This window comes from Leucobacter salsicius M1-8 (assembly GCF_000350525.1).
GTDB classification, from domain to species: Bacteria; Actinomycetota; Actinomycetes; order Actinomycetales; family Microbacteriaceae; genus Leucobacter; species Leucobacter salsicius.
The window spans coordinates 401458-516800 of record NZ_AOCN01000022.1 but is presented as its reverse complement, the minus strand read 5'-3'; the positions used below and the strand labels follow the sequence as shown (position 1 = coordinate 516800).

Sequence of the window (115343 nt, the reverse complement as noted above, 5' to 3'; positions counted from 1 at the left end):
GCAACCCCTGCCGGGTATCACACATGACCGGTTTAGCCTCTTCCGGGTTCGCTCGCCACTACTACCGGAATCACTATTGTTTTCTCTTCCTGGGGGTACTGAGATGTTTCACTTCCCCCCGTTCCCTCTACCCGCCCTATATATTCAGGCGGGAGTCACCAGGTACGCACGCGCCCTGGCGGGGTTTCCCCATTCGGAAATCCTCGGATCACAGCCCGTTTATCGGCTCCTCGAGGCTTATCGCAGATTACTACGTCCTTCTTCGGCTCCAGATGCCAAGGCATCCACCGTTTGCTCTTAAAGATTTGAAATCACATAAGTATCAGAAAATCACACCAGCAAGCTGATGCGACCAATGAAAATAAATAAAGTATCAACAACAACCACAAGAGCTGTTGTTAGATGCTCGCGTCCACTGTGTAGTTCTCAACGTACGGTCGATCCCACCCCCACAACCAACACGTGCTGTGAGCGCAGGCCCGAAAACTCAGTCACCCACACACTCGAAAGCATGTAGCCGGCTGGGCCTTCAGGACCCAATAGTATGCACCATCTCAAACACTGCCATCAACCCCCACGCTTTCCGACCATCCCAAAGGACAATGTACTCACACAGAAACCAACACCAGCACTCCACTGTCAAATGTTCCACCCATGAGCACCCAGTAAGAAACATTCGTTCTTAATCTGGGCAATCTGCGCGACCATAGGTCACGAGTGCTCCTTAGAAAGGAGGTGATCCAGCCGCACCTTCCGGTACGGCTACCTTGTTACGACTTAGTCCTAATCACCAGTCCCACCTTCGACAGCTCCCTCCCTTACGGGTTAGGCCACCGGCTTCGGGTGTTACCGACTTTCATGACTTGACGGGCGGTGTGTACAAGGCCCGGGAACGTATTCACCGCAGCGTTGCTGATCTGCGATTACTAGCGACTCCGACTTCATGGGGTCGAGTTGCAGACCCCAATCCGAACTGAGACCGGCTTTTTGGGATTCGCTCCACCTCGCGGTATCGCAGCCCATTGTACCGGCCATTGTAGCATGCGTGAAGCCCAAGACATAAGGGGCATGATGATTTGACGTCATCCCCACCTTCCTCCGTGTTGACCACGGCAGTATCCCATGAGTTCCCACCATAACGTGCTGGCAACATAGGACGAGGGTTGCGCTCGTTGCCGGACTTAACCGAACATCTCACGACACGAGCTGACGACAACCATGCACCACCTGTATAGAAGTGTCCAAAGAGTTGACGATCTCTCGCCCGTTCTTCTATATGTCAAGCCTTGGTAAGGTTCTTCGCGTTGCATCGAATTAATCCGCATGCTCCGCCGCTTGTGCGGGCCCCCGTCAATTCCTTTGAGTTTTAGCCTTGCGGCCGTACTCCCCAGGCGGGGAACTTAATGCGTTAGCTACGACACAGAACCCGTGGAACAGGCCCTACATCTAGTTCCCAACGTTTACGGCATGGACTACCAGGGTATCTAATCCTGTTCGCTCCCCATGCTTTCGCTCCTCAGCGTCAGTAGCGGCCCAGAGATCTGCCTTCGCCATCGGTGTTCCTCCTGATATCTGCGCATTCCACCGCTACACCAGGAATTCCAATCTCCCCTACCGCACTCTAGCCTGCCCGTACCCACTGCAAGCCCGAGGTTGAGCCTCGGGTTTTCACAGCAGACGCGACAAGCCGCCTACGAGCTCTTTACGCCCAATAATTCCGGACAACGCTTGCACCCTACGTATTACCGCGGCTGCTGGCACGTAGTTAGCCGGTGCTTTTTCTGCAGGTACCGTCACTTGCGCTTCTTCCCTACTAAAAGAGGTTTACAACCCGAAGGCCGTCATCCCTCACGCGGCGTTGCTGCATCAGGCTTGCGCCCATTGTGCAATATTCCCCACTGCTGCCTCCCGTAGGAGTCTGGGCCGTGTCTCAGTCCCAGTGTGGCCGGTCACCCTCTCAGGCCGGCTACCCGTCGTCGCCTTGGTGAGCCATTACCTCACCAACAAGCTGATAGGCCGCGAGTCCATCCACCACCGATAAATCTTTCCCACAACAGGCCATGCGGCCATTGTGCATATCCAGTATTAGACACCGTTTCCAGTGCTTATCCCAGAGTGATGGGCAGGTTACTCACGTGTTACTCACCCGTTCGCCACTCATCCACCCCAGCAAGCTGGGGCTTCAGCGTTCGACTTGCATGTGTTAAGCACGCCGCCAGCGTTCGTCCTGAGCCAGGATCAAACTCTCCGTAAAAAATTACATGCACAACCCATCACCGGAATAAGGCAACGAGCGTGCGAGTTCAACCTGACAAAAACGAACATCATTACTGACGTTCATATATATTTTGTCCAAAAGGAATCGCCATCAACCAGACCACAAGGATCCAGCGACGGGATATAAAATTGGCATTTGACATTTCAAGTGCACACTATTGAGTTCTCAAGGACCAGACATCCCCCGTACCAGCCAAAGCCTTCCGAAAGACAACTTGTCTAATCTACCACACTTTCGAGTGGTGTTTACCGCAAGCTAATGTAGCCGGCCCGCCCTGCGGCCCGGCTTCGTTGCGGCGACAAGAGATAACATTACGCAGTTGTCGGGGCGAGGGCAAACCCGGGCGGTATCCGTGGCGTGTCGCGCAGGTAAACGGCATGATTACGCCAAAACCATCTCGGGGCGCGAAACCAGGCAGGACACCTCACCCCGCAGCCTGACCACCAAAGCCCCCACCGTGAAGACGAGGGCGACGCCGGCAAGGACCGGCTGGAAGGGCGCAAACCAGGTCAGCGCCCCCGTGTATCCCAGGGCGAGCAGCGCAATCTTGTTGCAGACCGGGCATCCCACCGCGAACCAGGCGAGAAATCCACCGGCCATGCCAAGCCGCGCACTGCGCGTGGCGTCACGCCTCCGCTCCCCCGCGGTTTCTCCTCCACTGGGCGTACGCACATATGTCGCGGCCAGCATGCCCGCCGCGATCGAGGTGAAGAGCCACACGGGATAGTTCCACCAGACCGCGGCAATCTCGCGCGTAAAGAACTGATTGGGGATGAGCACGGTCGATGCCCCCATCAACACGAGAAACACGGCGCTGAACCCGGCTGCCCACAGCCATTTCTTCCCCGACCACTGCCTGATGGCCTGAAGGGCCAAACGCAGTTGGGTACCGATCCGGAGCTGCAGGTTTCTCGCCATAATCGCACCCTACACAACAAAGCTCCCCATACCCGTTGGGGTATGGGGAGCTGAGTAGTGCGAACGCCTGTGTCTAGTAGGCGGGGCGCTTCTCGATCGCGAGCTCAATGAGCTCGGTGATGAGTCCGGTGTATCCGAGCCCCGACTCCGCCCACAGGCGTGGGTACATCGAGACGGGAGTGAACCCGGGGAGCGTGTTGATCTCGTTCAGCACCGGGCCCTGCTCGGTCAGGAAGAAGTCAATGCGTGAGAGACCTGCGCACTGCGCAACTTCAAACGCACGAACTGCTGCGCTCCGGATAGCCTCGTACTCGGCGTCCGTCACTCGGGCCGGCAGTTCAAGGTCGATGCCCGCAGCACCCAAGTACTTGGCCTCGAAGTCATAGAACTCGCGGCCAGAAAACACGATCTCGCCAATCACCGAGCTGGCGCGCGGGCTTGCCCCGGCACGTCCCTCAAGCACAGCGATCTCGACCTCGCGGCCGGTGACGCCCGACTCGATGAGCACGGTGCGATCCTCGGCGAAGGCCAGTTCGAGCGCGGCAGGAATTTCGGCGGACTCGATGACCTTGCTGACACCCACCGATGATCCGGCGCGAGCGGGCTTAATAAAGAGCGGGTAGGTCAGACCCTCATCGAGGCGAGTGGCGAGCGACGCGTCGCGCTCGATCTCGTCAAGCGTGACCGTGCGCCAGGGCGCGACAGCAATGCCGGCTGCAGCAAGCACCGTCTTGACCGCGTGCTTGTCCATGCAGAGGGCGGAGCCCAGAACACCGCTTCCCACGTAAGGCATATCGACAAGGTCGAACATGCCCTGCACCGTACCGTCTTCGCCGTAGGGGCCGTGCAGCATGGGCAGCACCGCGTCGACGTGACCGAGCGACCGCAGCGAACCGTCCTCCGAAATCACGGTGATCGCGCGAGTGTCGAGCGACGCCGGCCACAGCACGCGCGTGCCATTGTCGCTGACCTCGGGGAGCGCGCCGGCTTCGAGCCCGTACGCCTCGAGGTCGTCTTCCTGCATCAGAACCGTGGCGCCACGCTTGGTGATACCGACGGGAATCACGTCGAACGCCTCACGGTCGATGGCGCGCAGCACGCCCGCCGCGGTCACGCAACTGATGCCGTGCTCGCTGGAACGACCGCCAAACAGCAGCACTACGGTGCGCTTTGACGAGACCTGGGCCTGGGTGGAGTCACTCACTAGTGGGTTCCCTTCATACGGTTCACGAAGCGCTGCCATCGGCCGGGCGCCTGCCCGCCGATTTTGAGCTCGGGTTGCGGCACGCTGTCCTCGGTCGCGAGGTGCGGGCCAAGGTTCTTGGGTGCCATGGTGCCCTCAAGCACCATCTGCACCTGCTCAACGATGGGCATCACGATGCCGCGTTCGCGTGCGAGCTCGAGCACCGGAGCCACCGAGGTGATGCCCTCGGCGACCTGGTTCATCTGCTCGCGGGTCTCCTCCTGCGAGTAGCCCTGACCGATCAGTCGACCGGCCGTGTTGTTGCGCGACAGCGGCGACTGGCAGGTCGCGATCAGGTCGCCGAGGCCCGCGAGCCCCGACATCGTGGCGGCCTCGCCGCCCGAGACAATCGCAAACTCGGTCATCTCGGCGAGACCGCGCGTGATGATGGCTGCCTTCGTGTTCTCGCCGTAGCCCACGCCGTCGACGATGCCGATCGCGAGCGCGATCAGGTTCTTCAGCACGCCGCCGAGTTCAGTACCAACGACGTCGGTGTTGACGTAGGTTCGGAAGTACGGGGCCGATGCAGCGGTCGCGATCTCTTCCGCGACCGAGAGGTCTGCGCACGAGGCGACTGCGCCCGTGGGCTGCTCCTTCGCGATCTCAAGCGCGATATTCGGGCCCGAAACGACCGCAATGCGATCCGGATCAAGATCGAGCGTGTCAGCAATCACCTCTGACATGCGCATGGTCGTCGTCTTCTCGACGCCCTTCACGAGGCTCACGAGCACGCTGCGCTCGTCGAGGTGCGGTTCGATGTCGAGCAGGTTCTGGCGCATCGTCTGGCTCGGGACCGCGAGGAACACGAGCTGGGCGTCCTTCAACGCTTCGGCGAGATCGCTCGTCGCATTCAGCGACTTCGGCAGGTTAATGCCGGGCAGGTACTGGCTGTTGCGCTTTGCGATCTGAACTTCGTTCGCAACCTCGGGGCGGCGAGCCCACATCGTGACGTCGCAGCCCGCGTCGCTGAGCACCTTCGCGAAGGTGGTGCCCCAGCTTCCCGAACCAATCACGGCAACCTTGCGTCCGCGATTGCGCGCGGCTCGCTTGGCCACCACCGGATTCGGTTTCGTTGTCAAAATCGTCCTGTCTCACTTTGCTGATGCTTGTTCGGATCCCAGCGCTCGGGCGGCGGGGTCTCGCCGCGCAAGTCGGCCAAGAGATCGGTGATTGCCTTCATGAGCTCTGCCGTGGCCGCGTTGATCGCCTTTTGATCGATGTGACCGGCACGATACTTGCTCAGATCAAGCGGCTCCCCCACCGAAACCTCAATGGTCTTGCGTGGGAAGGGGTGAATCTTCTTGCCGTAACGGGGCATCAGCTTCTGCGTACCCCAGTGTGCAACGGGAATCAGCGGAATACCCGACTCGAGCGCGAGACGAACCGCGCCGCTCTTGCCGCGCATGGGCCACAGGTCCGGATCGCGGGTGAGTGTGCCCTCGGGGTACACGATCACGCCGGAGTCATTCTTGATCAGGGATCCGGCCGCGCCCAACGCACCGCCAGTCCCCGTTCCCCGGCCTGCGCCCTCGCGCTCGACGGGGACCTGGCCCGATGCGCGCATCAGCCAGCCGAGTACGGGAACCTTGAACAGGCTTGCCTTCGCCATAAACCGCGGCAACCGGCCGAGATGCCACACCGCTGCACCCATCGCGATCGGATCGATCTCGCTGTAGTGATTGGGGGCGAGGATGAAGGGCCCCGAACGCGGCAGCTGTGACTGCGGCGTGAATCGGTAACGCGCCATCAGCGACCATGCGGGCAGTGTCACGCCGGCAAGAATCCAGAACGCGGAAGGCCGTCGCTTTTCTGCAGAAGGCCGACTGCGCAGCTTTACCGTTTCAGTCATGAATCAATTATCTCGAATCGCGCGCGCCGTGGGTGCATGCATCCCCGGCGCGCGCGTCGCAATTAGCCTTCGTAGACGAAATCCGCGCCGAGGAGGCGCAGCTTCTCAATGAAGTTCTCGTATCCACGAGAAATAATGCCGAGGTTGGTGACCTTGGTCTGCCCCTCCGCGGTGAGACCTGCGATCAGGTAGCTGAAGCCACCGCGCAGATCCGGAACCTCGATTTCAGCGCCCGTTAGTGGCGTGGGGCCCGAGATGATGGCGGCCTGCTCGAACTCGCGGCGCATGACGCGACGAGCATCATCGTGCATGCCGTCCTTGTAGACCTCGATGTTCGCACCCATCTTGTTGAGCGCGTCGGTGAAGCCAAAACGGTTCTCGTAGACGGTCTCGTGGATGGTCGAAACACCCTCAGCCTGCGTCAGCGCCACGACGAGCGGCTGCTGCCAATCCGTCATGAAGCCGGGGTGCACGTCGGTCTCGATAGTGACCGGCTTCAGCGGCCCACCCGGGTGCCAGAAGCGAATGCCATCGTCGTGTACCTCGAAGTCGCCGCCAACCTTGCGGAAGACGTTCAGGAAGGTCATCATCTCTTCCTGCTGCGCGCCGCCAACGAACACGTCGCCCTTGGTGGCGAGCGCGGCCGAGGCCCAGCTTGCCGCCTCGTTGCGGTCGAACAGTGCGCGGTGATCATACCCGCGCAGCTCCTCGACGCCCTCAATGAAGATGACGCGGTTCGGTTCGACCGTGATGATCGCGCCCATTTTCTGCAGGATGCAGATGAGGTCGATGATCTCAGGCTCGATGGCGGCGTTACGCAGCTCCGTCTGGCCCTGCGCGAGCACGCTCGTGAGCAGCACCTGCTCGGTCGCGCCGACCGAGGGGTAGGGCAGCTCGATGTTCGCGCCGTGCAGGCCGTTTGGCGCCGTCAGGCTAATGCCGCTCGGCAGCTTCTCGACGACCGCACCAAACTTGCGCAGCGCCTCGAGGTGGAAGTCGATCGGGCGATCGCCGATCCGGCAGCCGCCGAGATCGGGGATAAAGGCCTCGCCGAGACGGTGCAGCAGCGGGCCACACAGCAGAATCGGGATGCGCGAGGAACCGGCGTGCGCGTCGATGTCGGCGTGGTGCGCCTGCTCGACGTTCGACGGATCGAGGCGCCATTCGCCCTCTGCCGCGCCGCGGGTAACCTGCACGCCGTGCAGCGCGAGCAGGCCCGCCACAACGCGAATGTCGGAGACGTTGGGCACGTTGCGCAGGATGCTCGCGCTCGTGCCGAGCAGCGCCGCAACCATCGCCTTGGGGGCAAGGTTTTTGGCGCCGCGCACCTCAATGCGGCCCTTTAGCGGCGATCCGCCATTGATGATGATCTCGTTCGAGGTCAACCCCACACGGGTCGCAGCCTTCTGCGCATCAATCTTCAGGCCTTCGGAATCGTTGTCAGTCACGCGGCCTCCACCGGGGTCGTCGTCGGCATCCAGCTGGGGCGGCTCTTCTCAAAGTGAGAAATAGCCTCCTCGTTGCGGAGCGTCAAAGAAATGTCGTCGAGGCCCTCTAGCAAACGCCAGCGGGTGTACTCGTCAACCTGGAACGGCACGGTAAGTTCACCGGCCGTAACCGTGCAGTCTTCAAGACTGACGGTGAGCTTCATGCCGGGATCTGCGTCGATCGCCGCCCACAATTTTTGCACGTCTTCCTCTGAAACCTCTGCGGCAAGCAAACCCTGCTTGCCCGAGTTGCCACGGAAGATGTCTGCGAAGCGGGGCGAGATGACGACGTTGAAGCCGTAATCGCGCAGCGCCCAGACGGCGTGCTCACGCGAGGAGCCGGTACCGAAGTCTGCGCCGGCGACGAGAATCTCTGCGCCCTTGAAGGCCTCCTGGTTCAGCACGAAGTTCTCGTCCTGGCGCCAGTGGTGAAACAGTGCGTCGTCGAAGCCGGTCTTCGTCACGCGCTTCAGAAATACAGCGGGGATGATCTGGTCGGTGTCAACGTTTGAGCGCTTGAGCGGAACCGCAACGCCGGTACGGGTGGTGAACTTCTCCATGGTTAGGCCCCAATCTTCACAGCGTTAGCGTCGGTTGCGTCGTGCGTGATGCCGTTCGCGGCATCCTCCTGCAGGTCCCAGGGGCTCGAGAGCGTGCCCCGGATCGCGGTGGCCGCGGCCACGAGCGGCGACACGAGGTGCGTGCGGCCACCCTTGCCCTGGCGTCCCTCAAAGTTACGGTTCGAGGTCGACGCGCAGCGCTCCCCCGGCTCGAGCTGATCGGGGTTCATGCCGAGGCACATGGAGCAACCGGCGAAGCGCCATTCGCCGCCAAACGCTTCAACGATCTTGTCGATGCCGATGGCCTCGGCCTCGAGCCGCACGCGGGCCGAACCGGGAACGACCATGAGGCGCACGCCATCGGCCTTCTTCTTGCCCTTAATGATCTCTGCGAATTCGCTCAGGTCTTCGAGGCGGCTGTTGGTGCACGAGCCCATGAACACGGCGTCAACCGGCACGTCCTTCATGGGGGTACCCGCCACGAGATCCATGTATTCGAGCGCGCGCTCTGCTGCGGCGCGCTCGTTGGGATCTACAATCTGTGCCGGATCGGGAACATTGTCACTCAGCAGGACGCCCTGGCCGGGGTTCGTGCCCCAGGTGACGAACGGCTCAAGTTGTGCCGCATCGATGAAGATTTCCTTGTCAAAGACGGCGCCCTCGTCGGTGGGCAGCGTCTTCCAGTACTCGACCGCTGAATCCCAGTCGGCGCCCTTGGGGGCGTGATCGCGGCCCTTGACATAGTCGAACGTGATGTCGTCGGGGGCGACCATACCTGCGCGTGCGCCGGCCTCGATCGACATGTTGCACATCGTCATGCGGCCGTCCATGGACAGCGTGCGGATGGCGGAGCCGCGGTACTCGAGCACGTAGCCCTGACCACCGCCGGTGCCGATCTCTGCGATGACGGCGAGGATGATGTCCTTCGCGGTAACGCCAGGGCGCAGTTCACCCTCGACGTTGATGGCCATCGTCTTGAAGGGCTTCAGCGGGAGGGTCTGCGTCGCCATAACGTGCTCGACCTCGCTCGTGCCGATGCCGAACGCGAGTGCACCGAATGCGCCGTGGGTCGAGGTGTGGCTGTCGCCGCACACGACGGTGATGCCCGGCATCGACAGGCCGAGCTGCGGGCCAACGACGTGCACGATGCCCTGCTCCTTGTCACCGAGCGGGTGTGCGCGCACACCGAACTCAGCGACGTTGTTGCGCAGGGTCTCGATCTGCAGCCGGCTCGTCGGATCCTCGATCTGCTTCGTGATGTTCAGCGTCGGGGTGTTGTGGTCCTCGGTCGCGATCATGAGGTCGACGCGGCGCAGCGGCCGGTCCGCCACGCGCAGGCCATCGAAGGCCTGCGGGCTCGTGACCTCGTGGATCAGGTGGAGGTCAATGTAGATCAGATCGGGCTGGTCGCCCTCGCCCTTGACGACGACGTGGTCGTCCCAGAGCTTTTCCGCGAGGGTACGGGGCTGTGCCGGTACCGCGGAGGTCTGAACGTTTTGCTCACTCATGCGTGCTTCATCTTTCGGTCGGTGCGTCATCTCTAACGCTGCGCTGCGCGAAATTATTTCGGCCCCTGCGCGGTGGGATCGGCCCATAGGAAGACTCCGCGACGGGTGACCGAAAAGGGTTAGGCCCCGTCGCGGCAGTGAAGAAGCACCAGCCACGATCGCATGAGCCGAGTCTAGCACCGGCAAATACGGTGACTGTGAGAGCACACGCGTGCCGTCACGAAACATGACAGTTACTGCGCCCCAACGACAGAACGCCCCGTGCTCGGTCGGGTGACCGGGCACGGGGCGTTCGTATCAGCGCGGCTGCGCCTCACTACGGGCGCAGGTGCAGCACGTACTTGGTGTCACTTACTTGGTGTCGGGAGCGTCCGTCGCCGTGTCAGAGGCGATCTCTGCCGCGCCGAAGTGCAGCGTCTCGCCGTGTGCCGCGGCGACCTTCTTGGCCTTGATTACGCTGGCCACGGTGGCGACAATCATCGCGCCGAGGATCACGCCGAGCGACATCCAGGTGCTGATGTCGGGCACCCATGCGACGGGCTCGCCGCCGTTGATGAAGGGGAGCTCGTTCTCGTGCAGTGCGTGGAAGACGAGCTTCACGCCAATGAACGCGAGGATGAACGCGATGCCGTACTTCAGGTACTCGAGACGCTCGAGCAGACCGCCGAGCAGGAAGTAGAGCTGGCGCAGGCCCATCAGGGCAAACACGTTGGCGGTGAACACGATGAACGGGCTCTGCGTGATGCCGAAGATTGCGGGGATCGAGTCGAGCGCGAACAGCAGGTCGGTGGTGCCGAGCGAGATCAGCACGAGGAAGAACGGGGTCCACATCCGCTTGCCGTCAACCGTCGTGCGCATCTTGCCGCCGTCGTAGTGGTCAGTGATGGGCATGACCTTCTTAGCCTGGCGAATGATCCAGCTGTCTCCACCGTGGTCGTCTCCCCCGGGCTTCACCTGCTGCCACGCGGTCCAGATCAACCATGCGCCGAAGATGAAAAAGATCCAGATGAACCGCTCGATGAGTGCGGCGCCGGCGAGAATGAACAGGCCACGGAAGATCAGGGCGAGCACGATGCCAATCATGAGCGCGCGCTGCTGGTACGCCGACGGCACCTTGAAGCTCGCGAGAATCAACACGAACACGAACAGGTTGTCGATCGACAGGCTGTACTCAGTGAGCCAGCCGGCAAGGAACTCGGAGCCGTGCTGTACATCGCCGAGCAGGAAGATGGCCCCGGCGAACACGAGCGCGAGCAGCACATAGAAGCCCACCCACAGGCTCGCCTCGCGCATCGAGGGTACGTGGGGGCGGCGCACGATCAGCAACAGGTCGACAATCAAGATGCCAACGAGCAGGATCATTGATCCGATCTCGAACCAGAGCGGCAGAACAGAGGTCACAGGAATTACTTTCCTTCGGTTGGGCGAGAGTACGCCGATCACCGAAGGTCTCTTCCCGACGCGGATCTGATGGCAGCAAGATCGTGGGCCTTGCGGCCCGCGAGATCCAGCGCCGGATCGCGTCGCGCTCGCACCGGCAGCGCGGTCGGCGCGCTACGTATTGACGACACGAGCGAATGCGGAATACTCCCCTTCGCGTCGACCAGTATATGTTGCGAAGCTCCATTTCGGCGCCCGGTCAGCTTTCGGCGGCGCGGCGCGCGATAACATTTGCCTCACCGATTTGTTCGCCGGTCTTGCCGCGGTAGTACCGCGTTGTGAGGCCAAGCTCTGGGAGATTCGTGAACCGTCCTCATCAAGCCCCGATCGAACGCAGTGCCGGAAGGGGCCCGGGTATTGCGTCACGCACGCTCGCGGGCTTCATTTTTGCGAGCCGTTGGCTACAGGCGCCGCTCTACCTTGGGCTAATCATTGCGCAGGCGATTTACGTCGCGTTGTTCTTCGTCGAGCTGTGGCACTTGCTCGAGAAGGTTTTCGTGACGGGTGAGGTCTCCGAGACGGTCATCATGCTGAGCGTGCTCGCGCTGATCGACATCGTGATGATCGCGAACTTGCTGATTATGGTAATCATCGGCGGCTACGAGACGTTTGTGTCGAAGATTCGCGTGGGTGGCCACCACGACGAGCCGGACTGGCTGTCGCACGTCAACGCTAACCTGCTGAAGGTGAAGCTGGCCGTCTCGATCATCTCGATCTCGTCGATCCACCTGCTCAAGACCTTTATCGAGGTCGGCCGCATGGAGGACGGTTACGTTCGGTACCCCGACGGCACCGTGCTCTACTCGAGCGAGGGCGTGTTCTGGGAGGTCATGATCCACCTCGCGTTCATCGTGTCGGCGCTGGCGCTGGCATGGATCGACAAGATGAGCCACCATGCGCCGTCAAACCACAGCGACCAGATCACCGCGGCGGACATTGAGGCCGAGTTGATGGCAGGGTCGCGACCTGGTGTCTCTGCTACTGGTGCTGGCACCGCAACTGGCGAGGCGCAGTACGTCACGATCCGGCTCCCCGCGGGTGCGCAACTCCCTGAGGGCGCAGAAATCGTATCGGAGCCCGAGAACCGCTAAGCTGGTTCCCGGCCGGTGCAAACTGGCCGCTCGCGCGAGTGGCGGAATTGGCAGACGCGCTGGATTTAGGTTCCAGTGTCTTAGGACGTGTGGGTTCAAGTCCCATCTCGCGTACGTGAGGTAAACAAAGGGCAGTAGCTTTTCGAAGCTACTGCCCTTTGCCGATGGTGCAGCCACAAGTGCAGCCACAGGCTCGAAACCTGATTTGGTGCAGCCGCTAATCTGTCTTCATGCCTGTTGCTATCGCTACCTACACGATCCCCGACGGGGCGCTCATACTGCACTGGCGGTGTGCGTGAACGAACGGATACTCGAGCTCCGCGCTGAAGGCCTCACCTACGCGCAGATCGCGGCAGAGGTCGGACTGTCCGTGTCCCGTGTTGGCGAGCTCGTGCGGGCGCACGAGCGCCGGCTAATCCTCGACTTGTCACCCGTTGGCTCGTCCCGAGAAGCGTCGACTGAACATTCGTTATCTTAGTTGCACTGATAGCTGAAGCATGATATGTTCTCTTATACCGGCGCTACGATCGGGCTTCTGGAATCCGGTGGCCTTCTCGAATCTAGCGCCGGTTTTACGTTTCAGGATAATGTGTAGCGCTCCTAGGGAACACTGTGAAACCGGCCTGGTTCACGTCTCCATTTCTCCAATGGACAGCCATCGAATTCTTCATCTGAGGCCACAGATAGTGCGACGCTTCCGGAGCGCGACCGTCCTCAACACAAGTTGCTGACGAATACGCAACCATGTCAGCGATTTGCAGCAGCTCTCTATCCCACGAACTCAGATCAGTATCCAACCAGAGAGGCTTGTCGAGTATTAGATCGAAGTTGGGTTGCACTCTCAGAGGCGCTGAGACCCGATTGCGCATTTCATTCATGCCGCCTTCTCTAAAGAACTTCTCGTGCTGCTTTTGTTGGTCCGCAATAATGATGGCGCTTTCACCAACGTAGAGCTTCTCCAAGGCAAGCGCGATTCGCTCATGAATCAGCGCATAAGCCACGCCAATAGGGTTGTGGAAAGATTCCCCCCTCGTCGTGAGGAGTCTTTGCTTGTCAACGATTGCCGTAAAGATAAGGGGCCTGAATTTAGCAATCAGAAGCCCAAGGTCATCAAAGAGATGCTCTGCAGCTCTCTGGGTCTTGATTACTGAGTACGCTGGCGGATTTCGATTAACTTTTCCATTACTGACGGAAACGAAAGTTCGCCGCAAGTGGCGCCCTTTTATCTCGCTATCTCCCCATTCTGCCTCCTCAATACTGTCCCCGAAGTGGCGTTTCTTTGTTTCGAACAGAGCATCAGCAAATGGCTTTCGGACCGAGTCCCTGATGCCAACTGCAGACAATGTGAAGTAGGGAGAGACATCAGAAGCGATTCGTTTCGGGTCGCTCGGGTCGACCTTCATCGAAGATTCCCCGTGCTCGTCTAAGTAAAAAAGAAACACAACGCCCTCATTCTGTTACTCAAATCCCAGTTTGACAAAGCTAGCAGCTTACGCGGACAGGCCTTGTTCTCGAACGGCCGGCTACTGGCTTGTCGTAGGTCACTCGTATCCTCTCTCGCATGGGAGGAATGCCGTGGAATCCGATGTGTGCCGTGACCAAAAACAGGGGCGCTGCAAGCAAACGCTCACAACGCCCCTCGACCCGCCAGGCTCCCCCTCCTGAAGAATCGTCGAAAGCTTTGCATATTGCAGCGCTAAAACGGTGAAGCTCTAGCTCAGCTCGACACTTCCTTGAGTCGGCCCCAACATGTGAGGCTACCGCCACCATAGCATCGAGCTACGGTGGCGATGCAAGGGGTATGTTTAAGATTTTTGCTCAGGCACCCAAGTGTTTGCCTTGGTTTGACTTAGCTCTCAAAATGGCCTTTACTTTCCTTTGGCCATCGCGTCTCCCCCCCTAATGTGCGATGGCCCCAGGCGGGGTCGGCTTGCAGAAGCTGACCCCGTTGCTGTGTTGCCCCCTCGCGCACAGAAAAACCGCCCCTCACTCCCGAAGGAATGAGGGGCGGAACTGTCATCGTGCGCCGTGCTTAGCTTCCACACGCTTAGTCGACGGCCACAGCAGCGTGAACGCGGCCTGCGACACAACAAGACCCAGCAGGATCAGCACGGGCCATTGTGGCATCACGTCGCCGGTCTGCCAGTAGTAGAAGCCGAGCACGATGAGCGTGAGCAAGAGACTCACTGCGATAGCGATGGTGCGCTTCCACCGTGCGGGCCACGACGGATGATTGATGAGGGCGATCGCGTACGGTGCGAGGAAACTGAGCAGAGTCAGCACGCCTGCCGGGATCGCGGTGTTTAGTCGACGTTTCGGAAAGCGCGTGTGTAACGATCGGAAAGCGTGGGTGCAACGACCGTAAAGTGCTCGCTGCACCCACGCATGACCCTTGAGCTATACCTCAAGCCCGCTATCGATGCCAGTGACCGTGTGCCTACGCATGTTCGGGCCGGCCAACTGCACGATCTCTGCGTTCGACACGATCCGATTCAATATTGACTCCGCGACCACTGCATCATGAAGTGATTTGTACCAGTCCTCGGGATCGAACTGACTCGTCACCACGGTCGCGCCCCGGCCCTCCCTCGCGGCGAGAATATTGAGGACCTCGGCAGCGGTCTCACTACTGATCGGCGTCGTGAGAAAGTCATCCAGGACTAACGCGTCGCAGGCATGGAGGTCTTGTAAGAACTTCAACCTGGCTGGATCGGTGTGGTGATAGACCGCGAGCTGGTTCGCGAGGTCATCCAACCGGTAATACCTTGCCGTGTAATCACGGCGGCAGGCTGCATTCACCATTGCTTGCGCGAGGTATGATTTTCCCACGCTCGATGACCCGAGAATGACAAGGTTTGTGCAGTGATCTACCCATCTACATGCAGCAAGTCTGGCAATTACTTCACGGTGTAACGAGCGGCCGTCGAGGTAGTGGATGTCCTCGACACAGGCGGCAGGGTTCGGGGTGCGCGACGCTTTCAACAGTTTCAACATACGACGCTCACCCCGAGCCTCGGTCTCTTGATTCAGCGCGTGCCTGATCTTCTGCGAGAACGACCACTCATCAAACGAGGGATCGTTCGCGATGTTAATGACGGTTTCACCAAATGCTGTCAATCGCAGTTTGGTGAACAGGGGCATGTCGTCCTCAGTGAGGTGCTGCTCAAACATCGGCCCCCTCCGCTCCTGGCTGGATGCCGGTGAGTGCTTCGAGGCTGAACGCCCCGGGCCCTGCCAGATGCGCGCCGCTCGTGTCGCGGCCAGCGATTCGACGCGAGTGAGGAGATTCGGTCCCCGTTGTCCTCGCACCTGATCGTATGATTTGGGGGCGCTCGTCTTGCTCAGCTCTGACAACTGCCAGCGCGTGTTTCACGGCGGTATAACTGATCTGCCTGTGTGCGTCGTTATCGGTGAGCTGTTTGCAGGCGCGTTCGAGCTGCTGCCGGCTGCCCCGCTTCCCGAGATCGAGGATGTTCATGCATGACCGGAACCCTTGTGCCTCGATCTTCTTCCCATCGAGCAGCCTCGTGAGCGCGGCGACCGTTCCGGGCCCTACTTTCGCGGCCTGTCTGAGAAAATAGGCGCGCGTCCAGAGCCCCGCCGTTTCTTCCAGATAGGCGGGCGCATGTTCAGCATCGGTGACATACCCGTTCCGATGGCTGCCGCGCTGATGCGTCGCAATCACTGCGCCATCAGCAAGCACATCGAGTTGTTCGCCGACGATACGCACGTCGACGTTCAGGCCAGCGAACTCGTACGGAACTGAGTACTTGATGGTGTCGATCTGGACATGCCAGTCGCGATGTACTTTTGCTTTGCGCCACACCACCGGCTCCCATCTCTGAGCTGGCAACTCGAGGAGACCCGTCCTCTCGGCCTCCTCAAACCAGTCCATCCGGCTGCGCTGTTCACCCCGGAACGGGATCCTGCGGTTGATCCATTCCACACGCTCTGCGACTGCTCCGTTGAGATCATCGAGTGACGCGAACACTTGATCATTGAGGTAGTGAATGACCCAATTCGTGACGACTTTCACCCCAGCTTCGACGTTCCCTTTATCTCTTGGAGCAGCTGACCTCGTGGGAACAGCAGCGGTCCGGTAATGCTCGAGAAACTCCGCATAGGAGCCGTTCACGTCACGAGCACGCGAGGCCTTGCTGATCTGGTTCGATGCCGTCGAAGCGTTGTCGGGCACGACCAGCAGGGTGACACCGTTCACGTACTCGAATGCGCGTCGGTGAGCGTCATGCCAGGCAGGTTGTTTCTCATCGAGGTAGCCATACGCGAACACGAGTCCGGAGTACGGCAGTGACGCGACGAACACCGACACCGGGGTGGTTGCTCGACTGATCGGGTCGATGATCTGCATGCGGGTGCCCGCCCAATCGACTTGCATCGTATGCCCGGGCACATGCTTGATCGGGGCGGTGAGGTCTCTCACGCGTACATACTCAGCAATAATCTGGCAGAACCGCTCGTACCCGTAATGGCGTACCCCAGCAGGAGCATCTGTTTGCAGGTATTTGGCCCAGAGTACTTTCAACGGCGGTTTCTTCCGCCCTAACCTCGACTGGACCACCTTGTCGATGTCCACTGGCACAAACCCGTCCGCTGCGCTCTTGCGTCCGTCGGAGAAGAGCCCGTCGATTTCTTCCAGCGCCAACGCCGCAACCTGTTCACTGCCGACGAGTTGCTGCTCGTCGAGCACGCGGCGTACCTTAGCGATCGTGCGCTGCGAGCAGCCCAGCCGCGTAGCAATCTCCCGGTAAGAGCGTTTTTCTATCAAAAGCAGCATCAGCTGCCGATAATCCGTCATTAGAATTCCTCTCGCCCCAGCGAACACTCGTCGCCAGGGTAAGAGCCATCCTCAGCCAGAAGCCATCGAGAGCGCTACCCGATGCTTACATCAATGCTTTCCGATCGTTGCACACGCGCTTTCCGAAGCGCCTTCTAAACACGCGGGGATGTCGATGTTCATGTTTTCTCCTGCCCGGCCACGTACTCACGCGACCATGCCAAATGTTCGTCAAACTTCGTGTCGAGCGCATCGAATTTGCCGTCAAGCTGGCGACGGTGACGCAGGTTTTCCACGTCGCGGTCATCGAGCCTGCCGATGTCCTTCTTCATGCCGCGCATCGCGTCCATGACTTCGTCGTGGCGCTCGTCCTGCTCTTCACGAAGGTTCGTTGTGTGGTCGTTCTTGACCTCACGTTTCACCTCTGCAGTGTCCTCTTTGGTCGCTGCCGTGTTGCGCACTACCCGTTGAAGCACGAGTAGCGTGATGGCTTGAAACGCGCCGATAATCGCGATCCACACACCTTCAGTCATGCGTTCCCCCTACGCGCCCGCTATTTGCCGGTGAGCTTCTTGACGAGCGCGTTGGTGGACTCCACGATGCGGCGGGTGACCCCGATCTGGTGATGCCACGACCCGATGAGGCCGCGCAGTGTGAGGGTGCCGGTTCGGCCCTTGCCGGTCTGCTTCACGGGCGTGCTGAGCACGAGCTGGGCGGTGCGCTGAGCGATCTTTTCGATGTCTTGCGGGGTCACGATGTCCTCCTGGGATTTGGGGGTGAGTGTGCGCGGGTTGATCCAGTTTCCACCTGACCAAGCACGGTCCCACCGGAGTTCCCAGTGGATGTGCACGCCTGTGGAGTAGCCGGAGTCACCGGCGTATCCGACGACTTGACCGGCTTTCACTGTTTGGCCTTGCTTGATCGCGTAGCCGTTGAGGTGGCCGACTCGGGAGATGAGGCCGTCAGCGCGGCGTATGTCGACGGTGCGACCTTCCCCGTTCGGGTACAGCCATCGGTCGCCGAGCCAGAGACGACCGGTGGCGCCGTCACCGCCGACGTACACGGCGACACCATCAAACGGTGCGAGCACCGGGTCGCCACGCTTCGCAGCCAAATCAATGCCTGAGTGCGTGCCGCCACGAGTACCGGCTTCCTCTGTTACTACGGGGCTACGCGCAGGCCAGAAAATGTCTGCCACGGTGCCCTCCTTTCGGGTATGAAAAAAGCCACCCCGCAGGATGGCTATGTAATGGTGCCCCGCTATTCGACAGGGTCTGGTGCTGGTGGTGTGGCGGCGAGCTCGGCTGCGATCACGTCTCGCACTGCGGCGAGAATCATGTCGTCAGGGATCGACGTTTCGCACTCGCCGGGCTTCTCGCACTCGCACCGCCCGTACGCTTCCGCCCACCCGGGCGACGCCATGAACCGGATACGTCGGTCATCAGCCCACGATTCGGGCCGATCCACGATACCCTCCGCCGCAGCACACGCAGCGATACGCATGATCAGGCCGTAGTCGCGGGCCATCTGAGACTGAACTAGATACGACATGTAAGCCTCCTACGGCAACGGATAAACAATGGTGAACTGCGATGACGTGCGCGTTGCACCGCTCCTGTTCGCTACTGCGACAGTCCCGTTGGAACGCACAAACGCTGTTCCCACATATCCGCCAGCAAGCCATGCTGCAGCAAACCTGTTTGTTGGTGGCCGTAGTTGTGTTGGCACGCCTGACCAGACGTCTTGCGCAGCACTTTCCGCGATGTCTCCGAAAACGTAGAACCTCAGCACGACCCACCCTGACCGAACCTCATACTCCGCTTGTGTCTCAGCAGTGATGCCAGTGGCCGGGGTGCCAGGTAGCGGCACCAGACCAACGGTGTCTTTCGATGCGTCTGGGAGCAGGCACCATCTGCCGCTGCTACGAACGTACTCGCGTCCCTCGCTGGTCACCCATGCGTGAGTGCCGTCGATAGGAGCCCACGCGTCGAGCTGCGACTTGAGTGCGAACGTGTTGAAGCTCGTCGTCACTCCCGGCCCAGACCGCTTCATCGCTCCCAGCGGCTGCCCGTACTCGTCGTACAGGGTGATCGCGTCACCCTCAAGCTCCCACCGTTCACCAGACTCAGCCGTGCCGATCCTGCCAGTGAAATAGTTATCCTCACCATCTATGCGTCCAGTTCGAGCGCCAAGCGAGTTGAAAAACTCTGCCCCGAACTCTTCCGTGAGCCTCCATCCCCTAGCCGGCTCTACCTTCGCAAAAACGGCGGATTGGATATTCCAGGCGAACCCTGCTCGCAATGTGTACGCGAGGCCATGCGTGCCAAGCAGTGAGGTGAAAGTGTCAGCTTGGGGCGCAGTCTTATATGGGAGTCTCTTGTTGCTCCCGTTCCCGAGCCAAGCGGTTTGCTGCGTGCCATCGATAGACCATCTTGCGAATGAATCACTCGTGACTGATCTCACCGCACCGCCACTCGTGCCACTCCCGAACGGACCGCCCCCACCACCAGCCGTATACGTTGCCTTAACACGACACTTGACGGTGCCGGTAAACGCCGAATCCCACCATTCGACAATGTTGCCGACCTTCAGCTCTGGGGCAGAAATGGTGCGCGTATGCAGCACAACCCCTGTTGTTGCGTTCACCACCTCGAATGCAGCCGACGCAACAAACCCGACCGTCTCGTCGGTTAGCTTCTCGTAGGCCAAGCGGATATTCCACCGCTCACCGGCGACAACGCTAATCACAGCAGAGTTGGTGAGATATGTTGTTTTCTCGGAACCGGCACCTGGCGCGCGCGAATCTACTGCTTTGAACGTCGGGTCAGGTGCACCGCCATTCATGCTGAGAGATTCATTCCACGTGGCGTTCGCTTTGAATGTGTACGGGTTGGTGAGCGTGCGTGGCGTGATGTTTAGCCACGAGTAGTTGGGCATGACGATACTGCCAGTGCGCCGAGAACCCGGCGTGAGTGCCAGGTCTGCCTTCACTGAGCCCCAATTCCGGCGCGCCTCACTCCCACCAAGTATCTTCGCCGCAGTCCAGGCCTGATCCCAGGCAATTGTGTCCCGCTGTGTGGCAGCCGCGTCACCAGCGTGCCCACTCAGCACCCAAGCCGAATTGACGGCAGACACAAACTCAGGATCATCAAGGACATTCGCGCCAGACCCAAGCGTGGACGATGACGCAATGGTAGGAGCCTCAATGTACCCGCCGTAGAACTGTGCTCCTCTGGCTGTCTTGAAGTCGAGAGCATCAGCAGCGATAGCGCCAGCAGTAACGGTGTCGTCCTTGATGCGAACCGTGCCGTCTTCGCCGATCACAAGAATGTCATCAGCGATGATCTGCTCTGGCACAAACCCAGCACCGTCCCAGACGAGTACCTGCACCGGCACCAGTACGCCATCACGATCCTCGTCGCGCACCCACTGGTCACCCTGCACCCAGCCACCCTCAGGCGGTGCGGGCTCGGTAGCGCCGCGGCGTCGCGAGTTCTTCCCGTTAGACGTGGTGAGTGCGTTAGCGGCGTCTTGTGCCGCCTGCCCCGCTGCAGCTAGCGCAGCATCAATATCTACAGCACCCTCAATGGCACGCATGCGGCCCTCGTGTGCCTCATCGTCCGCGTCCGCGGCCTGATCAAACACGTCCCCCATATCAGGGATCGCATCCGTCACCTCAGCGAGATCACCCGCATCAGCCGCAGCACCAGACCCCAAGATCGTGTCAGCATCCATCCCGTCATCGAGATAGCCCACATCCGATGCCAGCTCGAGCGTGGCCTCCCCCGTACCGACAGCACCCGACAACACGTCATCAAGATCAATATCGTCGTCGCCCACACTGACCGTCGACCGCAGCACCTGCACGGTACGCGACAGGCCCGCCAAATCACGACGCTGACGCGCCGCTGCACGAGCCTGCTTCCGCAAACTCAACTGATTTGGCCTGACTAAAGTTCCGACATGGTTGTCCGTTACATCGTCAGTGCGGGCAACGGTTCAGTGACAGCGTAGTACGCCGCTTCAACCTCTGCAGGGGTACGCATATCAAGCTCCCCGTGAAGGCGTTCGTTGTTCCACCACCACACATATTCCAACGTCGCAAGCTCGACCTGCTCGACCGTTTTCCAAGGCCCCTGCTGCCTGATCAATTCGGCTTTGTAGAGCGCGTTCACTGCTTCAGCCATCGAATTGTCGTAGCTATCGCCGACTGTCCCGGTTGACGGGATCGCGCCGAGCTCTGCGACCCGGTTGGTGTAGACCATCGACATATAATTCGAGCCGTGGTCGCTGTGATGCACCAACCCCTCGAGATCACCACCGGCCTGCCAGGCCGCCATCTCAAGCGCTTGCAACGGCAATACCTCGGCCTTGAGTGTTGAAGCGACATTCCAGCCGACGATTCTGCGCGAGTACACGTCGGTCACGAACGATACGTACGCGAACCCAGACCACGTCGCAACATAGGTGATGTCGACGACCCACAACCGCTTCGGTGCTGCCGCAGTGAAGTTCCGATTCACGAGATCACCTGGCAGCCGGTCCGCCGGGTCGCTCTTCGTGGTGAATGCCCGTTTCGAGCGTTGCACGCCGCGTACTCCAGCGATCTTCATGAGCCGCTCGCAGGCGTCACGGCCAATTTCCCAGCCCTCACGCCGCAATAGGGCATGCATTTTGCGGCGACCATACACGCCGTAATGCTTGTGGTGGAGGCGCGTGATCTCCGGGATGAGGATCTCATCACGGAGGTGCCTAGCTGAAGGCAGCCGGTTCCTCGCTGCCCGATACCCGCGTGAGGTGAGGAAACCACGGACTGCCGCACGTAGCGTGCGGCAGAGGAACTCGACCCCGAAACGATCACGATACTTATCGATGAATCGGATCATTTCGATCGTGGCCGGTCGAGTTCCTGCGCGAAAAATATGCTCGCAGCTTTGAGAACTTCATTCGCTTTCCGAAGCTCCGCATTCTCGCGGCGCAACCGACGGTTCTCTTCATTCATATCGGTGGTGACACCGGGCTTCGCGCCAGCGTCGACCTGGGTTTGGCGATGCCAGACGCGAAGCGTGTCGGGCGAGACTCCAAGGAGCCCGCCGATGTGTTTACTCGCCGCATGAAGACTTGCGTGTTCGGGTAGAGCTTCGGTGAGCATGCGGAGGGCGCGCTCACGGAACTCGGGTTCGTATTTCTTGGCCATGGTGTTCCTATCCTTGTAAAAGATCGGAACTTTAACCAGGCCAAATCAGTGAGCCTTTCATGAAGGCCATCAACTAGCTACCCCGAGTGGAAACCAAACTGTAGGTCAGGTCACCCTGTCACCTAAACGTGCATCAGACCCGGTTCGCCAACAGGAGGGACGTCTTGTGACTCACCGTTGGCCTGGAGATTCCCCCGCCGGCGGCGGCGCGACGATGACCTACGGGTACCGTCAACTCAAGACGCAGCTCGATGCGTCGTTCCATCAGTGCTACGCCGAGTACACGCCTGCATACGTGGAGACGGAGCATTTCACCACCGGCCTTGCTGTGCTCCGGTGGCACCTTCCAGATCGGCCGCGTCCTCGCGGAGCTCGACCCCACCGCGTCCGGTGGCGTTGCACTCAACATGGCCCAAAGGCCAAGACGACATCCACCAGGTTCCAGGACGCCAGCATCAACGGCGACACCGCCGTCGACGCCCACGGCTTTGATGGACTCGACAATGCACACTCGACCTGCTCGATGACTTCCTCGCTCTCCTCAACGGCACCCCGACCGTGATCCTTGGCAACGCCAAGCCACTCGCCAAAGTGCGTGCGATCGTACGCTACTCGTCCAGGTACCAGCGAGAGCCCATCGAAGGCCTCGTTGGTACCCACGGGAACCCGATCACCCGTAAAACGTACGGCGGTATCTACTTCGCCTACCCGTGCAACAAGGCAGGCACGAACACGCCGATCATCCAGATCACAGCAGGCAAGGCGAGCCTGTACACCTACCGTGCTAACTTTGACGGTTTCCACAGCTTCTTGACCTCGAGGGAGCGTCTGGCAAAGACCTGGCTGCCGGACTTCTCGAATGTGAAGGCGGTGCAGGAGGGCGGTATAGAGTTCGGCCCCGTCGGTGTCGCTCTCAAGGCCGCTGCGGTGCTGCGGTGCTGCGCGACACTACCGTCTATCCACCCCCGTGTGGGCCACACCAGCACGGTGCGGCCCACACATGCACGACCCTCCCAAAGCGGGAACATCGAGTCTCATCTCGCGTACGTCAGTTAGGCCCCGCTCTTAGCTTTGTTTCATTGGGAAGAGCAGGCTTTTTGCCTCCCCAAAGTACTCTGCCAGCAACAGACTCCGCGTTTCATTCGCTCATGCCGATGCCAATGAGATGCCCATATGAGGAGCCGAGGCACTCACCGGTGGCTTCTGGGAATGGGAGCGCAGCAAGATCGCTTCGCCGCCCATCGATGATTTCTGCAGATTCAGCGACGGACGGGCTTCGTGCGCCTGCCGGGATTCGCGTCCCCGGGAGTTCTGTGTCATTATTGTGAAGTCCCCAGTCTCCCTCCACGGAAACTGGGGACTTTTTGCATTCTAGGCGCAGGTCCATGACCAGCCCCCGTCTCGGGCACGTGGGATCCACACAAGGCCGTAGCTATTCGAAGCCACGGCCCGTTGTCGTTGGTGCCGCCACCGGCTTAGCACGAACGGGACAAACTAGTAGGTGTAACCGCCACCGCCTCCGGTGCCGCCACCACCCATGCTCATGCCAGCGAATACGCCGGCAATAATTCCAACCGCAAGTAGGATCGCGACCGCGCCAACGACGACCGCTGCCATAGCGATCCCATCGGCAGAGTGCCTGGTACGCGCAATGATACCGAGGACCACCGCGACCGCACCGAGCAGGCCACTCACAACCGTGGCAGGTGTGCCCACCGGGATGATCGCGTAGACGATGGTGACTAACAGGGCTACGGCGCCCACGATCAAAGCGGTGAGCGGAAGGCCTTTCGAATGGGAGAGATCGTGCGTATTCATGACAATGCTCCTTTGCTCGATGGAGCTGATTCTATTCCGGAGAAGAGCATCCAAAAGGGCATTGACACAGACGCCACATCGTGGAGACAAACTGGCCACGCAAGGCGGCCTGGGTGGGATTTTATCGCAGTATGATTCCCACGCCCATGAGGGCCACACTCAGAAGCGGAAGTGCCCCCTGGGTCACCGCCGCGACCCATTTTGTGGGAGACGAGACTCCCAGCACGACGGCCGCGGCAAGCATTGATCCGGCGCCGGCGAACACCAGCGCAAGGCCGGTCTCAGGCCGACCTGCGAGGTAGAGAATGATGCCAACCCCGGTCACGATGGCGAGAAACAGGTTGTAGAAGCCCTGATTGAACGCCATCTCTTTCGTGGCAAGGGCCTCGTTCTCGCTCGTACCAAACGTGGCCCGAACGCGGCGGCTCGTCCAAACAATGGACTCCATGTAGAAGATGTACACGTGGAGCAGGGCTGCGAGGCCAGCGATCACCAGTCCGATAATGACCATGGTGGATAGCCTACGCCGACCGCTGCCGGCAAGCTATGGCTTGCGTCGCTCAGAACAGGCGCTTTTCGAGGTGGGTGAATTCGAGGTCGTCCCGCAGCGGGCGCCCGAATCGTTCGTCCGCGTAGGGAAACGGCGTGCGCTCGCCCGTGTCGCGAAATCCTCGTCGAACGTAATACGCAATGAGCTCCTCGCGCTGTCGCACGACGGTCATGACCATGTGGGTGCTGCCCCAGCTGTCACGGGCAAGCCGCTCGGCGTAGTCGAGTACCGCGGCGCCCACGCCCTCACCCTGGCGTGTGGGGTCGACCGCGAACGTTCCGAAGTAGCTACGTTCTCCTTGCCGCTGCAGCTGGCAACAGGCCAAGAGGCGCCCATCAAGGGCGTTGCCACGCACCAGCAGCATCGTTGAGTCGGGATCCGCCACGATCCCTCGGATCTCAGCTTCGCTCGTGCGTGATCCCTCCATCACATCGGCCTCGTGCGTCCAACCGGCCCGGCTGGACTCGCCGCGATAGGCCGAATCGATGAGCGTGACAAGTGCGGGCACGTCTGATTCGGTAGCAACGCCGAACTCGAGGGTCGATTCCATGCCCATCATCCTAGTAACGAGTAACACCCCGGGTTCAGCTACCGCTGCGCTTGGCCGCACGCTCGGCCTGATACCGGCGTAAGTCCTCCGCAGTGGCTTCTGCGTCGGGATCAGGACGCGCCATGACAACGATCAGCAGCGTCGCCAGCGGCCCGATAAACAGGCTGCCGAGGAACCAGACCAGCCGGGAACGGCCCTTCTGCTCAGCCAGACCAGCGTTGATGATGGCGAGCGTGAACCAAAAGGTACTCACCGGGAGAAAGCCGTCCATGCGGTCTATGGTAGCGATCTGGCCGTAGCCGCTGCCCGTACGTTAGCTCCGAGCGCCGGCGCGCAGCTCCTCGGCCTGTTCAAAAGAGTGCTTCCGCAACGCTGACAAAACCGCTCACCGAACGAGGCGGCGCACGCCAGCACGCGCGAGCATAAGCGTCACGACGAGCAGCGTCACCGCAAAGAACCCTCCGAGGTAGACCGCGTCGCCGAGTATGACGTCCGTGAGCCATAGGATGAGCGCTTTGCTGCCACCGCCCACGAGCGACAGTGACACCGCCGCGACGACCTTGACCCGCATCGAGTCTGCGTTCTTGAATCGCGTGACGATCGTGGTTTTCAGCCGCACGACGACCTCGAGCACGACCTTGAGGAGCACGGCAGTAATGAGCGATGTGAGAAACGACTCGCTGATCACCTGGGGAAACAACTGCGTGAAGGTGCCCAGCACCACCGTGTAGACGAAGACGTCGATCAGGTCGGTGGCGCGAATGCGGGGCATGGAGCCATCGTAGGGCCAAGCCGGTCGACAGGCTTCTCGCTCGGTATGGAAACGCTACCGCTCCTGGTTGCGGCGGCGCGCCCTCCGGGCCGCCTTTCGGCGCTCGTACGCGGCCTGTTCCGTGGCCCGCTGTTCACGCCTGGCAGCGAACTGAGCCGACCGAGCCGTACGCTCGAGATCATCACGATCTCGCCGCGCACGAGCGCAGCGTTCACGGGCTCTCTGTTCTTGCACGCGGCGCACCCCCAACACCAGCACGATCACCCAGGCGAGCGTCGCTACGACACCGTACGCGGTGAGCATCCAGGTGTCGAGCAGGGTGGGCACGGTCCCCGCGGCTTGGGCCGGCACGTCGCGGCTCAGTAACAGCCAGTTCGCAACGGCCCCCGTAACCATGAACCCCGCGAACACTCCGAACGGCACGAGAGTCACCACCATCCATACGATGCGCCGAGCGGCAGTGCGGGGCTGCTTTCGGTACCCAGCCTGGAACAGGGCTGCGGACACCGCTACTCGCCTCCGCTCCGCTGCGCCGCGAGGTACGCGTTGTACTCGTCCAACGCCGCGTCGTCCGCCGCCTCGCGGTGCTGTGCGGTGCGCAGGTCTCGCCGGCGCCACTTCGATAGCGTCACGATGAGGGCGATGATGAGCGGCAACTCACCGTAGGTCCACATGAGCGCTCCGCCCACTGACTGGTCGAGCGCCCGGCTGATCCCCGCGGTCACGGGCTCCCCCGCGTACGCCGCAAACATCGGCGGCACGCTCAACAGCAGCACGAGCCCAAACACCGCGTGGATCTGAATCTCAACGAACACCTCGACGAGGCGCACCACGAACGAGGGTCGGCGCGGCAGCGGGTCACGCGCCCACAGTGGAGCCCCCGCAATCACGCCGAGCACCAAGAACGCGACGAGCAGCAGCGTGTGGCCTCCGGGCCAACCCAGCACCACGCTCACGAAGTCCGTCAGGTAGAGCCCCGGCAGCATCGCCGCCGCGATCACCAGCGCGGCCAGCGGATGCAGCAGCACGCGCGCAATGCGCGAGCGGTAGCCACTCAGCCCGATCCGGAGCAGCCCCCGGCCCAGGCCCAGCCTCGGGGTCGCTGTGAGCAGCAGGCGCCCCGGCATGCCGATCATCAGGAGCGGCGGCGCGACCACCATGAGCGTGAGTTCTTGAAACAGCAGGACCGAGACGAGGTCTTCAGCCAGGCCGGTCAGCCGGGTACCGGTCACGAGAATCACCAGCAGGCTGCCCGTCACAAACGAAAGCGTGGCGACCGGGCTCCAGCGTTGACCACGGCGCCACAAGCTGACGGCCCCCGCGAGGTACAGCCCCAGCGCGATGAGCATGAGCCACGCGACCGGGTTCATCTCCCACAGCGGCACTGGCAGAAACCACGTCGGCGAATAACCGGAGGGCTCGCTAAACAAACGCACCTGAGGGCCTCGCAATCTGTTCGACGCCGCGCAGCAGTGCCGCCGACACGACCCCGCTCGAGGTGGGCGAGGCTATGAGCGGCTTGTTCACGATCGAGAAATCGTAATCACCCGAGGTTCCCGAGGCCTGAATGCGATGGTGAGTCAGGTGCGCTTCCGGATCGGCGACCAGCCGCACACGCACACCCTCCCAGAGCCCGGTCGCCGCCGCGAGTGCGACCCCGACGTTGAGGGAGGCCGGAAACAGTTCGATCGCCTCGTGCACGCTGCCTTCGAACAGGGTGAACGCGGCCCGCGTCTCGCGGAGCTTTCCGGCTTCGCTGGCGCTCATCCACGGCTGCACGAGCGTGCGCGCGAGCTTCGTCGAGGTCAGCGTGACGGTGTCGAGGCCGTGGTTTCGGGCCGCGGCCCCCAGCAGGTCGAGCCCGCCGATCGCGCCAGCGGTCAGGTAGCAGCGGCCCGGGCCCTGCTCGACGAGCCGGGCCCGCAGATCCGGATCAGCCAGCGCGCCCAATGAGGCAGGCAGCAGCGAGACCCCGGCCGCAATGATGCGCGGCCCAGTTGCGCGGAGGGCCTCCCCCGTCGCGCACTCGACGATCAGGTCGCTCTCGGCGAGCGCCTCCTCGAGACTCAAGGGCCGGATCCCATCGCTCGCGGCCCGCTCAGGCACGCGCACGATCGCGCCCACCAATGTCGCCCCGGGGACTTCATTCTGAGCGAGGGCCTGCGTCACACGGGCGCCGATCGCGCCGTAGCCCAGCACCGCAACACGAAGAATTCCAGAAGCAGTCATGCGTTCAAGCCTAAGAGTCCGCCCGCGAAGCACCCAATCGGGCTACCCGGTGACCGTGACCGTCGTCTGCTCAACCGAGACTCGCACGAACGAGGTTGCGGTTTTCTCTTCGCGCATGGCCCCGATATACACGGCCTTAACAGATGCAGCCCGGTCGCGTGCGCGCACGCGCAGGCCCGATCCAATGAGCCGACGCACGAGCTCGCCGCCGCTCACGTACTCGGCCCCCGCAGCGATCAGACGGTCGTGCATGTCTGCGGGCACGTCGTAGTGATCAAGGTCGAAACCGCGCCTCGGAATGCCGTTTGCAGACGCAAAGTCGTGCAGCTCGCTGAGCGAGTGATCGCTCACGAGGTGAGCCCAGAGCCTGCCGTGGGCGGGCCACAGCGGGGTGTCAATGAGCACGGTCATGACGACAAGCCTACGACGCGAGCCTTGGCGTGACCTTCAACCCTCTTCGTTTATACGTCCTCGTCCACCCAATCCATGGACTTGGTGACGGCCTTGCGCCACAGTCGCAGCTCGCGGTCGCGGTCCTCGGCCGCCATCGCGGGCTCCCAGCGCTGCTGCTCCTGCCAATTGGCGCGCAGGCCGTCGAGGCTGTCCCAGAATCCGACCGCGAGGCCGGCAGCGTAGGCCGCGCCGAGCGCGGTCGTTTCAGCGACGACGGGGCGCACGACGGGCACGCCCAGCACGTCGGCCTGGAACTGCATCAGCGCATCGTTGGCGACCATGCCGCCGTCGACCTTGAGCTCGGTGAGTGCGACACCCGCGTCGGCGTTGACAGCGTCGAGCACGTCGCGCGTCTGAAACGCGACGGCCTCGAGTGCTGCCCGCGCGATATGGCCGCGGTTGGCGTAGCGCGTGAGTCCCACGATGGCACCGCGCGCATCGGGGCGCCAGTAGGGCGCGAAGAGTCCCGAGAACGCGGGCACGAAGTACACGCCGCCGTTGTTCTCGACCGAGCTCGCGAGCTTCTCGACCTCGGGGGCGCTCTCGATGATGCCGAGCTGATCCCGCAGCCACTGGATCAGTGATCCGGTGACGGCGATCGACCCCTCAAGCGCGTAGTGCGCGGGGCCGTCGCCGAGCTTGAACCCGACGGTCGTGAGCAGCCCGTTCTTCGAGTGCACGATCTCTTCGCCCGTGTTGAAGATTAGGAAGCAGCCGGTGCCGTACGTGTTCTTGCTTTCGCCCGATCGGAACGCGGCCTGACCAAACGTCGCGGCCTGCTGGTCACCGAGCACTCCCGAGATGGGGGTTTCGCGCAGCAGCGACGAGTCCTCGGCGTACCCGTAAACCTCCGACGAGGACTTGATTTCGGGCAGCATCGAGCGGGGCACGCCGAAGGCTTCGAGGATGTCGTCGCGCCAGTCGAGCGTCTCGAGGTCCATGAACATGGTGCGCGAGGCGTTCGTAACGTCGGTGACGTGCACCCCGCCTTCGACACCGCCCGTGAGGTTCCAGATCACCCAGCTGTCGGTCGTACCAAACATCAGGTGCCCGGCGTCGGCAGCCTCGCGCGCGCCATCGACATTCTCGAGGATCCACGCGACCTTCGTGCCCGAGAAGTAGGTGGCGAGCGGCAGCCCGACGATGGCTTTGAATCGCTCGACGCCACCCTCGGCCGCGAGCCGGTCGACGATCGGCTGTGTGCGCGTGTCTTGCCACACGATTGCGTTGTAGATCGGGCGACCGGTGCGACGGTCCCAGACCACCGCGGTCTCGCGCTGGTTCGTGATGCCGATCGCCTCGATGTCGTGGCGGGTCAGGTCAGCGCGCCCGAGCGCGATGCCGATCACCTCCTGCACGTTCTGCCAAATCTCGACCGCATCGTGCTCGACCCAGCCAGCCTGGGGCATGATCTGCTCGTGCTCTTTCTGCCCGACGGAAATGATGTTGCCGCCGTGGTCAAAGATCATCGCGCGCGACGAAGTGGTGCCCTGGTCGATGGCAATGATGTATTCAGCCACTGTGCTGCTCCTTCAGGTGAGGTGTCTGGTGAGGTCGAGAAACGGTGAGAGTGTGCAAGGATCTGTGCGCGCGAGGTGCGGTAGCCCCAGATTAGACGGCCTGAGCCAAGTCGAGCAGTAGTGGGGCCGAGAGTGCCGCGAGCCCGGCGCCCACGAAGGGTCCCACGACCGGCACCCAGGCATAGCTCCAGTCACTCGGACCCTTGCCCTTGATGGGCAAGATCGCATGAGCAATCCGCGGGCCCAGGTCACGGGCAGGGTTGATCGCGTAGCCGGTCGGGCCACCCAGAGACATCCCGATGCCCACGACGAGAAACGCGACGGGCATCGCCATCATGGGGCCAAGGCCCCCCGGCACACCCACTTGGATGTCGCCAAAATCTGCGAACGCAAAAATCACGAACATGAGCACGAAGGTGCCAATGATCTCGGTCACCAGGTTTGCTGGGTAGTTCCGGATCGCCGGCCCTGTCGCAAAGACGCCCAGTTTGGCGGCGGGATCCGGCTCTTCTGCGAAGTGATTGCGGTAGGTCAGCCAGCACAGGGTCGCCCCGACGATGGCGCCGAGTACTTCAGCGACGATTGCGACGCCAAACATGACGCCCGAAATTTTGCCCGAGATGAGCAACCCGAGCGCGACGGCCGGGTTGACGATGCCGCCGGAGTACGCCGAAGCGAGGACGCCCGCGAAGACCGCGAACCCCCACCCCCACGTGACCATGGCGACGCCGCCGGCGTTGCCCTTCGTCTTGGCTAGAGCAACGTTCGCGACGACGCCGCATCCGAGCAGGACGAGGAGCGCGGTGCCTACAAACTCCGAGACGAAGTAGAGCCCGAGATGAACTTCGGTCATGAGGCTCAGCCGAGCTGCGGCGTAAGGCCGGTCGCGCCAAGCTCGATGCGATGAGCATCGCGCAGGGTCCGGATCGCGCGCGCGATCTCGTCAGCGCGTGTTTCGTCGCTCCAACCGAGTTCGGTGGCGAGCACCGCGGCGAGCTCTTCCAGGAGCTCGCTCGTGAGGTGGCCGCGGAACGCGATCGAGGTGCGACGTTTGAGGAGATCGTCCAGGTGAACGATCTGCTCGGTGCGCGCGAGGTAGGCGAGCTCCTCGGCGTAGTAGCCCGGGGCGTGGGCGAGCTCGGTCAGCTGCTCGGGCAGCTCCGCCAGCAGCGTCGCCGCGCGGGTGCCGTAGCGCTCAAGTAGCGTCTCGACGAGGGCCTGATCGCGGCCGTCACCATGCGAGGTGATCCAGAGGCGTTTGGCGTCGTCGGATGCCGGGAAATCACGGCCGCCGCCGATCGCCAGATCGGCAGTGTCGACCGTGCGCTTGCCGCCGATGCGATTCATGACCTCGGTGGAGAGATGCTCCGCGAGGGCGCGGAACGTCGTCCACTTGCCACCCACGAGGCTGAGCGTGGGGGTTGAACCCATCTTGCCCTCGACGATGCGGTAGTCGCGCGACACGAAGCCGGGGGCTGTGTCGTCGTGCTTCGGCAACGGGCGAATGCCCGAGAACGAGTAGACGATGTCCTCGCGCTTGATCTCGATCTGGGGGAACACGTGGCCCACGAGATCAAAGAAGTAGTCCACCTCGTCGTCGGTGCAGACGCTCGCCTCGCGCGGGTCGGCGTTGATGTCGGTGGTGCCCACGAGCACGCGGTCCTTGAGCGGGTAGATCAGTACGATGCGGCCGTCGGAGTGCTCGAAGAAGATCTCACGGCCGCGGGTGGCCGCGAGCAGCTCGGGGTGGTCGAGCACGACGTGCGAGCCCTTGGTGCCGCCCATGAACTGAGTCTCCTGGCCGAGAGCCTCGTTCGTGAGATCGGTCCAGGGGCCGCTCGTGTTGACCACGAGGTCAGCGGCGAAGTCGAATTCGTTGCCCGTGAGCTCGTCGCGCAGGCGCACGCCGTTTGCAGAATGACCGACGGCCGAGACGTAGTTTGCGGCCCGAGCATGGCTGCCCGTTTCGATGCCGTCCCACAGCACGTCGAGCGCGAGGCGCTCGGGGTCGTGCATCGAGGCGTCGTAGTAGGTGGCCGTGTACTTCAGGCTCGGGTTGATATCGGGCAGCTCGGCTAGCGAACGCTTCTTGCCGAGGAACCGGTGCTTGGGCACGTGGCCGCCGTCGCGCGAGAAGGTGTCGTACATCATGAGCCCGATTTTGATCAGGAATGCGCCGCGTTCGTTCGGCTTACCGCGACCGTGCGTGATGAGCAGCCGGAACGGTGCCGACAGGATTCCCGAGAATGTCTTGTAAATCGGAATCGTGGTCTCAAGCGGCTTCACGTAGTGAGGAGCGATACGCAACAGACCGTTGCGCTCGGTCACCGATTCCTTGACGAGCCGGAACTCGCCGTTCTCGAGGTAGCGAATACCGCCGTGCACCATGTGGCTCGAGGCTGACGAAGCTCCCGAGACGTAGTCGCCGCGTTCTACGAGTGCGACGTCAACGCCCTGGAGTGCGAGGTCGCGGAAGGTCGCGATGCCGTTAATGCCAGCGCCAATCACCAAAACGCGCGCGTTGGGACGGCTCGTGAGCCCCGCAATACGGCTAGCTGCGCTGGGCGTCTCTTCTTGCGACACGGTCTCCCCCGAATTATTTGACTGTTGTTGCACGCCTCAAGCTTGAGACTCAACTGGTCAAGGGTGCAAACTAGATGCACATATGTGCAGTTTTGCTACTTGCTCGAGACCTCGGAGGCCAGATGTCACCGCATTCACGCGCGCCACGTGCAGCCCGTGCACTTCGCGCACCCCGCGCTGAGCAAGCGCTCAGCGCCGCGCGCCTGTACTACCAACAGGACCTCACCATGGAAACGATCGCCCAGGAGCTGAGGGTGTCGCGTTCGTCGGTGTCTCGGCTGCTGTCGTTTGCACGCGAGACCGGCCTCGTTGAGATTACGATTCACTCCCCCGAGGCCGCGCAGAACGAGCTTGAGACGTGGTTTGCCAATACGCTCGGCGTCACCGCGCACGTCGTGCGCGCTCCTGCCCGGGCAACAGAACTGGAACGGCTAGACCGTACCGCCCACGCTGCGGCCGGGGTGCTCGCGCAGGCGGTTCGATCGCAGCTCACGGTAGGGGTTGCCTGGGGTTCAACTCTGTCTGCGGTGGCGAGCCACCTTCCTGCGAAGCCCACGCATGACTCGCACGTCGTGCAGATGAATGGCGCAGTGAACCTGCGCACCACCGGTGTCTCCTACGCTGGTGAGCTCCTCGGCAGGTTCGCCTCGGCTTTTCAAATGTCGGTGCATGAGTTTCCGGTGCCCGCGCTGTTTGATGACCCCAACACCAAGCTTGCGATGTGGCGCGAGCGCAGTGTGCAGGCTGTGCGTGAGCGGCAGGCACGAGCCGGACTGTTCATGTTTGGGCTGGGATCGCCCAGGGCCGAGCTTCCATCGCATGTGTACTCGGGAGGCTATCTCGACAAGGCGGACAAGGCCGCGGTGAAGCAATACGGCATCGTCGGAGACTGCGCCACCGTCTTTTACCGCGCCGACGGCAGCGATGACGGTATCGACCTGAATGCCCGCTCAAGCGGGCCTTCGCTCGACGCGATTCGAGAGATCCCTCACCGCTTGTGCGTTGTTTCGAGTACCTCGAAGCGTGACAGTCTGCGCGGCGCACTCGCTGCCGGCCTGATTACTGAACTCGTAGTCGACGAGGCCCTCGCACGCTCCGTGTACTCCTGGCACACGGGTAGCGGTCGGTAACTCTCGCGCGGAACTGTACGGCAGCAAAACACCTCCCGGGGCAGAGTTCTGCCCCGGGAGGTTTTGTGCACTATCGCTGCCGCGCCAGAGACACTTCTGGTCCCCACAGCGGAGCACTCGGCTCGCTTGGCTTACTGGGCTTCCTTGGTTTGCTCGGCTTGCTCGGCTTGCTCGGCGTACCCGGCGTACCCGGCGTACCTGGCGTACCTGGCGTACCCGGCACCGGTTTCCCGGAGGTGCGCGCCATCGCGGCCCCCACAGCGGCCGCGCCGGCCGCCACTCCAGCTCAGGATCCACCCACCTCGGCGCTAACACCTCGGGCTTGCCCCGCACCATGCGAACATGCCAGCCACTGACCTCGATACTGCGGTGATGCCACCAACACAACAGCACCCCGTTGTCGGTGGTCGTCGGGCCACCTTCTGCCCATGGTGTCACGTGGTGTACCTCGCACCATGTCGCCGGCACCGTGCACCCCGGGATGATGCAGCCGCCGTCGCGGGCCGCGATCGCGCGCCGCTGATGCGGTGTGAAGATGCGGGTGGGGCTCGATATCCCGAGGATGCGGCCGTCGTTGTCGATGAGGACTTTCTGGGTCGCTCCGGCACAAACGCTGTGGCGCACGGTCGCAGCAGTCACCGGTACGGGGATCCCGTCGTGTCCGTGGAGCCACGCAACTCCCGCCTGCCCGGCGTCAGGGTCGGTGCTTGTGCTTGTGCAAGCTCCAGGCTCAGCGCCAGCTAATGATCCGAGCTCGGCGACCTCGCGGACCAGGCCCGCCGCGAGGTCTGCCTGGGTCGTCTGGATCAACACCGTCACCGGCGCGCCACCGAGCATCGGCATATCAGCCGCCCGTCCGGCGATCTGCGCGATCACCATCAGCGCATCATGCATCTTCTGCCCCGACGACCTGGCGTCCCCTGCCACCGGCACGAGTACCGGTTCGGGGTCGTCACCCTCCACGAACCGCACTCCGGACCCCGACCGGCGCACACCCGGCGCACCTGCGGCACCTGCAGCACCTGCGGAAGCGGAAGTGAGCGCGGCATCGGTGAGGCCAGCGCTCCCGAACCCGTCGTCAGCATCGACTCCATCTGCGTCTGCGTCGACAAAACCGCCTGCGATGACACTTTCCGTGTCAGCATCGCCAATACCAGCCTCGGCTTCGCCGGCAACCTGAGGGAGCCGAACACCGCCAGTCGACTCATCCACCGCTCTGCCACCAGCCTGCTCGACCGTGTCTGCGTCAGGACCCGTCAGGTTCGTCGACGTCTTCGGGGAATTCACACCCGTCACGAGGTTTCCGAGTAGCGCCGCAACCTCAGGCAGCAACGCCCCACGCACCGGCACCAACCCATTGCGTACCCGCCCGAGCCGAAAGAATCTGCGGGCCAGTTGTCCCTCGTCATCGGGCTCCGGTCCGTCCTGATCGAGCGATGTACACCAGAACGCGCACACCTGCCGCAGTGTGTCCGTGTCGAGCGGCACGCTGGCAGCACCCGCCACCGGACTGCAGGCATCAGAACCATCACCAGCGTTATCCGCACCAGGGTCCAGCACCGCCGCACCATCCGCATCGAGCCCGCACCCCTCGGGATACCCCGCTGCCTGATTCACGAGGCAGCGTTCCGCGACCGCGACCCGTTCCGGGTCCACCCAGCCCGGCACCGACCCCAACGACTTCGTCAGCAACAGCGCCGACTCCCACGGCAGATCCCCCGCATAAAACGCTTGCGCGATCGCCGGATACCGGGGCGGAATCTCTCCCGCCGAAAAGCCCGGCATCGGCCGCGTCAGATCAGCAAACGACACCCGCTGCCGCACCACCGACCCCGGCAGCAACGACACCCGCTGCAGCAACTCGGCCCCGTCACGGCAGCCGCGACGACCCGAAAGCGACTCCGACGGCACCCCGAGACACCGATCCGACACCGCACCCGCGGCCAACACCAGCAGGGCCTGCACGCGCCGAGACGCCCGCTCCAACTCCTGCGTCACCGACAGCAACGCATCATCAGACAGACCCGAAAACTCGTGCATGCCCAGCCTCGCCGCGAGCCCACCCAGGTCTGTGACGACATGCGCTGCGGCACCCGTCACATCGAGATCATCAACCTCGGCATCTTTGCTGGACATGATCCCATTTTACCACCAATTCGAAACTATGTTCGAAATAATTTTGGACGAACTCGCTCGCTCTCGAAGCTCAAGACTTCGACTCCCAACGCCTTGACTCCCACCAACCCTCCTCTTCCTCATCCACGGCGACAGTCACCCCCTCACCCGCATCCGCACGCAGCGCTCGCCGACTCGTAATCCCCCACCCCGCACAAACACTGACGCCGGTCCACAGTGCCGCCGGGTAGATCAGGTCACCCAAGGGCACCCCTCCCAGCGTGAGCCCAAACAGCAACACTGCGACAGCCCCCACCCCAACCCCGAGCGCGAAGAATGCCGTGCGGTGCAGCCAGCGACTTGCCACCCTCCGCAGCAGGAGGCCAAGCCCGTACGCGGCAAAACCCCCGTAGGCCACCGCCGCGAAACCCGAGATGGGAATTGCAAACATCGCAGTCATGGCGAGGTTGTTCACAAGAGACACACCCCACTGTTCACCGGGGGCCGCGGCCCCCTCCGCTAACACGTGCGGGGCGAACATCCACAAGATCAACAGCAGCGGAAACCCCACATTGAAAACCACGAGCGTCCACCACAGGCCGCGCCAATACTCACCGCCAGTAAACGCCATCGGGCGCGCTGGCGTGCGCGGGTTGGGAACCAAGACCAAGGCCGAGGGCCCCCGCTCCTCGAAACTCACGGCAGCTCGACCCGAGAGGGTGACTCCGAAAACTCAACGAACCGCAGCACGCCAGCACCATCACCAGCACTAATCCCGAACGCCAAAACATCGTGACCATGGCGCTTAATGAGGATATGTAACGAAGCTACTGGAGCAATGACTGACTCAGATTTGCGCCACTGAGACTGGAGCAGAGCCGTGGAGGCGGTGCAGACAGCGGCCATGGTCTAGGACACCGCCTCAGCAACACGATCCAAATCAAGATCCGAATCCAAGCATCCGCTCACACGTAACGCCTCCCGCACGCGGTCGCGCCCTGCGGCGCTAAGCCCGTGAAGCGGCCGCGGCAGCGACCCCTCCCCGATGAGCCCCAGCTCTTCGGCCACGGCGGTCGCCACCCGCAAGCTCCCGTAATCGGCAAAGAGCGCGAGCAGTGACTGGAGGGCCCCACTCGCCCAGGTGGTCTCGGCAGCCACAACCCGATCCGGATCAAAGCCAGCCTCACGCGCCTCGCGCGCGCGCTGCATCGCGGCCCGCGGCAGCACGCCCGCGATCACTGAATACCAGGCGTCGCATCCGGCGGCAATCCCGAGCGCAGCCGAGGCGTCACCCGAGACGCCGATCGTGACGTGCGCCGGCAACCGCTCCCGAATCGCGCTGATGTGCGCAGTGGCTGCCTCGAGACCCGCTGGCGGCGGCGGCACCTTGATCGAGGCCACCCCCGGTAGGGCGGCCACTCGGGCATAGAGATTGAGTGAGAACGTGAATCCGGTCGTCGTCGGGTTGTCATACACCACGACGGGCACGTTCGCGCCGGCCGTAACTTCCTCGAACAGCCCGAACACCTCGTCGTCATTGAGCCGCTGGTAGCTCACCGTCGCGACAATGAGGCCGGACGCCCCCGCCGCCTCCGCGACGCGCACATGGTGCAGCACCTCCGATGTCGATATCGCCCCGACTCCCGCGAGCACCGGCGTCCCCGCCGCGTGCTGCACCGCGAGCTGCACGACCCGCTCGCGCTCGGCAGCAGTCAAGTACATGTACGACCCGGTCGAACCCAGCACCGCAATCGAATCAACGTTAGCGGCCACGGCACGCTCAACCAGCCCCACAAAGGTCGCTTCGTCGAGCTCGGACTGGGATCCCAAATCGACATTAGACGGATCAACTTCACCCGCCCGCATCGGCGTCAACAGAAACGCGCTCACTCCCCGAACCACGTCGGTCACGACTCCCTGCTGCAGTGCATCCATGTCCCTATCCTCGCGCACGCACGCAATGTGCAGCAATAAGCCGCCCCTGCACCCCTGAAGTTCGCGCCTGAGGCTCACCCCTGGTAGCGTTCGAAGGTGGGCTAGTTGTAGCTCCGAGACGATTCGATCGAAGCGAGGTGAGTTCGTGCCCAGCGACAATTGCAGTTTTCGGCCGAGTCTCCCCCTTCCGCGGTGCCAGTGTGCACGCTCAGGCGAGGGCCTCGGCTCCCCCGCACACCCGTAATTCGCGCACGGGAAGTTCCGTGTGCTGACGCATGTGGCCCACAGCGGCCACGCAGTTCGGAGCGATAATCGTGACTCCACCTCAGCCAGAAAACGTCAACACGTCAGTTGACGCCACAATCGACGCGACCATAGATCTCGTCGAACACCATCTCAGCGCACGGGATCTCCCGGCGCTCACCGAACAACTCGGGAAGCTCCCCGTAGAAGACGTCGTGCTCGCGTTTGAACGCGTGTCTTCGAAAGAGCGGGCCGTGCTCTATCGGCTCCTCGCGAAGGATCGCGCGCTCGAGGTGTTCGAGCTGCTCGATCCCACCCTGCAGAGCGACCTGCTGCACGGACTTCAGGCAGCCGAGGTGACCCGGCTCTTCTCCGAGCTCGACCCCGACGACCGCGCCTGGCTCCTGGACGAGGCCCCCGCTGCCCTCGCCACACGACTCCTGCGCGGCCTCACCGAGAGCGAGCGGGTGCAGACCGCGGCTCTCCTCGGCTACCCCCAGGGCAGTGTCGGCCGCCGTATGACCCCGGAGTTTGTCTCGACCCGCTCCAGCTACAGCGTCGAGGAATCCCTGGCGCGCGTGCACGCCGGACTCGAGGACGCCGAGACCGTCTACACGATCCCGGTGCTCGACGACGCTCGCAGGCTCGTGGGCATCGTGAGCCTGCGCGACCTGCTCGGTGCGGAGCCCCAGACCATCGTTGCGTCCCTCATGAGCGATCCTGTGTCGACCCAGGCGGTCGAGAGCGCTGAGACCGCGGCCCGCCGGATCACCGATCTCGCGCTGCTCGCCATGCCCGTAGTCGACAGTGAGTCTCGCCTCCTGGGCATGCTCACCATCGATGATGCGGTGCGCATCCTCGAGCACGAGGAGAGCGAAGACGTTGCCCGCCAGGGCGGCACCGAACCGCTACGCCGCCCCTACCTGTCGACGCCCGTGTTCTCACTCGTGAAATCCCGCGTCGTGTGGCTACTCGTGCTCGCAGTGGGCGCCACGCTGACGGTGCAGGTGCTCGAGGTCTTTGAGGCAACGATCGAGCAGGTGACGGTGCTCGCACTGTTCGTGCCGCTCCTGATCGGCACAGGCGGCAACACCGGCAATCAGGCCGCCACGACCGTCACGCGCGCTCTCGCGCTGGGCGACGTGCGCCCGAAGGACATCATGCGCGTGCTCACCCGCGAGCTGCGCACGGGCGCTCTACTCGGCCTGATGCTGGGCGGCCTCGGCTTCACGATCGCGACGCTCGTATACTCTCCGGCGATTGGCGCGGTCATCGGGCTCACGCTGCTCGCCGTGTGTACGGTCGCGGCGGCCGTCGGCGGCGGCATGCCGCTGCTCGCGCGCGCGGTGAAGGTCGACCCGGCCGTGTTCTCCAACCCGTTCATTTCGACGTTTGTCGACGCGACCGGACTCATCATTTACTTCATGATCGCGCGCGCGATCCTGCAGCTGTAATCCACGCCGCTGGCCGTCGGGTGCAGAGTGCCCGGCGGCCTGCGATCCGGATCGCCCTATTTCGCATCGCCATGCGGCCCTGGGCTCTCCCGCGCACTGGCCCACGCAGCACTGCGGCCCCGGGTTCCAAAGAACCCGGGGCCGCAGTTTCGTGCGTGCAGCTATGCGCCGAGGCGCGCGATGATCTCGGGCGCGAGCGCGCTGAATGCGCGCGTGCGGTGCGAGTGCTGGTCCTTCTCGGTTGAGGTGAGCTCAGCCGCCGAACGGCTCATGCCCTCGGGCTCGAAGATCGGATCATAGCCGAAGCCGTGATCGCCGGCGGGTGCGCGCAGCAGGGTACCCTGCCACACTCCCAGCTCGCATACCTCGGTGGCCGGCTGGCCGGGCACCGCAGGATCGCCGGGCACTACGAGCGCGGCGGCGCACACGAATCCGGCCTGACGGTGGCCGTCAGCGATGTCGGTGAGCTGCCACAGCAGCAGATCGACATTGGCCTTGTCGTTGCGGGCCGGGCCGCCCCAGCGCGCTGAGAAGATGCCGGGCATGCCGCCGAGCACATCGACCGTGATACCCGAGTCGTCGGCAATCGCGGGCAGTCCCGTGTGTGCCGCGGCCGCGCGCGCCTTGATGAGCGCGTTCTCCTCGAAGCTCAGGCCGTTCTCGACGGGCTCAGGCCCGTCATAGCCAATGAGCTCGATGCCGGGGATCTGCGGGCCCAGGATGCGGCGCAGCTCCTCGAGCTTGTGCGCATTGTGCGAGGCCAGCACGACCTGACGGGTCGGCGTCACGTCTTCGGTCATGCGGCACCGCCCGAGCCGGTGAGCGCCTCCGCCAGCACGTCGCGCTGCAGCTGAGTCAGTTCAGCCGTGCTCGCGAGCGCCAGATCGAGCAGCACGTTGAGCTCATCACGCTTGAAGGGAACGCCCTCGGCGGTGCCCTGTACCTCGATGAAGTCACCCGAGCCGGTGACGACCACGTTCATATCGGTCTCGGCGGCCGAGTCCTCGACGTAGGCGAGGTCGCTCATAGCGGTGTCGCCCACGATGCCCACCGAGACGGCGGCCACGGAGTCCTTGAGCGGCTGGGCCTTCTTGGAAATGTGGCCGTTGGTGCGTGCCCACGCGATCGCGTCAGCGAGCGCGACGTAGGCGCCCGTGATCGATGCGGTGCGGGTGCCGCCGTCGGCCTGCAGCACGTCGCAGTCGATGACGATGGTGTTCTCACCGAGCGCCTTGGTGTCGATGACGGCGCGCAGGCTGCGACCGATCAGGCGCGAGATCTCGTGGGTGCGGCCGCCGATCTTGCCGCGCACGGATTCGCGCTGCATCCGCTCGTTGGTCGAGCGGGGCAGCATCGAGTACTCCGAGGTCACCCAGCCCGTGCCCTGGCCCTTGAGCCAGCGCGGTACGCCGGGGGTGAACGAGGCGGTGCAGAGCACGCGAGTGTTGCCGAAGGAGATGAGAGCGCTGCCCTCAGCCTGCGCACTCCAACCGCGTTCGATCGTAACGGGGCGCATCTGGCCGACGGTGCGCCCGTCGGCGCGGGTGTACTCAGACATGGGACTCCTAGGTGTCATATTGGGTTCTACGATACGGCGCACACGGGACTGATGCCAGACCCGGGGCCGTGACTATTGGGGCAGTGTGATCGTGCCGGTGTGCACGAGATCGACCGTGTCGATGCCGATGCCGAGCATGCGGCGCGCGAGATCGACAAAACCGGCGGTGTCGGGGCCGGTGGCCTCGTACCTGAGCTCGGGCTCCCCGTGGTGGGCGGGCCGCAGCAGGTTGTTTTCGGTGAGCACCTGGAACACCTCGTTGGCAGTTTCAATGTCGCTCGATACGAGGGCCACATCGGGGCCAACGACCTGCCGGATCGCACCGCGCAAGAAGGGATAGTGCGTGCAGCCCAGAACCAGGGTGTCGATGCCCTCGGCAACCAGCGGGGCGAGATAGCCCTCAGCCACGCGGTGCACCTCGGGGCCGCTCGTTTCACCCGCTTCGACAAGTTCGACAAAACGGGGGCAAGCCGCTGATGTGAGCCGGATCTCGGGCCGCATTGCGAACAGGTCGTCATAGGCTCGCGACTGGATCGTCCCCTGGGTGCCGATCAGCCCGACGCGGTGGTTGCGGGTGATTGCCGCAGCGCTGCGCACCGTCGGCCCGATCACCTCCACGACGGGAACGTCGTAGCGTTCGCGGGCGTCGCGCAGCACGGCGGCGGAGGCCGTGTTGCAGGCGATCACGAGCATTTTGACGCCCTGGGCGACCAGATCGTCAAGGATTTCGAGGGCGAAGCTGCGTACCTCGGCGATGGGCCTGGGGCCGTAGGGCGTGCGCTCGGTGTCGCCCACGTAGATCATGGATTCACCGGGCAGCTGGTCGCGAATCGCACGTGCGACGGTGAGCCCGCCCACCCCCGAGTCAAAGACTCCGATGGGCGCTTCGGCAGAAATGTTGCGGCTACTCACCTGACCAGCCTACCGCTCGGGCGCCGTGCGCTTGATCCGGTGCCGCTTGATTCCTCACGACTTGATCCAGGTGTGCCGGTGGAGCTCGGTGAGGCCGTGGGCAGCGATCCCGGCGTAGTGGGCCGCGGATCCGTAGCCCTTGTTGGAGGCCCAGGCATACTCGGGGTGCGCCTCGTCGGCTTCGCACATCAGTTGGTCCCGGGCGACCTTCGCTCCGACTGAGGCCGCCGCGACGCTCGCGCAGAGACGGTCGGCGCCCACGCGGGTCTGGACGTTCAGCGGGGACTTGAGCACGGGCGTGAGCCAATCCTGAGACCCGTCAAGAATGATCGCGGCCCGCGTCACGTCGATGCCCTGCGCATGCAGGGCGAGCAGTGCACGGCGGGCGGCCTCGCCGAGCGTGGCGGTGATGCCGTGGGCGTCGATCTCGGCGGCGCTGGAGTATCCGACGGCCCCCACGCCCCACTCGGCCACGAGCGGGGCGACCAGTGTGCGTCGCTTCTCGCTGAGCAGCTTGGAATCACGCAGCCCGACGGGAAACTCTTCGGTACCGGCGAGCACCGCGTGCGCGCCCACCGCGACCGGGCCGGCGACCGCGCCGCGGCCAACCTCGTCGATCCCGATCACGAGCGGAGCCCCTAAGGCCCACAGCTCTCGCTCAAAATCGAGCGTCGGGTCCTTTTCGGGGTTCGGAGTGAGAGCGCGCACTTACTGCGCCGTCTGCTGGGACTGCTTCGCCTGCTCGACGCCGGTGAACGTGCCCTCGGGCGTGCCGAGCCAGGTGAAGTGATCGAGCGGCCAGTTGATCACGAACGCGCGCCCTACGATCTCGTCCTCGGGCACGAAGCCCTTGCCCGGCTGATCCTGGTTGTAGCGCGAGTCCTTGCTCTGGTAACGGTTGTCGCCCATGACCCACACTGAGCCCTCGGGCACGGTGACATCGAAGTCGATCTTCGAGGAGCGGGTCTCCCCCGGCGGAATGACGATGTATGGCTCGTCGAGCGGCACACCGTTCACGGTGACGCGGCCCTGGGCATCACAGCAGGCCACCCGGTCGCCGCCCACGCCGATGACGCGCTTCACGACATACTCGTGACTCGTGTCGGCCGCGAGGCCGACGGACTGAAGTACCTTCTCAAACCCCTGCGGCGGCTGAGTCGCGCGCGGATAAAGCCAGCCACCCGGATCCTTGAACACGACAACGTCGCCGCGCTTCACGTCCATGATGTCTGGCACGAGTTGATTCACCAGGATGCGGTCGTTGACCTGCAGCGTCTGCTCCATCGACACCGATGGAATGTAGAAGCTGCGCACCAGAAAAGTCTTGAGCAAGAAGGAGACGAGAAACGCAACCACGATAATCACGAGCAAATCTCGCACGAACCCGAGGAATCCGCCGCCGCGCTGACGGTTCGATGACTTCGCTGCGGTTTCGCTCATGGCGGCTCCTTGATGCAAGGGCGCCGGGAGGACCTGGCGCACCGGATAATTGTCCCGCCAGAAACAGCGGGGAGACACCTCAGGCTCCCACCTTTTCGGGTTGGGAGCCTGAGACTGTCACAGGCGTGTCGAAAAACGCCTGCGTGAAGTGCGTGACTTAGCGGTCGCGCTTCTCCTTGATCTTTGCCTTCTTGCCGGTAAGGGCGCGCAGGTAGTAGAGCTTCGCACGACGAACGTCACCGCGGGTGACGATCTCAATCTTGTCGATTGCGGGCGAGTGCACGGGGAACTTACGCTCCACGCCAACCTGGAAGCTGATCTTACGAACGGTGAAGGTCTCGCGGACGCCCTCACCGTGGCGCGAAATGACGACACCCTGGAACACCTGGACACGCGAACGGTTGCCCTCAACGATGTTGACGTGCACCTTGACGGTGTCGCCGGCGCGGAAGTCAGGGATGTCACTCTTGAGCGACGGGGCGTCGACGTAGTCGAGCTTCTGCATGATTGTCTCTCTCTGCGCCCGCCGTAAGTCGGGATCGCGGATTTCGAAAAGTACTTGGGTATTTGGCTCACGGTATGTGCGGACCCTTACGGCAGTGCCGCACCGTGGCACAAGGATCAATTATGCCACACCCGGGACCCTGACACGACACATCGGCGCTGGCGCGTCCCGTTGAGGCCGATCTGCCGCCGCCACGATCACAATGTCTGAGGCGACTGGCATGATCAAAGCATGAACACTCTGGCCTCCCCTCCCCACGATAGCGCGGCTACACCCGACACGCGTGGTGAAGCCACTGCGCTTCTACGCAGCCTCACCGGCCGACCCGACGCCGCCTTTCATCCGGGCCAGTTTGAGGCAATCAGTGCGCTCGTCGACGACCGCCGCCGCGCGCTCGTGGTGCAGCGCACCGGCTGGGGCAAGTCAGCCGTGTACTTCGTCGCGACCGGGCTGCTGCGCCGTCGCGGGGCCGGGCCAACGCTGCTGGTGTCCCCGCTGCTCGCGCTCATGCGCGACCAGGTGTCGGCTGCCGAGCGAGCGGGAGTGCGCGCGGCGGCCATTAACTCCGCCACCGCCGACGAGTGGGACGACATCTCGGCGAAGCTTGCTGCCGATGAGATCGACGTGCTGCTGGTATCCCCAGAGCGCCTGAACAATCCTCAGTTTCGCGAGACGCAGCTCCCCAGCTTGCTCGCCCGGATGGGGCTGCTGGTGATCGACGAAGCGCATTGCATCTCGGACTGGGGCCACGACTTTCGCCCCGACTACCGTCGCATTGCCACGCTCATCAGCGACATCGATCGCTCGATTCCCGTGCTCGCGACGACGGCAACGGCGAACGGCCGCGTAGTGGCCGATGTCGTGGAGCAGCTCGGTAGCGATGTTCTGACGCTTCGTGGTTCACTGTCTCGCGCTTCGCTCAGGCTCGGGGTTCTCAGCCTTCCTTCGGCGCGCGATCGGCTCGCCTGGCTCATTTCACACCTTGGATCGCTGCCGGGCAGCGGCATCATCTACGCCCTCACGGTGTCGGCGGCTGAGGACACCGCAATGCTGCTGCGCGAGGCCGGCATGAGCGTCGCCTCGTACACCGGCCGCACCGACCCCGAGGAGCGCGAGCGTCTCGAGCACGCGCTCAAGGCCAACGAGGTGAAGGCCCTGGTCGCCACGAGCGCGCTCGGCATGGGCTTCGACAAGCCCGACCTCGGCTTCGTCGTGCACCTCGGCGCCCCCTCCTCCCCCGTCGCCTACTACCAGCAGGTCGGGCGCGCAGGGCGCGCCACCGACCACGCCGACGTGCTGCTGTTGCCCGGCCGCGAGGATCTCGAGATCTGGCGGTACTTTGCGACCGCTTCGATGCCGGATCCGGATCGCGCCGCCGCGGTGATCGCCGCGCTCGGTGACGAGCCGCTGTCGACCCCGGCGCTCGAGGCTCGAGTGGATCTGCGGCGCACGCAGCTCGAGCTCCTGTTAAAGGTGCTCGACGTTGACGGCGCCGTGCGGCGTGTCAAGGGTGGCTGGGTGGCCACCGGCGCTCCGTGGCACTACGACGCAGAACGCTACGCCCGCATTGCCGAGGCGCGCGTCGCCGAGCAGCAAGCGATGCTCGAGTACGAGCGCGGGGCGATCTGCCGCATGGAACTACTGCAGCGGGAGCTCGACGATCCGGCGGCCGCGCCGTGCGGCCGGTGCGACGTGTGTGCGGGGCCCTGGTATCCCACTGATCTCAGTGGTGAGGCCGCGTCGCGGGCCGCAAGCCAGCTCGACGTCACGGGCGTGCCGATCGAGCCGCGCGGCATGTGGCCGACCGGGGCCGATAAGCGGGGCCTACCGGTGCGCGGGCGCATTGCTCCCGCCGAAAAGGCGCTGGTCGGCCGCGCGGTGGCGCGCCTGACTGACCTGGGTTGGGGCGGCACGCTGCGCGAGCGCTTTGCCGCGGGCGCGCCCGATGCGCCCATCGATGCACGCCTCATGGAGGGTGTCATCGCGACGCTGCGCGACTGGCCGTGGGCTGACCGCCCGGTCGGAGTCGTCGCGATGCCATCGCTCACCCGCCCCCAGCTGGTGGCGTCGACCGCAGCCTTGATCGCGGAGCGGGGTCGGCTTCCCTATCTTGGCACGCTCGAGGTAGACCCGTCCCGCCCCGTTTCGGGCCCGGGCGGAAACAGCGCGTTTCGGCTCGCGTCGGTGTGGGATCGCTTCACCGTGCCCGAGTCGCTCGCAGCGGTGCTCGCCGATGCTCCGGGCCCCATCCTGCTCGTCGACGACCTGGTCGACAGCCGATGGAGCTTGACAGTCGCGTCGCGCGAGCTCCTCCGGGCGGGCGCCCCGGCGGTGCTGCCGTTCGCATTGGCGTCGGTCGCCTAGCCCGGCACGCCGCACCCGGGCACAACCAGCAACGCCCCGTTCCACTCCGGTAAGGGAGCAGAACGGGGCGTTCCATCGATCACTCAGAGTGGTCAGCCGTGCATCACGAAGCCGGTAATCAGGTAGGCGACGAACGAAAGCGCCGCTGCAATTCCGGCGTAGGGAAGAATCGCGGTCATGAGGTTAACCGGCTTCACCCCCACCGACTGCGACGCCAGAATGATTCCGTCGCCGTAGAGGCAAGTGGTCGAACCCAGGGCTGCGCCCGAGAACACCGCGGCCCCCGCCAGGATCGGGTCCACGTCCATCGCCATTGCCAGCGGCAACACGATCGGTGTAATGACGGCGGCGAGGTCCCAGAATGAGCCGGTCGCATACGCATAGATACCGCACACGAGGAATACGATGGCGGGCAGTAGCGCACCCGTCATCGCGGGTTCGGTTACCGAGATGACCCAGTCGACGAGGTTCAAGTCCATGTTCACGTGCTGCACCATAAAGGCGAGCACCGTAAGCACCATGACAAAGCCCATGCTCAGAATGCCATCAAACGCCGCGGTCAGGGTCTCGCGCACCTTCATCTTGCGCTGCGCGAGCGCAAGAATAATCGCAACCACGAGGGCCGCGGCGCTGCCCTTGACGATGTCGACGCCAGTGAAGATCGTGACCGAGACCAGAACGACAACCGGAATCAAGAAGTTGAACGGCAGCGGGTTCTTTGGTGCCGTGCCCCTGCTCCCAGCGAGCTCGAACTCTCGTTCCTCGACGGTCGTGTTGAGCGGCAGCGTGTCGCCCGTTTCCATGGCCCGCGCGACGTCCTTTTTGAGCGTCCCCCAGGCGGGCAGAATGCCCAGGGCAAGCAACAGCCCGATCGCGAGCGCGATCCAGCCGAAGAACACGAAGGGTAGACCTTGCAGGTACGCCCCCAGGCCGGTGCCGCCTACCGTCACCCCGCCCTGTTCGAGCAGCGCTGCGAAGAACACCGCCCACGTCGAGAACGGAATAATGACGGCGATCGGCGCAGAAGTCATCTTGATGATCGTGCCGACCATCGTGCGCGGCACGCGGTATCTGTCAGTGACGGTCTTCATCGACGTACCCACGGTGAGTGCGTTGAGGTAGTCATCGATGAACAGGATGATGGTGAGCACCCAAGTCGCGATCAACGACTTGCGCTTCGAGTTCACGAATCGCTCGGCCCACAGCGCGAAGTCTCGCACCGCCCCCGACACGTTGAACACTGCAATCAGCATGCCGAACAGCGCTACGACGAGCACTAGCCACTGAACTGTTTCGTCGGTCATTGAGATCGTAAAGTACTCAATCCAGCTGTCGACAAATCCCCAGCCGCCCACGATGAGCGCGCCGACGAGGGTGCCGGTGAAGAGCGCGAGCAGGGTGCGCCGTGTGAGCACCGACACCACGAGGATCGTGGCAATCGGTAGAAGCGCGAGTGCGCCGTTGGTGGTCATGATGGTGAGATTCGTTTCTCTTCAGTGAGCGTTAGTCGATATCCGAGGTGAGCAGGCGCTCACCATCGAGATAGGTGGAGTGCACGGGAAGCTGGGCGAGATCGTCACCCGTCACTTCGGCAGGGTCTTCCTCCCAGACCGCAAGATCGGCGATCGCTCCCTGCCGGATCACGCCAAGGTCGTGATCCCCCTGGGCGAGGGCTGCACCTCGGGTGTATCCGTGCAGCGCCTCAAGATTGGTGAGCCTTTCGCCCGGTTCGTACACAAACCCCTCAGCGTCGCCCGCGCGGCGCCGCAGCACGGCCCACGCGAGGCCCTCGCGAGCATCAAGTGTGGCGATGGGCCAGTCTGAGCCGAGCGACAGTGGAGCGCCAGCCCGCAGCACAGACCCGGCATTCCATGCTCGCGAAGTGCGCAGCGGCCCGAGTTTGCGGGACCATTCGTCACTCTGGTCCTCGAGGCGCCACTGCATATGAGGCATCTGCATCGATGCGGCGATCCCGTGGGCTGCGAGGCGCGCGATGTCGCGCGGGTCTAACGTCTCAAGATGCTCGATCCGGTGCCGGGGCTGGCCCTGTGCGCCGAGCCCCACTGCCTCGTAGGCCGTAATTGTCTCGCCTACCGCGCGATCACCGATCGCGTGAGTCGCGACCTGGAATCCCGCGGCCGTGCAGAGCTCAAGGACGGCCACAAACTCGTCCTGGTTCTCCCAAAACCCCTCAGTTTCAATGCCGTCAGAATCGGGCTCATAGAGCCAGGCCGAGCCTGTCTCGACTACTCCATCGGCGTACAGCTTGATCATGCCCCCGCGCCATCTTGCGCCGCGGCGGTCACGCTGTGCGAGGATCTCCAAGCGCTGCTCGGCCGAGTAGATGGGTTTAAGGTCGACTGCGCTCGCAATGCGGACCGGAAGCCCGGAGCCTGAACGGTCAATCGTTTCGAGTAAATCCAGTGTGCCCGAATTACCGTCCATGATCGTGCCTCCGGTGAGACCCGATCGACGCATGCGTCTGAAGATGGCCCGCGCTGCGTCAGCCGTTTCCTCGGGGGAAGGCAGCGGCATGATGCTCGTGATCGGGGCGTAGGCGCTTTCTTCTCGCAGCTCGCCAGTCGGTCGGCCTGCGTGGTCGACCACGATCTCTGCTGAGTCGGTGAAGTTGCGTGCGCCAGTGATGCCCGCCCGTTGCAGGGCAGCGGTATTGGCGACCGCCGTGTGGAAGTCAAAGAAGAACAGGAGCGTTGGCACCCCGGCGAGACACTCGTCGATGAGACTGGCAGTGAGGGGCTGTCCCTCGAAGGCCGAATAGTCCAGGTTCCAGCCGCGCAACCACCGTTCGCCCGCCGTCTCACGCAGCCGACGCGCTTCGGCGCCGAGCCGTTCGCGCAGCCCAGCGAGAGTGATGACTCCAGCGAGGTCGATACCCTGCGTGAGTTCGACACCCTGAATCGGGTGCAGATGAGCATCAATGAGCCCCGGGGTCACGGTTCGCCCCGCGAGGTCGTGCATCTCAGTGCGCGAGGTTTGGAACGTCGCCACGATTTCGTCTTTCGCGCCGACTGCTGCGATACGTCCGTTCTGAATCGCGATTGCCTCAGCTGGCGCTTTCGTTCCGCTGTCTGCAACACCCATGGTGTGTACTCGCGCCCCTGTGATGATGAGGTCGGCGTTGGTCGTCGATGACATGTGAGTGCTCCTGATTGCGTTTGCGGCCAGCACTTAATTTACGAGCATTCAATTAAATCTGCAAACCGGGTCAGTAAGCTCGACGAAAAGCCTCGATCACGAGGTGAGAAGTGTTGAGGAGTGTGCGCATGTCTGCGGTCAACGCATCAGCCGACCGTTCGGCGGGCCGCTCTGCCGGCCGGCCGAAGCAGTCTGTGCTGTCGCACCAACGCATCGTCGACGCAGCCTTCGCGCTTGCAGACAAGGCTGGCGTCGATTTCACACTGGCGGCTCTCGCACGCTCGCTCGATGTGCGGCCGAGCGCGCTGCACCACTATTTTGCGAGCCGTGCAGACCTCATTGCGGCCATGCGTGGCAACCTCGCAGCACGACTTAGCGACCATGGCTTCAGCCATTTACCCTGGCACGTGGCCATCATTCCGTGGGCTCACGAGTATCTCGAATCATTTGGCAACAGGCCGGGTGTGATTGCCGCAATGGCAGTGAGCCCGCTCGACGGTGAGCCTGAATCGATGCGCGACTACGAGCGCGTCGTGACGGCGTTTGAGCGGGACGGCTACCCTCAGCACTTAATCGTGCCGGCATTCGTAGCAATCGAATCGTTCATCATTGGCTCGGCCCTCGACGCTATCGCGCCGACCGATAACATGGCCCCGGGCTATGGCATCGAGTTCGCCCCCCGGCTCACGGCGGCCGAGTCAGTGTCGACTCGGGAAGCTGAAGCTCGGGGCATCACGCCTTCAGCTGCAGCCTTCGACTTTGGTTTACGCGCCCTCGTGTCTGGATTGCGTGCCCTTGGCGAATCGGAGACTACTTCACCCAGGGATCTGCTGGAGCCACACCACGAGTCGTAGAAACTGCACACCCGTGTCAGTGCTGGCAGCCGGCGCACCAATAGAGCTTGCGCGCGCCAATTTCCTCAAGAATGATGTTGGCTCCGCAGCGCTTGCACGGGGTGCCCTCCAGCTTGTACACCCAGTGCCGCTCGTCACGTTCCACGAGCGCTCGGTCATAGTCAGCACCGGTGAGGCCGTCGATTGTGATCATCTGGCCGACCGTGATTCCGATCTCGAGCAGGTGCACCCAGTCATCCCAGAGCGCTTCAAGCACGGTGCGGTCAAGCGTGTTCGACGGGGTGTGCGGGTTGAGCTCAGCCCGAAACAGCATTTCGGCGCGGTACACGTTGCCGATGCCCGCGACAACCGACTGGTCCATCAGCACGAGGCCGATCGGGGTCTTCTTCTTACCCGCACGCTCAACAAAACGCCGCTTCTCGGCAGTGGTGTTTGCGTTCGCGGGGTCTGGCCCGAGGCGCTGAATCACCGCATCAATCTCAGCAGGGGTCTGCACCTCGCACACGGTAGGCCCGCGCAGGTCGGCGCATACGGCCTCATTCAGCAGCCGCACACGCACCTGCCCCACCGGGTCGGGCGGGAAGGTGAATGACGCCAAAGATTCTTTGTCTTCCTCGGCCATGCGCACTCGGGTGCGTCGGGGCGCCCCGATCGAGGCAACTGAATCCTCGCCGTCGGCGTCAAGCGGGCGCGCACCCCCGGCGGCGGCACCGCTCGGCCGCGAGTGCTCCCCCGTCTGCCCGATTTTGGAGTGCGACGGCGTATACCCGTGGATCTGAATTGACGGGTCGACCTTCACATCGCCCGCGAAGTCCCAGGCTCCGTAAATGCCGAGGTGCACGCGAAGCCAGTAGCCGCCCTCGAACTCGAGGAACATCTGTTTGCCAACGGCGCGAGCATCGATCATCTTGCGACCGCTGAGCAGCTCGGCCCCCTGTGCGAAGCGCCCCTGCGGGCTCGATACCTCAGGGGACGTGCCGACGAAGTTCGCGGCGAACTGCCTGGCAATGCGATGTACGGAGTGACCCTCGGGCATTACAGCGCGTCGACCTGCTTGCCTGCGATCGCGCCGGTGGTCTCGTACTCACCGAGCTGGCTGATGCGGCGCACGTGGCGCTCATCACCCGAGAATGGGGTGGCAACGAACAGGTCGATGAAGCGAATGGCGTCGGCGACCTCGTGCTGACGCGCACCGATCGAGATCACGTTGGCGTTATTGTGCTCGCGCGCGAGCTCGGCGGTCGACTCGTTCCATACGAGCGCGGCACGAATGCCTGCGACCTTATTGGCCGCCATCTGCTCTCCGTTGCCCGAGCCACCGAACACGACGCCCAGTGCCTCGACGCCATCGCGCTCATCGCGGGCGACACCCAGCGCAGCGTTGATGCAGAACGAGGGGTAGTCATCGAGCGCGTCGTACTCGGCGGGCCCGTGGTCGATCACCTCGTGTCCTGCGTCGCGCAGATGCTGCTGCAGCTGCTGACTAAATTCGAGGCCGGCATGGTCGGTCGCAACGTGAATACGCATACGGCGATCATATCGCGTTACCAACACGCGCATCGTTGCCGAGGATCTCTGCAATGTGGGTAATCGCAGCTTGGATGCCCTCCTGGTCTTCTGGAGCCCAATCGTCGAGCAACTCAACGAGATGCGCCCGCACAGCGACCCGCAGCTTCTGCGCGACCACCTCGCCGCCATCGCTCAGGCGAGCACTGGACCCCGAGCCATCAACCCCTGAGGTGACGAGAAGCGCGAGCCGCTGTTTCGTCAGCGTGTCCAGTGTTGCAGCCAACTTCGCAGCGTCGACTTTCGTCTCTTGTGCCATCTCAGACACGCTGCTGTCGCCGTGCACGTGGAGCCGCCAGACCATCCACGCAGCCCCCGGGCCGAGATCGACTCCCGCCGAGTCCGCAAGACGCTGATACACACGTTTGCGATCATCACTCGTCATGACGCGGGCGATTGCGCGGGTCAGCTCCTGCAGCGACGACGTCTGCTGCGGCATGGCAAAGGTAGCCCCCAAGTTCGCGTCCTTCGTCACGGTGCGCAACTTCACCTCGGGCAGGAACCACGCGAGCACGAATGCAATAACTGCGATGGGCACCGCTGCGAAAAAGACAACCTGGATCGCGCCCGCGTATGCGTCGATAAACCACGATTCAACCCCGGTTGGGCAGTGCGATAGCCCCAGCGAGGATTCCTCAAGCACCTTGCCACTGCATTTTCCCGTGGCGTTGCTCGGTGGGTTCGTTGCCAAGCGGCTGGACAACTGTCCTGCGAACACTGCACCGAACACTGACACCCCCACAGAGCTTCCGATCGAGCGGAAGAACGTCGCCCCACTCGTGGCCGCACCCAGATCGCGATACTGAACGGCATTCTGCACCGCAAGAACGAGTACCTGCATCACGAGACCGAGCCCGAAGCCTAGGACAAACATGTAGACGCTTGAGGTCATGACGCTCGTGTGGGCGGTCATCGTCGAGAGCAGATAGAGCCCCACCGCGAAAATACCGCACCCCAGAATCGGAAAGATCTTGTACTTTCCGGTCTTCGAAATGATCTGGCCGCTGCCCATCGAGGTGAGCAGGAGACCGATCATCATCGGGAGCATGCGGAGGCCCGACTCGGTAGCAGTGGCTCCCAATACCTGCTGCAGGAACATGGGAAGGTAGGTGATCGCGCTAAACATCGAGAAACCAACGACAAACCCGATGATCGACGCCATAACGAACACGCGGTTCTTAAACATGCGCAGCGGCATGACGGGCTCTGCCGCGCGCTGCTCCACGAAGATGAAGACCACGATCAGCACCGCGCACAACACGATCATGCCAATCGCCTGGGGCGACGTCCATTTCCAGGCGTTGCCCCCAAAGCTGCTCAGTAATACAACGCAGCTGGCCGCGGCGGCGAGCAGAATGATGCCCGCATAGTCGATTTTCTGACGGTTGCCGGCTGTGTGCGTGGCAACACCGATGTCACCACTATCAACGCGATGACGCCGATCGGCAGGTTGACGAAAAATACCCAGTGCCACGAGAGGCTATCGACGAAGTAGCCGCCCAGCAGCGGTCCTGCGACACTCGAGACGCCATAGACCGCGCCGAACGCGCCCTGATACTTGCCGCGATCTCGCGGCGAGACGACGTCACCAATAATGGACTGCGAGAGCACCATAAGACCGCCGCCACCGACGCCCTGGAGCGCACGAAACGCGATGAGCTCTGTCATGTTTTGGGAGAATCCGCAGAGCGCGGAGCCCACCAAGAAGATGACGATGCATGCCAGGAAGAGCATCTTTCGCCCGTACATGTCGCCGAGCTTGCCCCAGGCTGGCGTCGTCACCGTCGACGCCAGCAGGTATGCCGTCACGACCCATGCCAGATGCATGGCTCCGCCCAGATCCTTCACGATGGTCGGAAGCGCCGTTGAGACGATCGTCTGGTCGAGCGAGGCAAGCAACATGCCGAGCATCAGCCCGGAAAAGATGATCCAGATGCGTTTCTGACTCAGGGTTCCCTGCGGCTGAGCACCCGGCAATGCGCTTGTCTTACTCACTGAACCCCCATTGGATCAACACAATGCGGCCAGCGTATCCCTCACGTGTTGCGTACGTCTAGGAGGTGGCTCGCGCACGCACACGCCAGCGCGCTAGAACTGGGGTCCGGCGGTGCGCCCGCGCTTCAGCTCGTAGAAGCCAGGAACGCTTGCGGCGGCGTAGATGCCGTCCCAGAGGCGCAGCGCAGTCTCGCCCGTGGGAGCGGGCGTGACGACGGGCCCAAAGAATGCGACCCCGTCGATGGAGATGATCGGCACGCCAACGTTGGGTCCGGCGATCTTCATCGCGTGGTCCGTGTTGGTGCGCAGCTCGGCATCGAGTGACTCGTTATCTGCCGATGCGGCAAGCTCCGCGGGCAGGCCCACTGCGGCGAGCGCTTCGGCGATGATCGCGTCGGTGTCCAAACGGGCCCCCGGGTGAATACGGTTGCCGAACTCGGTGTAGAGCTGTGCAATGATGCCGGATCCGTGAGCTTTCTCTGCCGCCACGATAACGCGCCCCATCCGTTTGCCCTGTCGATGGTTCTCAGCGTGGGGTCCGTGATCGTGCCCCTCATTGAGGATTGCGAGGCTGATGGGGTGCCAGGCGATCGGGAAGCCCCGCACCTCTGATACCTCGCTCGCCCAGCGACTGGTCATCCAGCACCAAGGGCAGCTCGGGTCGAACCAAAACTCTACGGAGGGCACATGTTCGGTCATGACTTCACACTATCGCGGGATCGGAAACAAGGCCTCGATCTGTGCGTACTGTTCGCTCGTGGGTGTAAAGCGAATACCAGCGACCGCGTTCTGCCGTACCTGCTCAGGGGTCGTTGCCCCCGAGATCACACTGGCAACAGGCTTGTGTGCAAGCATCCAGCCAAACGTCGCCTCGAGCATCGTGACTCCCCAGGAGTCGCACAGTGCCCGGTACGCGTCGAGCACGTCCCAGTCGGCCTGTTCGGCGATGTGCGGGCGCTGACGCATGATCCGGGAGTTCGCGGGGAAATGGTCGCGCGTGAACTTGCCGGTGAGGAGCCCGTTGGCGAGCGGAAAGAATGGCAGCAACCCGAGACCCAGCCGCACTGCCGCGGGCGTCACGGCGACATCAGCCTCCCGGCGCAGCAGGCTCAGCTCGTTCTGGGCGGAAACGAACGGCGTGACATTGAGCTGCTCGGCCACCCGCGCAGCCTCCTCCATTTGTTCGGCGGAGAAGTTCGAGTGCCCGAGGTGTCGCACCTTGCCCTCCCCCACTAGCTCGTGGAGCGCGCCCAGGGTCTCGGAGATCGGCACAGCCGGATCCGGCACATGCATTTGATACAGATCGATGTAGTCCGTCTGCAGCCTCGTGAGGGAGCCCTCGATCGACGCGCGAATGAACTCGCGCGACCCGCGGTGGCCCGGGTACGAGGCGGGAGTGTCGGAGTCGGGATGCCCGAACTTCGTGGCGAGCACGATCTCGTCGCGCCGGCCCGCGAGCGCGTGGCCCATCAGGGTTTCGCTGCGTCCAAAGGCGTAACCGTACAGATCGGCGGTGTCGAAGAAAGTCACGCCCGCGGCGATTGCGGCGTGTACGACGGCGTCGGTGCCGTGCTGGTCTTCGGTGAGGGAGCCTGGGCGGCCAAAGTTATTGCAGCCGAGGCCCACAGCAGAAACGATGAGATCACTGGTTCCGAGGGTGCGCATCATGGGGACCACTGTACGTGGCCGCGGAGGCCAGGTGTTCGACATTCGGCAGATCGATAGCCAACAGGCATAGGCTTGGGGCCAGATATGTCACCCCTCGACAGGAGCAGCTGTGCCAGGAACGAACCTCACCCGCATTGAAGCGCAGGAGCGCGCCGCGGTCGTCTCAACCCAGAGCTACGAGATCGCGCTCGATCTCATGACCGGCCCGGAGACGTTTGTCGCAGACACGACCGTGCGCTTCACCGGCACCCCGGGCGCCTCGACCTTCATTGACGTGATCGCCGACTCCGTGCAGCTGATCGATCTGAACGGCACCGAGCTTGATCCGGCTACCGCGTTTGTCGACTCTCGCATCGAGTTGCCAAATCTTGCGGCCGAGAACGTGCTGCACATCGTGTCGACGCAGCGCTACATGAACACGGGCGAGGGCTTGCACCGTTTCGTCGACCCCGCCGACGGCGAGGTCTACCTCTACTCACAGTTCGAGGTGCCCGACTCGCGCCGCATGTACCCGGTGTTCGAACAGCCCGACCTGAAGGCTTCGTTCCAGTTCACCGTCACCGCGCCCGCTCGGTGGCAGGTAGTCAGCAACCAGCCCACGCCCGAGCCCGTTGCTGTTGGCGAGCGCCATGGTGAGGCCCTCGCGACCTGGGAGTTCGAGCCCACCCCCGTCATCTCGAGCTACATCACGGCGCTCATTGCCGGGCCTTACCGGGTCGTCCGATCCGAACTGACGAGCCGTGACGGCCGCACGATTCCCCTCGGCGCGTTCTGCCGCGAGTCGCTCGCCGAATTCTTTGACGCCGACTACATCTTCGACAAGACCCGCGAGGGCTTCGCATTCTTCGAGGAGCAGTTCGACTTCCCCTACCCGTTCGACAAGTACGATCAGCTGTTCGTACCCGAGTACAACATGGGTGCCATGGAGAACGCGGGCGCGGTGACCTTCACCGAGGCCTACGTGTTTCGCAGCCAGGTCACCGACGCAATGCGTGAGCGCCGCGTCGTCACGATCCTGCACGAACTCGCCCACATGTGGTTTGGCGACCTCGTCACGATGCGCTGGTGGAACGACCTGTGGCTCAACGAGTCGTTCGCCGAATACATGTCGACCCTGGGCGTCGCCGAGGCCACGGAGTGGACGGACTGCTGGACGACGTTCGCCGCATCTGAGAAGTCGTGGGCATACCGCCAGGATCAGCTCCCCTCAACGCACCCCATCGTCGCCCCCATTCGCGACCTCGAAGACGTGATGGTCAACTTCGACGGCATCACGTACGCCAAGGGCGCATCGGTGCTGAAGCAACTCGTCGCGTGGGTTGGCCGCGAGCCGTTCATGCGCGGCGTGCACGATTACTTCGTCAAGCACCAGTTCTCAAACACCGAGCTGCCCGACCTGCTCACCGAGCTCACCGCGCAGAGCGGACGAGACCTCACCGAGTGGTCGCAGCTGTGGCTCGAAACCGCCGGCGTCAACACGCTGCGGGCCTCGTTCACGCTCGACGCCGAGGGTGCGTTCGAGGAGTTCACGATCGACCAGACGGCGGCCGCCGACCACCCGACGATTCGCCCGCACCGCATCGCGATCGGGCTGTACTCGCTCAGCGACGGCCAGCTCACGCGCACCCACCGCATCGAGGTCGACATCGACGGCGCCCGTACCGAGCTCCCCGAGCTCAACGGGCTCGCCCAACCCGACCTGCTGCTGCTCAACGACGATGACCTTACCTACGCCAAGATCCGGCTCGATGAGCGTTCGCTCGAGACCGTCGCCGCGCACCTCGGCAGCATGCCCGATTCACTCGCCCGCGCCCTCGTGTGGGGCACCCTTTGGGACGCGACGCGCGACGGCGAAATGGCGGCGTCACGCTTCATCGATATCGTGCTCGCACACGTCGCGCACGAAGACGCTTCGACCACGTTGCGCACGCTGTTGGGCCAGCTCGTGCTTTCGGCGTCAAGCTATGTCGCTCCCGTGCGCCGCGAGCCTGCGCTGCACCTCGCCGCCGACGTCATGTGGGATCTGGCGCGTGGCGCGGCCCCTGGCTCAGATCGCCAGTTCCAATTCGTCAAGACGTTTGCTGGGCTCGCGTCCACGCCGACCCAGCTCGACAGCGTCGCGGCCCTGTTTGCGGGCACGCTGACGCTCGAGGGGCTCACGCTCGACACCGACCTCGGTTGGGAGCTGCTGTTTGCGCTCGTCGCTGGCGGGCTTGCGGGTGAGCCCGAGATCGCGGCTCGCCAAGCAGCAGATCTGACGGCGACCGGCAACCAGGCCGCCGCCCGGGCACGCGCGGCGCTGCCCACGCACGCACAGAAGCAGGCCGCCTGGGATTCGGTGTTCGTGGACACCGACAAGCCCAACGCCATCGTGCGTTCGACTGCGATGGGCTTCTCCCATGTCCACGACCGCGCACTGCTCGAGCCGTTTATCGCACCGTTCTTCGAGGCGCTTGTTCCGGTATGGGAATCACGCAGCCACGCCATCGTCGAGGAGCTCGTCGACGGCTTCTACCCGTCGTCGCTCGCGGGCGAACCCCTGGCCGAGGCCACTCGTGCGTGGCTCGCCGCCAACGAGGACGCCCCGGCGGCCCTGCGCCGCATGGTCATCGAGCTTCTCGCCGGGGTCGACCGTGCAATCGCGGCCCAGAAGGTCGATGCGGGAGCGTAAATGGTGACACATATGGAGGGCGTTACCGTCGTCGCAAGCAACGCGTTTTTTGACTTCTTGACGACGTTCGAGGTGCCGATCAACATCTTCATCATCGTCGCGGCTGCCGTTCTGCTGAACTGGCTGCTGCGGCGACTGTTGATGCGCACCGTCAAACAGATCGTGCGCGGCGTGAAGAAGGCGCAGGAGGTCGACACGACGTCCGAGATTCAAACCTCTCCATACATCAACGCGCGAGCGGTGCAGCGCACCCGCACCCTCGGCACGGTTGGTCGCGCCATCATTACGTGGGTCATTGCAGGCATTGCGATGATTCTGATCCTTGGCCAGCTGGGGGTGAACACCGCAGCGGTGTTCACCTCAGCTGGCATCGTGGCCGCGGGCCTCGCGTTCGGTGCCCAGAACATTGTGAAAGATATCTTGAACGGCATCTTCATGGTGTTTGAGGATCAGCTCGGGGTCGGCGACCTCATCACGGTGGGCACCATCAACGGCACCGTCGAGGACGTGGGTATTCGCGTCACCCAGGTGCGCGCTCTCGACGGCACCCTTTGGTTCGTGCGCAACGGTGAGATCCTCACCCTCGGAAACTCTTCCCAGGGCTGGGGGCGCGCCGTCATCGACGTCACGGTCGATGCGAGCAACGACATGGCAGAGGTCGAGAAGTCGGCCCTCACCGCCGCGCGTTCACTCCTCACCGCACCCGATGTGGCTCGCAAGGTCACAGGTGAGCCTGAAGTGTGGGGCATCGAGAGCGCATTCGGTGACCGCGCCACCATGCGGTTGGCGCTGCGCACTCGCCCCGAGGCGCAGTGGGCAGTGCAGCGGGCGCTTCGTGCCGCGCTCATGCGCGAGTTCGACAAGGCGGGCATCAAGCTAGCGACTGAGCAGCCCAAGTTGCCCGGCACGCAGGCCTAACCCCACCCGGCCCGGCCCGGCCCGAGAGTTTTCAGCACGCCCCTGGCGTGCGAGCGTGAAGGAGTTCACATGTCAGATTTACCGATTACCCCCGTTTCACCTTCCGGCAGCGGTCCGACGAGCAGCGGAGCTGCGGGCCACGGCTCTCCCTCCGCGGCACCTCGGGTGCTCGGCGCGGGTGAGGCGAGCGATGCCGTGACCAACTCGTTCTGGTCGCAGGTGGGTGGCACCGAGACGTTCGAGAAACTCACGCGCCGCTTCTACGCAGGGGTGCGTGAGGACCCCGTCATGGCGCCGATGTATCCCGAGGACGACTGGGAGGGCGCGATCTGGCGCTTGCAGACGTTCCTCGAACAGTACTGGGGCGGTCCCACCACGTACTCGGAGAATCGCGGGCACCCGCGGCTGCGCATGCGTCACCAGCCCTACCCGATCACGCCCGCGGCACGCGACCGTTGGCTGCACCACATGAATGCGGCGCTCGACGAGGTCGCGCTGCCTCCGATCTATGACGCCCAGTTTCGGGACTACATCGACCGGGCGGCACACTCGCTCGTCAACAAGCTCGAGTAACCGGCGGCGGCGGCTTCTGTGGATCAGCGCTTAGGCGTCGGTGGCGGGTGAGTCAGCCTGGCCCGCTTCGGCCGCCGCCGCGCGACGCTTGCGGACGATGCCGAACACGATCACGCCCGCACCCAACACGATGATGCCGATGCCCAGCGCGATGAGCCCCCACTGGGGACCACCGCCGGTCTGGGCGAGAAGTTCTGATGCAACGATGTGGGTCATATCTACGAGGCTAGGGGTTACACGGAAGGCAGCGCAACGACGCGCAACGCAGACCAACCCCCGGGAGCCGATGCCGCGTGACCCCGCGATGAGCTACGGCGCGTCGCCAACCGTGCGTTGACGCACACGGACGCGGGCATGACCTCGGATTTTCGTCGGTTGTTAGGGTCGATGGTGTAGGCGCTGTGTTAGGCATGCCGGGCAGCGTTCCGAATCCAACGGAGGATCGTCTTTTGCCTTTCGAAGTAGAACTGCCGCAGCTCAACCCAGAAAGTACACCCCCAAAGGCGCCCCGCCCGCGCTGGCCGGTGCTCATTGGATCGGCCGTCGTCATTCTCGCGATCGCACTCTGGGCCATCCTTGCGCAGGATGACGCCGACGCGGTTATCAATACCCTTGTCGGGTGGACCGCCGAGAACTTCGGCTGGTACTACGTGCTCACCGCCGGGCTCATCGTGTTCTTTGTGCTCGGTGTCGCGTTCTCGCCCGCCGGACGCACGAAGCTTGGCCCCGACCACGCCAAACCACAGTTCAGCATGTTCACGTGGGCGTCGATGCTGTTTGCCGCGGGCATCGGCATCGACCTGATGTTCTTCTCGGTCTCCGAGCCGGTTGCCCAGTACGTTGGGCCACCCACGGGTGACGGCGGCACCATCGCGGCCGCCCGACAAGCCATCGTGTGGACCTTCTTCCACTACGGCCCCGTCGGCTGGGCCATGTATGCGCTCATGGGCGGCGCGTTCGCCTACTTCGCGTACCGCCGCAACCTCCCGCTCAACATTCGATCGCTGCTGACCCCGCTATTCGGCAAGCGCGTTGAGGGCTGGGGCGGGCACTCGATCGACATCCTCGCGGTGCTCGGCACCGTGTTTGGCATCGCCACCACGCTCGGTATCGGAGTGGTGCAGTTGAGCTACGGCATGCACGTGCTGTTCGGCACCCCCGACGGCGTCGCCACCCAGATCGCCCTCATCGTCCTGGCCGTCGCGATGGCCACCCTCTCGACCGTTTCGGGTGTTGAGAAGGGGATCCGGCGCCTGTCAGAAGCGAACGTGATTCTCGCGATCGCCTTGCTGCTCTGGATCACCATTACCGGCGACACCCGCCGCATCCTCGAGGGTCTCGTGATGAACGTCGGTGACTTCATGGCCGGGTTCTCGGGCATGCTGCTCGACACCTTCGCGTGGGAACAGCCCGACGCGTGGATGCAGGGCTGGACCCTCTTCTTCTGGGCATGGTGGATCGCCTGGGCGCCGTTCGTCGGGCTGTTCCTGGCCCGGATCTCGCGCGGGCGCAGCCTGCGCCAGTTCATCTTCGGCGTACTGCTCATTCCATTCGGGTTTATCGCGGTCTTCATCTCGGTGTTTGGCAACTCCGCCCTTGAAATTGTGCTCGGTGGCAACTCCTCGTTCGCCGACACCGCAATGAATCTCCCCGAGCGCGCCTTCTTCGATCTGCTGCAGCAGTACCCGGCCGCCCCGATCGTGATCGCGGTGGCCCTCGTCACCGGCCTGCTCTTCTACGTCACCTCCGCGGACTCGGGGGCGCTCGTGCTCTCGAACCTGACCTCGAAGGTCGAAGACCCAAAGCAAGACGGCAGCAAGCCGCTGCGCATCTTCTGGTCGATCGCGACGGGCTTGCTCACCCTCGGCATGCTGCTCGTGGGCGGCGTACAAACGCTGCAGCAGGCCACGCTCATCATCGGCCTCCCCGTGTCGGTGCTGCTCTACCTCGTCATGATCTCCTTCTATCGCGCGCTCCGCACGGAAGCGCAGCACCTTGAGGGGTACGAGGCGACCCTGCCGACGCGGTACGCGCCGACCGAGACCAGCTGGCGCCGACGGCTGCGACGCTCGACCACGTTCCCGCACCGGGCTCAGGTGATGCGCTTCATCGACACCGTGGCCGAGCCGGCGCTCATCGACGTGACCGACGAACTGCGCAAGTCGGGCGTCGAGGTTGACTGCGAACGCACCGAGGTCGAGGGGCTCAGCGTGCAGGCGCTGCTCGTCACGGCCTACTTCCCTGACCAGCAAGACTTTACCTACCAGATTTACCCTGTCGCCCACGAGCTGCCCACCTTCGCCTACCGCAGCGTCGGCAGCCCCGAGTACTACTTCAGGCTCGAGGTATTCACGGTGACCGGCTCGCACGGCTATGACATCTATGGCTTCGACAGCGACCAGATCATCGCCGACGTGCTCGGGCACTACGAGTCGCACCTCGAGTACCTGCGCATCTCGGCCGGCGGCAGCGACGCGTCCATCGGCGAGAGCGAACACGTTGTGACCGACTGGAGCGATGATTTTGAACACCCCGAAACCACGAATTAGCCTCCAGATTTTCATTACCCTTCCACCGAAGAGCAGGAGAACAGCATGACTGCCACACTTTTCATTGATGGGGCCTGGTGCTCCGCGTTCGACGGCGGCACCCGCCAGATCCATTGCCCCGCCGACGGCGCCTTCGTGGCCGAGGTCGACGAGGCCGGGCCCGAGGACACTATCGCCGCGATCCGGGCCGCGCGCACTTCGTTTGACGCCGGCGTGTGGGCCAGCACCCCCGCTTCAGAGCGCGGCGACTTTCTGCTGCGGGTGGCAGCCGGGCTGCGCGACCGCAAGGAGGAGTTCGCTCGGGCCGAGGCCCTCGACACCGGCAAGCGGATCGTCGAGGCCCGCTTCGACATGGACGACATCGCCGCCTGCTTCGACTACTTCGGCAAGCTTGCGGCGCAGCACACGGGCCGCATCGTCGACGCGGGCGACCCCAACGTGAACAGCCGCATCGAGGTCGAGCCCATCGGCGTGTGCGCGCTCATTACCCCCTGGAACTACCCCCTGCTGCAGGCCGCCTGGAAGATCGCCCCCGCGCTCGCGGCGGGCTGCTCGTTCGTGCTGAAGCCGGCCGAGCTCACCCCGCACACGGCGATCCTGATGATCAAGCTGCTCGATGACCTTGGGCTGCCCGCGGGCGTTGCGAACCTCGTGTTGGGCGCCGGATCAACGGCGGGCGCTCCCCTCTCCACGCACCCCGATGTCGACCTCGTGTCGTTCACGGGCGGGCTCGAGACCGGCAAGCTCCTCGCCGCGAATGCCGCGGGCAGTGTCAAGAAGATCGCGCTCGAGCTGGGCGGTAAGAACCCCAACATCATCTTCGCCGACGCCGACTTTGACGCGGCACTCGACAACGCGTTGAACGCCGTCTTCGTGCACTCGGGGCAGGTGTGCTCGGCGGGCACCCGGCTCATCGTCGAGGAGCGCATTGCCGAGCGGTTCGTTGACGAGCTCGTGCGTCGCGCCGAGGGCATCCGGTTGGGCGGGCCGTTCGACGACACCGCTGAGACCGGCACCCTCATCTCGGCCGCTCACCGCGACAAGGTGCACGCCTACGTCGAGGCGGGTATCGCCGAGGGCGCGCGACTGCGCACGGGCGGCAAATTTGGCGAGGGCGTCCTGGAGCAGGGCTTCTACTACCTCCCCACCATTCTCGACCGGGTGGTGCGCGGCATGAGTGTCGTGCGCGACGAGGCATTCGGCCCCGTCCTCACGGTCGAAACGTTCACCACCGAGGACGAGGCCATCGCGATCGCTAACGACACGATCTATGGGCTGGCCGGCGCGGTGTGGTCGGGCGAGGCCGGCCGCGGCGAACGCGTCGCGAAGCAGCTGCGTCACGGCACCATCTGGATCAACGACTTTCACCCCTACCTGCCGCAGGCGGAGTGGGGCGGATTCAAGCAGTCGGGCTTCGGCCGTGAGCTCGGCCCCACCGGGCTCGCCGAGTACCAAGAAATGAAGCACATCTACCACAACCTCGCACCGGCCGTCACCGGCTGGTTCCCGGAGCATTAGAAAGGTGAGTCAGTTGAACACTACGCATTCCTTTGACTATGTTGTCGTGGGTGGTGGCTCGGCCGGGGCGGCCGTCGCGGCTCGCCTGAGCGAGGATCCGAGCGTCACCGTTGGGCTGCTCGAGGCGGGCCCCCACGACGCCGACGAACAGGTCGTGCTGCAGCTGGATCGCTGGATGGAGCTGCTCGAGTCAGGATTCGACTGGGACTACCCCATCGAACCGCAGACCACCGGCAACTCGTTCATGCGCCACTCGCGCGCCAAGGTGCTCGGCGGCTGCTCGTCGCACAACTCGTGCATCGCGTTCTGGACGCCGCGCGAGGACCTCGACGCGTGGGCCGAGCAGTACGGGGCCGAGGGGTGGGGTGCCGCGGACACGCTCCCACTCATCACAAAGCTCGAAACGAACGAGGACGACGGCCCGCTGCACGGCAAGAACGGCCCGGTCAACCTGATGAACGTGCCGCCCGTCGACGAGTGCGGCGTCGCACTGCTCGACGCGTGCGAGCAGGCCGGCATTCCTCGGGCCCAGTTCAACACCGGCGAAACCGTGATCAACGGCGCTAACTTCTTCCAGGTGAACCGGCTGCCCGACGGCACTCGGGGATCCTCATCGGTGTCGTACCTCCACCCGATCCGGAATCGCGAGAATCTCACGGTCTTGACCGGGATGCACGTGCGGGAGCTCGAGTTCGATGACGCGAACCGGTGCACGGGCGTGCAGGTCGTCGACAATGCATTTGGGCGTGCCACCCGTATTGCGGCCGCGCGCGAGGTGATTGTGTCGGCGGGCGCGATTAACACGCCACAGCTGCTGATGCTCTCGGGGATCGGGCCGCGCGAGCACCTCGAGGAGATCGGTATTGCGGTGCGCGTCGATAGCCCCGGTGTCGGGTCGAATCTGCAGGATCACCCCGAGGGCGTCGTGCAGTGGGAGGCGAAGCGCAAGATGGTGCGCGAGTCGACGCAGTGGTGGGAGATAGGCGTGTTCGCCCCCACGGAGGAGGGTCTCGACCGGCCTGACCTGATGATGCACTACGGCTCGGTGCCGTTCGACATGCACACGTATCGCGCCGGCTACCCCACCGCCGACGAGATGATTTGCCTCACCCCGAATGTCACACGCGCCAGGTCGCGCGGCACGGTGCGGCTGCGGTCGATCGACTATCGCGACAAGCCGCGCGTGGATCCGAAGTACTTCTCGGACCCCGAGGGACACGACCTGCGCGTCATGCTCGCGGGTATTCGCAAGGCGCGCGAGATCATGGCGCAGCCCGCGATGGCCGAGTGGGCGGGGCGCGAGCTGGCGCCCGGCGCCGCGGCGACGACCGACGATGAGCTCACCGAGTACATCTACAAGACGCACAACACGGTGTACCACCCGGTGGGCACCGTGCGCATGGGCCCGGTCGACGACGAGATGTCACCGCTGGACCCTCAGCTGCGCGTCAAGGGCGTGTCTGGCCTGCGCGTCGTCGACGCCTCGGCCATGCCCGAGATCGTGACCGTCAACCCCAACATCACCGTCATGATGATGGGCGAGAAGTGCGCTGAGCTGATTCGGTCGGGGCGGTAACTTCCGATCTCGCGTGCTCACTCCCGCGAGTTGCGTGCCCGGGGAGCCGAATTCGTTTGGCTCCCCGGGCTGCGCTACGCTGGATGGGCCGCCTCCGTAGCTCAGGGGATAGAGCAGGAGCCTTCTAATCTCTTGGTCGCAGGTTCGAATCCTGCCGGGGGCACCATTTGTTCGATGTTCAACACTGCGACTCGTTGGCGAGGGTCACCGTTCGTCCGTCGACCTCCGCGCCGTATCGGCTTCGATCCGTCTCGGCCGCTACCGAGGCGACTTCTGTTTAGGGCTTTGCACTCCCCTACCCACGCATGCGAGCCCAGCATGGCGGCGGGCGTCGATGGGACTTTCATCCTTGTAAAATTGAACATATGACTGAAACTGCAACATGGGTCTTTGAATCCCTTTGGATTGCCGGAATCTTGGCGTTCGCCATTTCTGGCGCCCTGGTTGGCGTTCGACACAATCTTGATCTTCTAGGGATACTCGTCGTCGGTACCGCTACCGGTATCGGCGGCGGCATTATTCGAGACATGATCATTGGGGTACACCCACCGATTTCACTCGTGGTGTGGCCGTACTGGACTACGGCACTGCTCGGGTCACTCGTCGTGTTCTTCTTTCACCCAGGACTCTCGAAAATTCGTCGTTTCGAGATCGTGTTCGACGCCTTCGGGCTCGGCATCTTTTCGGCCTACGGTGCAGCCGTTGCGACAGCTTCGGGGGCAGACCTGACGACGGCGATCTTCGTCGGAACGATTGTCTCGATCGGTGGGGGCGTCATCCGCGACGTTCTCGTCAATGACGTTCCCGGAGTGCTGACGCGCGAACTGTATGCCGTTTCGGCAATACTCGGCGCAAGCGTTGCCACGGTCATTACTCACTTCACCGGAAACCTCATGGTGGCAACGATTGTCGGTGGCGTGCTGGCGATCTCACTGCGACTCACGTCATATGCCAAGGGGTGGCACCTGCCTAAGCCAAGACCGGTCCGGGAGTCGCCCAGCAACAAGGAGTGACCAATCAAAGCTTCACGGGCACTCAAACCAACCCTGCAATGGGCTGCTCGTTCCGGACCCTGATGTTGTCGCGGATGAGGCGCCAGAGATGTATCCCCGCCACCGGCGCCGCCTCCGCCGGAGCACCCGGTAACAAGCGGGGCAAATGTGAGCACGCCTCCGACAACGCATGAGTCGCGAGTAATTATGTTCATGAGATCTCCGTAGCTGAGGGCTTGGTCTACACGTAGTGGGCTGACGAAGGGGGAATCCGCTTCGACCCCTGGCGCACCACCGCCTGAATATGATTGGCTAACACCACGAGTAGGCAGTTCACAGCTTCTCGCCATCGAGTGCCGTCAAAGGAGCGCATCATGTCTTTCTGGTCAACGATCTGGGACACCATTTGGTGGTTCATCACCTTCTTCGTGTTCATCGCATATCTCATGGCGCTCTTCTCGATCATCTCCGACCTCTTCCGGGATCGGAAGCTCAATGGCTGGGTGAAGGCGATTTGGTTCGTCTTCCTCATCTTCATCCCGTTCTTGACTGCGCTGGTCTATTTGATCGCGCGCGGATCCGGGATGGCAGAGCGAACTGTTGCCTCGCAGCAGGCGGCGGAGCACGCCGCGAGTTCCTACATCAAGTCGGTTGCCGGATCGTCTCCCGCGTCCGAGATCGCGCAGGCGAAGCAGCTGCTTGATTCAGGGGCAATCACTCAGGCCGAGTACGAGCATCTGAAGTCCAAAGCACTAGGTTCCGTGCCGACGGGGCTGCCCACGGCCCAGTAACGCCAGGGGGACCACACCCTGGTATCTTCGTCAGCGTGACCGATATCCCAGAACCTCACCTCGGCGGCGACCTCGCAACACCGTCAACGCCTGCGGCACCCACGGGATCACAAGACACCCTGTGGGTGCTCATGCGGCGTACCTTTCTGGAACCTGTCACGCTGGCCCTTATCGTGCTCACCGTGCCTCTGTCGGTCTGGGGCGTGCTGCGCACCGCCGCTGATGCGAACGACCATGGCCTGCTAACCGCGTTCCTGCTGACCGCGACGGCGACATTGCCATCTGCTTGGTCAGTGATCCGGGTTATCTGGAGCGAGAGCGCGACGGTCGCGATCATGATCGCACTGTTGCGCACGGTGCTGGTGCCGATCGTTGTCGCGTGGCCACCCGCGATCGCGGCGGCGGTCACCGTGCACGCGCCCGCGATTCGGGCCCGGATCGCGGCGTCCCAGGGCGACGATGGCTGGCGCTATTTCTTGGGTGAGCGCGACGGATCGCTGCTCGGCCAAACCCTGGGTCTCGGCGGACTCGTGGGCATGATTTTTGCGATGCTCACCGCGCTCGCGCTGAGCGTGTTCGTGGTGCTCCCCACGCTCGCCTGGCTGAAGCCGGTCGGAGCGGCGAAGAGCAATATGCTTCTCACCGACACCCCCGAGAATCGGGCCGCGTCGACCGTGGGCATTCGACTGCTGTCGATCGTATTGATGCTGACGTTTGCTGTGCCCACGCTCATTATCTTTGGGGCGGAGGAGGCGACGGCCAATTCGTTGTGGCAGGCGTTCGAACACCTCCCACGGTTCGTGATCGAGCCGCAGTATTACTACGGAGACGTCCTCTGGGTGCTCGGCGTGCTACTCATTCCCCTTGGCGTCTTGATCATTTGGTGGCTCTTGCGGGTGCAGCGCCCAGACGTCGCCGCCCGAGCGCAGCTTGGCGTCAATAGCGCCGCAGACCAGCGACGCTTTGAGGAGGAGGAGCAGCGTGCGGCAGACGGCGGCGCTGACACCAGCACCGACGATGACGGAGCTTCCGCCCCCGGTGCCTGACACAATGGGGGCGTGCGAGCACTGATCGAGAACCTGGAGCGGTTTCAGGTTCCGCTGTATCTCGCCGCGATTCTGGGCGCTGCGGTGGCGGCGCTTGCGGCCCCCCCGCTCGCGGCGCCAGCCGAGCTCACCGTGCAACCCGCGCTCGCGCTGCTGCTGTACGCGACCTTTCTCGGAGTGCCGTTTGGCAGGCTTCGCGCGGCCACCCGCGATGGCCGCTTTCTGGCCGCCATACTCGCGGTGAACTTCGCCGTCGTGCCCCTCGTGGTGTTCGCGCTGTCTCGGGTCGTCGCCCATGACCAGGCGCTCCTCGTCGGGGTGCTGTTCGTGCTTCTCGCCCCCTGCATCGACTACGTCATCGTCTTCAACGGGCTCGCGGGCGGCGCACACGATCGGCTGCTCGCGGCGACACCACTACTCATGCTCGCGCAGATGATCCTGCTACCGTTTTACCTCTGGTGGTTCACCGGCGCCAGCCTCAGCATCGAACCGGCCCCGTTTCTCCGGGCATTCGCATTCCTCGTGGCGGCCCCGCTCGCGGCGGCAGCGCTCACCCAGATTGCGGCGCGACGCTTCGCCGCCGCCCGCGCGATGCAGCGCTTCGCCCTGGACTCGATGGTGCCCCTCATGATGCTCACTCTCGCGGCCGTCGTCGCCTCCCAGATCAGCGGCGTGCGTGCGCAGCTGGGCTTGCTCATCATCACCGTGCCCGTGTTCGCGCTGTTCGCGGCCGTCATGGTCCCGGTCGGCATGCTGGTCGGGCGCTTCGCCCGACTCGACACCCCGGGCACGCGAGCGCTGGTGTTCAGTGGCGCCACGCGCAATTCACTCGTCATCCTGCCGCTCGCGCTCGCCCTGCCGTCCGCGTTTCAGCTCGTGCCCCTCGTGGTCGTCACGCAGACGCTCGTCGAGCTCCTCGTCATGGTGATCTTTGTGCGCCTGATCCCCCGGCTGGTGACGACTCGATCCGGCACTGCTCTCGACTCCTAATCTCCGGATCGAGGCCGAGCGCGAGAATTACCGTGCGCGCTGGGTCAGCGCGAGCAGGTCGGGCAGGTCGGGCAGGCGGGCGGCGAGACCACGACGCGGCAGTCGATTCAGCCGATCCACAATCTGCGGGAGCTCGTCCTGGCGCCCGGCCTGCAGCCACCGCACCGCATTGAGCAGTGCAATCGGATGCGTGTCAAGGGCGCTGTGGCCATTCTCAATCTCGACCAGCACCGCGTTGGGGGCGGATTCGAGCACACGCTCCGCAATCACCCGCGGAGTGCGAAGATCGCGCGTTCCAGTGAGCAGCACGAGGGGCCAGTCGAACGTGGCCGCAGCCGCCCTGAGGTCGAACGGCTCCCTCGCGAACGGTGAAAACCGGCCAGCGAGCGGAGCATATGTGAGCGCCGGGTCGAGCGGCAGTCCATCGGGTGTCCCGCTGTATCCCAGCTCTCGAAATGCCAACTCCCCGACCAGATCAAATTCGTAGATTCCAGACATGCGCGCCATTGACGCATCGCGCGACGCGTACTCCTCAAGTATGCGCCAGGCAACGCTCTTGCGTCCGCGCTCACGACTTCGCAGCATTGGCAGCAGCAGCTGGTCTGCCCCCAGCTCGTAACCGGCACGAACCACATCGAGGAGAATGCGTTGGTCTGCACCGGCTTTCACGAGCCGCTGCACCAGATTCGCAACCTCGCTACCTGAGTCCCAGAACCGCGCGCGCAGCACGGCACGCTCAAGTTCAAGTTCGTCGGCAGTCTGGAGTGCCGAGTCGAGCAGCATGCCAGCAACGCAATGGGGGTGCGCGGCACCGAAGCTGGACGCCAGATAGCTTCCGTACGACGACCCGACAATGTGGGCGCGCGGCACTCCCTCGCGATCGAGCACCGCCGCAATGTCATCGACCACTTCGGCGATGCGCATGGCCGCGAGCGGCAGATCTCGCCCCTCAGTATCGACACGAGAAAGCCCCACTCCACGGTGTTCGACCATGATGAGGTCGATGTCACCGCGGGCCGCGTACTTTCGCAGCGTTCGATAAGGCAGGATCGAGCCGAGCCCCGGCCCCCCGGGGATGATCACCACGGGGATCCGCGTGGCCTGGTCGGCGGCTTCACTCGTCCGTACATACGCCAGGTCAAATGCGGGCGTCGACGCCGTGGCCGGCCGCCGCAACGAACGCACCCCCCGAGTGTGCCCCGCAGACGCCAACAGCAGGCGGTTCGAAAGGCGTGACATCAGACTTAAGGATTCCCGCATGGGCCTAATTCTCGTAGCTGGCCCGGTCTTTCGCCCAGCGTTTCATCACAAATTTCACCAGATACGCAGCAAGAACCGAAAAGACTGCGCCGATGATAGTGAAGCCAAACCGCTCGCCGTTTAGTAACAGCGTGCTGATCCCCTTCGAGTTCATCAGCACCACCGCGACAGTGAGGAAGAGCGCATACTGCCAATAGGGCCGTTTGAGTACCAGGAAGTAGAGGCACAACCAAAGCGCAACGGGCGCCATCAGCTGCAAGGCCGCGTCGGGTACCCCGGCGATCGCGAGAAGAAACACCACGCCAAAGCCCGCAAATGAGCCCATCACTCGCCCCCACATCCGCTTCCACGTCAGCAGCTGGACAGGGTCGGCAAGCACGTACAGCGTGAGCGTCACCCATACCCAGTGCGACTTCAGTTCAGTGCTCGTTCCGAGCGTCATCACGACCGCAGAAATGACCCCCATCAGTGTTCCATACAGCAACGGTACTCGCCGATCCGGCACGACCATGGGCTTCAAATGGCGCGTGCCCAGCGCGAGATGGAGCACTAGCAGGGCCCAACCGCCCGCGAGGTTCACAATGACAACGATACCCACGGCGTACTGGACGTCAATGGTCGGTGGATAGTTGAAGAGAGCTGGCGGCGCCATCATGAAGTAGGGCGTCAAGATGGGCAGCTGCAACACCGCCTTGCCCACCCCGCGGCTGGCTGCGTAGCCATACAACGCTCCGAGCCCCAAGAGTATGAGCGCGAGCAACACCGTGTGCTCACGCAGCAAGATCGAAGCCAACCCCAAGATTGACAGCGAGACGACGACGCCCGCCCCCACCTTGGGTCCCCCGCTCATCCATCCGAAGGTGGCCGCGAGCACCCCAAAAAATGCCACCCCAAAAAAGCCGGGTATGAAGTGGTCCGCGAGATAGACGGGCGCCGCAATAATGAGCAGCCCCGCGAGCAGCTTCAGCCCCAGCATGACGTGTTTACGCCTGCCCTCGGGGACACCCCCTACCTGCGCCTCGGGCGCAGGTAGGGACGCGGATTTGATGCCTCCAGGGTCTTCCATTTCCTCCCCCATTCATGCTGGAGCGCCCACTGCCCCGTGCGGCGACACAGCCCTATGGCGCAGCTCGGCGACGTAGGCGTTCCAACATCCTGTCGAAATTTAGCCGCGCTGTTCGTGCACTGCTTCGAGTGCCACCGCGTCTTCGGCAGACATTTCGTCGATGGGTTCACCGTTCCACACGATGTCGTCGCCCAGCGCAGCGAGAAGCTCCTTGTGCTGGCCTTGACTCAGCTTGGCCCCGTGAATGAGGGTGGCCGGGCTCCAAAGCATGGCCAAGGAGTCGTGCCAGCCAGCCCCGACATCCTGCACATGCACGAGGTCGTGGAGGGTCTTGTTGAGATGCTTCAGCGGCTCCGTGAATGCGTCGGCGAGTACGGCGATTGAGACCTGCCGCTCCACCCCGGGCTCGACAACGAAGGTTTCACTGGATTCACCGGTGAGGGCTCGTTCGAATTCCTCTGCTCCCAGCAAGATCACGCCATTCGTGGGACGCGGGTTGCACTCAATTGCGTACAGGTCGCCGTCGTTGTCGACGAAGTCGAACGAAAGCTGCCCGGTGAAGTGGGGGTCGAGCGTCTCAATGATGCGCTGGGTGTAGGCAAGGGTGTCGGTGCTATCGACCGCCAGAAAAGTGATACCCGTACTGTGCGCCCACTGCTCGGGAGCACGATAGGTGCAGTGCGCCGTGACGCGACCGTCGACGATGGTGCTGTAGGTGCACACCATGGGACCTTCAACGAAGGGCTGCACGAGCCAGGGCTGTTCGGGCGTCGGGTGGCAGTCCGATACCTCCATCTTTCCGGCGAGCGGGCCGGTATTGGTGAGCAACCCGACACCCCCGCGGGAAAACGCGGCCCGAGCAAAAAACTTGGGGAACCGGTCGATCGCAGCGTGCAGTTCCCCCTCGTTCGTGACCACAACGGTTTCGGGGACGGGCACGCCGGCCTCGATGACGAGTCGTTTAAAACTCGCCTTGTCGTGCAGATGGGCAAGCTTCACAAAGTTTCCGGCAAACAATTTCACGCTCGGGGGCAGATCTGAAACTCGTGCCGAGAGGTAGAAGACTTCTTCAAACGTAGGGATGATGAGTTCGATCCCGTGAGTTTCGACGATCTGCGCAATATCAGCGATGAACTGGTCTGTTTCAAACCGCGGCGATGCGGTGATCGAGTGACCGGCAAGATACTTTGAGTGGCTACCCACGGAACCGTGGTAGGTGTCACTCGCGTACACTTCATGGCCCAGGCTGCCAAGCTTACGGATGATGTCCAAAGCAAATGTGTTTCGAGAGCTAGTTACAAGAATTCGCACAGTTTTGCCCTCAAATGTTAAGTATTTCATCGAGCCTATCGAGGTCTCAGGCATAAGCACAGCACGAATTTTGCATACGAAACGGGGCCCCGGCGATGCCGAGACCCCGTCTTGTGCGTGACGTACTTAGAACTGGTTCATCGTGTTGTCTTTGCCGCCCGCCTTGAGCGCAGCGTCGCCAGCGAAGTACTCCTTGTGGTTGTCGCCCAGGTCACTGCCGGCCATGTTCTGGTGCTTTACGGTCGCGATCCCCTGACGGATCTCTTCGCGCTGCACGTCGCGAACGTAGGTCAGCATGCCCTCGTCGCCGAAGTAGCCCTTGGCCAGGTTGTCGGTCGACAGCGCGGCCGTGTGGTACGTCGGCAGGGTGATCAGGTGGTGGAAGATGCCGGCGCGCGCGGAACCGTCGCGCTGGAACGTGCGGATCATCTCGTCGGCGAGATCTGCGAGCTCGGTGCCGTCGTAGTCCACGCTCATGAGCTTGTCGCGGTCGTAGGCCGACACGTCCTGGCCCTGTTCGACCAGCTGGTCGAACGCCTGCTGGCGGAAGTTGAGGGTCCAGTTAAACGAAGGACTGTTGTTGTAGACAAGCTTTGCGTTCGGCACAACCTCGCGAATCCGATCGACCATGCTCGCGATCTGCTCGACGTGGGGCTTCTCGGTCTCGATCCACAGGAGATCGGCACCGTTCTGCAGCGACGTGATGCAGTCGAGCACGCAGCGGTCTTCTCCCGTGCCCTTGCGGAACTGGAAGAGGTTGCTGGCGAGGCGCTTCGGGCGCAGCAGCTTGCCCTCGCGCTTGATGATGACGTCGCCGTTGCCAAGCTCGGCCTCTGAGATCTCCTCAACGTCGAGGAACGAGTTGTACTGGTCGCCCAGGTCGCCAGGAGTGTTGGTGACGGCAATCTTCTGCGTGAGGCCAGCGCCGAGCGAGTCGGTGCGTGCCACGATCACGCCATTGTCGATGCCGAGTTCGAGGAACGCGTAGCGCACCGCGGCGATCTTTGCGAGGAAATCCTCGTGGGGCACGGTGACCTTGCCGTCCTGATGCCCGCACTGCTTCTCGTCAGAGACCTGGTTCTCGATCTGGATCGCGCACGCGCCAGCCTCGATCATCTTCTTGGCGAGCAGGTAGGTCGCCTCGGGGTTACCAAAGCCGGCATCGATGTCGGCAATGATCGGCACAACGTGCGTCTCGTAGTTGTCGATCTGCGACTGGATGAACTCGACTGCGGTGTCGTCGCCAGCCTGGCGGGCCTCGTCGATCTCAGAGAAGAGCAGGTCGAGCTCGCGGGCATCGGCCTGGCGGAGGAAGGTGTACAGCTCTTCGATCAGCGCCGGTACCGAGGTCTTCTCGTGCATCGACTGGTCGGGCAGCGGGCCAAACTCCGAGCGCAGTGCGGCAACCATCCACCCCGAGAGGTACAGGTAGCGCTTGTTCGTGGTCTTGAGGTGCTTCTTGATCGAGATCATCTTCTGCTGACCGATAAAGCCGTGCCAGACCCCGAGCGACTGCGTGTAGACCGAGGAGTCACCGTCGTACTCGGCCATATCGCGACGCATGATGTCGGCGGTGTACTGAGCGATCTCGAGCCCCGTCTTGAACCGGTTCTGTGCCCGCATGCGAGCGACGTACTCGGGGTTGATCGAATCCCAGTTGGATCCGTTCTCTACGGTGAGTGCCTGGACGGCTTCGATGTCGTCTTGGAACGCAGTCATGATGATCCTTAGTGAGTGAGGGCTACTCGGTCACAATCGCTGTGACCCAGGTGGACTACTTCCACTCTGGGGCACGCGGAGACCCCACAATGCGAGAATCGGGAGTGAAAAACCCTCGTATTTCTACGTTTCAGAATTTGACTGCGTTGTTACCCCCGCACGTCGCGTGACCGCAGTGCGACTGCAGCGCCGACCGCACAGGCCAACGCGACTCCCCAGACGAGGGCAAGCATGCCGAGGTTCGCGCCGTCCATGAGCGGCGACTGTCGGTACACCCACGAGTATGGCGAGAGGTTGCGCAGCCATTCGAGGTCGGTCGATTGCTTCGCCACCGCCTGCAGCACGTACCCCAGCACCGCGACTCCCGCCGCCGCCCCCAGCGCCCAGGCGTGGCGCCCGGTGAGCGCCCCGACGAGCAACCCAACGTAGGCGTGCAGCAGCGCGAGCCCCACGAGTGAGGCGGCGGCGCCAACCAGATACGCGCCGTTGAGATCGAGCTTTGCGGGCACGTTGAGAGCCCAGATGATGAGCGCCGAGGATGCCCCGAGCCAGGCGAGCTTTACGAATATCGCGAGGGCCTGCTCCCCCGCATACTGCACGCGCCCGATGCCATGAGCGAGGTCCAGCTCCAGCCGTCCCGCTTCCTCCCGCCATGCGATAGCCTGCGATCCCCAACCCACGGCGGCGATTGTCGTGAGCAGAAAACCCATCAAGCCATAGAAGGTGCTCTCGGTGTACCCCGCGCCGGTTCCGATCTGGTTGTACCCGATCGTGTCGACGAGTTGTTTCGGAAGCGATTTGATGAGCTCTGCCATCTGACCGCCACCGCCGAAGCTGGGAAACAGGGGGAGGTAGAGAAAGCACACCGCGGCGAGGCCAACCGTCCATCCCAACAGACCACGCCACGACTCTCGAAGCTCACGAGTAAAGACGGGCAACACGGTACTCATATCGCACCTCCAGCACCATACATATGCAGTACCGATTCCTCGAGGTCCGGTTCTTCGATCGCGAGCTCACGCACCTCGAACGCGGCGAGCGCCTTCACGAGCGGATCGATGGCGCCGTTAATCGTGCCCGACACGGCCACCCCTGCCGCCCCGAGACTCAGGTCCCAATCCTCCACGCCCGGCACACCTGCAAGCCCTCGGCGCACATCCTCCAGCGATCCTCCACCCGCGTGCTTCGCGCCTTCATTCATGGCCCCGAGCAGCGCGCGCACCCGCCGCACCGCCCCGAGACGCAGCGACGCGACATCGCCCTCGGCCACCAGCCGGCCCGCGGCCAGTACCGCGACGTCGTCGGCCGCCTGCTGGATCTCGCTGAGCATGTGCGAGCTCAACAGCACCGTCTGCCCCGCCGAACGGGCCTCGCGCACCATCGCGATGAACTCTCGCTGGATAAGGGGGTCAAGCCCACTGGTCGGTTCGTCGAGGATGAGCAGTTCGGGCCGGTGCATAAAGGCTTGGATTAGGCCAATCTTCTGTTTATTGCCCTTTGACAGGCTACGCACGGGCTTGGAGAGGTCCACCCCCAGCCGGTCGGCGAGGTCATTGATTGACTGTTTCGAGGCCTGCAGCGAGCGCCCATCTCCCGAGACACCCGCGTAGAACGCGAGGAGTCGATGGCCCGAGAGTCGGCCCTCGAGCCTGAGTTCGCCCGGCAGATAGCCGATCCGGCGCCTCAGTGGGGAGCCCGCGCGCCGGGGGTCTTCACCGAGCACGCGTACCGTGCCGCCGCTTGGGCGGATGATGTCGAGCATGGTGCGGAGCGCCGTGGTCTTGCCCGCCCCATTGGGCCCGATGAGGCCGAACACGGTGCCCTGCTGCACGGTCAGGCTCAGCTGTTCAAGCGCGGTCGTGCGCCCATAGTGTTTGTGCAGGCCCACGGTTTCGATTGCGGCGGTCACGGTACACCCCTCTCTGCGGGGCGCATTCCGTTGCCACGACACCGTGCGCAAGGCACTGGCCCAGCCTGTATTTCACACGCTAGGCACCTTGGCAGGTAGGCACAAGCGCGGGTTTGCCGCGCTCACACGTCATCCTCAAATTGCATTCCCACTTCAATAGTGCATAATTGCACTTCGTGACCAATAGTGCAGAACCGCAGGGCCGGGAGGCCAAGATGCGGCGCACCCGCATCGCGATCACCGAACAGGCGCGCAAGCTCACCGCCGCCCACGGACTCTCGGGGTACACCATCGAGGACATCTGCGAGCCAGTGGGGGTCTCGCGACGCACCTTCTTCAATTACTTTGCGTCAAAGGAAGCCGCCGTCGTGGGGCACCCGCCCGATGCACTCGACAGCGATGCGATGCGCCAGTTCATGGCTGGCGGCGTCGCCGACGGCCGCGTCTCTGAGACGCTGCTTGAGGATCTGGTTGAGGCCACCATCGAGGCGCTCGATGAGGTCTTCGATATCGCGGGCACTCATACGCACGTGCAGGCCATCATCGCGCGCGAACCCTCCTTTATGGAGAAGTTCATCACCGAGTCCGAGCAGGTCAATGCGCAATTCGCGCGCCTGATCGCGGAACGCGAGGGCCTTTCGCCCGACGACCCGAGGCCGAAGCTCGCGATTCAGTTGCTGGGCGGGCTGCTCCATGCGACCGCTCACGATTTCTTTGCGGGCGGCGCGACCGGCAGCATCGGCCCCGAGCTGCGTCGCAAACTGGCGCTCAGTCGGGAGCTCTTTTCGCCGGGACTGCCCGGTTCTTCCAGCTAGCACGCACGTCACACCGCCACGCTCACCATTTCAATCCAGAAGGATCCCACCCCTCATGCCCGCTGATTCACCACAGCGCACCACCAGCAAGGCCAGTAAGTCCAGCAAGCGCGGTGCCCCCTCGAGTGACGCCCCGCTGCTGCTCACGCAACGCCGCATCTGGATCATCTTTTCCGCCCTCATCGCGGGCATGATGCTCTCGAGCCTCGACCAGACCATCGTGTCGACCGCGATGCCCACGATCGTTGGCCAGCTCGGCGGCGTCGAGCACCAGGCTTGGATCACCACGGCCTACCTGCTCGCGACGACGATCGTGATGCCGATTTACGGCAAGTTCGGCGACGTACTCGGACGCCGCAACCTGTTCTTGATCGCAATCGCGCTGTTCACGCTCGCCTCGGCCGGTGCGGCCTTCGCCCCCGACTTCCTCTGGCTCGTGATCTTCCGCGCTATGCAGGGCCTCGGTGGCGGCGGCCTGATGATCCTGTCGCAGGCCATCATCGCCGACATCGTGCCAGCCTCCGAGCGCGGAAAGTACATGGGCCCGCTCGGCGCCATCTTCGGCATCTCGGCCGTCGCCGGCCCCCTGCTCGGTGGCTTCTTCGTCGACCACATGACGTGGCAGTGGGCGTTCTACATCAACATCCCCATCGGCATCGCCGCGTTCCTGATCGCCTGGTTCGCGCTCAGCCTGCCCAGCAAGCGTGCCACCAAGAAGATCGATGTCTGGGGCGTCGTGACGCTCTCGATCGCGACCACCTGCCTCATCTTCTTCACCGATTTCGGCGGCAACCGCGACTACGGTTGGGGCGCTCTCGAAACCTGGATGTGGGGCATCGGCCTGATCTCCTCCGCGATGCTCTTCATCATTGTCGAGGCACGCGCAGAGGATCCGATCATCCCGCTGTCGCTCTTCAAAAACCCCATCTTCCTTAACGCCACCGCGATCGGGTTCACGCTCGGCCTCGGCATGTTCTCGGCGATCGCGTTCGTGCCGACCTTCCTCCAGATGTCCTCGGGCACCTCGGCCGCTGTCTCGGGTCTGCTCATGCTCCCCATGATGGTCGGCATGATGGGCACGTCGATCTGGTCGGGCATCATGATCACGAAGCGCCAGAAGTACCGCATGTACCCGATCGTCGGCAGCCTCGTGACCGCCGCCGCGATGACGGCCATGACGACGCTTGCTGCCTCGACCCCGATCTGGCTGATCTGCGTCTACCTCTTCGTGTTCGGCGCGGGGCTCGGCCTCATCATGCAAGTGGTCGTGCTCGTCGTGCAGAACGCGGTCGACGCGACCATGGTCGGCACGGCCACGAGCACGAACAACTACTTCCGAGAGGTCGGCGCCTCCCTCGGCGTCGCGATCTTCGGGGCGATGTTCACGACGCGCCTGAGTGATAACCTCTCCGAGGTGTTCTCGGGCGCCGGAATGGCGAATGCCCAGCAGGCCGTCGCGACCATTGACCCGCAGTCACTCGCCAAGATGCCCGAGGCCGTGCGTGAGGGCGTCGTCACCGCCTACGCTGACTCCCTCGCCCCGGTGTTCTGGTACCTCATCCCCTTCATTCTGCTCGCGTTCCTGTTCGCGCTGTTCCTCAAGCAGATCCCGCTGTCGGATCAGGCTGGCATGGTCGCGCGCGGCGAGGCCATCGGCGGGCAAGACGCCGAGGATCTCGAGCGGGCCCAGGCGGCTTCGAAGACATCGGGGGATGACTCCTCATCCGATCCGGATCAGGCAGCCCCGGTACACCGGAGCTAGATAGACTCGGCAGGTGACGACCACCTCAAAACCCAAGCTCCCCTTCGAAGTTTGGGCACTCGTGGCGGGCGCCTTTACGGTCGCCCTCGGGTACGGGGTGGTCGCGCCCGCGATTCCGCAGTTCGCCCTCGAGTTCGGGGTGTCTAACTTCGCCGCCTCGGCGATCGTGAGCGCGTTCGCGGGCATGCGGCTGGTGTCGGCCCCGCTGGCGGGCTGGGTCGTCGGCCGGTTCGGTGAGCGGGCGAGCTACACGGTCGGCATCTTGATCGTGGCCGTTTCGACCGGAGCCGCCGCGCTCGCGCAGGATTACACCCAGTTTGTGGTGCTGCGCGGGGCCGGCGGCGTCGGGTCGACCATGTTTACGGTTGCGGCCACCGCGCTGCTCGTGAAGCTCAGCCCACCCAACGCGCGCGGCCGCGTCGCAAGCCTCAACGCGGCGGGCTTTCTGCTGGGCGGGCTGCTCGGCCCGGTCTTTGGCGGCATCGTCGCGGGCTTCGGGCTGCGTGCCCCGTTCGTGTTCTACTTCTTCATGCTGATCGTGGCTGCTTCGGTCGTCGCGATCGCGCTGCGCAACTCGAAGGCGGCTGGAGCCCCCAGCACGCAGAACTCGCAGCTGCAGCCCATGTCGTTCGGGGCAGCACTGCGGATACCGCAGTACAGGTCACTACTCCTGTCGGTCTTCTCGTTCGGCTGGTCTTCGTTTGGCGTACGCGTCTCGATCGTGCCGATCTTCGTCGCCGTCGTGTTCAGCGGCGACGCCGCGATGGCCGCCTGGGTGCTCGCCGCCTACGCCGCGGGCAACGCAATTCTCATCTTCCCGTCGGGGCGGTGGACCGACAGCCTCGGCCGCAAACCCCTCCTCATCACGGGCATGATCGTCCTCGCGGTGAGCTACGCGGCCTTCCCGGCCTCCCCCAACATGCTCGTCGCCATGCTCGCCATGTTCGTGGCTGGCGCGGGCTCGGCGCTCGCCAACCCCGCGCAGCAGGCGGTGCTCGCCGACGTCCTGGGAGGCCGCAGCGGCGGCGGCGTGGTGGCCGGCTACTCGATGGCCAGCGACCTGGGCGGCGTACTCGGGCCGCTCGTCGCCGGTGCGATCGTCGACTTCGCCGGGTTCGGGTGGGCGTTCGGCGTCACCGCGATCCTGCTGACCCTGGCGCTCGGTGGGTGGACATTGGTGTCAGACATGCACGCGAAGCGCGCGACGCAGCCGTAGCTAGCCTGCCCACCTTTCTTGTTCCTCGGATCGGCCCGATCCGGATCAGCATTGGCCTCGAACACAAAAATGCGGGGGTTGTTCCGTCTTTGACCAGCTCAAAGACGGAACAACCCCCGCTTATTTTCGGCCCGACTCGCACAGAAGCCAGGCCGAGACCACTGGTGAGTGGATCAGCCTTCGAGATCGTCCTCGCCGGGCATCCAGCTGAGGCCGGGCTTGCCCCATCCATTGCGGCGCTCGGCCTTCTGAGCGCCCCGGCTCTCGGGGTGCACGAGGCGGTCCACATAGAGCATCCCGTTCAGGTGGTCAAACTCGTGCTGCAGAATGCGTGCAAACCAGCCCGAAGCGGTGACCTCGAACGGGTGGCCGTCAATGTCCTGGGCACGCAGCAGTGCGCGGGCCGAGCGGCGCAGTGCGAAACGCTCACCGGGGAATGAGAGGCAGCCCTCGACCTCTTCCTCGTCGTCGGGCAGGCCGGGCTCGAGGGGTTCGATCCACAGTTCGGGGTTGATGGCGACGCCGCGCGCGGGGGCCTCGTCCTGGTCCTCGTAGATCCAGACAAACACGCGCTTGCCCACGCCCACCTGGGGAGCCGCGAGGCCCACGCCCGGGGCAGCCACGGTTGTCTCGAACATATCGTCGACAAGCTGACGCAGCGCATCGTCAAACTCGGTGACGGTAGCGGCGGGGGCGTGCAGCACGGGCTCGCCAGAAATCACAATGGGAAGAACAGCCATGAGCACCAGTCTAACGGCCCGTCACCGGCCAAGAACCCAGGGCCTAGGGCTCGGGGTCGTCCTCCCGCGCCCACGTGATCGCGATAAGGTGGCGCAGCACGTCGAGGTCGATGTGCTCGAGTCGCTTGACGTAGACGCAGCCGGCACCCTCGGTGTACGTGCCCAGACTCGGTAGCAGCGCGGCCCCCTCGGCGGTATCCTTCAGTCCGTACAGCGAGAGCTGTGCCTTGCGCGGCGAGAACCCGGCCTTGGGCCAGTCACCCCGCGTGCGCGGGTTCGCGGGCGAGATGTAGCGGTAGCTGCCGTATCCCACCAGCGACGGGCCCCACAGCACCGGCTCGACCCCCGTCACCTCGTGAAAGATGTCGGCGAGCGCAAGGCCGTCCTCGCGCCGCTTCGCGGGTTCGGCCGCGGCAAGGAAATCGGGCACGCTCGCGTCAGTGGGCTGGGTCTTCGGTGCAGTAGCCATGGTGACATTGTGCCTGTTCGGCCCTGAAATGGGTAGCTGCTGCGGGCCCCTCGCTAGACTGGGGCGGTCACCCCGGCACTTCGGCTCGGGGATCTCACGGCAAGGAGCGAGAGTGTCGAACACCCCAGCAGAACAGATCGTCTGGATTGACTGCGAAATGACCGGGCTCGACTCCGACCTCGACGGTCTGTGCGAGATCGCGGTCATCGTCACCGACTTTGATCTCAACCCACTCGATCCGGGATTTGAGATTGTGATCAACCCCGGCCCCGAGGCCCTCGCGAACATGAATGATTTCGTGCGCGGCATGCACGAGACGTCGGGGCTGTTGCCCCGCATCGAGGCGGGCGTCCCCCCCGCCGAGGCCGAGGAGCAGGTCATTGCGTACCTCAAACCGCTCATTACCGCCGGCCGCCGACCGCTCGTTGCGGGCAACACGATCGGCATGGACCGTCGTTTCATCGCGAAGTACATGCCCGTGCTCGAGGAAAAGCTGCACTACCGTAGCATCGACGTCTCGACCATCAAGGAGCTCAGCCGCCGCTGGTACACCGCCGCCTACTTTGGTGCGCCGAAGAAGCGCGGCGGCCACCGCGCTCTCGCCGACATCGCCGAGTCGATTCAGGAGCTTGCCTACTTCCGCGACACCGTCATGGTCGCGCAGCCCGGCCCCGACAAGGCAGCCTCGGCCACCATCTCCGCCACGGCGAGCGAACGGTACGCGTCGCTCGTCGACGGCCTGGACGTCAAGCCCTCGGAAAACGCCGCAAGCTAAGCCGTCACCCGGCTGTACCGCAGCAACAGCGTGTCCCCCGACGCCAGCACGCGCGCGAGGCGCATGTTGCGCGGGGTCGCGCGCCCGGTCGCGATCCGGCGCGCCTCGCCCGCCTCTAGCGTTGGTTCGATCGTGAGGCACAGTTCGTCGACCGCGTCGGCGGCGATCAGCGCGCCAAAAAAGGTCGGGCCGCCCTCGCACAGGATGCGGGTGAGCCCGCGCGCCCGCAACGCCTCAACTGCGGCTGCGCCATCGACCCGATCTCCCGCCGCGGTCGCCGCCACGACGACCTCGGCGCGGCCCGCAAACAGCGGCGCGCGGGCCGCCCCCGCGGGCGTCGTGAGCAGGATCGGAGGCGTGGGCGCGTCGGTGAAGATCGGCGACTCCGGATCGAGGTCGAGTCGCCCCGACGCGATTGCAAACACCGGGTGTGCGGGCTTGCCGTGTGCTTCGCGCCAGGCAGCTGACTCGGGGTCGACGCGCATGGCTGTGTAACCCTCGGTTCGTACCGTGCCAGCCGCGACGAGCACCACATCGGCTACCCGTCGCAGTAGTCCGAACAGGCGCTTGTCGGCGTCGCTCGAGAGGCCGCCCGAGAGACCCTCACGGGTCACCGCGCCGTCGATGCTCGACACAAAGTTCATGCGCAGGCCCGGCGCATCGAGCTCGGCCAGCAGATCGGCGTCGCTGAGCCCGGTCGCGGGAGCCGGAAACAGCCCGTCGATCTGGGGCACAGATTCGGTTTCGCCTGCAGTCATCGGTGACTCCGCTCGTTTGTGACGCGACTAGACGTTGCGCGTCGGATGCGTGTTGTGTTCCAGTCGGACCGGCGCGCGCCAGCCCAGAATCGCCTCGGTCATGCGCACCGCGTCAACGCTCTCGGCGACGTTGTGCATGCGCACGACGCGTGCGCCGTTCAGGATGCACACCACCATCGCCGCGAGCGAGCCCGAGAGCCGCTCGTGCTTGGGGCGGTCGATCGACTCGCCCACAAAATCCTTGTTCGATACGGCCGCGAGCAGCGGCAGGCCCAGGCTCTGCAGCTCGCCGTAGCGGCGTGTGAGCTCGAGTGTGTGCAGCGTGTTCTTGTCGAGGTCGTGTCCCGGGTCGAGAATCAGGCGCTCGCGCGGAATCCCCGCCGCCAGAGCCCGTTCAACTCGCGCTTCGAGAAACGTCTTCACCTCGCCCACAACATCTTCGAAGCGAGCAGCCGGTTTCTCCTCGCGCCACGGCCCCACGCTGTGGGTGAGCACGATCGAGGCATCGGAGTCGGCGATCACGGCAGCCATCTCGGGATCTCCGAGACCGCTCGTATCGTTGATCACGGCGGCACCCGCATCGATCGCCGCGCGCGCCACCCGTGCCCGGTTGGTGTCGACCGAGATCACCACGTCACTATGTCGCGCGACCTCCGCCACGAACGGGGCGACGCGATCGATCTCTTCCTCCGTGGTGACCACGGGCCCCCGGCCGAAGGGGACTCCCCCAACGTCGATCCAATCGGCACCGTCCGCCGCGGCCGCAAGGGCCGCTGACACCGCACGGTCGAGCGCGAACGTCGCGCCTTCGTCGTAAAACGAATCGGGCGTACGGTTGATGACCGCCATGACGGCGACCTGTCGGTCGAAGTCGAAGCTGCGCTGGCCGATCGTCCGAAGAGTCACACGAGATCCTGTGCGGTGATCGTTCCCCGAATGACGCGGGTTTGGGCACGGGTCGCGGGCCCACCCACGCCACGCATCGACATGCAGAAGTGCTCGGCCTCAAGACGCACGCCCACGCCCTTCGGGGCGAGCTCGTGCTCGATCCAGTCGGCGACCTGCGTCGTCATGCGTTCCTGCAACTGCACACCCCGAGCGAAGTGTTCAACTACGCGCACGAGCGTCGAGAGCCCGATAACGCTTTCCCCCGGCTCGTACACCACCGTTGCCGTGCCGCGAAACGGCAGAAGGTGGTGCTCGCACATGCCCGCGAACGGAATATCTCGCATCACGATCGGGCCGTCGTATCCCTCACACGGCATCAACGTCACCGTGGGCTCCTCGCCGCGTAGCAGCAGCTCCGCGAGGGTGTGTGCGACCCGTTCGGGGGTGCGTTCGATCCCGGCCGCGGCGATATCGATGCCCAGGGCGCCCAAGAGGTCACTCACGGCACGCGAGGCCGCCGCCAAGTCAGGCGCGCTCGCGTGGTCAACAGTGTGCAAAGCCATAAGGCAAACCTATCAGCTGTCCATCTCGCTTTTAGAGTTCCTGCGTGACCGCGAGCACCGAATCAAGGATCGCAGCGAGCCAATCAAACACGAGCACCGTGCCGCGCGTCGATTCCTGCTCGAGCAACCGGTCGTGATCTCCAGGTTCATCGAGCCCAATGCGGGCGGCCATCGCGAGCCGCAGCGCGGTCACGGTGCGCGCCCAGGCAGGCAGGGAGTCGGCCGTGATCTCGACCTCGACTGAGTCGGCGTCTGCGGGCACGCCCGCCCCGAGCCCCAGATCCGCGGTGACGCGCATAGCGTCCTGCAGCTTGCGATTCACCAACCCCTGCTCGGTCACCCTGCGATAGCTTGCCGCGTCAGCCGGCTCCTCGTAGGCGTCAGGAAAGAGCCGCGCGAGTGCCGGGTCCTCGGGAGGCTCCTCAGACCCTCCGACCTCGAGGCTCGCAAACAGCGGATCCGGATCAAGAGCGGTCTGACTGTAGCTCTGTAGCAACTGGGTGAGTTGTGTGACGAGCTGGTCGAGCATTGCCGCCTCGTCGATTTCGAGAGCGAGCCGAAGCCCCTCTCCCGGCAGTGGGGCAATTTTCACGACATTCCCCCTTGCTGCACCGTCGCCCACAGCCCGTACTCGTGGAGGGCCTCGACGTGCATTTCCATCGCAGCTCGCCCCCCGTCGGCAACGATCGCCCGGCCGCGATTGTGCACCTGCAGCATCAGCTGCTCGGCGCGCTTTTCATCAAACCCAAAGTGTCGTCGAAACACATACGACACGTACGACATCAGGTTTACTGGATCGTCCCACACAACGGTGTGCCACACAGGCTCATGCAGCGCTTCGTCACCAGCATCCAATGCGGGCGAGGAGTGCTCAGTGGGCACCGCGTGCTCCGCACGATCAATCGTGGTTGTTGACACTAGCCCCATCCCAACTCATGAATGCGTTCTTCAGTCAAACCATAAAAATGGGCGATCTCGTGCACCAGGGTAACCCGGATCTCACGCACGAGCTCCTCCTGATCCGCGCAGTGTGCCAGCAGGTTCTCTCGAAACAGCACAATGCGGTCGGGCTGCTCTCCGTAGCCGTAGACGTCCCGCTCAGCCAGCGAGAACCCCTCGTACACTCCGAGGACGTCACTGCCGTCCTCGGGTCGGTCCTCGACCATAAAGATCACATTGTCGAGCCGCTCCATCATCTCGTCGTGCAACGAATCGAGACCGTCGGCCACCATCGATTCGAACTCTTCATGCGATAACTCGAGCATGCCTTCACACTACACACGAAGACTGCCTTCGCGGGGAGCAAGTTTGGCTCCATGAGGGCCCACACAGGGGCGGCGCGCGCGAGCGTCACTCGATTTGGCAACTGCCTGTGCGCATAGGTTATGCTTTTCACTGTTGCCTGATTCACTCACAGTGAGCAGGTTGCCATGGTGGGCGTAGCTCAGTTGGTAGAGCACCGGCTTGTGGTGCCGGTGGCCGCGGGTTCAAGTCCCGTCGTCCACCCCATGTGAATCGGCCCCGACTTTCGAGTCGGGGCCGATTTTGTTTTTACTCGTGCACCGCTCTGCCCCCTACCGCGGCGGCTGCAGCGAACGCGGGTCTACGGGCGTGCCACGTCCCTTCAGCAGGCTCGCCGGCGCCAGCCCCGCCGCACCAAACCGGTCGCGCACTGAGTCGACCGCCTGATCGACGGCGTTCAGGTGCTCGTCGTCATCCCAAAGCCCCGCAAAGCCCGAGTCGGCGTCGCCCAGCTGCTCGGCGCGCACGCCAATGAGCCGCACGGGCCGCCCCATGTCCCAGGCCTCATCAAAGAGCTCCCGCGCCGTCAGGAAGATGCGTTGCGAAGCGTTCGTGGGTTCGGCCAGCGTTCGCGACCGGGTGATGGTTTCAAAGCTCGACCACCGCAGTTTGATGGCGACCGTGCGGGCAGACAACCCCTTGTCCCGCAGCCGCTCCCCCACCCGCGTCGACAGGCGCAGTAGTTCGCGGCGCAGCACGTCGCCGTCGGGCTCATCAAACTCGAATGTTTCCTCGTGCCCGATGCTCTTCTCGACGCGCTCGGTCTCAACGTCGCGCGCGTCGCGGCCGTGGGCGAGCTCGTGCAGCTTCTCGGCGCTCGACGCCCCTACGATCCGGCGCAGCGACTCGAGCGGCTCGGCCGCGAGGTCAGCGACGGTATGGATGGCACGCCCCGTGAGCGCGCGCGCCGTGGCCTGCCCCACGCCCCACATTGCCGACACCGGCAGGGGATGCAAGAACTCGAGCGTGCGATCCGGCGGGATCTCGAGCACCCCATCGGGCTTCGCACGCTGGGAGGCGAGCTTGGCCACGAACTTCGTGCCAGCGAGCCCGACCGAGGCGGGCAGGCCGAGCTCCGTCCGAATGCGCTCGCGCAGCTGGCGTGCGATCTCGGCGGGCGGTCCGAACAGACGTACCGACCCCGCGACGTCGAGGAACGCCTCGTCGATACTGAGGGGCTCCACGAGGGGCGTGAACTCGGCAAAGATGCGCATCACCTCGCGTGACGCCGTGCGGTACTTCTCGAAGGTCGGCGGCACGAGCACCAGCTGCGGGCACAGCTGCTTAGCGCGGGCCACAGGCATCGCCGAGCGCACCCCAAATCGGCGCGCCTCGTAGCTGGCGCTCGACACCACCGATCGGGCAGAGTCGTGCGCCGCAGCCACGGGTTTGCCCACGAGATCGGGGCGCTCGAGCAGTTCGACGGACACGAAGAAGGCGTCCATGTCGACATGCAGGATCGTCGCGTCTTGCCGCGGTTCTCCAGTCAAGTCTCTTGCACCCCAGTCAGTACCTTGCCGTCAGTACATTGCCGTCAGAACTTTGCCGACAAAACTTCGCCGTCAGAACTTTGCCGTCAAAACTTCGCCGTCAGAACTCCACCTTCGGCACATCGCCGCCGGCGAAGTCCGGCCGCCGACGCTACACCCGCGCCGACTTCTCCCGCCACGAATCTGCCTTCGCGAGCAGATCTTCGATGGCGGCGTGAAACCGCTTCGTGGGCGCCCCGGCGGTAGTATCGCCGAAGTAGCGCGTCGACCATACCCCGAGCTTCTCGCGGGCCGCGTCATCGCCGATGACCCGGTCGAGCACCACGTCGATGCTGTCGCAGTCGGTGGTGTCGAGCCACTCGCACACACTCAGGTAGCCGCCCTCATCCACCGAAGCCTCGGGGGCCACGGGCTGCGTCACCATCAGCGGCTTCCCCGTCGCGAGCCGGTCGTAAACCATGGCCGAAATATCGCAGATGGCCACGTCGGGCAGCCGCAGCTGCCACCCCAGCGCGGGGGCGGTGTCGTACACATGCTGGGCCGTGGGGTCGCTCTTGTTCGCTTCGGCGAGCATCGCGATGATGCGCTTGTTCGCCTCACCGAACTCGGAGTCGACGACGCCGCTGCGAGGGTGCGGTCGGTAGACCACCCGGTGACGTCCCGTCGCGATCAGGCGCGTGACGAGCCGTTCGCCGTGCGTGGCGACGGAACCGTAACTCGCCGCCGGGCGGTCGCCCTCCCACGTCGGCGCATAGAACACGACGGTGCGGTCGTCGGGCGCAAACGGGGGCTCGCCGCTGAGGTGATCGGTCTGCGGGCGGCCAATTGCGACGGTGCTCTTTGAAACGTCGTAGTCCCACAGCGCCTTCGAGAGCCGGTCTCGAGCAGCATCACCTGCAACGAAGGCATAGTCGTACGCCTTGTGCTGGTTGCTGGTCATGTACATCTTGTCGCTCTCGCCGTGGTTGACGAAGACGTGCCAGCGCTCGCCATAACGCATCATCTGGAAGTTACGCGTGTTCTGGTTGACGTAGAGGATCACGTCGAGCGACTGCTCGGCGATAACGCGCTCAATGTCGGTTACCTTCGGCACAAACGCGACGTCGAGGCCGCTCTCGTTCATCAGCTGGCGCGCGCCCGCCGCGTTGCGCGCGAGCACGAGCACCGGGTGCGTGCGTGACAGCTCGGCGAGCGGAGCGTACCACTGCCGCATCTGGTAGATATTGACGTCGCTGTCTGCGAAGTACACGCCGACCCGAAAATGCTCGGTGGGCAGCGGTCCGCGCGCGGCGAGCATCTCCCGAAGTTCGAAGTAAGCCCGACGTCCCTTGAGTACGCGTCGCGCGAGCCGTGCTGCGCGCTTCACATCCTTCGCAATTTGCATCCCTCTAGGATACCCCGGCAACCTTGGGGCGGGCCGCCATCGCGCCCCACACCCGCCGCGTAGTGCATGTCATACGGGGGCCTCTCCGGCCGTGTATGGGAGGATCAAGGGGTGAATCGGCCCCGACTTTCCCAGCCCGCAGAGCGGCTTGTGCTCTCGCCCCTGCCCGAGCTTCCCGGCGTGAGCTACGTCATGCCGGTGCTCAACGAAGAGGGCTTCCTCGCGCAGGCCGTGCATACGGTGCTCGCGCAAGAGTACGCGGGATCCAAGGAGCTCGTGCTCGCACTCGGACCGTCCACCGACGCCACTAACGCCATTGCCCAGCAACTCGCGGACGAGGATCCCCGTGTGACGCTCGTCGCCAACCCCGCCCGCGACATCCCCGCTGGCCTCAATCTGGCAATCGCGCACAGCCGCCACCCGATTATCGTGCGTGTCGACGCACACTCCGAGCTCACCCCCGACTACACCACTCGCGCGGTCGAGGCGCTGCGCCAGGTGGGCGCGGCCAACGTCGGCGGCGTCATGCGGGCGGCCGGATCGGGGCCCGTGCAGCGCGCTATCGCCCGCTGCTACAACAGTCCCTTCGGCCTGGGCGGCGGCGCCTACCACGGCGACGGCGTAGCCGGGCCGGCCGAATCGGCCTACCTCGGGGTGTTTCGCCGCGACGCAGTCGATGCCGTCGGTGACTACGATCCCGAGATCCTGCGTGGCGAGGACTGGGAGCTGTGCCTCCGCTTCCGCCAGGCCGGGTACCTCGTCTGGTTCGAACCGGCGCTCGGGGTGACCTACTGGCCGCGCGCAAGCCTCGGCAACCTCTCACGCCAGTTCTTTGCGACGGGCGCCTGGCGTGCGGTGCTCGTGCGCCGCTACGGGCGTGCGAACCCGTGGCGATTCTTCGCCCCCGGTACCCTCGTCATCGGGCTCACGGTCAGCGCGGCCGCGCTCGCTCTGCTCGCCACGGGCGTGGTGCCCTGGGCCTCGGCCTGGCCGGTGCTGCTCGCCCCGCTGGGGGCATACGCCGCTGGGATCACGGTCGCTACCGCAAAGATTCCGGATCAGCGGGGGGCGCGCGACCGTGTGCTCACCGCCGCCACCCTCATGACGATGCACCTGAGCTGGGGGTCTGGGTTCTTGCGCGGCATCGTGTTCGGCGCGCGCAGCGTCGTCGACCGCTCACGCATTCGGTAACCGTTCGGCGCGCCAGCACCAATTAGGCGTGCCGCTCGGCGCTGACCGGCTGGCTCAAGTTGTCGCCACCGTAATGCACCCCTGCCGTCAAGCTTCCACATCGGGCGGGCGACCCGAACTGTCAGCCGCTACTGCCGCAGCGCGCCCATGCCGTCGAGCTCGTCGACGACCCGTGCCGCGGCAGCACCATCATCGAGCGGGTTAAACACCTGACGCCACTCCTCGTAACGTTCGGCGTACTCCCTCGACCACGCAGCCTCGGCGCCGTGCTCGGCGAGCTGTCGCGCATGCTCGGCCACCTCGTTGCGCCGGGACAGAATCGGCCCGGGTGCGCGACGCTCGAAGTCAAACGTGAAGCCGCGCTCTCGGTCGCGGTAGGCGGCGAGATCCGGCGCAAAGAACAGCATCGGAAGCCGAGCGACGGTCGCGTCAAACATGATCGACGAATAGTCGGTGACCACCAGATCTGCGGCGAGCAGCACGTCATTAATGTCATCGTGTCCCGTCGCGTCGATGACGTGCCCCGCACCCTCGTACGATCGCCCGTAGCCGCCAAACCCGTGCGTGCGGGTGTGCCCGCGCGCGACGACGACCCAGTCGTCGCCGAGATCCGCCGCGAGCGCGTGCACGTCAAGATCGTTGACGACGCTCACGCCGCCGTCGCGCCAGGTCGGCGCGTAGACGAGCACGCGGACGCCCGTGGGCACCCCAATCGCGGTGCGGGCGAGCCCCACATCGATGGGGTTGCGGCCCGTTCCGATGACAGAGCGTGCGAGCCGGTCGCAGCGCGGATACCCCGCCTCGATGATGCGTCCGCGAAACGCGTAGCTCTCGCGAAACTGATCCCGCGAGTGCGGGTTCTGGGCGAGCATGAGGCTCCAACGCCGACTCTCGCGCCGGATCGCCACCCGCGTGCGCAGTCCCACCTTCGGGCGGCTGAGCGCGAGGTGCTTCAGCATCGTGCCGTGCCAGGTTTGCAGCACGATCTGGCCGCGGGCGCGTCGGAACCCGTAGCGCAGCCAGTCGTTGACGACGAGTAGCTTGGCGTAGCGCCGCGCCGCGTGCCAGTCTTTGCCGCCCACGAGCACGGGAATCGCGCCCGCGGGCACGGTCTGGGCCTCGCTCGTGACGCTCCAGTAGCGTGTGACGTGGGGCGCACGCGCCGCAATCTCGCGGTCAATGGCGAGCGGGTTGCAGCTCACCTGGCGGCCGTAGAAGCTTTCGAAGAACACGGCCGGCCCCTGCACGAGCTCGCGTGCGGGCCGCTGTAGTCGATCGATCTCATCGAGCACCCGGGCGGCGGCGCCGCCCCCGGGGTAGGCGTGAAATCGTGCGGCAAGCAACCGGGTCTCCTGCTCGGCCGCGCGGTAGGCGAACGACGACGTGGCCAGCTCGGTCAGCCGCTGCGCGACCGAGCCCCAGTCGGCGCTGATGCGCCCACCACTCGTGACCTCGAGAGGCTCGTACAGTCCCCGAGTGGCGGTGTATGCGGCAAGATCCGGCGCAAACCACAGCAGCGGGCGTCCCAGCAGCGCGAAGTCGATGGCGATCGAGGAATAGTCGGTAATGAGCCAGTCGACGCCGCCGAGGAGCGGCGTAATGTCGCGCACCTTATCGGCGCCGAGCAGGTGCACGCGCGGGCTCTGCCACTGGGCCCACTCCCCCTCGCCGAGCGGGTGGGAACGGGTCACGAGGTGCGCGTTCGCACGTTCGAGAGCCGCCTCGACTTCGGTCATCTCGGCGGCGCTGGGCAGCCCCGGATCGGGCTCGCCATCGCGCCAGGTGGGCGCGTAGAGCACGACGCGGGCGCCCGTATCAATGGCCTCGGGCGCGTCTGGAGCGGTGAGCAACGCCGCAAGCTGTGCTCGGGCGTGGGCGGCATGATCCGGATCTGCGGCCTGCTCAGCGAGCGCGTCGTCGCGCGGATCTCCGAGCACCCGCACCTTGCCCGGATCAACGCGGAAGGCGGAGCGGAGCCTCGCCGCGGAGATCTCGGAGCCCGCGACAAACAGGTTGACCTCCTGCGCGCCGCGCAGATACATGCGGTGCAGCAGCCCGCGCACCGCGGCAGGCCCGCGCACGGTGGTCGTCACCGGGGAGTCGAGGTGCAAACGCTTAAGCGGTGCACCGTGCCACAGCTGCGCCACAAAACCGCCAGCGACGCCGAAGCGGTTCGCGTCGCCGAGCCCGTGGGTGACGACGATCTGGCCTGCGCGCAGCGTGGCCCAGAACCCGGCCCAGCTTTCGCGCTCGATGGGCGTAAAGCCGCGGCCAGCGGCCTCCTGCGCCTCGTCATCGTTCGCCACGAGCCACACGATCGGAACCGCCGGATCGCGCCGCACGAGCTCCTCGGCGACGGCGAGCGCGCCCTCGCCCACTCCGGCTCCGCTGCCAAAGACCCAACGGCCGCTCACCCGGGGGACAAACCACGAGAGGACGAGCGCGAGGGCGTATTTGGGCAGTGCGAGGAGCTTGTCGAGGTTGCCTCGGTCGAAGCGGAATCGCGTGCTGCTACTCATTGGGTCAATGCTACGGGATGCAGGTGAGCCCCGGGTCCAGATGAACTGGTCCCGGGGCTCACGCGGCGCTCACTGCTCGCCTGGCACGGCTTCCGACTCGTGCGGTGCGGCCGTTACCACTCGAGAGTGCCGAGCTTGGCTTCGGTCTCGCCGGCCTTGCCGTCGCGAGTGTAATCGATCTTGACCGTGCTGCCGCCGGCGTTCATGCGCACGAGCGCTGACACCGAGGTGCCGTCGACGGCGGGCACGCCGTTCACTGCGGTGATGACATCTCCCGCACGCAGGCCAGCCTTGTCTGCGGCACCGCCCTTGACCACATCGACCAGCAGACCACCGGCACGGTTGGCGTCGGCGTCAGTGTCTTGTGAGGAGTCGGCGACCGAGGCCCCCAGGAGTCCGTGGGAGGGCTGTTCGCCCGCGATGAGGGCGTCGGCCACGCGAGCGACCAGGTTTGACGGGATCGCAAAGCCGAGCCCGGCGCTGCCGGCAACCCCGTCGGAGCTACTCGGGGACGCGATCGCCACGTTGATGCCGATCAGTTCGCCCTTGCCGTTGAGCAGGGCTCCGCCCGAGTTGCCCGGGTTAATGGACGCATCGGTTTGAATAACGGGGAGCGTCACAGTGCCGCCAGCGGCCTGCTGCTGAGGCTGCTGCTCGCCTCCCTGACCCTGGTCGGGGAGGCCGAAGCGGAAGTCCCAAGGGAATCCGTTGCCGCCATTGTCACCCTGACCGTTGTCGCCGCCCTGACCGTTATCGCCTGGCGACGGGGTGGGATCCTGGGGAATCAGTGGGCTGCCGACCGAGATGCCACGGTAGAGCGAGCTCACCACACCGCTCGTGACCGTGTTGGCCAGGTTGAGCGGTGCACCGATGGCGACAGTGAGGTCACCGACGTTGAGCTTGCCGGAGTCTGCCACCGTGATGGCGGGAAGGCCGTCTGCCTCCACCTTGACGACGGCAAGGTCGGCGTACGGGTCAACGCCCACGACCGTGCCGTCGAGGATGCGGCCATCGCTCAGCTTGACCCGAATCTGTGCGGAGTCGGGATCTGCGCCGTCGAGGGTGACGACGTGGGCGTTGGTGACGATGTAGCCGTCTTCGCTGTAGATTACGCCGGATCCCGAGCCGCTACCGTTTGCGCCGGTGACCTGGAGGGTCACGACACTCGGGGTCGCTACTGCCGCGACGCCGGAGATGGCGGTGACGTTGTCGGCGTTGTTGAGCGTGAGGGAACCGTTCGCGCCCTGCGTGACCACTTCCTGCTTGCCGTTTGCCGACACGACCGCGGCCACGCCGCCACCGACGACGCCGCCAAGCAGCGCACCAATCGCGAGCCCAGCCAGCAGCATGCCGGTGCGACCCTTGGACTGGGGGGTCTGGGGAGCGCCATTGTCTGAGCCGTTACCGTCGTTACCGCCGGCGCCTCCCATGCCGCCATTGGCCGACCCGAATGCGCCCTGACCGAGCTGCGGCTGGGGCTGGTAGTTGCTCTGGTCAGCAGGTGCACTGTAGCCGTGGGCAGCGGGTTGCGGGGAGCCGACGGGCTGCGGCTGCTGGCTCGCGGGCTGCTGCGGGAATGACGGCACCTGGGGTGCGGGCATGTCGGGCAGCGGCGTCGTTGCCTGCGTGGTTGATGCCCCCTGGTAAGGGGGCTGCGGTGCCTGCGGTGCCGGGTAGATGTTACCTTCGGCTTCGTTCGGCTGGTGGTTCTCGGGCGTCGTGGCCATGGTGGCTCCCTTCGTATGTCACCACTTTGGCCCGTCAACCTATGAATTTGGTTTGGATCAACTGCACAATGGCTGCGGGTCATGAGTCGCGCCGACTTCTGCGCACCGTTGTCAGTGCCAGGATCGTTCCCCCGACAAGCAGCATCAGCGCGGCTGCACCGGCGGCCCAGAGGCCCGAGGAGCCACCGGTGCGTGGGAGGCCTGGCTTCCCTGGCGGGGGCGGAACGTCACCCGGCACCACTTCAAAGTTCTCAGAGGCGGCCCCGCAAGCCCCACGGTGGACGAGGTGTGTTTGCCCGTCGACGGTCATCATGAGCGATTCGACGTAGCCACCCAGCCCCACGTGCTCGGGTCGCGCAATCGTGCGCCGTGATTCGTAGCGCCCGGCCTCGGTGATGATGACGCCCCGCTCGTCCGACAGCTCGGCAATCTCAGTATCTGGCGTGCAGCTCATGCTTCCGTCGGCCGAGCGCTCATACGCGGCGAAAGTCACGCGATACTCGATGTCCTTCCGTTGCGCGAGCGCCCCCTCCACAATGACGGTGTCAAACAACGGTTCCCCGACGCGTACCCGTGCTGTGGCAACCGTGGCGACGCTGGGACGTTGAATCCTCGTGGTCTCGTGTTCGACCCCGCATTGCCCCTCGCTAATGAGCGTGCGGACTGGTTCTCCCCCTGCCTTAAACGCCTTGCCCCGGTCGATCTGCCACAGGGATTCCACCCACCAAATGGTGTCGCCGTGCCTGGGAAGCACGGTGAAGGCTGGCGAGGTGACGTCGCCGGGCGCGGTCACGGCGACCGAATCACTTTCCCAAAGCATGTTCTCTGCCGTGCATTGCGCTTCTGTCGTACCGGTCAGGGAGCTGTCCCCTCGGTATACCGCGAAGCTGAGTTCATATGCTTGTCCGAGCGCCGTGCTGAGCGGCCCGGTCACGGTTGCCGTATCGGTCGCTGCGTCGCCCACCGTCGCGAGCGGCATCGCGAGCGTTGTGACGGATGGGCCCTCGAGCGAGGTGGTCTCATTCGCGATTCCGCACACTCCCGTCGCGTAAGCCGTGCGTTCCCCGTCTTGAATCAGCCACAGCGTTTCCACCCACCACACGTCCCCACGCCATTCGGGGCGGGCGCGCACCGGGGCGCTGGTGATCTGGCCCGGCCCCTCCACTGCGACGGGCGGCACCGAGAAGATCTGGTTGCTGGCATCGCACACGGGGGTGTCGTTCGCACTCACCGTTGTCGCTCGATAGCCCTGAAACGACAGCTCCCACTGGGCCCCGTCATTGGTAACAAACTGACCACTCAACGTGGCGGTGTCAGTGATGTCGTCCCCCACCACAGCCGAGGGCAGTGCTTGGGTCTCAACTTCGGGCTGACCGATGTGCGTGGTCTCATTTGCGAGCCCGCACACGCCTCGATGCAGTGGCCGCGGCCCGTCGCCCTCATCAATTTCCAGGGTTTCCACCCACCACAGTTTCGCTCCGTGCGCTGCACTGATGGTGAACCCCGGTGATCGGATCTCCCCGACGGCGGTCACCGGTATCCGGCCTGACCGAAACACGAGGTTCTCGGCAGTGCAGCTCGGCGCCTCAGCGCCCGGTGCCACATCGACTTCCTCGGTGTCTAGGGGCGCTGCGGGCGCACGATATGCCTCGAATCGAATCGTGTACGACACGTTGGGGAGCAGCGTGCCACTCACGGTGGCGGTGTCAAACGCTTCTTCCCCGATCACCAAGTTGGGCGGCGCCTGAGTGACCACACCGGGCTGGTTGATGCGGGTGGTTTCATTTGCGACCCCACATTCCCCCTCGTGCATCTGCTGGCCGCGCGAGAAGACCTGCTCGACCCAGTGAATCGTGCCGCCCGAGCGCACGGTGACATCTGAACTCGCATAGGTGCCCGGCCCCGGCACCGCAATCCCGGTTTCCTCAAAAACCGGTTGCGCCAGACACCGTTCGTCCTCAGACATTGCCGTCAGCTCGTCTTCTGTCCACCGCTGCGGGTCTCGGCGTTCCTCGAGCTGTGGCTCCCGAATCGTGTGGAACGTTGGCGTGCCCGCTTCGTCAAGCACCGGCTCCCCCGCTTCGGTCAGATGTGCCACCGGGTATGTGGTGCCGTCTGCCGCGGTTCCCGACGTCTGGTGTCCTGTGTGATCGGCAATCGGGATGGGATTGCCGTCGTAATCGCGCAGTGCTTGCCCCTGCTGATTAGCCCACCAGGTGTGCCACAGCGGCTCTCCCGTACTCTCGTCTTCCTTGTGGGCGCTATATGGCGCACCCATCAGCGGATTCCACGACGCGTCATACTTGAGCGCTCCGGCTTCGGGCTCGAGGTACGCCGTAAAGCTCGCGGTCGCGGCCGGCCACATGTCGAGGGTCGTGCCGCTTCGCTGTTGCACGATGAGCTCGTCTCGCATCGATCCACCCACTTCAGCGGAGGGCTGCGCAAGCGACGAAGCCACCGGGGGTGCTTTGGGCGGAGGCGGGGACGCGATCACCGTGGTGAACTTGCCCGTTCGCCGAGGGACATTCGATTTCCCTGTGGCCACGGCCACACGCTGGCCCGTCCCTCCAGCGGCAGTTGAGGTGCTGTAGACATCGAGCTGGGCTTCCCACCCCGCCTGCCCCACGGTTTCCCACGAACCGGTCACTTTCAGCTGCTTCGCGCCGGGTTCAATGTCTATATAACGAGCGGTGGCTTCATCGCTCGGCACCGTAATGGTCGCCTCACCATTTCGCACAAATACGCCGCTGATCGCGCTCAATGAAACCGTTCCCTTGGGGTAGGCAACACGATATCTGCCAGCTTTACCCATCGGATCCGGCGTAATCGACAGCTCCCCCGAGATCGCCGGGGCGGAAGTGGGAGCTTTGGCATTGGTCTTTGCGTCGGCGACGAGCTGGTTCGAGCGCGTGATCAGATCGCGCCCCTTCTGGGACGACTTCAACACGGCCATTTTTTGATTCAGCATCGGGTTGCCTTCGAGAAAGTTCTCGCGCATGCGCCAGATCGTCAGCTGCACAGCGGCCGAGGTCCACGCGTTCTTCGTCTGCCCGTGGCGGTCAATGAGATAGTTCATTTGACGCATGCCGGTCGGGTTGTTCCACGGGTTGAGCCGCAAGGACACCCCGGGCAACTTCGAGAGCCGCCCGTCAAGCCAGGCTTGACCGGTAGGTTCGCCCATCACCACCTCGACGCAGTAGGCACGCTTCCCTCCGGGCAAGATGAAGTTTGAAATTGTGAGCCCTCCCGAAAACGACACCGACTCACCTCGCGGGAGCGCTGAGGCGGGGCTTGAGCCAGCGACCACACCTCCAGATACGAGGGCGGCGAAAGCGATAAGCGCTCCGCACGCCTTGCGCAACCATCTCGTACGCCGCGGTCGGGGCCGCGCCACCTGCGGGCTGACCAGCTCTGGTGTGGACATGGGGTCCTCCTCAAAATCCAAATAGCGGATCCCGGTGCGGCCCGCATCACCGCCCCATGAGGCGGCTGCCCCCGATCTTGCGCGTTCAGGCAGCCCTGTTGTCAGCGCTTTCCACAGACCGCAACACGCCTGGGAACCCTCGATTCGTGGGCCCCCTTTCGCCGTGATAGAGTTATCTCTTGTGACGCGGGGTGGAGCAGCTCGGTAGCTCGCCGGGCTCATAACCCGGAGGTCGTAGGTTCAAATCCTGCCCCCGCAACTGTGAGAAAGGCCCCTGGCCTGGGATTTATTCCAGACCAGGGGCCTTTCGCTTTCCCCAAACACCCCGGCACCCACACCACCTCGCCGTAAGACAGGCAACCGGGGCCTCACGGGCCGACCAACCCGGTAGACAATTTTGCACAGCGCATTCGTGCCGCTTGTGAGCGACTCGATCCACCCACTCGATCCCCCGCACCCCCAAACACTTCAAGCACCCAAAGCAACACGCCCACAATTTCGTCGCTTTAGTGCCATGCTGCACCACCGCATTAAGCTAATGATTGTGACGCGGGGTGGAGCAGCTCGGTAGCTCGCCGGGCTCATAACCCGGAGGTCGTAGGTTCAAATCCTGCCCCCGCAACTGTGAGAAAGGCCCCGGTCTGGAGAAATCCAGACCGGGGCCTTTCGCTTTGTCTGTTGCTTCACATTAGCCGGAGCCGAGCCGCCAACAGCAACGGGGCGGTCAATGGCAATCTGCCATCTCCCGCCCCGCCTCGACCCCCAGTGAGCTGACTAGGCTGCGACTGTCAGCGGTTTCCTGTGTGTGAGTCGGAACACAAGATAGTAGACCACTCCGGCCACGAGGGCGCTCGGCACGCTGCCTCCAATAATGTGGAAGCCGAACCTCGGAATGTAGCCGATCGGATCAAACATCACAAAGAACGACCCGATCCCCAGAGCCAGCGCGACGATTCCCGCTACATTGAATCCACCGGTGTACCAGTAGCCGCTCCCACGCACGGACGAGTACAGTCCATCTGCGTCGAGCGACTGCTTGCGCACAATGAAGTAGTCCACGATGAGGATCGCACAGATCGGGGCCATCAGCACACCCGAGAATGCGAGGAACGTGGGGTACGAGGCCAGGAATGGATCACCGAAGAAGATCGACACGATCAGCACCGGAATGAGCGTGATGACCGTAGCGGTGCGCCACGACAGCTTGTTCTCGAGCACCGGGGTCTGCTTGAGCGCGAGCACGCTCGTGTACGTTCCCACCATCATCGTGCCAATGTTGGCGAAGAAGAGGAAGAGCAGTCCGCCGATACCGAACCAGACGCCACCCTGCGTCGCGAGCAGGTAGACCGGGTTGCCGCCCGATTCGGGAAGCACGAGTGCGGTCATGAGACCCAGCGAGGCGATGCCCACCATCACGAGCCCGAGCCCGAGCAGGCTCGGCCACATGGCGGTGTTGGTGTTGCGACTGTAGCGCGTCAGGCTGCCAAGATATGGCCACCAGGAGAGACCGCTGGCGATGCCCATCTCAACGATGATCATGATGTTCAATCGAGAATCTTCGAGCGGAGCGAGCGGGGCAGCGGTAACGATAGCTTCCCAGCTGAAGTGCTGAATCAAGAACACCAGCATCACGATGACGAGCAAGATGACGGCAGCGGTTATGGCGGGGCCCGCCCAACGCAGCGCACCCGAGCCCCTGTTGACGAGCGCGAACACGACGGCAACCGCGATCACGAGGATCACAATTTGGGTGACCTTCATGGCGCTGGGTGGCACGAAGCCCAGCGTCTCCATCACTGTCGACGCTGATTGCATTAGCACGATGGCGAGCACCGAGTTCCAGCCGATCAGCGTCAGGAACACGAGCACGACGCCAAAGATGCTGCCGCGCACACCGAATGCGGGTCGCATCGAGCGCACGGCTTCGAGCCCGTATCGCTGAGACATCGGCAACGCCGCCATCACCGTAATGAAGAGGCCGATCAACACGCCCGCGGCCATCACGATGATGCCCACGACCGTATCGAGGTAGAACGCCACGGTAGCGCCGGCGACGAAGCTCCAGGTTGCAATCGCGGCCGAGGTCGTGTTGCCAAACGTGGCGAGAAAGCCCCACTTTTTCTCGCGAAGGGTGAGCGGCATCGTGGAACTGTCCACGGGAACCTGTTCCTTGATTGCCATTAGAACCACGCCCCCACGATCATCAGCACGACAGCCGGCACAATGACCGCTGCCGTGAGGAGTGAATAGAACTGGCCGCGCGACAGTTTTTGCTGCAGCGCGTCATCGGATTTCAGCACTTCGAGTGCTTCGTTGGGTTGCATCTTGATACTCCTCGTTGAGTTGTCGGGGGGCGGCCCACGGCCGCGGTTCACGTCGTGGCTGGTAGTTAGGGCTTGCCTGTGATGAGGTTCGCCATGTGCGCGATGGGCGAGGTGGCTTGACGCCCCTTGTACTCGCTGTTGTCTGCCATGCCATAGGCGACATAAAGACCCTTGGTCGCGACCCAGCGCAGCGGCTCCGGCTCCCACTTACGTACGCGGTGGTTGACCCACGGCAGGTCCACCAGTTCGGTGCGCTGCCGCAGGATCAGGTCGCTGAGAGTGCGGCCCGCAAGGTTGGTCGAGGTCACGCCGGTACCGACGTATCCGCCACCCCAGGCCATGCCCGTGGCCGGGTCGAGGCCCACGGTCGCAGCCCAGTCGCGCGGCACGCCCAGCACGCCCGACCACAGGTGGTCAATCGCTGCGCCGTCGGCCTGCGGGAAGAACCGGTACAGCAGGTCGGCCAGGGTGCGCGCGGTGCGCTCCTGCGTCGAACCATCGTTATCGACCTTGGAGCCAAAGCGGTACGGCACGCCCCGGCCACCAAATGCGATGCGATCGTCCGCGGTGCGCTGCGCGTACATGTAGACGTGAGCGAGGTCTCCCATGACCTCGCCGTTGTTCCAGTTCAGCTCGTCCCACACTGCGGGCGCTAGTGGCTCCGTCACAATCAGCGATGAGTTCATGGGCAGCCACAGTCGCTTCAGGCCTTTAAGCTGCGCGGTGAAGCCCTCCGTCGCGCGCACGACGTACTCGGCACGCACGGTGCCCCGGTCGGTGAGTAATGTGCGGGGCCGGATCTCACTAACGGTCGTGCGCTCGAAGATGCGAACGCCCATGCCCTCGACCACGCGCGCGAGCCCAGCCGCGAGCTTGGCGGGCTGCACGCGCGCCGCGTTCGGGTGCCACACGGCGGCTCGGGTGCCTGAGACGTTGATCTTCGCCTTCGCCTCGTCGGCTTCGAGGAGCCGCAGCCCCGAGCTCTCCCACTGCGCCTCCGAGGCGGCGTAGGCGCGAATCCGCTTCTCCTGGGCGGGCGTGTACGCGACGTTAAATTCGCCACCCTTCAGGATGTCGGCGTCGATCCCCTCCGCCGCGCACACTCGAATCACTTCATCAACGGTCTCATTCATGGTCCGCTGAAAACGCTCGGCCGTGTCCTTGCCGTGGCTCGCGACATACTGCTCGCGTCCACCGGTAATGGCACTCGTCAGCCAGCCGCCGTTGCGCCCCGAGGCGCCGTAGCCGACATGCTTCTGTTCGACGATCACGACGTCGAGGTTCGGCTGAGCCTTCTTCAGGTAATAGGCCGTCCAGAGGCCGGTGTAACCCGCCCCCACGATGGCAATGTCGCAGGTCAGATCGCCGGGCAGTTCGGGGCGCGGCGCGGGGGCCCCGATCTGTTGCCACCAGTGCGACACATTTCCATTGATCATGCTGGTGTAAGGGGTGTGCTCGCTAGTGCGCACGTGAATGACTCTCCTGATTGTATTTGATTGCTGCGGCTGCTCGCTGCCCGCTCGAGATCGCTCCCTCGAGCGTCCCGGGGAATTCCGAATCGAGGTCGCCTCCGATCACGAACAGCTGGGGGAAATGTGGGCCGAGCGCGGCGAGGGCCGCGTACTGGCCTGGGCGGGGCACAAACCAGGTGCCCTTCGCGTGGGGATCATCGCCCCAGTCGTAGGTCATGCGGGAGCGAATGCGGGCCTCCGGCAGGTAGTGCTTGCGAATCATAATCTCGAGCTCTGCCGTATCGATCTCGCCCTCGTCAGCGGGCGCGAGCCCCACCGAGAGCACGCCGCCATCGGCGAGCACCTCCTCCGACCTGAAATAGCCGAAGGGGCCATGCGAAGCAAAGACGCGAAAGTGATCCGGCACCCCATCGAGCACGAGCCAGTCCTTACGCGCCAGGCCCGCGTGCCCCTCGCGCGCGATCGGGGCGACGCCCCCGAGCAGCACCTGGTCAATGTCGATATCCGCAATGCAGTTCAACGGCACCGCGAGAATCAGGTTTGAAGCAGCATACTCATGCCCGGCTCCCGTGCGCACAGCGAACTTCTCCCCGTCGTGACGCACGCTCACCGCGCGCGCATTGAGCTCTACGCGCGCCGAGATGCGCGCCGCAAGCGCGTCAATGAGTGACTTCGTCGCGCCCTGAATCTGCGCACGGTAGTGCTCCGGATCAGCAATGTCTTCAATCGCAAGCAGCAGGTGGCCAGCGTCCACCGCGTCCAAGTTGGCGCCCGCGAGGTACCGCTGAGTGGCACGAAGCCAGTCCTCGATGAGCGGGCTCGGCGCTGGCTCTTCTTCACGAGCCAGCCGCAGCGCCGCTTCGGAACTGAGCGGCTCGGGTGATGCGGCAACCACGCGGCGAAGGATCGCCAATACTCGTTCGAGTTCGGTGTATTCCGTGTCGCTCAGCAGGTGGCGAGCCGCAGCGCCGTCCCTGAAGTGGGTCAGCCACAGATCTGAGGCAGGAGAATCGTAGGTGCTGATCCCGAGCCTGTCGAGCAGTTCGAACGACTTCGTAAACGTCGGTAGCAGCCAGGTGCCGCCCAGATCCACTGGGCGGCCTGCGGCGGCCCAGTGTTCACCATGGGTGCGGCCCCCCAGCCGTGACCCGGCTTCAAGCAGGGTCACATCAAGGCCCGAATCCCCGAGGGAATCTGCTGCGGCGAGGCCTGCAAGGCCACCGCCCAGAATGATGACATCTGTTGCCAGCTTCGCTGCCGTCGCGTGCGCCACGTGAGACTCCTTTGCCCTGCGCGTTGCGTACGAGGCTCGTCCCCCGCATCACTATCTACATCATGAAGATAAATGATGTCGAGCAGGATGTCAACCTAACTGACGAATGCGCTAAACAAGCACCGCACGCGCAAGTCGAAGCGCCCCGTCATAGACCTTTCGCTCAATCGCCTCCGGGCCCTGTTCGCGAGTCTTCAGCAGGGACTCCAAGTGCTCGCATCCCTCGCGTGCGATTGCCTCCGGGGAAAACAAGCTGCTCCAGGTGGAATGCTCAAAGATTGTCGAGAATGTCATGTGCTCAAGGTCCAGCAATAGCTGCAGGGCCTGTTGCCCGCCCACCCCCGCCTCGATGGCGCGCTTGATAAATCGCTCATACGCACGAAGGGCCTGACCGTTCGTGATCACGAACATAAAGAACACCGAGTTCTCCTGGCCAAGTGGCTGGAATGCGCGGTAGTAGGCGACAGCAAACTCGGCCACGGCTTCGTCCCACGGGTCCTGTTCGAGGAGGCCCACGTCAATGCGATCCATCACCACACCTCGCGCCATATTGACCGCGTCACTTACGCTGGCCACGTGGTAGTAGAGGGTCTGCGAACGCACATCAAGTGCCTTGGCGATGTTTGAGATCGTGAGGCCGTTGACCCCCTGTGTCGACAGCACCTCCATCGTGGCACTGCCGATGCGAGTGGCATCGATCACGGCACTGCCCCGCTTGGGACGTCCAGCCGGGCGAGGTTCGCTCGCCACTTTTGCGCCGTTCACAACGCGGCCCCGCCTGCGCGACGCGGAGCGCTTGGTAGGGCAGGCTCACGCCACATCACGGTCACTCCATCAGCCACCCCGACCAATCGATCTCTGCGATCAAACCCCAGCCGTTCGTACAACCTCGCGCTCCCCTCCGTCGTTGCCTCCAACGAAACGATCCTTTGGTCTCGGTCTGCACACTCGAGTCGGTGGCGCACGAGCGCTGCACCTACCCCGCGCCCGCGCGCGCTGGGGCACGTCCCCACATCGACCAGATGCCAATGTGGCTGCTCGGGATGTTTCCTGAGGCCCGCTCGCCCAAACGCCTTCAGGGTTGTGAACCCGGAGCGGCCGATGCCCCGCAACACACCAGGAAGCGCAATCGCGCCGCGCACGGTGTGCGGGCGATGTCCGGGCGGCTCCCACAGAGCGACACCCAGCACCCGGTCAGTAAGCGGATCAATCGCTACATCGGTATTGCTGAGCCCGGTGACGCGAATACTCCACGCGAAGTAGTCCCTGATTTTGCGATCCCGTTGCGCAGCATCTTCGGCCACCATCTGACCAATGATCGGCTCGTCACGAAAGGCGCGCGCGATCACGCTCACCGCCTCAGTGAGGCGGTGAGGCTGAATGGTTCGTATCTGCACAGTTTCTCCAGTCTCGCGCCCATCATTGGGTGAGCAACCACAGCGCACCCCTTCCGCGACACTGCTGGAGGGTGGCTGCATTTCTTCCCCTCACTTTATCTGCAACGAGTAGATTAATGCGAATGATTCGGCCACCGGTCGCTCACGTCGCCCTGTGCCCAGAAACGAAAGTGGGGCCCGACGCAAACGCGTCGGGCCCCACTTTTCAGTGACTGAAGTCGCTACTCGGCGGCCAAAGCTGCCTCGAGGGCCTGCTTGGCCCGCTCATCAGCCTTGCCATAAGCGGCCCAGTCGCCCTTCTTCATCGCGGCGTCGCGGTCCTTAAACGCCTGCTGCAGTTCCTTCAATGCCGCGTCCAGGGTCAGCGGTGTACCCGATCCGGCACCCTCGTCTACCGCGGGGGCTTCGGGATCGACAGCGGGCTCCTCCGTGGGCACGTTGCCGTCACCCGCGTTGGCCCCCGAGTCGCCCGCAAACAGCGCGTCGAGTGCACCATCAAGCGTGTCCTCGAATGCGATCTGGTCGCCGAACGAGACGAGCACCTTCTGCAGGATCGGGAAGCTGGTTCCCGTCTTAGCCTTGACGTACACGGGCTGTACGTACAACAGGCCGCCACCGACTGGCACGGTCAGCAGGTTACCGCTGATGACCTCACTCTCACCCTGGCGCAAAATGTTCAGCAGATTCGAGACCTTCGAGTCGGTCGTGAAACTGTTCTGTACCTGACCGGGCCCGGGAATCGAGTTGCTCTTGGGCAGCGTGAGCATCTTCAGCGAACCGTAGTCCTTCGAGATCTCACCCTTCTTGTTGCCCGCGTTCGAGTTCGCCGCGAGGTAGCCCGTGAGAATATCTCGCTGGGTCTCCCCCTCTGCAGCCGGAATATAGGTCGAGTAGATCGAGAAGTTCGGGTCTGCCTTAGCACCCGCCGCGAGGGTCAGGTAGTACGGCGGCTGCAGGAACTTCTGCGCGTTTGCCTGTGTGCTCGATACGGGGTCGTTCGGTGTACGCCACTTGTCCTCTTCCGAGTAGAACGCATCGGGCGACGTCACGTGGTACTCGCCGAGCACCGCGCGCTGCACCTTGAACATATCGGTCGGGTAGCGCACGTGACTCATCAGATCGCCGCTCATGTCGGCAACATCCGACAGCGTTCCCGGGAAGATCTTGCCCCAAGACTTCAACAGCGGATCCTCGGTGTCCCACGCGTACAGCTTCACTGAGCCGTCGTACGCATCGACCGTGGCCTTGACCGAGTTGCGAATGTAGTTGATCGGCTTGGGAAGCGGGTTACGCTCCTTATTCGCCGAGTCCACCGTCAGCGCGTTCATGTCCTGCACCTCGGAGTACGGGTAGTCCGCAGAGGTCGTGTAGCCGTCAACGATCCACTTAATGCGACCATCAACCACCGACGCATACGGTGCAGCATCAACTGTTAGATACGGCGCAACCTTCTTCACGCGATCGACCGGGTCACGGTCGTACAGAATCTGCGAACCGTCCACCACAGCACCCGACAGCAGCACCTCCATGTCCTGGAACTTCAGGGCGTAGATCAGCTTGGTGAACAGGTTGTTCAGCGCGGGGCCACCATCACCCTTGAACGTGGTCATGTTCTGACGGCCGCTGCCGGCCGCCTCGTCAGCTGCGGCCTGCTCGGCTGCAGCGGCTTCGTCGGTCGCTGCGGCTTCTGCTTCCTCAGTCGCTGGCGTCTGGTCAGTAGGGTCCGCCTTCTGCGCGTCAGGGGCGTCCTTCGCGGCAGCCTCGGCAGCGCTCTCGGCGTCAGCCGGGAAGTCCAACTCGATGGACTTCTTCCGCTCGCCACCCACGATGGAGTACTCGGGCGAATTCTGACCGAAGTAGACCCGGGGCTCAAACTCCCCGAGCTTGCCGCTTGTGGGGATTCCGCTCTCAAGGAAGACAGGCTCGCCGCCCGCCGAACGCTGGTTACCATACGAAGCTACGAGACCGTAGCCGTGCGTGTACACGAGCGTACGGTTATACCAACCGGTCTGATCCCGGATATCAATGTCGCGAATTGCCGACACGGTGTCTTCGATCTTGCCGTCGATCTCATAGCGATCGACGCTGAGCGAGGTGGGGAACTGGTAGTACTGCCGAATCTGCTCAAGCTGTGCAAACGTGGGCGAGACTACCTCGGGGTCGATAATACGGATGTTGGCGGTCGTTGCGGCATCATTGCGCAGCGCCCCAGGCTCAGCGTCGGTGACTGCGTCGTAGCGTTCCGTCTTGACCTCGTCGATGCCGTACGCGACACGCGTGGCATCGATGTTGCGCTGAATGTACTCAGACTCGAGGCTCTTCTCGTCGGGCTGTACCTGGAACTGCTGCACGCCCCACGGGTAACCAACGCCAAGCACAATGCTCGACACGAGGAACAGCGCGGTACCCACGACCGGCAGACGCCACTTGCCCGTGAACGCCGTCACGAGGAACAGCACTGCAACAATGATCGCGATGCCCGCGAGGATCTGCTTGCCCGGGATGACCGCGTGCACATCCTGGAACATGGCACCCGTGCGCAGGCCTTCACTGCCCGTGAGCGACCGGTACTGGTCGAGCCACAGGCTCACGGCCTGCAGCAGGAGGTACAGCCCGGCGAGAATCGCGGCCTGGATCCGGGTCGCCTTCGAGACGCGCACGTCGCGCCCCGAGAATGAAATGCCGCCGTAGAGGTAGCTTGTGGCTACACCGGCGATCAGCGCCAGCAGTGTCACGGCCGAGGCAAACGCAACGATGCCCTGCAGCATTGGCAAGCTAAAGAGGTAGAACGAGACATCGAGCCCGAACTGCGGATCCTTTTCGCCCGTGTTCTCGCTGTTGAGCCACAGCAGAGCGCGCTGCCAGTTCGCGGCGGCGGCAAAGCCACCGAACAGGCCGATCAGCGAGGGCAGGGCCCACTTCACCAGTCGACGGAGCGGCTCGAACAGCTCCTGGTAGCGGTCGAGCTGCGCGGTCAACCGCGCATACACCGGGCGCTTGCGATAGGCGAGATCGATTGCGAAGAAGAGAGGCACGGCCATGCCGAGGAACCCGAGCACGAACATCGTGCCGGCCGCGAGCCATTGGGTCGTCAGCACCGGCAAGAAGCCGACCTGTCGATACCACAGCACTTCTGCGGTGACGGCGGCTGCCGCCAGGAAGCCAAGAATAAGGGCCACCACGATCACGACCGTCACCGCAAGCGGTGACAATCGGCGCGGACGAGCGGCCTGAGCATGCAAGTTCTGGTCGGTCACGTCTCTGTATTACTTCCTGTCCGAGCGTGCACCCGAAGTTGTCGGGCGCTGTCTACCCCACGAGCCTATCGTTTGCGTGCAGGACGCTCCTGACAATTCGTAAACTCGAGAGCGGCCCCCGGCCCCGGCGGTTGAGCAGTCCGATTCGCCGCTATTCGGCCACCTTCGCGGCGCAGCGGTCGAGCCCGGCCACCGCATCACCGGCGCTTGCGGCGTTGATCGCCGCCACGGCCTCATCCAGCGTTGCCACGGGCGCCACGTTGAGGTCCTTCGGGAAGTCTCGAACGTCGGGGCAGTTCGCCACCGGCATTAAGAACAAGTCAGTGTCTGCGCGCGACGCAGCCCAGGCCTTTTGAGTGAGTCCACCAATGGGCCCGACCGCACCATCTTCGTTGAGCGTGCCAGTGCCCGATACGGTAAGCCCGTCGAGCGACGGGCCCTCCCCCATTCGGTCCATGATCGCGAGCCCAAAGATAAGCCCTGCACTCGGCCCGCCAATGTGGGGCACGCTGATGTCGACCTCGCGCGGAAGCTCGTATGAAGTTGAGACGACGATCCCCAAGCGCGGCGCCGCACCATCGGTGGGCTCCCGAGGCGTCACCATCTCGGTGCGGGGTTTGCCGTCTCGCACGATCTCAATCGTGAGGGGGTCGGTGCCGGTAGATACGGTCTCAAGCAACTGCTCGAAGCTCTTGAGCTCCTCACCGTTGATGCTCACGAGCTCATCCCCAGGTTCCAGTACTCCTGCGGCGGGTCCCGCCTTGTCGACGTCGCCGATGCTGAGCGAGACCCCCACCTCGAGCCCCACTGCACGAAAGGCGGCGGTCGCCGACACCACCTGCGAGGCGTCCATTTGCATGGAGGTAACTTCTTCGCGCTGCTCGACGGTGATCCCCTCGGGATAGAACTGGGTCATCGGAGCGATGTCCTGCGACGGGTCGAACAGCGCGGGTACGAGTGAGATCCAGCTCAGGGGCCGCTGCGGGCTGCCCGCGATCGATACCGTCAGTAGGTTCAGGCGTCCCTCGTCCTCCCCACCCACCTGGTCTTCGACCGTCAGCACGGGCACGTCCTCACCTTCGACCGGCACCGTGCCGAGTACGTCGACGACGGGCCCCGGGCGCTCGATGGCGTACGGCGAGGGAATGGTGGCCACGGCCAGCACGAGAAGCGCGACGACCACCATGACGGCCTCGGTGCGATTCTCGCGGATGACGCGCCGCAGGGAACGCCACAGGCGACCGCCCACACCGCCCGCTCGGGGCTCTTGAGCGTGTTCGAACGAACCCGAGGACTCGGAGGAATCTGATGAGTCGGGCGCAGGATCGAGGGTCACGTTGCCTCTTTCGTTTCTGTCGGCGGTTCAGGCGCCTGCCGCTGGCGCGGGCGCGCACCTCGCGGGGCTGTTCGCACTCGGCGGAACGCATCTGGGCAACCGCTCGCCAATCTAGCAGGCAGTTTCTGGCCGTGTGCCGTACCGTTAAAGTTGCACCGATCCGAAGGAGTTCAGACATGGGTACTGGCGACACGAACAGGCCAGACAACTCTGGCGACACCCCCGACTTCGAAGAGCTGCAGCGTCTCCTGCGCGACATGTTCTCAGGCAATGGACCGGCTCAGGGCCCGGCCGACGCCGAGCAGTTCGCGAAGGCCGCCGGCATTCCGATCGATCCGGCCACGCTGCAAAATCTCTTCAGTACACTGCAGGGCGCGATGCAGCATCCGAGCGACGGCATCGATTGGTCAGTGACGCGACGCACCGCGATCGAGGTGGCCAGCGACGGCACGCCCGCGGTCGACCCGGCCCCCGCGCTGCGCGCCTTTCCCGTCGCCGCGCTCTGGCTCGATGAGGTCACTGACCTGGGCCCCACCCCCGACGCGCCACGCGCGATCGGCCGCATCGAGTGGGTGCAGCAGACCATTGACACTTGGGTGGCGCTCGCCGAGCCCGTCGCCGAGTCCATCACCGGCGCACTGATGAGTGCGCTTGACCAGCAGATGCCCGAGGAGTTTGGCGACGCCCTGCGCGGGGCGACCCCAATGCTGCGCAGTGTGGGCGGCGCTCTGTTTGCCGTGCAGCTGGGCACGATCATCGGCAAGCTCTCGGGCGAGGTTGTCTCAGCGGGCGATGTGGGAATCCCGTTGTTCGAAGGCCCGGGCCGCGAGGGTGGCGCCATCCTGCCCGCCGGCGCCGCGAAGTTCGCCGAGGGGCTCGACCAGTCGCTCGACACGGTCATGCTGTACCTCGCGCTGCGCGAGCTTGCACACGCGCGCTTGTTTCGGCACACCAAGTGGCTGCGGCTCCACGTCCTCTCGGCGATCAAGGACTACGCCCGCGGCATCAGCATCGACACCGATCGCATCCAGGAGTTTGCGCAGGATCTTGATCCGGAACGCCCCGAGCAGATTCAGGATCTGATTGCGGGCGGCGCACTGATCCCGCCCAAGACCGAGGCGCAGGAGGCAGCGCATGCGCGCCTCGAGACCATGCTCGCGCTCATCGAGGGCTGGGTTGATGTCGTCACCGCCGATGCGGCCAAGCGCATTCCCGGGGCGGAGGCCATTGCCGAGATGGTGCGTAGGCGCCGCGCCACCGGTGGGCCTGCCGAGCACGCGTTCTCCTCACTCGTGGGCCTTGAGCTGCGCCCCAGGCGACTGCGTGAGGCGGCGGCACTCTGGCGACTCGTCGCTGAACGCGGGTCCGTTTCGATGCGCGATGGGCTGTGGGCGCACCCCGACTTGCTGCCGACGAGCGAGGAGCTCGACCACCCGGCACGGCTGCTCGAGCGGCTCGGGCTCGCGGGCGAATCCCCCGAGCACCAGGCCGACGAGTTCGATGAGGCGCTCGCTCGTCTGCTGGACGGCGAAATGCCGCCGCACGATGCCGACGCTGACTCCGATCCTGATTCTGATCCCGGTGAGGGCCCGAAGCCGGAGTAGCTGCTCAGCTCTCGAGCTTCGTCCACAGTGCGCCGAAATTCGCGGTATCCGCGAGTTTCGGCGCTTGCCTGTGGATAACCCGCACAGGACGGCGTTCCCACGCATACTCGTCGTATGGTGCGGCTCAAGATCAATCCCAATCTCCCCCTCTGCTGGGAAGACCATGAGACGCTGCGAGTCGGGTTTGAAGCCGCGCACGCGCGACTTCATGACCCTTCCCCGGGTGTGCAGCGGCTGCTGTACGCGATGCTGCGCGGCATCGATCCGGATCGCCTCAGCGAATTCGCCCGCGTCGTCGGCATCTCTTCGCGCGAGGCCGAGGGCGTCTTCGCGGCCCTCTCCTCAACTCTTGTCGCGGCCGAGCCAGCCACACGGGAACTGACCCAGCCTCGTACGGGGGCCGGCACAGGTGCTGGCACGGGTGCTGGAACGGGTGCTGACACCCTCAGCATCGCTGTGTGCGACACCGGCCGCCCCGTTCCGGGACTCGTGGAGGCCATCGCGGGCACCGGCCTGTGTCGCCTCGAGCGTGAGGATGAGCAGCATCAACCCGAGCTCGTGATCCTGGTCGATCGGTTCCTGGGGCCGCTCGAGCGCGCCCAGCGCTGGCTTATGGCGGGAGTACCACACCTGCTGTTGCGATTCACCGACACGGCGGTGCATGTGGGCCCCATCGTCGTGTCTCCCGGTGCCCCGTGCCACGCCTGTGTTGCGCTCACTCTCGTCGCCTCCGACCCGGCATACCCGGTACTTGCGGCCCAACTGGCCAATACCGTGCCGCCGAGTGAAACCATCGATTCTGCCGGTGTAGCGGTGGGATATGCGGCAACGCTCATCCGGGATTGGCTCGACGGCGGGCCCCGCGCCCACAACACCCGCATCGTGATCCCCACGAGCTGCGGTCGGGTGCTCTCGCCGCCTCGATTTGAAACGGTCGCCCCGCACCCCGAGTGCGCGTGCGCTCTCGGGTGAGCCGGGCGGTGAGCCGGGCGACCGGAGTAGTCAGACCGCGATGCCCGCCTCAGCGAGGAATCGTGAGGGCACCCGGCGGCCGCGCGCGCCTCCCGCTACCCCCGAGAGCCGCAGCGAGTCTCGTGCGCGAGTGAACGCCACGTAGGTGAGCCGTCGCTCCTCGTCAATGGCTTCCTCGTCGACGGCGTGAGCGATGGGCAGCACCCCTTCGCTCAGGCCCACGACGTGCACGAGCGACCACTCGAGACCCTTCGCCGCGTGGATCGCGCTGAGCGTGACCGCCTGGAGGGTGGGTTCGTGCTGGGTACGCTGGCGTGCAATGAGCTCCTCACTGAACTCCTTGATGCCGGCTCCCTCGGGCATTTCGTCCACGAGCGAGAGCACCGCAGCGAGGGCCTCCCACTTGTCTCGAGCGGCCGCCCCCTCGGGTGCACGGGCGGTCCAGCCGCTCGCACGCAGCACGTCGCTGACGATCTGAAACAGCGGCCTGGTGTCGCCCACCTTCGCCTCGCCCCGAATGAGCATCACTGCCTGACGCACGTCGGCGCGGTCGAAGAACCGCTGCGCGCCGTGCACCCGCGTGTTGATGCCGGCGAGTTGGAGCGCCTGTTCAAAGCGCGCGGACTGGGCATTGGTGCGGTACAGCACGGCGATGTTCGACGGCTCGGTACCCGAGGCGACCGCCTCACGCACCGAGGCCGCCACAGCCGCAGCCTCGTCACCCTCCGAGGCAAACCACTCGAACGACGGGGCCTGCGCGTCCTGCTTTGACAGGCCAGACGCGGCAGGGTCGGGCTCGCGGAACGCGCGCAGGGTCAGCGCTCCCGGCCGATCACGCATTAGTCGGTTCGCGAGACGCACCACCGGCTCGGTCGAGCGATAGTTGCGCTCGAGCTTGATCTGTCTGGCGTGCGGATACTCCGCTCCAAACTTCAGCAGGTAGGAGCTGGATGCCCCGGCGAACGAGTAAATCGTCTGGCTCGCATCGCCAACGACGCACAGGTCATCTCGATTGCCGAGCCACGTTGAGAGCAGCGCGTGCTGCAGCGGCGAAACGTCTTGATACTCATCGACGGTGAAGAAGCGATACCGCTCGCGCACCTGCAGTGCCACCCGAGGCTCCGCCTCGAGCATGCCCGTCATGAGCACGAGCACATCCTCGAAGTCGATTTGCCGACGTTCCTCAAGCAGCGCCGTGTAACCGCGCTGCACGTCCATCACCTGTTCGTGGGTGAGCCCCTGCGGCAGCGGCCTGGCCTCGAGCCGCGCTGCGTAGTCGTCGATGCTCAGCATCGAAGTCTTGCGCCACTCAACTTCAGAGGCAAGGTCTCGCACCGTTTCACCGCTCGCCCGCAGCTTCATGGACTCGAGCACCTGCGACAGGGCGGCCGATTTGCCGGGGACGATCTGCGGGGCTGAACCGCCCACGATGTCAGGCCAGAAGTGCCCCAGCTGAGCGAGCGCCGCGCCGTGGAAGGTCTGGGCTCGCACTCCATCGGCTCCGAGCGCGCGCAGGCGACCCTGCAGCTCGCCCGCCGCCTTGCGCGTAAAGGTCACCGCAAGCACACGATCAGGCGCGTAGACGCCAGTGCGCACGCCGTGCGCAATACGGTGCGTAATGGCTCGGGTCTTGCCCGTACCCGCACCCGCGAGTACGACGACCGGGCCGCGGAGTGCCTCTGCGATTTCGCGCTGGTCGGGGTCGAGCCCCGAAAGGATCGGGTCGGCGTCGCCGCTCATTCGCCCGCCTCACACCACCGGTCGAGCATCCACCGTGCGATCGACAACGGGCCGGGCAGCAGGATGCCGGGCGGTGGGGTGAGCAGTTCGTCGCGGCTGAACCAGCGCAACTCTGAGATCTCATCGGGGTCGGCGTCGAGCGCCTCGGGGTCTTGGCCGGGGGCGAGGAACGCATGAAAACCGAGCATGAGTGAGCGCGGAAACGGCCACGGCTGCGAGGCCACGTAGTTCACGTCGCCGAGCCTGACGCCCGATTCTTCGAATACCTCTCGCCGGGCGGCCTGTTCGAGTGACTCCCCCGCCTCAACAAAGCCGGCCAGCAGTGAGAATCGTCCCGTCTCCCACAGCGCGTTCGATCCCAGCAGCACGCGACCGTCGTGTTCGATCAGCACGATCACCGCGGGATCGGTGCGTGGAAACAGCTCGCGGCCGTGGTCGTCCAGGCGTGCCCAACCGCCCTGAATGGGCCGGGTGCGGCTGCCATCGGCACCCGAAAACTCTGCCGACTCATGCCATCGCAGCAGCGCCGAGGCCGCCGCCACCAGCTCGCGTTCCGATTCGTCCAGGCGCACGGCGATTTCGAAGGTCGGCCGCCACTGGAAATCTGCGTTTGGCATGCTTTCTGGTGCTTCGCCGGGCGCGGCGGCGCACGCAAAGACGGGCGTACCATCGATGCGTCCCAGGAAGACGTGCCCCACCGCGCCATCCGCCGCGACGGGTGTCCAGTCTCCAGTTGTCTCGACGAGCGCCAACCGAGTCTCAGCCGCAATGGGAATCTCCGCACCGCGCACCCTGAGCAGCCGTGCCCGGGGGTCATGCCAGGCCTCGGCAAGGAGCGTCTCACCGAGCCTGGTAGGAGCGTCCCGGTCGAGGGTTCCCTGCGCGAGCGGTGGTACAGCCTGGTTCATCGATTTTCCTCCCTGCGCGTGGCGCAGCCCGGTCACGCGTGCGGATGCCTACGCTGTGTACATGGCCAGCATCCCTCTCACTTTAGCCGCGCTTGCCACCTCCGCGGTTCCAGACCTCACCGTGTTTGGTGCGCGTTCGCTCGGGCAAAGCTCCGATTACGCTGCAGCGGTCATCGTGAGCGCGGATGCCGAGCTGCTCGTGCGGGTACCCCGTACGGAGGCCGCCGAGGCTACGCAGCGGGGTGAATTGCTCGGACTCGCGGCCCTCACCGAGGGGCCGCGATCACAGCTTTCGTTCGCCGTTCCTGAGTCGCGCGGGATCACCCGCGCCGGTCAAACTCGTGCCGTGGTGACCACCCACCTTGCTGGCACGTCCTTTGACATCACCGACCTGCACGATGACGCGCTGCTCATCGATTCGATCGCGCAGGTGATCGCGTCGATTCATTCACTCCCCCTCAGCGTCGCGCAGCAGGGCGGGCTGCCCATTCGCTCGGCCAACGACGCGAGGCTCGCTGCCACACGCACGATTGATCGCGCTGAACAGACCCGCCTGGTCCCCGAGATCGTGCGTCGCCGGTGGCTCAGCGTCGTTGAGGATGCGTCGCTGTGGGACTTCGCGCCAACCATGGTGCATGGCACGCTCAGCGAGGAGCAGCTGCGGGTCGAAGACGACCGGATCACCGGTGTGCTGGGCTGGTCAGGCCTCGCCGTCGACGACCCCGCGCTCGACTTCTTCTGGCTGCTGGGCGCGAGCCCGGCAGTGCTCGACGCTGTGCTGGAGCGGTATGCGGATCTGCACAACCCCGGTGTCCTCGCGAAGCTCAGCTCCCGGATCGCGCTCTATCACGAGCTCGAGGTAGCTCGTTGGCTGCTGCAGGGTGTGGACACTCACGATCAGGAGATCATCGATGACGCGGTCGCCATGCTTGATCGCCTCGTCAGCGGCGGGCACACCCTCACCTCGGCGCTCGCAAAGGCCCGCAGCCGTGCGCCGCTGTCTGCCGATGAGGCTGAGTTGATTCTGAGTGAGACCCCTGAGGTGATCGATTTCTTGTCGGACACCGCAGCGTATGAGGCCCTCGACGAGGATCGCATGTTTGGCGTCGACAACGATTTCCGTGAGACTCCGGCTGACGAGCGCGAGGCTGTCGACACAGACGCTGCAGACGGCACCGATAACACGGACGGCACCCCAAGCGAGGAGACATCCGACGCACTCGCGACCGATGTGTTGACGACCGACGTCCTCGACCCGCAGGCGCTTCGAGACGCAACCTCGCCTTCGCCCAGGGATCCCGACGCTTCAACGCGCTAGCGCGCCCGGCAGCGCCGCTTCAACGGCAGGGTCGATTCAACGGCCCTGCCGCATCAGCTCGCGTCCGGGAATCTGCGTTCGGCAGCTTCTCGCC

At 64.1% G+C, this 115343-nt stretch carries 100 protein-coding genes, 5 tRNA genes, 2 rRNA genes and 2 pseudogenes (2 of these 109 only partly in view); 30 read left to right on the top strand and 79 right to left on the bottom strand.

All coding sequences use genetic code 11. From position 1 onward, the window contains the following. From C795_RS0111480 to C795_RS0111435, 10 genes are all read right to left on the bottom strand, one after another. Window positions 1-311, bottom strand: a 23S ribosomal RNA gene (locus C795_RS0111480); it reaches 2795 nt to the left of the window's first position. A gap of 417 nt (window positions 312-728) precedes the next feature. Next, window positions 729-2254 (bottom strand): 16S ribosomal RNA (locus tag C795_RS15920). The 16S and 23S rRNA genes sit together here, the layout of an rRNA operon. A 405-nt stretch (window positions 2255-2659) precedes the next feature. Next, the gene (locus C795_RS0111470; RefSeq protein ID WP_017793901.1) at window positions 2660-3196 is read right to left on the bottom strand and encodes a hypothetical protein; all 537 of its coding nucleotides are present in this window, start codon (window positions 3194-3196) and stop codon (window positions 2660-2662) included. Between the two features lie 73 nt (window positions 3197-3269). Then, a complete protein-coding gene (locus tag C795_RS0111465) occupies window positions 3270-4400 on the bottom strand; it encodes a D-alanine--D-alanine ligase family protein (RefSeq protein WP_017793900.1) in 1131 nt (376 codons plus the stop codon). After that, on the bottom strand, window positions 4400-5497 hold the full coding sequence (locus C795_RS0111460) for an NAD(P)H-dependent glycerol-3-phosphate dehydrogenase (protein ID WP_017793899.1): 1098 nt from the start codon (window positions 5495-5497) through the stop codon (window positions 4400-4402). Before C795_RS0111460 ends, C795_RS0111465 begins: the two co-directional genes overlap by 1 nt. Window positions 5498-5514: 17 nt before the next feature. Continuing rightward, on the bottom strand, window positions 5515-6288 hold the full coding sequence (locus tag C795_RS0111455) for a lysophospholipid acyltransferase family protein (protein WP_026139636.1): 774 nt from the start codon (window positions 6286-6288) through the stop codon (window positions 5515-5517). 62 nt (window positions 6289-6350) lie between these two features. Next, window positions 6351-7679 (bottom strand): UDP-N-acetylglucosamine 1-carboxyvinyltransferase, encoded by a 1329-nt coding sequence (murA, locus tag C795_RS0111450; RefSeq protein ID WP_051053807.1) that lies wholly within the window; start codon window positions 7677-7679, stop codon window positions 6351-6353. A gap of 53 nt (window positions 7680-7732) precedes the next feature. Further along, window positions 7733-8335, bottom strand: a complete 603-nt coding sequence (gene leuD / locus C795_RS0111445; RefSeq protein WP_017793896.1) for a 3-isopropylmalate dehydratase small subunit — start codon at window positions 8333-8335, stop codon at window positions 7733-7735. A 2-nt stretch (window positions 8336-8337) separates the two neighbouring features. After that, window positions 8338-9843, bottom strand: a complete 1506-nt coding sequence (gene leuC, locus C795_RS0111440; RefSeq protein ID WP_017793895.1) for a 3-isopropylmalate dehydratase large subunit — start codon at window positions 9841-9843, stop codon at window positions 8338-8340. Between the two features lie 351 nt (window positions 9844-10194). Continuing rightward, window positions 10195-11244 (bottom strand): TerC family protein, encoded by a 1050-nt coding sequence (locus C795_RS0111435; RefSeq protein WP_017793894.1) that lies wholly within the window; start codon window positions 11242-11244, stop codon window positions 10195-10197. A 341-nt stretch (window positions 11245-11585) separates the two neighbouring features. Here C795_RS0111435 and C795_RS0111430 point away from each other — a divergent pair, with 341 nt between their 5' ends. Further along, window positions 11586-12374: a TIGR00645 family protein gene (locus C795_RS0111430; RefSeq protein WP_017793893.1), complete on the top strand. Its 789-nt coding sequence runs from the start codon at window positions 11586-11588 to the stop codon at window positions 12372-12374. A gap of 32 nt (window positions 12375-12406) precedes the next feature. Continuing rightward, window positions 12407-12488: transfer RNA gene (locus tag C795_RS0111425), tRNA-Leu, on the top strand. Between the two features lie 458 nt (window positions 12489-12946). Here C795_RS0111425 and C795_RS0111415 read toward each other — a convergent pair. The 9 genes from C795_RS0111415 to C795_RS0111375 form a co-directional block, all read right to left on the bottom strand. After that, window positions 12947-13816 carry a DUF3800 domain-containing protein gene (locus C795_RS0111415; protein WP_017793891.1) on the bottom strand — a complete coding sequence of 290 codons (870 nt, stop codon included), beginning with the start codon at window positions 13814-13816 and terminating at the stop codon, window positions 12947-12949. Window positions 13817-14390: 574 nt separating this feature from the next. Continuing rightward, on the bottom strand, window positions 14391-14657 hold the full coding sequence (locus C795_RS0111410) for a hypothetical protein (protein WP_017793890.1): 267 nt from the start codon (window positions 14655-14657) through the stop codon (window positions 14391-14393). A gap of 114 nt (window positions 14658-14771) precedes the next feature. Continuing rightward, window positions 14772-15545, bottom strand: coding sequence for an ATP-binding protein (locus C795_RS0111405; protein WP_017791934.1), 774 nt, complete (start codon window positions 15543-15545; stop codon window positions 14772-14774). Continuing rightward, window positions 15538-17190: an IS21 family transposase gene (gene istA / locus C795_RS0111400; protein ID WP_017791933.1), complete on the bottom strand. Its 1653-nt coding sequence runs from the start codon at window positions 17188-17190 to the stop codon at window positions 15538-15540. The genes C795_RS0111405 and istA overlap by 8 nt, the downstream gene beginning before the upstream one ends. Window positions 17191-17348: 158 nt before the next feature. After that, entirely contained in the window at window positions 17349-17702 is a 354-nt protein-coding gene (locus C795_RS0111395; RefSeq protein WP_017793889.1) for a DUF2746 domain-containing protein, read from the bottom strand. Between the two features lie 20 nt (window positions 17703-17722). Then, entirely contained in the window at window positions 17723-18367 is a 645-nt protein-coding gene (locus tag C795_RS0111390) for a M23 family metallopeptidase (protein WP_017793888.1), read from the bottom strand. A 62-nt stretch (window positions 18368-18429) separates the two neighbouring features. Further along, window positions 18430-18720 carry a hypothetical protein gene (locus C795_RS0111385; RefSeq protein ID WP_157487081.1) on the bottom strand — a complete coding sequence of 97 codons (291 nt, stop codon included), beginning with the start codon at window positions 18718-18720 and terminating at the stop codon, window positions 18430-18432. A 9-nt stretch (window positions 18721-18729) separates the two neighbouring features. Further along, entirely contained in the window at window positions 18730-21099 is a 2370-nt protein-coding gene (locus C795_RS0111380) for a hypothetical protein (protein WP_198008465.1), read from the bottom strand. A gap of 44 nt (window positions 21100-21143) precedes the next feature. Further along, window positions 21144-22366 (bottom strand): IS3 family transposase gene (locus tag C795_RS0111375; RefSeq protein ID WP_157487079.1). Its coding sequence is split into 2 segments (ribosomal slippage): window positions 21144-22093 and window positions 22093-22366, totalling 1224 coding nucleotides; the frame shifts between segments, so codons are not numbered across the junction. Between the two features lie 558 nt (window positions 22367-22924). Here C795_RS0111375 and C795_RS16660 point away from each other — a divergent pair. Beyond that, window positions 22925-23422, top strand: a complete 498-nt coding sequence (locus C795_RS16660) for a hypothetical protein (protein ID WP_051053793.1) — start codon at window positions 22925-22927, stop codon at window positions 23420-23422. 438 nt (window positions 23423-23860) lie between these two features. On the opposite strand, the gene C795_RS0111360 is transcribed toward C795_RS16660, so the two are convergent. The 12 genes and pseudogenes from C795_RS0111360 to C795_RS0111305 form a co-directional block, all read right to left on the bottom strand. After that, a complete protein-coding gene (locus C795_RS0111360; protein ID WP_017793884.1) occupies window positions 23861-24184 on the bottom strand; it encodes a hypothetical protein in 324 nt (107 codons plus the stop codon). Window positions 24185-24305: 121 nt separating this feature from the next. Then, the gene (locus tag C795_RS0111355; protein ID WP_017793883.1) at window positions 24306-24695 is read right to left on the bottom strand and encodes a DUF1304 domain-containing protein; all 390 of its coding nucleotides are present in this window, start codon (window positions 24693-24695) and stop codon (window positions 24306-24308) included. Window positions 24696-24744: 49 nt separating this feature from the next. Then, window positions 24745-25284 (bottom strand): GNAT family N-acetyltransferase, encoded by a 540-nt coding sequence (locus tag C795_RS0111350; protein ID WP_017793882.1) that lies wholly within the window; start codon window positions 25282-25284, stop codon window positions 24745-24747. A 34-nt stretch (window positions 25285-25318) separates the two neighbouring features. Further along, a complete protein-coding gene (locus C795_RS15910) occupies window positions 25319-25555 on the bottom strand; it encodes a hypothetical protein (RefSeq protein WP_017793881.1) in 237 nt (78 codons plus the stop codon). A gap of 114 nt (window positions 25556-25669) precedes the next feature. Beyond that, window positions 25670-26056 carry a hypothetical protein gene (locus tag C795_RS0111340; protein ID WP_017793880.1) on the bottom strand — a complete coding sequence of 129 codons (387 nt, stop codon included), beginning with the start codon at window positions 26054-26056 and terminating at the stop codon, window positions 25670-25672. Between the two features lie 54 nt (window positions 26057-26110). Then, complete coding sequence (locus C795_RS0111335) at window positions 26111-26563, bottom strand: hypothetical protein (RefSeq protein WP_033349543.1); 453 nt, start codon at window positions 26561-26563, stop codon at window positions 26111-26113. 2 nt (window positions 26564-26565) lie between these two features. Next, a complete protein-coding gene (locus C795_RS15905; protein WP_051053805.1) occupies window positions 26566-27426 on the bottom strand; it encodes a cytochrome c oxidase assembly protein in 861 nt (286 codons plus the stop codon). 52 nt (window positions 27427-27478) lie between these two features. Continuing rightward, window positions 27479-28285 carry an aspartate dehydrogenase domain-containing protein gene (locus C795_RS0111325; protein WP_017793877.1) on the bottom strand — a complete coding sequence of 269 codons (807 nt, stop codon included), beginning with the start codon at window positions 28283-28285 and terminating at the stop codon, window positions 27479-27481. A gap of 150 nt (window positions 28286-28435) precedes the next feature. Continuing rightward, a pseudogene (locus C795_RS15900) lies at window positions 28436-28696 on the bottom strand (DUF4031 domain-containing protein); the annotation flags it as partial. Between the two features lie 50 nt (window positions 28697-28746). Further along, a complete protein-coding gene (glpK, locus tag C795_RS0111315) occupies window positions 28747-30258 on the bottom strand; it encodes a glycerol kinase GlpK (protein ID WP_017793875.1) in 1512 nt (503 codons plus the stop codon). A gap of 91 nt (window positions 30259-30349) precedes the next feature. Then, window positions 30350-31111: an MIP/aquaporin family protein gene (locus C795_RS0111310; protein WP_017793874.1), complete on the bottom strand. Its 762-nt coding sequence runs from the start codon at window positions 31109-31111 to the stop codon at window positions 30350-30352. A 5-nt stretch (window positions 31112-31116) separates the two neighbouring features. Continuing rightward, window positions 31117-32841, bottom strand: coding sequence for a glycerol-3-phosphate dehydrogenase/oxidase (locus C795_RS0111305; protein ID WP_408605770.1), 1725 nt, complete (start codon window positions 32839-32841; stop codon window positions 31117-31119). A gap of 122 nt (window positions 32842-32963) precedes the next feature. On the opposite strand from C795_RS0111305, the gene C795_RS17590 reads away from it, so the two are divergent. Beyond that, complete coding sequence (locus tag C795_RS17590) at window positions 32964-33971, top strand: sugar-binding transcriptional regulator (RefSeq protein ID WP_017793872.1); 1008 nt, start codon at window positions 32964-32966, stop codon at window positions 33969-33971. Window positions 33972-34349: 378 nt separating this feature from the next. Here the strand turns inward: C795_RS17590 and C795_RS17585 are convergent. The 3 genes and pseudogenes from C795_RS17585 to C795_RS0111285 all read right to left on the bottom strand — a co-directional run. Then, window positions 34350-35756: pseudogene (locus C795_RS17585) on the bottom strand (DUF222 domain-containing protein); the annotation flags it as partial. Window positions 35757-36177: 421 nt separating this feature from the next. Further along, complete coding sequence (locus tag C795_RS0111290; protein WP_157487077.1) at window positions 36178-36717, bottom strand: hypothetical protein; 540 nt, start codon at window positions 36715-36717, stop codon at window positions 36178-36180. 278 nt (window positions 36718-36995) lie between these two features. After that, window positions 36996-38021, bottom strand: coding sequence for a dihydrodipicolinate synthase family protein (locus C795_RS0111285; protein WP_017793870.1), 1026 nt, complete (start codon window positions 38019-38021; stop codon window positions 36996-36998). A 275-nt stretch (window positions 38022-38296) separates the two neighbouring features. Between C795_RS0111285 and mgtE the strand changes: the two genes are divergently transcribed. After that, the gene (gene mgtE, locus C795_RS0111280; protein ID WP_017793869.1) at window positions 38297-39718 is read left to right on the top strand and encodes a magnesium transporter; all 1422 of its coding nucleotides are present in this window, start codon (window positions 38297-38299) and stop codon (window positions 39716-39718) included. A 161-nt stretch (window positions 39719-39879) separates the two neighbouring features. Here mgtE and C795_RS0111275 read toward each other — a convergent pair whose 3' ends face one another. The 6 genes from C795_RS0111275 to rplS all read right to left on the bottom strand — a co-directional run bounded on the left by C795_RS0111275 (window position 39880) and on the right by rplS (window position 44133). Next, entirely contained in the window at window positions 39880-40518 is a 639-nt protein-coding gene (locus tag C795_RS0111275; RefSeq protein WP_017793868.1) for a non-canonical purine NTP pyrophosphatase, read from the bottom strand. After that, on the bottom strand, window positions 40515-41276 hold the full coding sequence (gene rph, locus C795_RS0111270; RefSeq protein WP_017793867.1) for a ribonuclease PH: 762 nt from the start codon (window positions 41274-41276) through the stop codon (window positions 40515-40517). The genes C795_RS0111275 and rph overlap by 4 nt, the downstream gene beginning before the upstream one ends. Before the next feature lie 72 nt (window positions 41277-41348). Then, window positions 41349-42188 carry a glutamate racemase gene (murI, locus tag C795_RS0111265; RefSeq protein ID WP_017793866.1) on the bottom strand — a complete coding sequence of 280 codons (840 nt, stop codon included), beginning with the start codon at window positions 42186-42188 and terminating at the stop codon, window positions 41349-41351. A gap of 54 nt (window positions 42189-42242) precedes the next feature. Next, entirely contained in the window at window positions 42243-42896 is a 654-nt protein-coding gene (locus tag C795_RS0111260) for a ribonuclease HII (RefSeq protein ID WP_017793865.1), read from the bottom strand. Next, window positions 42897-43628, bottom strand: coding sequence for a signal peptidase I (gene lepB, locus C795_RS0111255; protein ID WP_017793864.1), 732 nt, complete (start codon window positions 43626-43628; stop codon window positions 42897-42899). It lies immediately after the preceding gene. A gap of 157 nt (window positions 43629-43785) precedes the next feature. Further along, window positions 43786-44133: a 50S ribosomal protein L19 gene (rplS, locus tag C795_RS0111250; protein ID WP_017793863.1), complete on the bottom strand. Its 348-nt coding sequence runs from the start codon at window positions 44131-44133 to the stop codon at window positions 43786-43788. A gap of 231 nt (window positions 44134-44364) precedes the next feature. Here rplS and C795_RS0111245 point away from each other — a divergent pair, with 231 nt between their 5' ends. Then, the gene (locus tag C795_RS0111245; RefSeq protein WP_017793862.1) at window positions 44365-46497 is read left to right on the top strand and encodes a RecQ family ATP-dependent DNA helicase; all 2133 of its coding nucleotides are present in this window, start codon (window positions 44365-44367) and stop codon (window positions 46495-46497) included. A 92-nt stretch (window positions 46498-46589) separates the two neighbouring features. Here the strand turns inward: C795_RS0111245 and C795_RS0111240 are convergent, their stop codons facing one another. Both C795_RS0111240 and C795_RS0111235 read right to left on the bottom strand, forming a co-directional pair. Continuing rightward, window positions 46590-47969 carry a Na+/H+ antiporter NhaC family protein gene (locus tag C795_RS0111240; RefSeq protein ID WP_017793861.1) on the bottom strand — a complete coding sequence of 460 codons (1380 nt, stop codon included), beginning with the start codon at window positions 47967-47969 and terminating at the stop codon, window positions 46590-46592. A gap of 31 nt (window positions 47970-48000) precedes the next feature. Further along, on the bottom strand, window positions 48001-49653 hold the full coding sequence (locus C795_RS0111235; RefSeq protein ID WP_017793860.1) for an amidohydrolase: 1653 nt from the start codon (window positions 49651-49653) through the stop codon (window positions 48001-48003). A 128-nt stretch (window positions 49654-49781) separates the two neighbouring features. Here C795_RS0111235 and C795_RS15895 point away from each other — a divergent pair, with 128 nt between their 5' ends. After that, window positions 49782-50507 carry a TetR/AcrR family transcriptional regulator gene (locus C795_RS15895; protein WP_017793859.1) on the top strand — a complete coding sequence of 242 codons (726 nt, stop codon included), beginning with the start codon at window positions 49782-49784 and terminating at the stop codon, window positions 50505-50507. 16 nt (window positions 50508-50523) lie between these two features. Here the strand turns inward: C795_RS15895 and C795_RS0111225 are convergent, their stop codons facing one another. From C795_RS0111225 to C795_RS0111205, 6 genes are all read right to left on the bottom strand, one after another. Then, window positions 50524-51543 (bottom strand): Fpg/Nei family DNA glycosylase, encoded by a 1020-nt coding sequence (locus C795_RS0111225; RefSeq protein WP_017793858.1) that lies wholly within the window; start codon window positions 51541-51543, stop codon window positions 50524-50526. Then, entirely contained in the window at window positions 51543-52034 is a 492-nt protein-coding gene (locus C795_RS0111220) for a ribose-5-phosphate isomerase (protein ID WP_017793857.1), read from the bottom strand. Before C795_RS0111220 ends, C795_RS0111225 begins: the two co-directional genes overlap by 1 nt. Window positions 52035-52041: 7 nt before the next feature. Next, window positions 52042-53394, bottom strand: coding sequence for an MFS transporter (locus tag C795_RS16315; RefSeq protein WP_232225482.1), 1353 nt, complete (start codon window positions 53392-53394; stop codon window positions 52042-52044). Continuing rightward, complete coding sequence (locus C795_RS17435; protein WP_198008464.1) at window positions 53391-54068, bottom strand: MFS transporter; 678 nt, start codon at window positions 54066-54068, stop codon at window positions 53391-53393. The genes C795_RS16315 and C795_RS17435 overlap by 4 nt, the downstream gene beginning before the upstream one ends. A 93-nt stretch (window positions 54069-54161) precedes the next feature. Further along, on the bottom strand, window positions 54162-54767 hold the full coding sequence (locus C795_RS0111210; RefSeq protein WP_026139630.1) for a mycothiol-dependent nitroreductase Rv2466c family protein: 606 nt from the start codon (window positions 54765-54767) through the stop codon (window positions 54162-54164). A gap of 9 nt (window positions 54768-54776) precedes the next feature. Next, window positions 54777-55736: an aldo/keto reductase gene (locus tag C795_RS0111205; RefSeq protein WP_017793854.1), complete on the bottom strand. Its 960-nt coding sequence runs from the start codon at window positions 55734-55736 to the stop codon at window positions 54777-54779. Window positions 55737-55845: 109 nt separating this feature from the next. Between C795_RS0111205 and pepN the strand changes: the two genes are divergently transcribed. From pepN to C795_RS0111190, 3 genes are all read left to right on the top strand, one after another. Further along, window positions 55846-58407, top strand: a complete 2562-nt coding sequence (pepN, locus tag C795_RS0111200; RefSeq protein WP_017793853.1) for an aminopeptidase N — start codon at window positions 55846-55848, stop codon at window positions 58405-58407. Between the two features lie 12 nt (window positions 58408-58419). Then, complete coding sequence (locus tag C795_RS0111195) at window positions 58420-59325, top strand: mechanosensitive ion channel family protein (protein WP_017793852.1); 906 nt, start codon at window positions 58420-58422, stop codon at window positions 59323-59325. A gap of 69 nt (window positions 59326-59394) precedes the next feature. Continuing rightward, window positions 59395-59898 (top strand): globin, encoded by a 504-nt coding sequence (locus C795_RS0111190; protein ID WP_017793851.1) that lies wholly within the window; start codon window positions 59395-59397, stop codon window positions 59896-59898. A 30-nt stretch (window positions 59899-59928) separates the two neighbouring features. Here the strand turns inward: C795_RS0111190 and C795_RS0111185 are convergent, their stop codons facing one another. Next, complete coding sequence (locus C795_RS0111185) at window positions 59929-60114, bottom strand: hypothetical protein (protein WP_017793850.1); 186 nt, start codon at window positions 60112-60114, stop codon at window positions 59929-59931. A gap of 233 nt (window positions 60115-60347) precedes the next feature. Between C795_RS0111185 and betT the strand changes: the two genes are divergently transcribed. The 8 genes from betT (at window position 60348) to C795_RS0111145 (ending at window position 69360) form a co-directional block, all read left to right on the top strand. Beyond that, window positions 60348-62447 carry a choline BCCT transporter BetT gene (gene betT / locus C795_RS0111180; RefSeq protein ID WP_232225477.1) on the top strand — a complete coding sequence of 700 codons (2100 nt, stop codon included), beginning with the start codon at window positions 60348-60350 and terminating at the stop codon, window positions 62445-62447. Window positions 62448-62492: 45 nt separating this feature from the next. Continuing rightward, window positions 62493-63965: an aldehyde dehydrogenase family protein gene (locus C795_RS0111175; RefSeq protein ID WP_017793848.1), complete on the top strand. Its 1473-nt coding sequence runs from the start codon at window positions 62493-62495 to the stop codon at window positions 63963-63965. A 13-nt stretch (window positions 63966-63978) separates the two neighbouring features. After that, window positions 63979-65541 carry a GMC family oxidoreductase gene (locus C795_RS0111170; RefSeq protein WP_017793847.1) on the top strand — a complete coding sequence of 521 codons (1563 nt, stop codon included), beginning with the start codon at window positions 63979-63981 and terminating at the stop codon, window positions 65539-65541. A 90-nt stretch (window positions 65542-65631) separates the two neighbouring features. After that, window positions 65632-65707: transfer RNA gene (locus tag C795_RS0111165), tRNA-Arg, on the top strand. Window positions 65708-65906: 199 nt separating this feature from the next. After that, complete coding sequence (locus C795_RS0111160) at window positions 65907-66554, top strand: trimeric intracellular cation channel family protein (protein ID WP_017793846.1); 648 nt, start codon at window positions 65907-65909, stop codon at window positions 66552-66554. A 353-nt stretch (window positions 66555-66907) separates the two neighbouring features. Beyond that, window positions 66908-67324 (top strand): SHOCT domain-containing protein, encoded by a 417-nt coding sequence (locus C795_RS0111155; RefSeq protein ID WP_017793845.1) that lies wholly within the window; start codon window positions 66908-66910, stop codon window positions 67322-67324. A gap of 35 nt (window positions 67325-67359) precedes the next feature. Further along, window positions 67360-68370 carry a hypothetical protein gene (locus C795_RS0111150; protein WP_017793844.1) on the top strand — a complete coding sequence of 337 codons (1011 nt, stop codon included), beginning with the start codon at window positions 67360-67362 and terminating at the stop codon, window positions 68368-68370. 12 nt (window positions 68371-68382) lie between these two features. Next, window positions 68383-69360 (top strand): arsenic resistance protein, encoded by a 978-nt coding sequence (locus C795_RS0111145; RefSeq protein ID WP_017793843.1) that lies wholly within the window; start codon window positions 68383-68385, stop codon window positions 69358-69360. A gap of 27 nt (window positions 69361-69387) precedes the next feature. On the opposite strand, the gene C795_RS15885 is transcribed toward C795_RS0111145, so the two are convergent. From C795_RS15885 to C795_RS0111115, 6 genes are all read right to left on the bottom strand, one after another. Further along, window positions 69388-70545 carry an alpha/beta fold hydrolase gene (locus C795_RS15885; protein WP_232225476.1) on the bottom strand — a complete coding sequence of 386 codons (1158 nt, stop codon included), beginning with the start codon at window positions 70543-70545 and terminating at the stop codon, window positions 69388-69390. A 79-nt stretch (window positions 70546-70624) separates the two neighbouring features. After that, window positions 70625-71686 carry an FUSC family protein gene (locus C795_RS0111135; protein ID WP_017793841.1) on the bottom strand — a complete coding sequence of 354 codons (1062 nt, stop codon included), beginning with the start codon at window positions 71684-71686 and terminating at the stop codon, window positions 70625-70627. 99 nt (window positions 71687-71785) lie between these two features. Further along, window positions 71786-72958 carry an ATP-grasp domain-containing protein gene (locus tag C795_RS0111130; RefSeq protein WP_017793840.1) on the bottom strand — a complete coding sequence of 391 codons (1173 nt, stop codon included), beginning with the start codon at window positions 72956-72958 and terminating at the stop codon, window positions 71786-71788. A 165-nt stretch (window positions 72959-73123) separates the two neighbouring features. Further along, window positions 73124-74716, bottom strand: a complete 1593-nt coding sequence (locus C795_RS0111125) for an isocitrate lyase (protein WP_017793839.1) — start codon at window positions 74714-74716, stop codon at window positions 73124-73126. Window positions 74717-74865: 149 nt separating this feature from the next. Further along, window positions 74866-75666, bottom strand: coding sequence for an ABC transporter permease subunit (locus C795_RS0111120; protein WP_017793838.1), 801 nt, complete (start codon window positions 75664-75666; stop codon window positions 74866-74868). Beyond that, window positions 75663-76625, bottom strand: coding sequence for an ABC transporter ATP-binding protein (locus C795_RS0111115; protein WP_017793837.1), 963 nt, complete (start codon window positions 76623-76625; stop codon window positions 75663-75665). Before C795_RS0111115 ends, C795_RS0111120 begins: the two co-directional genes overlap by 4 nt. Window positions 76626-76801: 176 nt before the next feature. Between C795_RS0111115 and C795_RS0111110 the strand changes: the two genes are divergently transcribed. The 3 genes from C795_RS0111110 to C795_RS0111100 are packed head-to-tail and all read left to right on the top strand — an operon-like array spanning window position 76802 to window position 80418. Further along, window positions 76802-77440: a TetR/AcrR family transcriptional regulator gene (locus C795_RS0111110; RefSeq protein ID WP_026139628.1), complete on the top strand. Its 639-nt coding sequence runs from the start codon at window positions 76802-76804 to the stop codon at window positions 77438-77440. Window positions 77441-77495: 55 nt separating this feature from the next. Beyond that, window positions 77496-79202: an MDR family MFS transporter gene (locus C795_RS0111105; protein WP_017793835.1), complete on the top strand. Its 1707-nt coding sequence runs from the start codon at window positions 77496-77498 to the stop codon at window positions 79200-79202. 13 nt (window positions 79203-79215) lie between these two features. Beyond that, window positions 79216-80418 carry an MFS transporter gene (locus tag C795_RS0111100; RefSeq protein ID WP_017793834.1) on the top strand — a complete coding sequence of 401 codons (1203 nt, stop codon included), beginning with the start codon at window positions 79216-79218 and terminating at the stop codon, window positions 80416-80418. Between the two features lie 173 nt (window positions 80419-80591). Here the strand turns inward: C795_RS0111100 and def are convergent, their stop codons facing one another. After that, window positions 80592-81158: a peptide deformylase gene (def, locus tag C795_RS0111095; protein ID WP_017793833.1), complete on the bottom strand. Its 567-nt coding sequence runs from the start codon at window positions 81156-81158 to the stop codon at window positions 80592-80594. Window positions 81159-81201: 43 nt separating this feature from the next. Beyond that, window positions 81202-81627 carry a DUF1801 domain-containing protein gene (locus tag C795_RS0111090; protein WP_017793832.1) on the bottom strand — a complete coding sequence of 142 codons (426 nt, stop codon included), beginning with the start codon at window positions 81625-81627 and terminating at the stop codon, window positions 81202-81204. A 112-nt stretch (window positions 81628-81739) separates the two neighbouring features. Here C795_RS0111090 and orn point away from each other — a divergent pair, with 112 nt between their 5' ends. Further along, on the top strand, window positions 81740-82402 hold the full coding sequence (gene orn, locus C795_RS0111085) for an oligoribonuclease (protein ID WP_017793831.1): 663 nt from the start codon (window positions 81740-81742) through the stop codon (window positions 82400-82402). Here orn and C795_RS0111080 read toward each other — a convergent pair. The 6 genes from C795_RS0111080 to C795_RS0111055 are packed head-to-tail and all read right to left on the bottom strand — an operon-like array spanning window position 82399 to window position 85876. Further along, on the bottom strand, window positions 82399-83160 hold the full coding sequence (locus C795_RS0111080; RefSeq protein ID WP_017793830.1) for a pyrimidine reductase family protein: 762 nt from the start codon (window positions 83158-83160) through the stop codon (window positions 82399-82401). The genes orn and C795_RS0111080 overlap by 4 nt on opposite strands. A 27-nt stretch (window positions 83161-83187) precedes the next feature. After that, entirely contained in the window at window positions 83188-84066 is an 879-nt protein-coding gene (gene folP / locus C795_RS0111075; protein ID WP_017793829.1) for a dihydropteroate synthase, read from the bottom strand. After that, window positions 84063-84611, bottom strand: a complete 549-nt coding sequence (folE, locus tag C795_RS0111070) for a GTP cyclohydrolase I (protein WP_017793828.1) — start codon at window positions 84609-84611, stop codon at window positions 84063-84065. Before folE ends, folP begins: the two co-directional genes overlap by 4 nt. A 31-nt stretch (window positions 84612-84642) precedes the next feature. Further along, window positions 84643-85203 (bottom strand): DUF2017 family protein, encoded by a 561-nt coding sequence (locus tag C795_RS0111065; RefSeq protein WP_017793827.1) that lies wholly within the window; start codon window positions 85201-85203, stop codon window positions 84643-84645. Next, window positions 85200-85529: an ATP-dependent Clp protease adapter ClpS gene (gene clpS, locus C795_RS0111060; protein ID WP_408605767.1), complete on the bottom strand. Its 330-nt coding sequence runs from the start codon at window positions 85527-85529 to the stop codon at window positions 85200-85202. The genes C795_RS0111065 and clpS overlap by 4 nt, the downstream gene beginning before the upstream one ends. Next, entirely contained in the window at window positions 85529-85876 is a 348-nt protein-coding gene (locus tag C795_RS0111055; RefSeq protein ID WP_017793825.1) for a metallopeptidase family protein, read from the bottom strand. The genes clpS and C795_RS0111055 overlap by 1 nt, the downstream gene beginning before the upstream one ends. A 168-nt stretch (window positions 85877-86044) precedes the next feature. Between C795_RS0111055 and C795_RS0111050 the strand changes: the two genes are divergently transcribed. Continuing rightward, window positions 86045-86120 (top strand) — tRNA-His (locus tag C795_RS0111050). A 65-nt stretch (window positions 86121-86185) separates the two neighbouring features. On the opposite strand, the gene dinB is transcribed toward C795_RS0111050, so the two are convergent. Next, window positions 86186-87403, bottom strand: a complete 1218-nt coding sequence (gene dinB / locus C795_RS0111045; RefSeq protein WP_026139626.1) for a DNA polymerase IV — start codon at window positions 87401-87403, stop codon at window positions 86186-86188. Window positions 87404-87554: 151 nt separating this feature from the next. Then, on the bottom strand, window positions 87555-88787 hold the full coding sequence (locus C795_RS0111040; protein WP_017793823.1) for a CDP-glycerol glycerophosphotransferase family protein: 1233 nt from the start codon (window positions 88785-88787) through the stop codon (window positions 87555-87557). Window positions 88788-88898: 111 nt separating this feature from the next. On the opposite strand from C795_RS0111040, the gene C795_RS0111035 reads away from it, so the two are divergent. Next, the gene (locus tag C795_RS0111035; RefSeq protein WP_017793822.1) at window positions 88899-89978 is read left to right on the top strand and encodes a glycosyltransferase family 2 protein; all 1080 of its coding nucleotides are present in this window, start codon (window positions 88899-88901) and stop codon (window positions 89976-89978) included. A 128-nt stretch (window positions 89979-90106) separates the two neighbouring features. Here C795_RS0111035 and C795_RS0111030 read toward each other — a convergent pair whose 3' ends face one another. The 3 genes from C795_RS0111030 to C795_RS0111020 all read right to left on the bottom strand — a co-directional run bounded on the left by C795_RS0111030 (window position 90107) and on the right by C795_RS0111020 (window position 97648). After that, complete coding sequence (locus tag C795_RS0111030; protein ID WP_017793821.1) at window positions 90107-92497, bottom strand: CDP-glycerol glycerophosphotransferase family protein; 2391 nt, start codon at window positions 92495-92497, stop codon at window positions 90107-90109. 113 nt (window positions 92498-92610) lie between these two features. Continuing rightward, on the bottom strand, window positions 92611-94224 hold the full coding sequence (locus C795_RS15880) for a S1C family serine protease (RefSeq protein WP_017793820.1): 1614 nt from the start codon (window positions 94222-94224) through the stop codon (window positions 92611-92613). 79 nt (window positions 94225-94303) lie between these two features. Beyond that, on the bottom strand, window positions 94304-97648 hold the full coding sequence (locus C795_RS0111020) for a hypothetical protein (protein ID WP_083879231.1): 3345 nt from the start codon (window positions 97646-97648) through the stop codon (window positions 94304-94306). A gap of 185 nt (window positions 97649-97833) precedes the next feature. Between C795_RS0111020 and C795_RS0111015 the strand changes: the two genes are divergently transcribed. Both C795_RS0111015 and C795_RS0111010 read left to right on the top strand, forming a co-directional pair. Then, window positions 97834-97907: transfer RNA gene (locus C795_RS0111015), tRNA-Met, on the top strand. Between the two features lie 289 nt (window positions 97908-98196). Then, a tRNA-Met gene (locus tag C795_RS0111010) sits at window positions 98197-98270 on the top strand. A gap of 152 nt (window positions 98271-98422) precedes the next feature. Here C795_RS0111010 and C795_RS0111005 read toward each other — a convergent pair. From C795_RS0111005 to C795_RS17870, 6 genes are all read right to left on the bottom strand, one after another. Then, window positions 98423-99805 carry a purine-cytosine permease family protein gene (locus C795_RS0111005; protein WP_198008463.1) on the bottom strand — a complete coding sequence of 461 codons (1383 nt, stop codon included), beginning with the start codon at window positions 99803-99805 and terminating at the stop codon, window positions 98423-98425. A gap of 23 nt (window positions 99806-99828) precedes the next feature. Next, on the bottom strand, window positions 99829-99972 hold the full coding sequence (locus C795_RS17250) for a hypothetical protein (protein ID WP_017793817.1): 144 nt from the start codon (window positions 99970-99972) through the stop codon (window positions 99829-99831). Window positions 99973-100037: 65 nt separating this feature from the next. Beyond that, window positions 100038-101408 carry an NAD(P)/FAD-dependent oxidoreductase gene (locus tag C795_RS0110995; RefSeq protein WP_026139624.1) on the bottom strand — a complete coding sequence of 457 codons (1371 nt, stop codon included), beginning with the start codon at window positions 101406-101408 and terminating at the stop codon, window positions 100038-100040. A gap of 22 nt (window positions 101409-101430) precedes the next feature. Beyond that, window positions 101431-102717 (bottom strand): flavin monoamine oxidase family protein, encoded by a 1287-nt coding sequence (locus C795_RS0110990; protein WP_017793815.1) that lies wholly within the window; start codon window positions 102715-102717, stop codon window positions 101431-101433. 111 nt (window positions 102718-102828) lie between these two features. Beyond that, window positions 102829-103419: a TetR/AcrR family transcriptional regulator gene (locus C795_RS0110985; RefSeq protein WP_157487075.1), complete on the bottom strand. Its 591-nt coding sequence runs from the start codon at window positions 103417-103419 to the stop codon at window positions 102829-102831. Between the two features lie 59 nt (window positions 103420-103478). Continuing rightward, on the bottom strand, window positions 103479-103730 hold the full coding sequence (locus tag C795_RS17870) for a GNAT family N-acetyltransferase (protein WP_408605769.1): 252 nt from the start codon (window positions 103728-103730) through the stop codon (window positions 103479-103481). Between C795_RS17870 and C795_RS17580 the strand changes: the two genes are divergently transcribed. Next, window positions 103674-104147, top strand: coding sequence for a hypothetical protein (locus tag C795_RS17580; protein WP_232225475.1), 474 nt, complete (start codon window positions 103674-103676; stop codon window positions 104145-104147). The genes C795_RS17870 and C795_RS17580 overlap by 57 nt on opposite strands. A 188-nt stretch (window positions 104148-104335) precedes the next feature. Here the strand turns inward: C795_RS17580 and C795_RS0110975 are convergent, their stop codons facing one another. Further along, window positions 104336-107371, bottom strand: coding sequence for a UPF0182 family membrane protein (locus C795_RS0110975; protein WP_017793812.1), 3036 nt, complete (start codon window positions 107369-107371; stop codon window positions 104336-104338). Between the two features lie 151 nt (window positions 107372-107522). Continuing rightward, window positions 107523-108707 carry a YlbL family protein gene (locus C795_RS0110970; RefSeq protein WP_017793811.1) on the bottom strand — a complete coding sequence of 395 codons (1185 nt, stop codon included), beginning with the start codon at window positions 108705-108707 and terminating at the stop codon, window positions 107523-107525. Between the two features lie 176 nt (window positions 108708-108883). Between C795_RS0110970 and C795_RS0110960 the strand changes: the two genes are divergently transcribed. Further along, window positions 108884-110311 carry a zinc-dependent metalloprotease gene (locus C795_RS0110960; RefSeq protein WP_017793809.1) on the top strand — a complete coding sequence of 476 codons (1428 nt, stop codon included), beginning with the start codon at window positions 108884-108886 and terminating at the stop codon, window positions 110309-110311. Window positions 110312-110425: 114 nt separating this feature from the next. Next, window positions 110426-111283, top strand: coding sequence for a hypothetical protein (locus tag C795_RS0110955; RefSeq protein ID WP_017793808.1), 858 nt, complete (start codon window positions 110426-110428; stop codon window positions 111281-111283). A gap of 30 nt (window positions 111284-111313) precedes the next feature. Here C795_RS0110955 and C795_RS0110950 read toward each other — a convergent pair whose 3' ends face one another. Then, complete coding sequence (locus C795_RS0110950) at window positions 111314-113023, bottom strand: ATP-dependent helicase (RefSeq protein ID WP_017793807.1); 1710 nt, start codon at window positions 113021-113023, stop codon at window positions 111314-111316. Then, window positions 113020-113931, bottom strand: a complete 912-nt coding sequence (nudC, locus tag C795_RS0110945; protein WP_017793806.1) for an NAD(+) diphosphatase — start codon at window positions 113929-113931, stop codon at window positions 113020-113022. Before nudC ends, C795_RS0110950 begins: the two co-directional genes overlap by 4 nt. Window positions 113932-113992: 61 nt before the next feature. On the opposite strand from nudC, the gene C795_RS15875 reads away from it, so the two are divergent. Beyond that, window positions 113993-115249, top strand: coding sequence for a phosphotransferase (locus C795_RS15875; RefSeq protein ID WP_017793805.1), 1257 nt, complete (start codon window positions 113993-113995; stop codon window positions 115247-115249). A gap of 53 nt (window positions 115250-115302) precedes the next feature. On the opposite strand, the gene C795_RS0110935 is transcribed toward C795_RS15875, so the two are convergent. Further along, window positions 115303-115343: the 3' portion of an ATP-dependent DNA helicase gene (locus C795_RS0110935; protein WP_017793804.1), read on the bottom strand. Its footprint extends 3385 nt past the window's final position; 41 of the gene's 3426 nt are visible here — the last part of the coding sequence; its start codon lies beyond the right edge, outside the window; the stop codon is at window positions 115303-115305.

Coding starts and splice junctions, on each gene's coding strand:
- C795_RS0111105 (WP_017793835.1), top strand. CDS start 77,496: ATGCCCGCTGATTCACCACAGCGCACCACCAGCAAGGCCAGTAAGTCC.
- C795_RS0111385 (WP_157487081.1), bottom strand. CDS start 18,720: ATGTCGTATCTAGTTCAGTCTCAGATGGCCCGCGACTACGGCCTGATC.
- C795_RS0111190 (WP_017793851.1), top strand. CDS start 59,395: ATGTCAGATTTACCGATTACCCCCGTTTCACCTTCCGGCAGCGGTCCG.
- C795_RS0111080 (WP_017793830.1), bottom strand. CDS start 83,160: ATGACTGCAGGCGAAACCGAATCTGTGCCCCAGATCGACGGGCTGTTT.
- C795_RS0111155 (WP_017793845.1), top strand. CDS start 66,908: ATGTCTTTCTGGTCAACGATCTGGGACACCATTTGGTGGTTCATCACC.
- C795_RS0111405 (WP_017791934.1), bottom strand. CDS start 15,545: ATGTTTGAGCAGCACCTCACTGAGGACGACATGCCCCTGTTCACCAAA.
- C795_RS15910 (WP_017793881.1), bottom strand. CDS start 25,555: ATGGACGGCTTTCTCCCGGTGAGTACCTTTTGGTTCACGCTCGCCATC.
- C795_RS0111470 (WP_017793901.1), bottom strand. CDS start 3,196: ATGGCGAGAAACCTGCAGCTCCGGATCGGTACCCAACTGCGTTTGGCC.
- C795_RS0111240 (WP_017793861.1), bottom strand. CDS start 47,969: ATGACCACCAACGGCGCACTCGCGCTTCTACCGATTGCCACGATCCTC.
- C795_RS0111120 (WP_017793838.1), bottom strand. CDS start 75,666: ATGAGTACCGTGTTGCCCGTCTTTACTCGTGAGCTTCGAGAGTCGTGG.
- C795_RS0111325 (WP_017793877.1), bottom strand. CDS start 28,285: ATGACTGCTTCTGGAATTCTTCGTGTTGCGGTGCTGGGCTACGGCGCG.
- C795_RS0111195 (WP_017793852.1), top strand. CDS start 58,420: ATGGAGGGCGTTACCGTCGTCGCAAGCAACGCGTTTTTTGACTTCTTG.
- C795_RS0111310 (WP_017793874.1), bottom strand. CDS start 31,111: ATGACCGAAGTTCATCTCGGGCTCTACTTCGTCTCGGAGTTTGTAGGC.
- C795_RS0111275 (WP_017793868.1), bottom strand. CDS start 40,518: ATGACCGAAGACGTGACGCCGACCCGTCAGGTCGTGCTGGCCTCGCAC.
- rph (WP_017793867.1), bottom strand. CDS start 41,276: ATGTCTGAGTACACCCGCGCCGACGGGCGCACCGTCGGCCAGATGCGC.
- C795_RS15905 (WP_051053805.1), bottom strand. CDS start 27,426: ATGAACCCGGTCGCGTGGCTCATGCTCATCGCGCTGGGGCTGTACCTC.
- C795_RS0111290 (WP_157487077.1), bottom strand. CDS start 36,717: ATGGCGTTTACTGGCGGTGAGTATTGGCGCGGCCTGTGGTGGACGCTC.
- def (WP_017793833.1), bottom strand. CDS start 81,158: ATGGCTGTTCTTCCCATTGTGATTTCTGGCGAGCCCGTGCTGCACGCC.
- C795_RS0111040 (WP_017793823.1), bottom strand. CDS start 88,787: ATGCAAATTGCGAAGGATGTGAAGCGCGCAGCACGGCTCGCGCGACGC.
- rplS (WP_017793863.1), bottom strand. CDS start 44,133: ATGCAGAAGCTCGACTACGTCGACGCCCCGTCGCTCAAGAGTGACATC.
- istA (WP_017791933.1), bottom strand. CDS start 17,190: ATGACGGATTATCGGCAGCTGATGCTGCTTTTGATAGAAAAACGCTCT.
- C795_RS0111395 (WP_017793889.1), bottom strand. CDS start 17,702: ATGACTGAAGGTGTGTGGATCGCGATTATCGGCGCGTTTCAAGCCATC.
- leuC (WP_017793895.1), bottom strand. CDS start 9,843: ATGAGTGAGCAAAACGTTCAGACCTCCGCGGTACCGGCACAGCCCCGT.
- C795_RS0111175 (WP_017793848.1), top strand. CDS start 62,493: ATGACTGCCACACTTTTCATTGATGGGGCCTGGTGCTCCGCGTTCGAC.
- C795_RS0111235 (WP_017793860.1), bottom strand. CDS start 49,653: ATGTCATCGACGACCAACGCCGACCTCATCATCACAGGGGCGCGAGTA.
- C795_RS15895 (WP_017793859.1), top strand. CDS start 49,782: ATGTCTGCGGTCAACGCATCAGCCGACCGTTCGGCGGGCCGCTCTGCC.
- C795_RS0110950 (WP_017793807.1), bottom strand. CDS start 113,023: ATGAGCGGCGACGCCGACCCGATCCTTTCGGGGCTCGACCCCGACCAG.
- C795_RS0111055 (WP_017793825.1), bottom strand. CDS start 85,876: ATGCTCGAGTTATCGCATGAAGAGTTCGAATCGATGGTGGCCGACGGT.
- C795_RS17590 (WP_017793872.1), top strand. CDS start 32,964: ATGTCACCGCATTCACGCGCGCCACGTGCAGCCCGTGCACTTCGCGCA.
- C795_RS0111135 (WP_017793841.1), bottom strand. CDS start 71,686: ATGGAAGACCCTGGAGGCATCAAATCCGCGTCCCTACCTGCGCCCGAG.
- C795_RS0111205 (WP_017793854.1), bottom strand. CDS start 55,736: ATGATGCGCACCCTCGGAACCAGTGATCTCATCGTTTCTGCTGTGGGC.
- C795_RS0111355 (WP_017793883.1), bottom strand. CDS start 24,695: ATGGTCATTATCGGACTGGTGATCGCTGGCCTCGCAGCCCTGCTCCAC.
- C795_RS0111285 (WP_017793870.1), bottom strand. CDS start 38,021: ATGGATGCACTGCAGCAGGGAGTCGTGACCGACGTGGTTCGGGGAGTG.
- C795_RS0111090 (WP_017793832.1), bottom strand. CDS start 81,627: ATGGCTACTGCACCGAAGACCCAGCCCACTGACGCGAGCGTGCCCGAT.
- nudC (WP_017793806.1), bottom strand. CDS start 113,931: ATGAACCAGGCTGTACCACCGCTCGCGCAGGGAACCCTCGACCGGGAC.
- leuD (WP_017793896.1), bottom strand. CDS start 8,335: ATGGAGAAGTTCACCACCCGTACCGGCGTTGCGGTTCCGCTCAAGCGC.
- C795_RS0111225 (WP_017793858.1), bottom strand. CDS start 51,543: ATGCCCGAGGGTCACTCCGTACATCGCATTGCCAGGCAGTTCGCCGCG.
- C795_RS0111185 (WP_017793850.1), bottom strand. CDS start 60,114: ATGACCCACATCGTTGCATCAGAACTTCTCGCCCAGACCGGCGGTGGT.
- C795_RS0111350 (WP_017793882.1), bottom strand. CDS start 25,284: ATGGAATCGACCCTCGAGTTCGGCGTTGCTACCGAATCAGACGTGCCC.
- folE (WP_017793828.1), bottom strand. CDS start 84,611: ATGGCTTTGCACACTGTTGACCACGCGAGCGCGCCTGACTTGGCGGCG.
- C795_RS0111210 (WP_026139630.1), bottom strand. CDS start 54,767: ATGACCGAACATGTGCCCTCCGTAGAGTTTTGGTTCGACCCGAGCTGC.
- C795_RS0110995 (WP_026139624.1), bottom strand. CDS start 101,408: ATGATCAATGGAAATGTGTCGCACTGGTGGCAACAGATCGGGGCCCCC.
- C795_RS17250 (WP_017793817.1), bottom strand. CDS start 99,972: ATGCAACCCAACGAAGCACTCGAAGTGCTGAAATCCGATGACGCGCTG.
- C795_RS0111125 (WP_017793839.1), bottom strand. CDS start 74,716: ATGACTGCGTTCCAAGACGACATCGAAGCCGTCCAGGCACTCACCGTA.
- C795_RS0110955 (WP_017793808.1), top strand. CDS start 110,426: ATGGTGCGGCTCAAGATCAATCCCAATCTCCCCCTCTGCTGGGAAGAC.
- C795_RS0111020 (WP_083879231.1), bottom strand. CDS start 97,648: ATGTCCACACCAGAGCTGGTCAGCCCGCAGGTGGCGCGGCCCCGACCG.
- C795_RS15880 (WP_017793820.1), bottom strand. CDS start 94,224: ATGGCCACGACGCCCGAGAACCACCAGCCGAACGAAGCCGAAGGTAAC.
- mgtE (WP_017793869.1), top strand. CDS start 38,297: ATGTGGCCCACAGCGGCCACGCAGTTCGGAGCGATAATCGTGACTCCA.
- C795_RS0111340 (WP_017793880.1), bottom strand. CDS start 26,056: ATGCCCCGCATTCGCGCCACCGACCTGATCGACGTCTTCGTCTACACG.
- C795_RS0110960 (WP_017793809.1), top strand. CDS start 108,884: ATGGGTACTGGCGACACGAACAGGCCAGACAACTCTGGCGACACCCCC.
- C795_RS0111030 (WP_017793821.1), bottom strand. CDS start 92,497: ATGAGTAGCAGCACGCGATTCCGCTTCGACCGAGGCAACCTCGACAAG.
- lepB (WP_017793864.1), bottom strand. CDS start 43,628: ATGAGCGAAACCGCAGCGAAGTCATCGAACCGTCAGCGCGGCGGCGGA.
- C795_RS0111245 (WP_017793862.1), top strand. CDS start 44,365: ATGAACACTCTGGCCTCCCCTCCCCACGATAGCGCGGCTACACCCGAC.
- C795_RS0111220 (WP_017793857.1), bottom strand. CDS start 52,034: ATGCGTATTCACGTTGCGACCGACCATGCCGGCCTCGAATTTAGTCAG.
- C795_RS0111160 (WP_017793846.1), top strand. CDS start 65,907: ATGACTGAAACTGCAACATGGGTCTTTGAATCCCTTTGGATTGCCGGA.
- C795_RS15875 (WP_017793805.1), top strand. CDS start 113,993: ATGGCCAGCATCCCTCTCACTTTAGCCGCGCTTGCCACCTCCGCGGTT.
- C795_RS0111360 (WP_017793884.1), bottom strand. CDS start 24,184: ATGAATACGCACGATCTCTCCCATTCGAAAGGCCTTCCGCTCACCGCT.
- C795_RS0111455 (WP_026139636.1), bottom strand. CDS start 6,288: ATGACTGAAACGGTAAAGCTGCGCAGTCGGCCTTCTGCAGAAAAGCGA.